This is a genomic window from Gramella sp. AN32 (genome assembly GCF_023718305.1).
GTDB classification, from domain to species: Bacteria; Bacteroidota; Bacteroidia; order Flavobacteriales; family Flavobacteriaceae; genus Christiangramia; species Christiangramia antarctica.
On sequence record NZ_QEYO01000005.1, the window covers coordinates 57,672 to 173,014 of the forward strand.

The 115,343-nt window shown below is 37.6% G+C and carries 110 protein-coding genes and 2 tRNA genes (2 of these 112 cut by a window edge); 51 read left to right on the forward strand and 61 right to left on the reverse strand.

All coding sequences use genetic code 11. The annotated features are described in order from the left end of the window. From DHD80_RS07490 to DHD80_RS07510, 5 genes are all read left to right on the forward strand, one after another. Positions 1-2,339, forward strand: the 3' portion of a protein-coding gene (locus DHD80_RS07490) for a SusC/RagA family TonB-linked outer membrane protein (protein WP_251740543.1). It extends 748 nt beyond the left edge of the window; 2,339 of the gene's 3,087 nt are visible here — the last part of the coding sequence; its start codon lies beyond the left edge, outside the window; the stop codon is at positions 2,337-2,339. Between the two features lie 10 nt (positions 2,340-2,349). Further along, complete coding sequence (locus tag DHD80_RS07495; protein ID WP_251740544.1) at positions 2,350-3,762, forward strand: SusD/RagB family nutrient-binding outer membrane lipoprotein; 1,413 nt, start codon at positions 2,350-2,352, stop codon at positions 3,760-3,762. A 76-nt stretch (positions 3,763-3,838) separates the two neighbouring features. Continuing rightward, complete coding sequence (locus tag DHD80_RS07500) at positions 3,839-4,489, forward strand: peptidoglycan recognition family protein (RefSeq protein ID WP_251740702.1); 651 nt, start codon at positions 3,839-3,841, stop codon at positions 4,487-4,489. Positions 4,490-4,501: 12 nt separating this feature from the next. Continuing rightward, complete coding sequence (locus DHD80_RS07505; RefSeq protein WP_251740545.1) at positions 4,502-5,968, forward strand: M14 metallopeptidase family protein; 1,467 nt, start codon at positions 4,502-4,504, stop codon at positions 5,966-5,968. A 66-nt stretch (positions 5,969-6,034) separates the two neighbouring features. Then, positions 6,035-6,667 carry a 7-carboxy-7-deazaguanine synthase QueE gene (locus DHD80_RS07510; RefSeq protein WP_251740546.1) on the forward strand — a complete coding sequence of 211 codons (633 nt, stop codon included), beginning with the start codon at positions 6,035-6,037 and terminating at the stop codon, positions 6,665-6,667. Between the two features lie 52 nt (positions 6,668-6,719). On the opposite strand, the gene DHD80_RS07515 is transcribed toward DHD80_RS07510, so the two are convergent. Beyond that, entirely contained in the window at positions 6,720-7,298 is a 579-nt protein-coding gene (locus DHD80_RS07515; protein ID WP_251740547.1) for a DUF2911 domain-containing protein, read from the reverse strand. A 258-nt stretch (positions 7,299-7,556) separates the two neighbouring features. Between DHD80_RS07515 and asnB the strand changes: the two genes are divergently transcribed. From asnB to secDF, 5 genes are all read left to right on the forward strand, one after another. Further along, on the forward strand, positions 7,557-9,161 hold the full coding sequence (gene asnB, locus DHD80_RS07520) for an asparagine synthase B (protein ID WP_251740703.1): 1,605 nt from the start codon (positions 7,557-7,559) through the stop codon (positions 9,159-9,161). 183 nt (positions 9,162-9,344) lie between these two features. Next, on the forward strand, positions 9,345-11,285 hold the full coding sequence (gene gyrB / locus DHD80_RS07525) for a DNA topoisomerase (ATP-hydrolyzing) subunit B (RefSeq protein WP_251740548.1): 1,941 nt from the start codon (positions 9,345-9,347) through the stop codon (positions 11,283-11,285). Positions 11,286-11,393: 108 nt separating this feature from the next. After that, entirely contained in the window at positions 11,394-12,386 is a 993-nt protein-coding gene (locus tag DHD80_RS07530; RefSeq protein WP_251740549.1) for a DUF6588 family protein, read from the forward strand. 89 nt (positions 12,387-12,475) lie between these two features. Beyond that, positions 12,476-13,402, forward strand: coding sequence for a malate dehydrogenase (mdh, locus tag DHD80_RS07535; RefSeq protein ID WP_251740550.1), 927 nt, complete (start codon positions 12,476-12,478; stop codon positions 13,400-13,402). A 165-nt stretch (positions 13,403-13,567) separates the two neighbouring features. Next, on the forward strand, positions 13,568-16,570 hold the full coding sequence (gene secDF / locus DHD80_RS07540; RefSeq protein WP_251740551.1) for a protein translocase subunit SecDF: 3,003 nt from the start codon (positions 13,568-13,570) through the stop codon (positions 16,568-16,570). A 238-nt stretch (positions 16,571-16,808) separates the two neighbouring features. Here secDF and DHD80_RS07545 read toward each other — a convergent pair whose 3' ends face one another. The 5 genes from DHD80_RS07545 to folE are packed head-to-tail and all read right to left on the reverse strand — an operon-like array spanning position 16,809 to position 20,597. Further along, positions 16,809-17,303 carry a DUF192 domain-containing protein gene (locus DHD80_RS07545; protein ID WP_251740552.1) on the reverse strand — a complete coding sequence of 165 codons (495 nt, stop codon included), beginning with the start codon at positions 17,301-17,303 and terminating at the stop codon, positions 16,809-16,811. Next, complete coding sequence (lgt, locus tag DHD80_RS07550; protein ID WP_251740553.1) at positions 17,300-18,124, reverse strand: prolipoprotein diacylglyceryl transferase; 825 nt, start codon at positions 18,122-18,124, stop codon at positions 17,300-17,302. The genes DHD80_RS07545 and lgt overlap by 4 nt, the downstream gene beginning before the upstream one ends. Positions 18,125-18,170: 46 nt before the next feature. After that, complete coding sequence (yidD, locus tag DHD80_RS07555; RefSeq protein ID WP_251740554.1) at positions 18,171-18,419, reverse strand: membrane protein insertion efficiency factor YidD; 249 nt, start codon at positions 18,417-18,419, stop codon at positions 18,171-18,173. Between the two features lie 4 nt (positions 18,420-18,423). Continuing rightward, entirely contained in the window at positions 18,424-19,908 is a 1,485-nt protein-coding gene (gene cysS / locus DHD80_RS07560; protein WP_251740555.1) for a cysteine--tRNA ligase, read from the reverse strand. Positions 19,909-19,919: 11 nt separating this feature from the next. After that, complete coding sequence (gene folE / locus DHD80_RS07565) at positions 19,920-20,597, reverse strand: GTP cyclohydrolase I FolE (protein WP_251740556.1); 678 nt, start codon at positions 20,595-20,597, stop codon at positions 19,920-19,922. A 99-nt stretch (positions 20,598-20,696) separates the two neighbouring features. Between folE and DHD80_RS07570 the strand changes: the two genes are divergently transcribed. Next, positions 20,697-22,589, forward strand: coding sequence for a T9SS type B sorting domain-containing protein (locus DHD80_RS07570; RefSeq protein ID WP_251740557.1), 1,893 nt, complete (start codon positions 20,697-20,699; stop codon positions 22,587-22,589). Between the two features lie 3 nt (positions 22,590-22,592). Here DHD80_RS07570 and DHD80_RS07575 read toward each other — a convergent pair whose 3' ends face one another. Together DHD80_RS07575 and DHD80_RS07580 are read right to left on the reverse strand one after the other, a co-directional pair. Next, a complete protein-coding gene (locus tag DHD80_RS07575; protein ID WP_251740558.1) occupies positions 22,593-24,092 on the reverse strand; it encodes a transporter in 1,500 nt (499 codons plus the stop codon). Between the two features lie 71 nt (positions 24,093-24,163). Continuing rightward, positions 24,164-25,306, reverse strand: coding sequence for a hypothetical protein (locus DHD80_RS07580; protein WP_251740707.1), 1,143 nt, complete (start codon positions 25,304-25,306; stop codon positions 24,164-24,166). 108 nt (positions 25,307-25,414) lie between these two features. Between DHD80_RS07580 and proS the strand changes: the two genes are divergently transcribed. The 4 genes from proS (at position 25,415) to rpsT (ending at position 27,458) form a co-directional block, all read left to right on the forward strand. Then, positions 25,415-26,893 carry a proline--tRNA ligase gene (proS, locus tag DHD80_RS07585; protein WP_251740559.1) on the forward strand — a complete coding sequence of 493 codons (1,479 nt, stop codon included), beginning with the start codon at positions 25,415-25,417 and terminating at the stop codon, positions 26,891-26,893. Between the two features lie 78 nt (positions 26,894-26,971). Next, positions 26,972-27,043 (forward strand) — tRNA-Glu (locus DHD80_RS07590). 65 nt (positions 27,044-27,108) lie between these two features. Continuing rightward, positions 27,109-27,180, forward strand: a tRNA-Glu gene (locus DHD80_RS07595). 29 nt (positions 27,181-27,209) lie between these two features. Continuing rightward, positions 27,210-27,458 (forward strand): 30S ribosomal protein S20, encoded by a 249-nt coding sequence (gene rpsT, locus DHD80_RS07600; RefSeq protein WP_251740560.1) that lies wholly within the window; start codon positions 27,210-27,212, stop codon positions 27,456-27,458. Between the two features lie 60 nt (positions 27,459-27,518). Here rpsT and DHD80_RS07605 read toward each other — a convergent pair whose 3' ends face one another. Both DHD80_RS07605 and pepE read right to left on the reverse strand, forming a co-directional pair. Further along, positions 27,519-28,433: a glutaminase gene (locus DHD80_RS07605; protein ID WP_251740561.1), complete on the reverse strand. Its 915-nt coding sequence runs from the start codon at positions 28,431-28,433 to the stop codon at positions 27,519-27,521. A 1-nt stretch (position 28,434) separates the two neighbouring features. Then, positions 28,435-29,139 (reverse strand): dipeptidase PepE, encoded by a 705-nt coding sequence (gene pepE, locus DHD80_RS07610; protein ID WP_251740562.1) that lies wholly within the window; start codon positions 29,137-29,139, stop codon positions 28,435-28,437. Positions 29,140-29,260: 121 nt separating this feature from the next. On the opposite strand from pepE, the gene DHD80_RS07615 reads away from it, so the two are divergent. The 7 genes from DHD80_RS07615 (at position 29,261) to DHD80_RS07645 (ending at position 35,452) form a co-directional block, all read left to right on the forward strand. After that, positions 29,261-30,049 (forward strand): hypothetical protein, encoded by a 789-nt coding sequence (locus tag DHD80_RS07615; RefSeq protein ID WP_251740563.1) that lies wholly within the window; start codon positions 29,261-29,263, stop codon positions 30,047-30,049. 3 nt (positions 30,050-30,052) lie between these two features. Beyond that, positions 30,053-30,631 (forward strand): carboxypeptidase-like regulatory domain-containing protein, encoded by a 579-nt coding sequence (locus tag DHD80_RS07620; RefSeq protein WP_251740564.1) that lies wholly within the window; start codon positions 30,053-30,055, stop codon positions 30,629-30,631. Between the two features lie 243 nt (positions 30,632-30,874). Continuing rightward, the gene (locus DHD80_RS07625) at positions 30,875-31,627 is read left to right on the forward strand and encodes a carboxypeptidase-like regulatory domain-containing protein (RefSeq protein ID WP_251740565.1); all 753 of its coding nucleotides are present in this window, start codon (positions 30,875-30,877) and stop codon (positions 31,625-31,627) included. Between the two features lie 29 nt (positions 31,628-31,656). Next, positions 31,657-32,157 (forward strand): DUF6702 family protein, encoded by a 501-nt coding sequence (locus DHD80_RS07630; protein WP_251740566.1) that lies wholly within the window; start codon positions 31,657-31,659, stop codon positions 32,155-32,157. Positions 32,158-32,217: 60 nt separating this feature from the next. Further along, complete coding sequence (locus DHD80_RS07635; RefSeq protein ID WP_251740567.1) at positions 32,218-34,518, forward strand: M1 family metallopeptidase; 2,301 nt, start codon at positions 32,218-32,220, stop codon at positions 34,516-34,518. Positions 34,519-34,597: 79 nt separating this feature from the next. Next, positions 34,598-34,879: a twin-arginine translocase TatA/TatE family subunit gene (locus DHD80_RS07640; RefSeq protein ID WP_251740568.1), complete on the forward strand. Its 282-nt coding sequence runs from the start codon at positions 34,598-34,600 to the stop codon at positions 34,877-34,879. Positions 34,880-34,891: 12 nt separating this feature from the next. Further along, positions 34,892-35,452 carry a phosphatase PAP2 family protein gene (locus DHD80_RS07645; RefSeq protein WP_251740569.1) on the forward strand — a complete coding sequence of 187 codons (561 nt, stop codon included), beginning with the start codon at positions 34,892-34,894 and terminating at the stop codon, positions 35,450-35,452. Here the strand turns inward: DHD80_RS07645 and DHD80_RS07650 are convergent. Further along, positions 35,445-36,086 carry an O-methyltransferase gene (locus DHD80_RS07650; RefSeq protein WP_251740570.1) on the reverse strand — a complete coding sequence of 214 codons (642 nt, stop codon included), beginning with the start codon at positions 36,084-36,086 and terminating at the stop codon, positions 35,445-35,447. The two genes, DHD80_RS07645 and DHD80_RS07650, sit on opposite strands and share 8 nt — an antisense overlap. 91 nt (positions 36,087-36,177) lie before the next feature. Between DHD80_RS07650 and kynU the strand changes: the two genes are divergently transcribed. Beyond that, positions 36,178-37,455 carry a kynureninase gene (gene kynU / locus DHD80_RS07655; protein WP_251740571.1) on the forward strand — a complete coding sequence of 426 codons (1,278 nt, stop codon included), beginning with the start codon at positions 36,178-36,180 and terminating at the stop codon, positions 37,453-37,455. 31 nt (positions 37,456-37,486) lie between these two features. Here the strand turns inward: kynU and DHD80_RS07660 are convergent, their stop codons facing one another. The 5 genes from DHD80_RS07660 to DHD80_RS07680 all read right to left on the reverse strand — a co-directional run bounded on the left by DHD80_RS07660 (position 37,487) and on the right by DHD80_RS07680 (position 40,967). Continuing rightward, positions 37,487-38,158, reverse strand: coding sequence for a hypothetical protein (locus DHD80_RS07660; protein ID WP_251740572.1), 672 nt, complete (start codon positions 38,156-38,158; stop codon positions 37,487-37,489). Positions 38,159-38,300: 142 nt separating this feature from the next. Next, positions 38,301-38,456: a lmo0937 family membrane protein gene (locus DHD80_RS07665; RefSeq protein ID WP_251740573.1), complete on the reverse strand. Its 156-nt coding sequence runs from the start codon at positions 38,454-38,456 to the stop codon at positions 38,301-38,303. A 331-nt stretch (positions 38,457-38,787) separates the two neighbouring features. Then, positions 38,788-39,435, reverse strand: a complete 648-nt coding sequence (locus DHD80_RS07670; protein ID WP_251740574.1) for a flavin reductase — start codon at positions 39,433-39,435, stop codon at positions 38,788-38,790. A gap of 79 nt (positions 39,436-39,514) precedes the next feature. Then, on the reverse strand, positions 39,515-39,760 hold the full coding sequence (locus tag DHD80_RS07675; RefSeq protein WP_251740575.1) for a hypothetical protein: 246 nt from the start codon (positions 39,758-39,760) through the stop codon (positions 39,515-39,517). Between the two features lie 88 nt (positions 39,761-39,848). After that, entirely contained in the window at positions 39,849-40,967 is a 1,119-nt protein-coding gene (locus DHD80_RS07680; protein WP_251740576.1) for an alkene reductase, read from the reverse strand. Positions 40,968-41,144: 177 nt separating this feature from the next. Between DHD80_RS07680 and DHD80_RS07685 the strand changes: the two genes are divergently transcribed. Continuing rightward, positions 41,145-42,497, forward strand: coding sequence for an NAD(P)/FAD-dependent oxidoreductase (locus DHD80_RS07685; protein WP_251740577.1), 1,353 nt, complete (start codon positions 41,145-41,147; stop codon positions 42,495-42,497). Between the two features lie 26 nt (positions 42,498-42,523). On the opposite strand, the gene msrA is transcribed toward DHD80_RS07685, so the two are convergent. From msrA to DHD80_RS07705, 4 genes are all read right to left on the reverse strand, one after another. Continuing rightward, positions 42,524-43,186 (reverse strand): peptide-methionine (S)-S-oxide reductase MsrA, encoded by a 663-nt coding sequence (gene msrA, locus DHD80_RS07690; protein WP_251740578.1) that lies wholly within the window; start codon positions 43,184-43,186, stop codon positions 42,524-42,526. A gap of 1 nt (position 43,187) precedes the next feature. Beyond that, positions 43,188-43,799 carry a hypothetical protein gene (locus tag DHD80_RS07695; RefSeq protein WP_251740579.1) on the reverse strand — a complete coding sequence of 204 codons (612 nt, stop codon included), beginning with the start codon at positions 43,797-43,799 and terminating at the stop codon, positions 43,188-43,190. Between the two features lie 176 nt (positions 43,800-43,975). Further along, positions 43,976-44,755 carry a C4-type zinc ribbon domain-containing protein gene (locus DHD80_RS07700; RefSeq protein WP_251740580.1) on the reverse strand — a complete coding sequence of 260 codons (780 nt, stop codon included), beginning with the start codon at positions 44,753-44,755 and terminating at the stop codon, positions 43,976-43,978. A 1-nt stretch (position 44,756) separates the two neighbouring features. Beyond that, on the reverse strand, positions 44,757-45,851 hold the full coding sequence (locus tag DHD80_RS07705) for a Nif3-like dinuclear metal center hexameric protein (protein ID WP_251740581.1): 1,095 nt from the start codon (positions 45,849-45,851) through the stop codon (positions 44,757-44,759). Positions 45,852-45,921: 70 nt separating this feature from the next. Here DHD80_RS07705 and lpxK point away from each other — a divergent pair, with 70 nt between their 5' ends. Next, complete coding sequence (gene lpxK / locus DHD80_RS07710) at positions 45,922-46,947, forward strand: tetraacyldisaccharide 4'-kinase (RefSeq protein ID WP_251740582.1); 1,026 nt, start codon at positions 45,922-45,924, stop codon at positions 46,945-46,947. Here lpxK and DHD80_RS07715 read toward each other — a convergent pair. The 6 genes from DHD80_RS07715 to DHD80_RS07740 form a co-directional block, all read right to left on the reverse strand. Further along, the gene (locus tag DHD80_RS07715; protein ID WP_251740583.1) at positions 46,937-49,174 is read right to left on the reverse strand and encodes an ATP-binding protein; all 2,238 of its coding nucleotides are present in this window, start codon (positions 49,172-49,174) and stop codon (positions 46,937-46,939) included. The two genes, lpxK and DHD80_RS07715, sit on opposite strands and share 11 nt — an antisense overlap. 39 nt (positions 49,175-49,213) lie before the next feature. Further along, on the reverse strand, positions 49,214-50,224 hold the full coding sequence (gene gap / locus DHD80_RS07720; RefSeq protein WP_251740584.1) for a type I glyceraldehyde-3-phosphate dehydrogenase: 1,011 nt from the start codon (positions 50,222-50,224) through the stop codon (positions 49,214-49,216). A gap of 6 nt (positions 50,225-50,230) precedes the next feature. Then, positions 50,231-51,112 carry a lipoyl synthase gene (gene lipA / locus DHD80_RS07725; RefSeq protein WP_251740585.1) on the reverse strand — a complete coding sequence of 294 codons (882 nt, stop codon included), beginning with the start codon at positions 51,110-51,112 and terminating at the stop codon, positions 50,231-50,233. 77 nt (positions 51,113-51,189) lie between these two features. Further along, the gene (locus DHD80_RS07730) at positions 51,190-51,759 is read right to left on the reverse strand and encodes an RNA polymerase sigma factor (protein ID WP_251740586.1); all 570 of its coding nucleotides are present in this window, start codon (positions 51,757-51,759) and stop codon (positions 51,190-51,192) included. Then, positions 51,750-52,751, reverse strand: a complete 1,002-nt coding sequence (locus tag DHD80_RS07735) for a glycosyltransferase (RefSeq protein ID WP_347709962.1) — start codon at positions 52,749-52,751, stop codon at positions 51,750-51,752. Before DHD80_RS07735 ends, DHD80_RS07730 begins: the two co-directional genes overlap by 10 nt. A 106-nt stretch (positions 52,752-52,857) precedes the next feature. Then, a complete protein-coding gene (locus DHD80_RS07740; protein ID WP_251740588.1) occupies positions 52,858-53,064 on the reverse strand; it encodes a membrane or secreted protein in 207 nt (68 codons plus the stop codon). 167 nt (positions 53,065-53,231) lie between these two features. On the opposite strand from DHD80_RS07740, the gene DHD80_RS07745 reads away from it, so the two are divergent. Continuing rightward, the gene (locus tag DHD80_RS07745; RefSeq protein WP_251740589.1) at positions 53,232-53,849 is read left to right on the forward strand and encodes a fasciclin domain-containing protein; all 618 of its coding nucleotides are present in this window, start codon (positions 53,232-53,234) and stop codon (positions 53,847-53,849) included. A 50-nt stretch (positions 53,850-53,899) separates the two neighbouring features. Here the strand turns inward: DHD80_RS07745 and murB are convergent, their stop codons facing one another. The 3 genes from murB to DHD80_RS07760 all read right to left on the reverse strand — a co-directional run bounded on the left by murB (position 53,900) and on the right by DHD80_RS07760 (position 56,629). Continuing rightward, positions 53,900-54,913, reverse strand: coding sequence for a UDP-N-acetylmuramate dehydrogenase (murB, locus tag DHD80_RS07750; protein WP_251740590.1), 1,014 nt, complete (start codon positions 54,911-54,913; stop codon positions 53,900-53,902). Positions 54,914-54,916: 3 nt separating this feature from the next. Next, the gene (locus DHD80_RS07755) at positions 54,917-56,110 is read right to left on the reverse strand and encodes a pyridoxal phosphate-dependent aminotransferase (RefSeq protein WP_251740591.1); all 1,194 of its coding nucleotides are present in this window, start codon (positions 56,108-56,110) and stop codon (positions 54,917-54,919) included. A gap of 129 nt (positions 56,111-56,239) precedes the next feature. Continuing rightward, complete coding sequence (locus tag DHD80_RS07760) at positions 56,240-56,629, reverse strand: DUF1573 domain-containing protein (RefSeq protein WP_251740592.1); 390 nt, start codon at positions 56,627-56,629, stop codon at positions 56,240-56,242. Between the two features lie 134 nt (positions 56,630-56,763). On the opposite strand from DHD80_RS07760, the gene DHD80_RS07765 reads away from it, so the two are divergent. Then, the gene (locus DHD80_RS07765; protein ID WP_251740593.1) at positions 56,764-59,394 is read left to right on the forward strand and encodes a valine--tRNA ligase; all 2,631 of its coding nucleotides are present in this window, start codon (positions 56,764-56,766) and stop codon (positions 59,392-59,394) included. Between the two features lie 17 nt (positions 59,395-59,411). On the opposite strand, the gene DHD80_RS07770 is transcribed toward DHD80_RS07765, so the two are convergent. From DHD80_RS07770 to rsfS, 6 genes are all read right to left on the reverse strand, one after another. After that, positions 59,412-59,687, reverse strand: coding sequence for an acyl-CoA-binding protein (locus DHD80_RS07770; RefSeq protein WP_251740594.1), 276 nt, complete (start codon positions 59,685-59,687; stop codon positions 59,412-59,414). Position 59,688: 1 nt separating this feature from the next. Continuing rightward, on the reverse strand, positions 59,689-60,348 hold the full coding sequence (locus DHD80_RS07775) for a phosphatidylserine decarboxylase family protein (RefSeq protein ID WP_251740595.1): 660 nt from the start codon (positions 60,346-60,348) through the stop codon (positions 59,689-59,691). Continuing rightward, positions 60,338-61,141 (reverse strand): phosphatidate cytidylyltransferase, encoded by an 804-nt coding sequence (locus DHD80_RS07780; protein WP_251740596.1) that lies wholly within the window; start codon positions 61,139-61,141, stop codon positions 60,338-60,340. Before DHD80_RS07780 ends, DHD80_RS07775 begins: the two co-directional genes overlap by 11 nt. Before the next feature lie 3 nt (positions 61,142-61,144). After that, the gene (locus DHD80_RS07785) at positions 61,145-61,756 is read right to left on the reverse strand and encodes an LUD domain-containing protein (RefSeq protein WP_251740597.1); all 612 of its coding nucleotides are present in this window, start codon (positions 61,754-61,756) and stop codon (positions 61,145-61,147) included. A gap of 95 nt (positions 61,757-61,851) precedes the next feature. Then, positions 61,852-63,906 (reverse strand): ATP-dependent zinc metalloprotease FtsH, encoded by a 2,055-nt coding sequence (gene ftsH / locus DHD80_RS07790; RefSeq protein WP_251740598.1) that lies wholly within the window; start codon positions 63,904-63,906, stop codon positions 61,852-61,854. Between the two features lie 22 nt (positions 63,907-63,928). Then, positions 63,929-64,300, reverse strand: a complete 372-nt coding sequence (rsfS, locus tag DHD80_RS07795; protein ID WP_251740599.1) for a ribosome silencing factor — start codon at positions 64,298-64,300, stop codon at positions 63,929-63,931. 93 nt (positions 64,301-64,393) lie between these two features. On the opposite strand from rsfS, the gene DHD80_RS07800 reads away from it, so the two are divergent. Further along, positions 64,394-65,125: a biotin--[acetyl-CoA-carboxylase] ligase gene (locus DHD80_RS07800; RefSeq protein ID WP_251740600.1), complete on the forward strand. Its 732-nt coding sequence runs from the start codon at positions 64,394-64,396 to the stop codon at positions 65,123-65,125. 30 nt (positions 65,126-65,155) lie between these two features. Here the strand turns inward: DHD80_RS07800 and DHD80_RS07805 are convergent, their stop codons facing one another. Beyond that, entirely contained in the window at positions 65,156-65,548 is a 393-nt protein-coding gene (locus DHD80_RS07805) for an SRPBCC family protein (RefSeq protein WP_251740601.1), read from the reverse strand. Next, a complete protein-coding gene (gene pyrE / locus DHD80_RS07810; RefSeq protein WP_251740602.1) occupies positions 65,545-66,192 on the reverse strand; it encodes an orotate phosphoribosyltransferase in 648 nt (215 codons plus the stop codon). The genes DHD80_RS07805 and pyrE overlap by 4 nt, the downstream gene beginning before the upstream one ends. 8 nt (positions 66,193-66,200) lie before the next feature. Between pyrE and DHD80_RS07815 the strand changes: the two genes are divergently transcribed. After that, a complete protein-coding gene (locus tag DHD80_RS07815; RefSeq protein ID WP_251740603.1) occupies positions 66,201-66,824 on the forward strand; it encodes an NUDIX domain-containing protein in 624 nt (207 codons plus the stop codon). Here the strand turns inward: DHD80_RS07815 and DHD80_RS07820 are convergent. Next, positions 66,792-68,543: a M14 family metallopeptidase gene (locus tag DHD80_RS07820; RefSeq protein WP_251740604.1), complete on the reverse strand. Its 1,752-nt coding sequence runs from the start codon at positions 68,541-68,543 to the stop codon at positions 66,792-66,794. The two genes, DHD80_RS07815 and DHD80_RS07820, sit on opposite strands and share 33 nt — an antisense overlap. 165 nt (positions 68,544-68,708) lie before the next feature. On the opposite strand from DHD80_RS07820, the gene DHD80_RS07825 reads away from it, so the two are divergent. Next, positions 68,709-70,001: a sorbosone dehydrogenase family protein gene (locus tag DHD80_RS07825; protein ID WP_251740605.1), complete on the forward strand. Its 1,293-nt coding sequence runs from the start codon at positions 68,709-68,711 to the stop codon at positions 69,999-70,001. 7 nt (positions 70,002-70,008) lie between these two features. Beyond that, entirely contained in the window at positions 70,009-72,294 is a 2,286-nt protein-coding gene (locus tag DHD80_RS07830) for a TonB-dependent receptor (RefSeq protein ID WP_251740606.1), read from the forward strand. 94 nt (positions 72,295-72,388) lie between these two features. Here the strand turns inward: DHD80_RS07830 and coaD are convergent, their stop codons facing one another. Both coaD and DHD80_RS07840 read right to left on the reverse strand, forming a co-directional pair. After that, positions 72,389-72,844: a pantetheine-phosphate adenylyltransferase gene (gene coaD, locus DHD80_RS07835; RefSeq protein WP_251740607.1), complete on the reverse strand. Its 456-nt coding sequence runs from the start codon at positions 72,842-72,844 to the stop codon at positions 72,389-72,391. Positions 72,845-72,846: 2 nt separating this feature from the next. Beyond that, positions 72,847-73,830 carry a D-alanine--D-alanine ligase gene (locus DHD80_RS07840; RefSeq protein ID WP_251740608.1) on the reverse strand — a complete coding sequence of 328 codons (984 nt, stop codon included), beginning with the start codon at positions 73,828-73,830 and terminating at the stop codon, positions 72,847-72,849. A gap of 101 nt (positions 73,831-73,931) precedes the next feature. Here DHD80_RS07840 and DHD80_RS07845 point away from each other — a divergent pair, with 101 nt between their 5' ends. From DHD80_RS07845 to DHD80_RS07860, 4 genes are all read left to right on the forward strand, one after another. Further along, positions 73,932-74,549, forward strand: a complete 618-nt coding sequence (locus DHD80_RS07845; RefSeq protein ID WP_251740609.1) for a PASTA domain-containing protein — start codon at positions 73,932-73,934, stop codon at positions 74,547-74,549. Beyond that, positions 74,521-75,597, forward strand: a complete 1,077-nt coding sequence (locus DHD80_RS07850) for an RluA family pseudouridine synthase (RefSeq protein ID WP_251740610.1) — start codon at positions 74,521-74,523, stop codon at positions 75,595-75,597. Before DHD80_RS07845 ends, DHD80_RS07850 begins: the two co-directional genes overlap by 29 nt. A gap of 92 nt (positions 75,598-75,689) precedes the next feature. Further along, positions 75,690-76,451, forward strand: coding sequence for a peroxide stress protein YaaA (gene yaaA / locus DHD80_RS07855; protein WP_251740611.1), 762 nt, complete (start codon positions 75,690-75,692; stop codon positions 76,449-76,451). Positions 76,452-76,494: 43 nt separating this feature from the next. Beyond that, entirely contained in the window at positions 76,495-77,154 is a 660-nt protein-coding gene (locus DHD80_RS07860; protein WP_251740704.1) for a uracil-DNA glycosylase family protein, read from the forward strand. Positions 77,155-77,159: 5 nt separating this feature from the next. Here the strand turns inward: DHD80_RS07860 and DHD80_RS07865 are convergent, their stop codons facing one another. The 12 genes from DHD80_RS07865 to DHD80_RS07920 all read right to left on the reverse strand — a co-directional run bounded on the left by DHD80_RS07865 (position 77,160) and on the right by DHD80_RS07920 (position 85,959). Next, positions 77,160-77,294, reverse strand: coding sequence for a 30S ribosomal protein THX (locus tag DHD80_RS07865; protein ID WP_251740612.1), 135 nt, complete (start codon positions 77,292-77,294; stop codon positions 77,160-77,162). Between the two features lie 3 nt (positions 77,295-77,297). Beyond that, a complete protein-coding gene (locus tag DHD80_RS07870; protein ID WP_251740613.1) occupies positions 77,298-77,441 on the reverse strand; it encodes a hypothetical protein in 144 nt (47 codons plus the stop codon). Between the two features lie 73 nt (positions 77,442-77,514). Continuing rightward, positions 77,515-78,285, reverse strand: coding sequence for a tryptophan synthase subunit alpha (gene trpA / locus DHD80_RS07875; protein ID WP_251740614.1), 771 nt, complete (start codon positions 78,283-78,285; stop codon positions 77,515-77,517). Between the two features lie 96 nt (positions 78,286-78,381). After that, positions 78,382-79,563 carry a tryptophan synthase subunit beta gene (gene trpB / locus DHD80_RS07880; RefSeq protein WP_251740615.1) on the reverse strand — a complete coding sequence of 394 codons (1,182 nt, stop codon included), beginning with the start codon at positions 79,561-79,563 and terminating at the stop codon, positions 78,382-78,384. Position 79,564: 1 nt separating this feature from the next. Beyond that, positions 79,565-80,278, reverse strand: a complete 714-nt coding sequence (locus DHD80_RS07885) for a phosphoribosylanthranilate isomerase (protein ID WP_251740616.1) — start codon at positions 80,276-80,278, stop codon at positions 79,565-79,567. A gap of 1 nt (position 80,279) precedes the next feature. Then, positions 80,280-81,071, reverse strand: a complete 792-nt coding sequence (trpC, locus tag DHD80_RS07890; protein WP_251740617.1) for an indole-3-glycerol phosphate synthase TrpC — start codon at positions 81,069-81,071, stop codon at positions 80,280-80,282. Further along, the gene (trpD, locus tag DHD80_RS07895) at positions 81,071-82,072 is read right to left on the reverse strand and encodes an anthranilate phosphoribosyltransferase (protein WP_251740618.1); all 1,002 of its coding nucleotides are present in this window, start codon (positions 82,070-82,072) and stop codon (positions 81,071-81,073) included. Before trpD ends, trpC begins: the two co-directional genes overlap by 1 nt. Before the next feature lie 6 nt (positions 82,073-82,078). Next, complete coding sequence (locus DHD80_RS07900) at positions 82,079-82,696, reverse strand: aminodeoxychorismate/anthranilate synthase component II (protein ID WP_251740619.1); 618 nt, start codon at positions 82,694-82,696, stop codon at positions 82,079-82,081. A 1-nt stretch (position 82,697) separates the two neighbouring features. Continuing rightward, positions 82,698-84,092, reverse strand: coding sequence for an anthranilate synthase component I family protein (locus tag DHD80_RS07905; RefSeq protein ID WP_251740620.1), 1,395 nt, complete (start codon positions 84,090-84,092; stop codon positions 82,698-82,700). 198 nt (positions 84,093-84,290) lie between these two features. Then, the gene (locus DHD80_RS07910) at positions 84,291-84,860 is read right to left on the reverse strand and encodes a YceI family protein (RefSeq protein ID WP_251740621.1); all 570 of its coding nucleotides are present in this window, start codon (positions 84,858-84,860) and stop codon (positions 84,291-84,293) included. Between the two features lie 9 nt (positions 84,861-84,869). Beyond that, on the reverse strand, positions 84,870-85,523 hold the full coding sequence (locus tag DHD80_RS07915; RefSeq protein WP_251740622.1) for an NAD(P)H-dependent oxidoreductase: 654 nt from the start codon (positions 85,521-85,523) through the stop codon (positions 84,870-84,872). Continuing rightward, positions 85,507-85,959: a MarR family transcriptional regulator gene (locus tag DHD80_RS07920; protein WP_251740623.1), complete on the reverse strand. Its 453-nt coding sequence runs from the start codon at positions 85,957-85,959 to the stop codon at positions 85,507-85,509. The genes DHD80_RS07915 and DHD80_RS07920 overlap by 17 nt, the downstream gene beginning before the upstream one ends. Positions 85,960-86,096: 137 nt before the next feature. Here DHD80_RS07920 and DHD80_RS07925 point away from each other — a divergent pair, with 137 nt between their 5' ends. From DHD80_RS07925 to DHD80_RS07940, 4 genes are all read left to right on the forward strand, one after another. Further along, positions 86,097-86,411, forward strand: a complete 315-nt coding sequence (locus DHD80_RS07925) for a rhodanese-like domain-containing protein (protein WP_251740624.1) — start codon at positions 86,097-86,099, stop codon at positions 86,409-86,411. Between the two features lie 159 nt (positions 86,412-86,570). After that, a complete protein-coding gene (locus DHD80_RS07930; RefSeq protein ID WP_251740625.1) occupies positions 86,571-87,227 on the forward strand; it encodes an outer membrane beta-barrel protein in 657 nt (218 codons plus the stop codon). A 136-nt stretch (positions 87,228-87,363) separates the two neighbouring features. Continuing rightward, positions 87,364-88,182, forward strand: a complete 819-nt coding sequence (locus DHD80_RS07935; RefSeq protein ID WP_251740626.1) for an SDR family oxidoreductase — start codon at positions 87,364-87,366, stop codon at positions 88,180-88,182. A gap of 182 nt (positions 88,183-88,364) precedes the next feature. Beyond that, complete coding sequence (locus DHD80_RS07940) at positions 88,365-88,514, forward strand: hypothetical protein (protein ID WP_251740627.1); 150 nt, start codon at positions 88,365-88,367, stop codon at positions 88,512-88,514. A 491-nt stretch (positions 88,515-89,005) separates the two neighbouring features. On the opposite strand, the gene DHD80_RS07945 is transcribed toward DHD80_RS07940, so the two are convergent. The 3 genes from DHD80_RS07945 to DHD80_RS07955 all read right to left on the reverse strand — a co-directional run bounded on the left by DHD80_RS07945 (position 89,006) and on the right by DHD80_RS07955 (position 91,774). Then, complete coding sequence (locus DHD80_RS07945; RefSeq protein ID WP_251740628.1) at positions 89,006-90,451, reverse strand: exonuclease domain-containing protein; 1,446 nt, start codon at positions 90,449-90,451, stop codon at positions 89,006-89,008. A 97-nt stretch (positions 90,452-90,548) separates the two neighbouring features. Next, positions 90,549-91,301, reverse strand: a complete 753-nt coding sequence (locus DHD80_RS07950; protein ID WP_251740629.1) for a sterol desaturase family protein — start codon at positions 91,299-91,301, stop codon at positions 90,549-90,551. A 335-nt stretch (positions 91,302-91,636) separates the two neighbouring features. Next, positions 91,637-91,774, reverse strand: a complete 138-nt coding sequence (locus DHD80_RS07955; protein WP_251740630.1) for a hypothetical protein — start codon at positions 91,772-91,774, stop codon at positions 91,637-91,639. 351 nt (positions 91,775-92,125) lie between these two features. On the opposite strand from DHD80_RS07955, the gene DHD80_RS07960 reads away from it, so the two are divergent. Then, entirely contained in the window at positions 92,126-93,007 is an 882-nt protein-coding gene (locus tag DHD80_RS07960) for a DUF808 domain-containing protein (protein WP_251740631.1), read from the forward strand. A 109-nt stretch (positions 93,008-93,116) separates the two neighbouring features. Here the strand turns inward: DHD80_RS07960 and DHD80_RS07965 are convergent, their stop codons facing one another. Together DHD80_RS07965 and rlmF are read right to left on the reverse strand one after the other, a co-directional pair. Beyond that, positions 93,117-93,605, reverse strand: coding sequence for a hypothetical protein (locus DHD80_RS07965; RefSeq protein ID WP_251740632.1), 489 nt, complete (start codon positions 93,603-93,605; stop codon positions 93,117-93,119). Positions 93,606-93,853: 248 nt separating this feature from the next. Next, positions 93,854-94,714, reverse strand: a complete 861-nt coding sequence (gene rlmF / locus DHD80_RS07970) for a 23S rRNA (adenine(1618)-N(6))-methyltransferase RlmF (RefSeq protein WP_251740633.1) — start codon at positions 94,712-94,714, stop codon at positions 93,854-93,856. Between the two features lie 89 nt (positions 94,715-94,803). Between rlmF and DHD80_RS07975 the strand changes: the two genes are divergently transcribed. The 9 genes from DHD80_RS07975 (at position 94,804) to DHD80_RS08015 (ending at position 109,440) form a co-directional block, all read left to right on the forward strand. Beyond that, complete coding sequence (locus DHD80_RS07975; RefSeq protein WP_251740634.1) at positions 94,804-96,114, forward strand: DEAD/DEAH box helicase; 1,311 nt, start codon at positions 94,804-94,806, stop codon at positions 96,112-96,114. Between the two features lie 194 nt (positions 96,115-96,308). Continuing rightward, on the forward strand, positions 96,309-98,816 hold the full coding sequence (nirB, locus tag DHD80_RS07980) for a nitrite reductase large subunit NirB (RefSeq protein ID WP_251740635.1): 2,508 nt from the start codon (positions 96,309-96,311) through the stop codon (positions 98,814-98,816). Positions 98,817-98,981: 165 nt separating this feature from the next. Next, positions 98,982-99,356, forward strand: coding sequence for a nitrite reductase small subunit NirD (gene nirD, locus DHD80_RS07985; RefSeq protein WP_251740636.1), 375 nt, complete (start codon positions 98,982-98,984; stop codon positions 99,354-99,356). 18 nt (positions 99,357-99,374) lie between these two features. Continuing rightward, on the forward strand, positions 99,375-99,956 hold the full coding sequence (locus DHD80_RS07990; RefSeq protein WP_251740637.1) for a DUF4202 domain-containing protein: 582 nt from the start codon (positions 99,375-99,377) through the stop codon (positions 99,954-99,956). A gap of 12 nt (positions 99,957-99,968) precedes the next feature. Then, positions 99,969-101,786 carry a type IV pili methyl-accepting chemotaxis transducer N-terminal domain-containing protein gene (locus DHD80_RS07995; RefSeq protein WP_251740638.1) on the forward strand — a complete coding sequence of 606 codons (1,818 nt, stop codon included), beginning with the start codon at positions 99,969-99,971 and terminating at the stop codon, positions 101,784-101,786. Positions 101,787-101,837: 51 nt separating this feature from the next. After that, entirely contained in the window at positions 101,838-102,494 is a 657-nt protein-coding gene (locus tag DHD80_RS08000; RefSeq protein WP_251740639.1) for a response regulator transcription factor, read from the forward strand. Between the two features lie 444 nt (positions 102,495-102,938). Then, positions 102,939-104,354 (forward strand): MFS transporter, encoded by a 1,416-nt coding sequence (locus DHD80_RS08005; protein WP_251740640.1) that lies wholly within the window; start codon positions 102,939-102,941, stop codon positions 104,352-104,354. 125 nt (positions 104,355-104,479) lie between these two features. Further along, the gene (locus DHD80_RS08010) at positions 104,480-108,001 is read left to right on the forward strand and encodes a nitrate reductase (RefSeq protein ID WP_251740641.1); all 3,522 of its coding nucleotides are present in this window, start codon (positions 104,480-104,482) and stop codon (positions 107,999-108,001) included. Next, entirely contained in the window at positions 107,998-109,440 is a 1,443-nt protein-coding gene (locus DHD80_RS08015) for a rubredoxin (protein ID WP_251740642.1), read from the forward strand. Before DHD80_RS08010 ends, DHD80_RS08015 begins: the two co-directional genes overlap by 4 nt. Positions 109,441-109,524: 84 nt before the next feature. Here the strand turns inward: DHD80_RS08015 and DHD80_RS08020 are convergent, their stop codons facing one another. Further along, positions 109,525-109,821: a GIY-YIG nuclease family protein gene (locus DHD80_RS08020; protein WP_251740643.1), complete on the reverse strand. Its 297-nt coding sequence runs from the start codon at positions 109,819-109,821 to the stop codon at positions 109,525-109,527. Between the two features lie 278 nt (positions 109,822-110,099). On the opposite strand from DHD80_RS08020, the gene DHD80_RS08025 reads away from it, so the two are divergent. Beyond that, positions 110,100-110,294 carry a hypothetical protein gene (locus DHD80_RS08025; RefSeq protein ID WP_251740644.1) on the forward strand — a complete coding sequence of 65 codons (195 nt, stop codon included), beginning with the start codon at positions 110,100-110,102 and terminating at the stop codon, positions 110,292-110,294. A gap of 867 nt (positions 110,295-111,161) precedes the next feature. On the opposite strand, the gene moaA is transcribed toward DHD80_RS08025, so the two are convergent. Beyond that, positions 111,162-112,169 carry a GTP 3',8-cyclase MoaA gene (gene moaA, locus DHD80_RS08030; protein WP_251740705.1) on the reverse strand — a complete coding sequence of 336 codons (1,008 nt, stop codon included), beginning with the start codon at positions 112,167-112,169 and terminating at the stop codon, positions 111,162-111,164. A 58-nt stretch (positions 112,170-112,227) separates the two neighbouring features. Continuing rightward, a complete protein-coding gene (cobA, locus tag DHD80_RS08035) occupies positions 112,228-113,028 on the reverse strand; it encodes a uroporphyrinogen-III C-methyltransferase (protein WP_251740645.1) in 801 nt (266 codons plus the stop codon). Positions 113,029-113,550: 522 nt separating this feature from the next. On the opposite strand from cobA, the gene DHD80_RS08040 reads away from it, so the two are divergent. Continuing rightward, positions 113,551-114,819, forward strand: coding sequence for an alginate export family protein (locus tag DHD80_RS08040; RefSeq protein ID WP_251740646.1), 1,269 nt, complete (start codon positions 113,551-113,553; stop codon positions 114,817-114,819). A 312-nt stretch (positions 114,820-115,131) separates the two neighbouring features. Here DHD80_RS08040 and DHD80_RS08045 read toward each other — a convergent pair whose 3' ends face one another. After that, positions 115,132-115,343, reverse strand: partial view of a M56/M15 family metallopeptidase gene (locus DHD80_RS08045; RefSeq protein WP_251740647.1) — the final stretch only. 1,216 nt of this gene lie beyond the right edge of the window; 212 of the gene's 1,428 nt are visible here — the last part of the coding sequence; its start codon lies beyond the right edge, outside the window — the gene reads right to left on this strand; it ends in the stop codon at positions 115,132-115,134.

The window sequence follows — 115,343 nt, forward strand, 5'->3', positions numbered from 1 at the left end:
GAAAGGTCAGAATCAATTTCAATACTTCAGTAGGATTCGATGATATTAACCAGTTTCCAGAATTCCAGGAAACCTATGGTCAGGGTTTCTCCGGAGTATATAATCCTGATTCATTCTGGCCTAACTGGGGGCCATCTATGGAAGATATCAATGCCATAGATCCTAATGTTCGGTTCAATGATATCTGGTCTGATGCTATGAGAACTGGTGTGCAAATTGATAATAATCTCAGTATTTCAGGAGGTAGCGAAAATGCGACCTTTTATGGTTCCATCGGAAAATTGGATCAGGAAGGTATTATTCCATTTAGCGACTGGGGAAGGACATCGGCTAAATTGAGTGGGGAAGTGATATTCAGTGAGAAATTCAAATTCTCGGGAAATATTAATTATACTGTTTCGGGAGGTAATCGTGTGCCGCATGATCGTTTTATGGAACGCTTGGTCTACTGGGCTCCAAACCATGATGTGGAAGATTATATAAATCCTGATGGTACCATGAAGACTTATCAGAATACAAATCCTATTTATGACGCCCGTTTTAGCACCTATGAAGATGAGGTGAATAGAACGGTTGGGAATTTAAGGTTTACTTATAGTCCTGCGGAATGGTTGGATCTAACTTATTTAGTAGGTACAGATTTTTACAGCGATAGAAGAACTGAAATTACCCCCGGTCCATTAGGAATTGATGGGGAAAATCCTTTAAGTAGTACAGGGTTCATTACTGAAACCAGAATAAACAGCCGTGATCTTAACTCCAACTTTTTTGTGACCTTGAAACGGGACTGGACAGAGAAATGGAATACAACCCTTCGTATAGGTAATGATGTTTTTGAGAGAGATTACGAAAGGGTTGATGCGACTGGTCAAAATTTTGTAATCCCTAAATTTTATGATCTTAGTTATGCCAGCCAGATTTCCAATTCACAGGATAAAAGAAAAAGAAGACTGGTAGGTGTTTATGGAGATCTCATGATCAATTACGATGAAACAGTGTTTCTAAATGTTACGGCAAGAAATGACTGGACATCTACGTTGCCTATAGGAAATAATTCTTTTTTCTATCCATCAGTTAATTTAGGATACGTGTTTACAGAAAATTTCGAACAACCAGACTGGTTTACCTTTGGAAAAGTGAGAGGTTCCTGGGCACAGGTAGGTAAGGATACAGACCCATATTTAATTGGCCAGACCTATGCTTCTCCAAATATTTATCCTCTGGGAGGTCAGGTTGGATTTACACGATTTAGCCAGTTTGGTGATCTGGAATTAAAACCTGAAAAAACCACTGCTATAGAATTTGGTACAGATCTTCGGTTTTTTGAAAATAGATTAGGAGTTGATGTTACCTGGTACAAATCGAATAGTAAAGATCAAATTATCCCGGTTCCCGTTAGTACCTCCGCAGGATTTTCAACATTTGTGACGAATGCGGGAGAAATCGAGAATCAGGGATGGGAATTTATCCTGAGAGGAACACCCATTAAAGAAGAGAATTTTAGATGGGATGTATCCTTTAATGCCGCTTATAACCAAAATGAGGTGAAGAGCATTAAGGAAGGTATTGAAGAAATTGTTGTAGGGAGCCAATTTGGGTACGGAGGTTCTTCAGTAACTATAAAACTACTGGAAGGTGAGCCTTATGGAAATATTTTTGGGACGAGTTATGCAAGATCTGGCGCAGATGCAAATAGTATTTATCTAAACGAAGGTTTGCCAATTATCATTGGAGAGAATGGATTTCCTTCGAGAAATAGCAGTCAGCTTGTTCTTGGGAACACCACTCCAAAGTGGATTGGAGGTTTGAAGAATGATTTCGCTTATAAAGGTTTTGATTTTTCTTTTCTCATAGACTTTAGAGCGGGAGTAGACCAGTACAATCAATATGACAACTTCTTTTCTGCATTTGGTATTGCAGAATATACTCTGAATAGAAATGAAACAATTGTATTTGATGGGGTTTTAGCTGATGGTTCCCCGAATACGCAACCCGTATGGCTTGGACAGGGTGAAGGCCCTGATGGTAGGGATTATGGCGCAGGATTTTATAGAAATACCTATAGAACAGTGAGTGAGAATTTTGTTCAGGATGCAGCATTCATCAAATTGAGAAATATCACGCTGGGTTATAATTTTCAGGAAAATATTTTGGATGTCCTGCCATTTAATTCCGCCAGGCTTTCTGTCGCGGCGAATAATATTATTCTGTATACTCCGTGGGATGGATTCGATCCTGAATCGTTTAGCTCGGGTGCAGGAGGGAATGCTACCGGATTAACCGGACTGGGTTACCCAGGGGTTAGAAGCTTATTTTTTACACTGAATCTTGGACTTTAAAATTTTAGATATGAAATTTAAAATCAATTTATATAAATATGTAATCCTTGCTGTGGTTTTTGCCTTTGCAGGTTGCGACGATTACCTGGATATTAATGAAAATCCCAATAATCCAAGCGAAGCACCGCTTGCTGGATTAATGGTTAATTCAACTTATGAATCTGCGCAGAATACCTTCCGCATGGGAGATATAACGACTAATTATGTTCAATATCTTGCTTCTCCAAATGAAGCAAGCTCATCAGATATTATGGATCCTGTGAGTTATAGTGGCACCTGGGGTTCTTTATATAATGTAATGACAGATATTAATGATATGATTCTTAAAGCTAAGGATGAAGGAGCAAATCACTATGAAGGTATCGGTCAAATTCTGATGGCATATAATCTTGCGATGACAGTTGATGCATGGGGAGATGTGCCTTATTCCGAAGGTTTTAATTTTGTGACCGTAACGCCCGCTTTTGATGATGATGCGCAGTTATATACTGAAGTTTTGAATTTATTAGATCAGGGGATCGCAAATCTTTCGGCAGAAACCAGTACATCTGTGGGAAATGATGATTTCGTGTATAATGGTAATTCAGATAACTGGATAAAATTCGCCTATATGTTAAAGGCAAGATATTTAAATCATTACAGTGAAACTGCAAATTACGATCCTGTCGCGGTTTTGGCCGCACTGGATATGGGTTTTGAAAATAATGAAGATGATGCTCAGGTAGAATATTTTGAAGAACAATTCAATCCCTGGGCGAATGTCGCTATCAGAAATGCTGACCTAGTATTGGGTGGATGGATTTCAGAACAATTTATTCAGGCTTTAGATGGGACTACTTTTGGAGTTGAAGATCCAAGATTGCCATTAATAGTTGGTGCCACCGATGATGGAGAATATATTGGGGTTGAAAATGGCGCCGGAAGAGGCAATGCTCCCGAACAGGGCGCACGTTCAACTTTAGAAACTGGAGATTTTTATTCTTCAGAACAATCGCCAATTTTACTGGGAACTTATGCCGAGCAGAAATTTATTGAAGCTGAAGCTGCCTTTGGGATTGATAAGAGTAGATCATATGAAGCATATCTTGAAGGGATAAGGGCTCATATGATGAAAGTTGGGGTAGCATCGTCTGAAATTGATGCCTATATTGGTAATGCTGAAGTAAGTATGGGAGTGGATAATTTTACGATTGATGATATTTTTAAAGAAAAATGGGTTGCCTTATTTTTACAACCAGAAGCCTGGGTCGACGCTCGAAGATTCGATTACAATTATGAAAATTTCGATTTACCTAAGAACATTAATCCAGATTTAAACGGCATGTTTATTCGCAGATTGGCCTATCCAGATTCTGAAGTTAGTAGGAATGGAAGTAATGTTCCGGATGTATCATTGCTGGATCCTATTTTTTGGGATGAATAAAGAAATGCTTTAAATTTAAGGCCCTGTTTATAGCAGGGCCTTTTTTTATATTGAAATCTTTATGAGAAAGATCAAAATGTCATTGATAGCGGGTCTCATTACTCTAAGTTTTTCAGCTTGCGGGGGCCACAAAATTATAGATAAACCTATCGATTTTAAGAAGGATAGAATTGATCTTAGCCTCCAGTATATGAAGGATCGCTACGGACTTGAAAAAACTTCTCCTTCCATTGTTCCCAAGATGATTGTTTTGCACTGGACTGCCATTCCAACTCTGGAAGATTCTTTTAATGCCTTTAAGAATTCTGAATTACCCCAATCCAGAGAAGCAATTTCAGGAGCGGGCCAGTTAAATGTTTCTTCCCATTTCCTGGTAGATAGGAACGGGGTCATTTACCGGCTAATGCCTGAAACTGTAATGGCCAGGCATGTAATTGGCTTAAACCATGTAGCCATTGGGATTGAAAATGTTGGAGGCACTAAGAATACTCCGTTAACTGATGCTCAATTGCAATCTAATATTTGGCTGGTTAAATATTTAAGTAACAAATACAATATTCAATACGTAATTGGCCATTACGAATACACCAATTTTGAAGATCACGAGTTGTGGTTAGAAAAGGATCCTAGTTACCGGACAGAAAAGGTTGATCCCGGAGAAGACTTTATGAAAGAGATTAGGAATGCCCTGAAAAGTAGAAATTTTAAGGAGGTTCCTTCAAAATAAATTATATAAAAAATGAAAAAAATACCTGGTCTTATCGTAATACTACTATTAATTGCCCATAGTTCATTCGCTCAAAATGATACGTTTTCAAAAGAACTTTTTGAAAATTATTCAGCATTTAAAGAGAAAGAGATTACCCATAGGCGTTTAAAACATGAGGATATAATTGGGCTTTTGGATAAGCATGAGTTTCAGAAAAATGTTCAAATTCAAAAGGTGGGAGAATCTATCGAAGGCCGAAGTCTTAATCTCTTAAGTTTAGGAAACGGGACGGTTGATGTTTTTCTCTGGTCCCAAATGCATGGAGATGAATCTACCGCGACCATGGCAATTTTTGATATCCTCAATTTTTTTAACTCTGAAGAGTTTAACGAGGAGAAAAAAATGATGCTCGATAATCTGAAAATTCATTTCCTGCCTATGCTGAATCCTGATGGGGCTGAAAAATTTACCCGGCGCAATGCCCTGGGAATCGATGTGAATCGTGATGCCTTAAGATTACAGTCACCGGAGGCTAAAACACTAAAAAGGATCAGGGATAGTTTAGATGCAGATTTTGGTTTTAACCTTCATGATCAAAGTAAATATTATAATGCTGAAAGAACTGAAAAACCTGCGACGATATCCTTTCTAGCTCCGGCGTATAATTATGAAAAGGAAATAAATGAGGTGAGGGGGAATGCCATGAAAATTATTGTAAAAATGAATAAAGTTTTGCAAGAGTTTGCCCCGGGGCAGGTAGGAAGATATAATGACGATTTTGAACCAAGGGCCTTTGGCGATAATATTCAAAAATGGGGAACCAGTACCATTCTCATTGAATCTGGTGGTTATCCCAACGATCCTGAGAAACAGGAAATCCGAAAACTAAATTTTGTAAGTATTCTGTCTGCTTTAAACGCTATCGCCACCGGAAGTTATAAATCTGAAAATATTTCTGATTATGAAAAAATTCCAAATAATGACAGGATGTTATTTGATCTCAAAATAACAGGTCTTAGGTATCAGTTAAATGGAAAGCCGTATGTCCTTGATCTTGGAGTAAACCGGGATGAGGTTGACCTAAATGATAATGCTGAATTTTACAATGTTGGAAAAATCACAGATCAGGGTGATCTTTCTACCAGCTATGGGTATGAACAGCTGGATGCCACGGGCATGAAATTAGAAATGGGAAAAATTTATCCGGAAAAAATAACTTCAAATGAAGCGCTTAAAAATCTTGATGTCATTAATTTATTGAAAGAAGGATATGCGTATATAAAAGTAGATGCTCCCATGTTGAAGGAAAAATACTCTTACTTTCCTTTGAACCTGGTTTCTGAAGACTTTGAAGCAAGCACAGAATTAAAACCGGGAATGGCCGCGAATTTTTTTCTATATCAGGATGATGAGGTAAAATATGCCGTGATCAATGGCTTTCTTACCCGGCTCAATGATCCTAAAAAAGAGATAAAAAATACCATCATTTCCAATTAGGGAGACAGACTTATTCAGCCTGTCCTAAACAGATTAAAAGTAATAGTTTGTCTATCTTTGCCAGTTATGATTTCAGAAGAAACAAAAGAGCTGGTAGATCAGGGAATTATGCTTCCATTGATGGAGGAATTCTATACCATCCAGGGAGAAGGATTTCATAAAGGAACTGCTGCCTATTTTATTAGAATTGGTGGTTGCGATGTGGGCTGCCATTGGTGTGATGTAAAAGAAAGCTGGAATGCAGAACTTCATCCTCCAACCCATATTGGCCAGATTGTAGAAAATGCTTTAAAATATAGTAAAACTATTGTGATCACCGGCGGAGAACCCCTCACCTGGGATATGACCCAATTAACTCAAAGTTTAAAAGATAAAGGCGCATCCATTCATATTGAAACTTCCGGAGCCTATGCTCTTTCTGGAATTTGGGACTGGATCTGCTTATCCCCAAAAAAAATTAAATTACCTACGGAAGAGATCTATCCCCTGGCACATGAATTAAAAGTGATTGTTTTTAATAAGCATGATTTAAAATTCGCTGAAGAACAGGCAGCTAAAGTATCTGAAAATTGCATTCTATATTTACAACCGGAATGGAGCAATCGTGAAAAGATGATTCCGTTAATAGTAGATTATGTAATGAAAAATCCCCAGTGGAAAGTTTCTCTGCAAACACATAAATATTTAAATATTCCATAAAAAAAGACCCTCAATTTTGAAGGTCTTTTCAATTTATAAATTCAACTTAGAATTATTTTGCGTTTTTGAAAGGAACTTTTACATAACTATTATCCCATCCAATTAAAAGATCAGCGCCGTTACCGGAATCTTCAAAAGCCATAGATAAGGCTTCGATCGTATTTGGGGCCTTTCTCACCGGAACATTAATTCTTACCAGGTCCTGCTCATCTGTATATTCATAAGCACCCCAGGTATTGTTGCTCTTATTCAGAATTATTGTCCACTCTTTTTCATTAGGAATTGTATAAATGGTATAATTTCCTGCCGCAACTACTTCATCTGCAACCTTCATATCTCTGTAAAGGGTAAGTTCAGTAGATTCATTCGCACCGGTTCTCCAAACTTCTCCGTAAGGAACAAGTTTCCCAAAAACTTCCCTTTCTCGTTTTTGTGGTCTGCTATAAATTACCCTGGCAACCGGAGCTTCGTCTTTATCTCTATATAAAGCAAGATCCATTGGACTGGAATCTAATTTTGAAAAATTCAATTCCGCTTTGGAATAATTTACTTTTCCATCTTCCTGGGCATTAATCGGATTTGCAAAAATTAAACAAATGGCGCTAAAACCGCCTATTATAAGCTTTTTCATGTTTTAAAATTTCAATTAATAATTTCCCTAAAGATAATTCATGTCGCTCTTCTCAATTGTTAAAATATCATAAAGGTTCTCTTAAAATTTACGGGCGTATTCACTAATGTTAGCGAGGAATAAAAAATTTACAATTTTAATTTATATCAATATCTAATATTAAAAATTTGCTTTATAAATGTAACCAATAATCGATTAATTGTTTGCATAAATGCACATATGATGAATATTTGCCTTGAAATTATAAAACAAAACGTCATGTGCGGAATTTTAGCAGTTATAGGAAAAGATATCGATACAAGAAAAGTGCGGGATCTTTCTAAAAGAATGTCTCACCGGGGTCCCGATGAAAGCGGGATCAAAATTACTGATGCTGGTTATGTATTAGCTCACGAACGTCTTTCTATTGTAGACCTTACTACGGGAATCCAACCAATTCAGGGAAGTAAAAAAGCCTGGATGATCCATAATGGAGAAATTTATAACCACGTGGCATTGCGAAATAATGAACTTAAAGATCATCAATTTAGAACAACTGGAGATTCTGAAGTGATTGTGCATATGTATGAAAAATACGGATATGATTTTGTAGATATGCTAGATGGGGTATTTTCTTTTGTGGTTGTAGACGGGGAAGATTTTATCGTTGGTAGGGATCCTATTGGAGTTAAACCTCTGTATTACGGGCAGGACGAAAGCGGGGCGATGTGGTTTTCTAGTGAAATGAAGGCTCTGGCAGATGCATGTGTAGAATTTTCAGCTTTTCCTCCGGGACATTATTACACTCCAAAAACGGGATTTGTAAGATATTATCAGCCGGAGTGGTTTGATTCTGAAAAATCTGTTCAGCCATTAGACCTGAAGAAGTTAAGGGAAAGCCTAATTGCCGCCACCAAGAAACGTCTAATGGCCGATGTGCCTTTAGGTGTCTTATTAAGTGGAGGTTTGGACTCCTCTTTAACAAGTTCTATTGCCGCCCGTTTGATTGAAGGTTCAGGTCAAAAATTGCATTCTTTTTCTATTGGATTAGATGCTGATGCTCCAGACCTTGTAGCGGCGAGAAAAGTAGCTGACTTTTTAGGAACTGAACATCATGAAATTCATTTCACGGTGGAAGAAGGGATCGAAATACTTGAAAAACTGGTATGGCATCTGGAAACTTATGATGTGACTTCCATCAGGGCAAGTACACCTATGTATTTCCTTTCCAAAGTAATAGCTGAGAAAGGTATAAAAGTGGTTCTTTCAGGAGAAGGAGCAGACGAGATATTAGGAGGTTACCTTTATTTTAAAAATGCACCTTCCGCGGAAGAATTTCAGAGAGAAACTGTGAGAAGAGTACAACGACTGGCTACTGCAGATTGTTTAAGAGCAGATAAATCTACGATGGCACATGGATTGGAAGCAAGGGTTCCATTCCTGGATAAAGAATTTTTACAAACCGCTATGGAAATTGTTCCTGAAGAGAAAATGGCACAAACCTATGATGGTGTTGAAAAATATATTCTAAGAAAAGCTTTTGATACCCCGGAAAGGCCATTTTTGCCACAAGAGGTTTTATGGAGGCAAAAAGAACAGTTCAGTGACGGGGTTGGCTATAACTGGATCGATCAGTTGATCGAATATGCTTCGAAACAGGTAACTGATACTGAATTAGAAACTGCAGCGGGTAAATTTCCTGTAAATACGCCAACTACGAAAGAAGCCTATTTTTACCGAACTATTTTTCACAAGCATTATCCACAGGATTCCGCAGCGAAAACAGTAAAAAAATGGATCCCGAAATGGCAAAAAGATCTGGATCCAAGCGGAAGGGCAAATGAAACCCACGTAGCTCCGGGAATGAAAAAAGCGATGGCTTAAATCATATTTAAAGATTATAATTTCAAAGTTTCCTTAACCCGGTAGAATTGTCTATCGGGTTAAGGTTTTTCCACATAATTTGTTGATAACTTAAAGGCTATAGAGCCTGCTTCTAGCTGTTAAAAAAATGTGAATCGTTATATTTGTTCGTTATCAAAAAATGACAAAATAACTAGCGTATTTATGAGCGAAGAAGTTAAGAAGAATAAATATTCAGCCGATAGTATTCAGGCCCTGGAAGGGATGGAGCATGTACGTATGCGCCCGTCTATGTATATTGGAGATACTGGTGTTAGGGGATTGCACCATTTGGTGTATGAAGTTGTTGATAATTCTATTGATGAAGCGATGGCTGGCCATTGTGATTCTATAAAAGTCACCATAAACGAAGATAATTCCATCACCACTGAAGATAACGGTAGGGGGATTCCTATTGATCTTCATAAGAAAGAAGGAGTATCGGCACTTGAAGTGGTAATGACCAAAATTGGTGCCGGGGGTAAATTTGATAAAGATTCTTATAAAGTTTCCGGTGGATTGCACGGGGTAGGGGTTAGTTGTGTAAATGCCCTTTCTGAACATTTAACCGCAACGGTTTATCGCGATGGAGAGAAGTGGCAACAGGAATATAATTTAGGAAAGCCACAATATCCCGTAAAACAAATTGGGGATACCGATTTAAGCGGTACCACAGTGACCTTTAAGCCAGATCCAAGTATTTTCCAGCAGACTTTAGAATATAACTACGACACGCTGGCCAGTAGAATGCGGGAGCTGTCCTATTTAAATAAAGGAATTACCATCACGCTTACAGATAAACGTAGAAAAGAGGATGATGGTGAATTTGTTCAGGATACCTTCTACTCTGATGAAGGTTTAAAGGAATTTATCCGGTTTTTAGATGGCAACCGTGAGGCTATTATTAGTGATGTAATTTCCATGGAAGGGGAGAAGAACGATATTCCCGTGGAAGTTGCCATGATCTATAATACTTCTTTTAACGAGAACCTTCATTCCTACGTTAACAATATTAATACTCATGAAGGTGGAACGCATTTAAGTGGTTTCAGAAGGGGGCTTACTACTACTTTAAAAAAGTATGCTGATGCTTCCGGGCTTCTTGATAAGATAAAATTTGAAATTACCGGAGATGATTTTCGCGAAGGTTTAACTGCGATTATTTCGGTGAAAGTCCAGGAACCTCAATTTGAAGGACAAACCAAAACGAAATTAGGAAACCGGGAAGTTACTTCAGCAGTGAGCCAGGCAGTTTCAGAAATGCTTGAAAATTATCTGGAGGAAAATCCCAATGATGCGAAGACAATTGTTCAGAAAGTAATCTTAGCTGCGCAGGCAAGGAATGCCGCGAAAAAAGCCCGTGAAATGGTTCAGCGTAAAACGGTCATGAGTGTTGGTGGCCTGCCTGGGAAATTATCTGACTGTTCTGAACAGGATCCTGCACAATGCGAGGTGTTTCTTGTAGAGGGTGACTCTGCAGGGGGGACGGCCAAGCAGGGAAGGGATCGTAAATTTCAGGCGATCTTGCCATTAAGAGGTAAAATTCTGAATGTTGAAAAAGCCATGTCCCATCGTGTTTTTGATAATGAAGAGATCAAGAATATATATACGGCACTTGGTGTAACTATTGGGACTGAAGATGATAGCAAAGCGCTTAACCTTTCCAAATTACGTTATCATAAAGTGGTGATCATGTGTGATGCCGATGTAGATGGTAGCCACATTGAAACACTAATTTTAACCTTTTTCTTCAGGTATATGAAGGAGTTGATTGAAAATGGGCATATTTTTATTGCCACCCCACCTCTTTACCTTGTGAAAAAAGGCCAGAAAAAGCGTTACGCCTGGAATGATAAGGAAAGGGATGAAATAGCTGAAAGTTATAGTGGCGGAGTTCAAATCCAGAGATATAAAGGTCTTGGGGAAATGAATGCCTCGCAACTTTGGGATACAACTATGGATCCTGAGCATAGAATGTTAAGACAGGTAAACATTGATAATGGAGGAGAAGCCGACAGGATTTTCTCCATGTTGATGGGCGATGAAGTGCCCCCGAGACGGGAGTTCATTGAGAAGAATGCCAAGTATGCCAATATTGATGCATAAGATTTGAAAAAGATTGAAGGCCCACACAGAACTAAGTGTGGGTTTTTTGCGTTATTATATCTTCAAGGCAATTATTTTATTATTTTTGCGCCCTAAACCCAAATCATTTTGAAAAGATACCTATACCTATGCGTAATCGGAATTTTGTTAATTCCGAATGTTACTTCCAGTCAGGAACAAACAGATGTAGACTTGTTTATTGAAGATATGCTCTTCCTGGGTGGCAGTTTTGCCAGACCTGCTGCCAGCAGTGCCGCTTACCAGGCGAGTGCGGGTTGGTTTAGTTCCGCCACACCGTTAGAAAAATGGAAATTCAATGTTTCTCTTCAGGGAAATGCCCTTTTTGTTCCCCAGAGTAAAAAAGAATTCGCTGCCGGAAATAATAATTTTAAGATTTTAAGCATTATGGGTGGGGAGAGAAATGTCCTTTTACCTACTGCTTTTGGAAAATCTACCGATGTGCAATTTGAAGGTACTATAAATTATTTAGGGCAAACGATAGAAATTACCGAATTCGATGCTATCGACGGTATTGATAAGGGAGCTTTGATTTATCCCTTTGCCCAGGTTTCTATGGGATTGCCTTTAGGAACTGAATTGGCTGTACGAGCCTTACCTGAACTGGCAGTAGACGGTTCAAAGTTTAGCACTTATGGTGTTGGATTAAAACATAATTTAACGCAATATTTTCAGCTGAAAAGAAGAAGGGATATGTTCCAGCTTGCATTGGCAGGTTCTTATAACCTCTTTGATGTGAAGTATGAATTTGAGCAAATTGCTGTTCCTGAAGTCGTCACCTTAAATTTAATAGACGTTCATGCAGATGTATGGATGGCAGAGGTTTTGGCTTCTAAAAAGTATGAAAACTTTGAAATTTTTGGTGCACTTGGAGTTACCGGATCTAAATTCGATTATGCATTTGGAGGTACCGGTTTTGGTTTGCCTTTAATTAATAATGCTATTGTCGCTCTAGAAGATTCAGAAACGCAATTCAAAGGTGATGTAGGCTTCAATTTATATTTTACAAACTTTAAAGTGAGTACGATGGTTACTGCAGGAAACTTTTTCAATCTTAATCTAGGTCTGCATTTTAGAATCTAAATACCAGCCTTTTAACCATTCCTTATTAGAATTCTCTGGCTTTATTTGTAATTTCGCGTCAAACAATTTAGAAATCAAATATTACATTTATGAAAGTTACGATAGTTGGAGCTGGTGCAGTTGGTGCCAGTTGCGCAGAATATGTTGCCATTAAAAACTTTGCTTCAGAAGTTGTTCTTGTTGATATTAAAGAAGGATATGCTGAAGGGAAAGCAATGGACCTGATGCAAACAGCCACGCTTAATGGTTTTGATACAAAAATAACCGGAAGTACAAGCGATTACTCAAAATCTGCAAATTCCGATATTGCCGTGATCACCTCGGGAATTCCAAGAAAACCTGGGATGACCCGGGAAGAATTGATCGGGATCAATGCAGGAATTGTGAAGGATGTTTCTTCAAACCTTATCCAGCATTCTCCAAACGTAACCATTATTGTGGTGAGCAATCCTATGGATACGATGACTTACCTTGTTCATAAAACCACAGGATTACCGAAAAATAGAATTATTGGAATGGGCGGCGCTTTAGATAGTGCACGTTTTAAATATAGGTTAAGTGAGGCTTTAGAATGTCCTCCATCTGATGTAGACGGGATGGTAATTGGTGGTCATAGTGACACAGGAATGGTGCCTTTAACCAGATTGGCCACTAGAAACAGTGTTCCTGTAACTGCATTTCTTTCAGAAGAAAGATTAGAGCAGGTTTCTGAAGATACCAAAGTTGGAGGGGCAACCTTAACTAAATTATTGGGTACAAGTGCCTGGTATGCACCTGGTGCTGCAGTTTCTGCCTTGGTTCAGGCGATTGCCTGTGATCAAAAGAAAATGTTTCCATGTTCCGCTTTATTGGAAGGTGAATACGGGATTAATGATATTTGTATTGGAGTTCCTGCGATTTTAGGAAAAAATGGCCTGGAAAAGATCGTTGAAATTAAACTTGATGACAAAGAAATGGCGAAAATGAAAGAAAGTGCGGAAGGTGTCAAAAAAACCAATGCCCTTTTGGAATTCTAATCCATAGAAAATAACATACCATATTAGGAAAGCCACAGTAATTGTGGCTTTTTTATTGAAATTAAAAGTTAAAACTATCTAAAGGAAAATATTGGGATTTGATTTATGAAGTCCTATATTTGTCCGTTTTTAAAATAAACCTATTAATCAATAATTTGAGGAATAATGCAGAATAAAGGACTGATTAAAGTTTTTGCAATATTGTTTGGGCTGGTATGTCTTTATCAGCTGTCTTTTACATTCTTTACCAATAAGGTTGAAAGTGATGCGGAAGAGTTTGCTGTAAGAGCTTACGGGGATGATGTTGAGGACTATTCACAAAAAAGGGATGCTGCCGAAGCCAGATATCTGGACTCCATTGGAAATGAGGATATTTTCGCCGGAATCACTTACAATAATGCCAAGGATAAAGAACTAAACAAAGGTCTTGACCTTAAAGGAGGGATCAACGTTATTCTTCAAATTTCTGTAAAAGACATTCTTAGCGGGCTGGCAAATGATAGCAATGATCCGGCTTTTAGAAAAGCTTTAGCTGAAGCTGATGCTGCACAGGCCGATAGCCAGGATGATTATGTAGATCTTTTCTTTGACGCTTTTAATGATATTCCAGGTGCAAAACTGGCTTCTCCAGATGTTTTCGCGAATAAGACATTAAGTGATGAGGTTAACTTTAATATGAGCAATCAGGAAGTTGAGCCCATCATAAGAACTAAAATTGATGAATCCATCACTTCAGCTTTTGAAGTATTGAGAAAGCGTATTGATAAATTTGGCGTAACTCAGCCTAATATTCAGCGTTTGGGAAATTCAGGAAGAATTTTAGTTGAATTGCCCGGAGCAAAAGACATCAGCAGGGTCAAAAATTTACTTCAAAGTACGGCGCAATTAGAATTCTGGCATGTGTATAAGAATTCTGAAATAGGAAGCTTCCTTGTACAGGCAAATAATAAATTAATTGAACTTCAACGTTCAGAAAAGACAAGTACTCAGGAAGAAACCGATACTACGGCAACAACCGGAGATAGTGAAATTGATGAATTGCTTGCAGATGCAGAAGACAGTACCGAGGTTGCAACTTCAGCAAATCCCATTTTTGATCTTTTAGTGTCTCCTGGTTATCAGGGAGGACCTGTTCTGGGGAATTTCCATGTTCAGGATACAGCAAAAGTAATGGGATATATTACGACCCCTCAGGTGCGTAATCTTCTTCCCAATAATCTTCGTTATGCGAAATTTGTATGGGGTGTACCAGATGCAGATTCTGAAACTGCTTCTTTATATGCGTTAAAAGGTAATAGAACTATGGAACCGCCGTTAAGCGGAAGTGTTATTACCGATGCCCAGCAAACTTTTGATCAGTTAGGTCGTATTGCCGTTACCATGCAAATGGATGGTACGGGAGCCAAGATATGGGAAGATATGACCAGTCAGGCCTCTAATGAACAAAGCAATATCGCCATTGTCCTGGATAACGTTGTGTATTCAGCACCGGGCGTTTCTACCGGGGCAATTTCAGGTGGTAGGAGTGAGATCTCAGGTGATTTTTCAATAACTGAAGGTCAGGATTTAGCTAACGTGTTACGTGCCGGTAAATTACCTGCTTCTGCAGAAATTATTCAAAGTGAAGTTGTAGGTCCATCCTTAGGTCAGGAAGCAATTGACAGTGGTATTTTATCTTTTGTTATAGCTTTGATCCTTGTTCTTTTATGGATGATCTTATATTATGGCAAAGCGGGTCTTTTTGCAGATATCGCCCTTGCCGTAAACATTTTATTCATCTTCGGGATTTTGGCAGGCCTTGGAGCTGTTTTAACCTTGCCTGGTATTGCCGGTATCGTATTAACCATAGGTATGTCGGTTGATGCGAACGTACTTATTTTTGAACGTATCAAAGAAGAGCTTGCCAAAGGTAAAATACAGCGCGATGCGATTAAAGATGGTTTTAGCAATGCTTTATCTTCCATCCTTGATGCTAACATAACTACTGGTTTAACAGGTATTATTTTATTTGTTCTTGGAACCGGACCCATCAAAGGTTTTGCAACTACTTTGTTAATAGGTATTGCAACGTCTTTATTTACGGCAATTTTTATCACAAGATTGTTTATTGATGGATATGGAGTAAAAGGTAAATCCCTGGCATTTTCTACATCTATTACCAAGAATTTATTCACGAATATGAATTTTGATTTCCTTGGTAAAAGGAAAATGGCCTATATCGTTTCCGGTTTATTGATCATTATAAGTTTAGGATCATTGTTAACCCAGGGTCTTAACGAAGGGGTGGATTTCGTAGGTGGGAGAACCTATACAGTTCGATTTGCTGATGATGTGAACCCAACTGCAGTGGAGAAAGATCTTATCGCTGCTTTTGAAAGTGCCGAAGCAAAAACTTTTGGCCCGGATAATCAATTGAAAATTACTACGAAGTATCGTGTTAATGATCAGGGAGCAGAAGTTGATGAAGAAATCCAGCAAAGCCTGTTTGGCGCATTAAAGCCTTATTTGCCTTCAGATATTACGTATGAGCAGTTTAGTAGTGGTGGAGATGAAAAAGCAGTAGGTATTATGCAATCTATGAAGGTAGGTGCAACCATTGCCGATGATATTGAAAATGCATCTTTCTGGTCGGTAATTGGATCGCTAATAGTAGTATTTCTCTATATTCTCCTAAGATTCCGTAAGTGGCAGTTCAGCTTAGGAGCGGTTGCAGCGGTTTTCCATGATGTATTAATTGTATTGGGTATATTCTCATTGTTACACAGTGTTATGCCTTTCAGCATGGAAATAGATCAGGCGTTTATTGCGGCGATATTAACGGTGATTGGTTACTCGCTAAATGATACCGTGGTAGTATTTGACAGGATTAGGGAATATGTTGCGGAACATAATACCTGGCCGCTTGGTAAAACCATTAATGCTGCATTAAACAGTACTTTGAGTAGAACTTTAAACACCTCCCTTACTACCTTGGTAGTATTGATTGCGATCTTTATTTTTGGTGGTGAAGGAATAAGAGGATTTATGTTCGCCCTGATCATTGGTGTGATCGTGGGTACATACTCATCCCTGTTTATCGCGACACCGGTAATGTTTGATAGTGTTTCAGACAAATCTAAAATTGAGAGAAAGAAGAAAGCTGAATTAGAGGAAGCAAAGACTGTATAATATTCAGAAATTAGAAATTAGAGCATAGAAAAAGGCTTTCCAAACCGGAAAGCCTTTTTTATTTAAATGTATATCCGTTTTCTGCCCTAAAAGTTTTTTCGTCACCCTGAATTTATTTCAGGGTCTCCATATTACATTGATTTACATTGAAATGAGATTCTGAAACAAGTTCAGAATGACATCATTTTTCAGTTTAGGATGCTTTACGGACAAACAATTATTTTATAACACTATTTTTTTATAATTCTTCGAAAGAAATTTTATCACCTTTTTCCAGGTTCCATTTTTCTGAAAGTCCGCCATTGATCTCCAAAACAAATTGTGCTGGCCCATCTGAAGGCAAGCTGGTTTCGCTTCTTGGTTCCGCATTCGCCTGGATATTTACCAGAGTGCTATCTGCATCAAAATAAATGATATCCAATGGGAAATAGGTGTTTTTCATCCAGAAACCATGCTGGCTTGAATAATTGTAAACAAATAACATTCCCTGGTTGTCCTCCATCCCATCCCGATACATCAAACCGGTTTCAATCTCGTATGGAGTTCTTGCAAACTCGATATCAAGCTTCTGAATAGTATCTCCGGAATTTTTTATAAGGTATAATTCCCCTTCTTTTTCAAAGGAAATTTCATTGGTCTCCATATTTTCTTTAGTTGTTTCCTCTTTACAGGAAACAAAAGAAATTTGAAAGGCGAGGGTGATCAAGCCTAATTTCAACCAGTTCTTTTTCATGTAGTGTACGTCTTCTGTGCAGGTCTAAACATAAAGTATAAACCGGCTATTATAAAGGGAATACTAAGCCATTGTCCTGTATTGAATAACCACATCGCCCGTTCCTCAACCTGTGCCTCTTTCACAAATTCTACGAAAAATCGTACCGTCCACAATAGCACTAAAAATAAACCAAATATATAACCCAGTTTAAAGCGTTTTTCAGTTTTCCAGTAGATGAACCATAGAATTAAAAATATCACCAGGTAGCTGATGGATTCATATAATTGGGCGGGATGCCGTGGAAAGTCTTCACCTAATTTCTCGAAGATCACGCCATAATCTGAATTGGTTGGTTTTCCTATAATTTCTGAATTGATAAAGTTGCCAATCCTTACGAAAATTGCACCGCTGGCAACCGGGATAACTATTCTGTCTAAAATAAATAAAACGGGTTTTTGTAATATTCGCTTTGTATAAAGATACATGGCTACGATAATTCCAATCGCGGCACCATGACTGGCTAAGCCGCGAAATCCGGTAAATTCAAATTCCGGTTCGAATCTTACTGGTAAGAAGATCTCCAATAAATGATTTTGAAAATAATCCCAATCATAAAATATAACATGGCCCAATCTTGCGCCGATTAGAGTGGCCAAAACTGTATAAATGAAAAGGGAGTCCAGTTTTTCAACTTCAATATTTTCACGAATAAAAATTCGCTTCATGATATACCACCCAAGTGTAAAGGCGATCAAAAACATGACACTGTAATAGTGTATAGTGAGAATTCCTAAATCCAGACCTTCAGAAGGATTCCAGCGTATGGCATTAAAAAGCATTGGTTAGTTTTTTGATTATGGGTAAATATACGTATTTGGAAATTCTTTAACTCGCTTTGTTATCCGTTTTTGCAGGCACAGGATCATAACCACAACCACCCCAGGGATTACATCTTCCTATTCTTTTTAATCCCATCCAAAAACCTTTTAGTGGTCCATGAATTTGTATGGCTTCAATCATATAGGTAGAACAAGTGGGTTCGTACCTACAGGCTGATGGAGTTATAGGTGAAATAAATTTTTTATAAAAATTCACCAGTCCAATCAGCAAACTACTTACCCATTTACCTATCATTCTGTCAATTTAACGAAAAGGTAGTTCCATCTTTTCCATCGTTCAACTGAATCCCAATTTCCTGTAGCTGATCCCTAATTTGATCGCTTAAAGCGAAATTCTTGTTGCTCCTTGCTTCTGCGCGTAGTTGTATTAAAAGATTTACAGCTCCGGAAAGTTTATCGGCATCGAGGCTTGCTTCAGTTTGAGCGTCCATGATCCCAAGGATATCAAACAAAAATGCACTCATGCTCGTTTTTAATTCTTCTTTATCTCCTTCGGAAATTTTTAAAGATCCATCCTTTACTGAATTGATCATTTTAACCGCATCAAATAATTTGGCAATTAGAATGGGGCTGTTGAAATCATCGTTGAGGGCATCATAACAATTTTGTTTCCATGCTGAAATAGTAGCTTCAGAAGCAGATGAAACAGGCAATTCTTCGATAGAATGATAAGCATCCATCAATCGATTAAATCCTTTTTCACTTGCTGATAAGGCTTCCGATGAAAAATCGAGAATGCTTCGGTAATGTGCCTGTAATATAAAAAACCTGGCAACATTTGGAGAAAATGACTTTCCAAGAATATCATTGTCGCCGGTAAAGATATCTTCAGGTAAAATAAAATTCCCGGTGCTTTTGGCCATTTTCTTGCCGTTTAGCGTAAGCATATTAGCATGGAGCCAATAATTAACCGGTGATTTTCCTGTAGCCGCTTCTCCCTGGGCAATCTCACATTCGTGGTGCGGAAATTTTAAATCCATTCCACCGCCGTGAATATCGAATTCTTCCCCTAAATATTTTGTGCTCATCACTGTACACTCCAGGTGCCAGCCGGGAAATCCATCACTCCAGGGTGAAGGCCAGCGCATAATATGTTGGGGTTCGGCTTTTTTCCATAAAGCAAAATCCTGAGGATTTTTCTTATCGCTTTGCGCAGAGAGTTCTCTAGTGTTGGCAATCATATCTTCAATCGCCCTGCCACTTAATTTCCCGTAAGAGTGATCTTCATTGAACTTTAAAACGTCAAAATAAACCGAACCATTTGCTTCATAAGCATAACCTTTTTCAAGAATGGTTTTTATGATTTCGATTTGCTCAACAATGTGACCGGTTGCGGTGGGCTCAATGCTTGGTGGCAGATTGTTGAACTTTTGCAGGATATTATGGAAATCTACGGTATAGCGTTGTACCACTTCCATAGGTTCAATTTGCTCGATCCTTGCCTTTTTAGCAATGCGATCTTCGCCGCTGTCCGTATCATTTTCAAGATGACCGGCATCAGTAATATTTCTTACATAGCGAACTTTATATCCAAGATGTTTCAAATACCGGAAAACAAGATCAAAAGAAATAAAAGTGCGGCAATTTCCCAAGTGAACATTGCTGTAGACTGTAGGTCCACAAACATACATTCCAACATTTCCTTCATTAATTGGGGTGAAAACCTCTTTTTCACCACTCATTGAATTGTAAATTTTCAAGGTTTGATCCTGGTAAAGCGCCATGAAAGGTTTTTTTAGAAAGTAGTATCTAATTTAATATAATCAAGAAATTCACGACGAACTTCCTTTTTCTTGAAAGCTCCGCCAAATTCACTTGTTACAGTACTGCTTTCTATATCCCTAATGCCCCGACTGTTCACGCAAAGATGCTTAGCATCAATAACACAGGCAACATCTACGGTGCCAAGAACATTTTGAAGTTCATGTACTATTTGCATGGTCATCCTTTCCTGAACCTGAGGTCTTTTTGCATAGTAATCTACGATCCTGTTCATTTTAGAAAGTCCAACAACAGTCCCATTGGAAATATAGGCTACATGGGCCCTACCCACGATGGGTAATAAATGATGTTCGCAGGTTGAATAAACCGTAATGTTTTTTTCAACCAGCATTTCACCATATTGGTATTTATTCTCGAAAACTGAAGCTTTTGGTTTTCTTTTTGGGTGAAGACCTGAAAACACTTCGTTCACATACATTTTTGCCACTCTCATGGGAGTGCCTTTTAGGCTGTCATCAGTAAGATCAAGACCAAGGGTTTCCATGATCTTTCTCACATTCTCCTGGATTTCCTCAATCTTTTCAGCATCACTTTTTTCAAATGCATCCTCTCTTAGTGGGGTATGTGCACTGCTGCCTGCATGTGCATCACCCATTTCTTCGATTTCGGTAAGAATTTTATCTATTTTCATGCTTTTTGCATTAATGGTCGGTAAAATTAATATAGGCTTGCAAAGATACATATTTATAAGGTTTTTGCGTTATGCTTTGTAGCTATCATTGCAGAGGAAATGCATAATATTTCATATTTTGCACCAGATTGGATTTGGGGAATGAGGATTAAAGAATTTTCTATTTTATTTATTGTTTATTGCTTTTTCACGATAAACGGTGTTCAGGCTCAGGGCGCATTATGCGACCAAATCGAACCTTTTTGCGCTGGGAATGAGCGATTAACTTTTCCCAATTCCAACCCGGGAAACAGTACCCAAAGTACAGGTGAGTTTGGACCCGATTACGGCTGCCTAGAAGAAACACCTTATCCTTCCTGGTTTTTTCTGAAGGTTGAGGATCCTGGAAATCTTGAATTTAGAATCTCACAATACGCGAATAGCAATGGCACAGGAGCGCCTTTAGATGTAGATTTTGTCGTTTGGGGGCCTTTTAAAAGGGATGATCCATTATGTACGAATTCTGCCCTAAGTGGAGGGAATATTGTGGATTGTTCGTATTTGCCAGATGCTGTAGAAATCATGCGAATCCCCAATGCTGAGGCAAATAGTGTGTATGTAGTGATGATTACTAATTTCGAAAGGATTCGGGGTTTTATAAGTCTGCAACAATCCAATACCGGCGGAAATCAGGGTTCTACAGATTGTTCAATCCTGGGAGGCTCCCTTGGGGGAAATGTTCCTGTTTGTGGTGAGACTGAATATACCTTAGATGGTACTACAGATGAAGCTGATTTATACCAATGGTATATATTTAACGAGAATACGGGTAATTTCGACATTATCCCGGGAGCAGATAATCCGGTATTCACGGTTACAGAATCTGGGGTTTATCGCCTGGAAGTTATAGATACGTTTGAAGAGGTAAGTGCAACTGAAGATGTCACCGTTACCTTCTATGATAATCCGCAGGTAGGAGAAGCAAATGATCTTTTTATATGTGCGGAGAGTACTGAGACTATAGATTTAACTTCAACAGCATCAGAGCTTATTTCAGCAAATGCTAATCCGTCCAATTATACGGTCATTTATTATGATAATAATGAGGATGCAGAAAATGATAACAACGAAATTGAAAATCCGGGAGTGTATCCTTTCGAAAGTGGTAAGGAAATTTTTGCCCGTGTATTGCAGCTTGAAAGTGAATGTTTATCTCCGGTAACCAGCTTCCGGCTTAGTTCATTCGTTTTTCCTGAAATTTCTATAGACGAAAGTACCCTGGTATGTGTGGATATCAATGGAAATTTACAATCTCCCTTTCAAATTGGGACTAATATTGGTAATGATTATTCTTTTGAATGGACCGCCGGTACAGAAATTATTAGCACAGAACCTATTTTAAATATAACGGAATTACCTTCAGTTTTAAATTTTAATTTAAGCATTACACATATTCCAAGTGGCTGTCAAACAAGTTTGGCCACTCAGGTTATTCAGGTATCACCGCCTGAGAGTGTTAGTGTTGAGGTTTCAGGATCAGATTTTGGGAACGGTTACACGGTAAAAGTATTGCCAGGTGGAGGTCTGGGATTAGAATTTCCCGGCTATGAATATCAACTGGATGATGGAAGTTGGACTGGTAATGATTCTTTTAGAGATGTTCCCCCGGGTGTGCATACCGTAAGTGTTAGAGATGCTCAAAATTGCGGGCAAGTTACCAGTGAGCCTTTCTTTTTAATTGGTTATAAAAGATTTTTCTCACCAAATGGAGATGGTTATAATGATACATGGAACATCATTAGCGACAATAGTTTCCAGATTGAAAAGCTTTATGTCTTTGATAGATACGGAAAGTTGTTGAAACAATTGGATCCTTCAAGCAATAAAGGCTGGGATGGTACCTTTAATGGGGTTCCCTTACCGGCAGATGATTATTGGTTTAAAATACAGGTAAGGGAAAAATCAACCAATACCAGTAAAGAGTATTCGACTAATTTTTCCCTCATCCGTTAAAATTTACAATCCAAAACTCACCGAAAGAATTACCTTGGAAAGGTCTTTTTGAGCATAAATAGGAGTAGTTAGGCCGGTATTAAAAACAGGAGTCTGGCTGTCATATTCGGCATTACTGTAGGCAAGATCGATATTAATATTTCCAAAATTATAACCAAGTCCTGCACTATATCCTGTTAAATTCCCAATGGTAGTTTCATTTTCATAAGGACTTTCAACATAGCGATATCCGCCGCGAAGACTAACTTTGGAAATTCTATATTCAGCACCCAGTTTATAGGTGGAGGAAGCTTTCATTTCCGAAGAAATCTGGGCATTTAGATCCTGAAAATCAAGATCATTTTCTGGTCTGAATTTGGTGTTTGAATAATCTTTCAGGCTGTAATCGAAACTAATTAGCCCTGTTGTTCCGAACAAATAGGCTAAACTACCCGTTACCTGGCCGGGAGTTCTCAAGGTATATTCCGGATAAATGTTTATCACATTAGGAGCAACTACCACATATTCATCTAAGCTGCTGTTGGATTCCAGATATTCTGAAGTTTCTTCCCTAATTGTAAACCAAATTGGTGAATCATAAGTAGCGCCTATTCTGAAATTATCAAATTTGGTAATTCCTCCAAGCTGAAATGAAAATCCTTCGCCATTTGCGGCAAGAGAATTTCCAAAATAGACTTCAGTAGTTTCACTTCCAGAGTTATTGTTGAATTCACTAAAATCAAAAGAGCTTTCATAATTTATGAAATGGGAATTCAGGTTGAGTCCTAAATACAGGTTTTCCTTATACTGGGTACCTACGTTAAAGGTCAGTTTTCCATTGATTCCTGTAGCATATTTAGAATAGCTTTGATCGAAATTCCCCGGGGCAATTAATGAGCTGTATTGATTTTGCGAAGAGGCAGGATCAACATCTATGAGGTAACCCTGAAATCCCAATAATGCCTGCTGATATCCAAAACCATAGTTTTCACCAAGAAACTGATAGAGTTCAGCAATAGATTCCCCGCTCTGTGTTTGTAGAAGATCTAAGGGGACATCCTGGGCAAAATTCAGAAAATATTGATCTATAGAAGAATTTGAATTTCCCCTAACGCTAAAACTTTCATCATAATCATTCACTGTATTAAAGTTTAATCCAAGAGATATCTTTTTCCAGTTGCTATCATCAGTATTATTAAAAATAAAAACCCCTCCTAAATTCCCAATATCGAAATTAGAATCTTCATTTTGGTCTAAGCCACCATTAAAAGAATTAGAATAATCATTGTTTCTGTAAACCATACTTCCGGTGAAATTACTTGAAAGAAATACAGCTGAAGAAGCCGGATTTATGGAGACGGCAGACATATCTCCGCCTAATGCTCCAAATGCGCCGCTCATTCCCACAAATCTTGCAGTTCCATCTAATTCTGAAGATGAATATCTATAAGCGTCATTTAAGGTTTGAGCTGAGGTTAATTGTAAACTAAAAATTGTGATTAGTAAAAGGGCAAAATTTTTCATTCTTGTTGTTATTAAAAAACCTTACAGTTTATGATGCTGTAAGGTTTGATTCTTAATGTATTCATATTTTTCTATCCTCGACCTCTTCCGCTACCTCTGGAAGTAGAACCTGAACTTCTGGTAGTTGTAGAAGATCCTCTAGTCACGTTGCCTGAACTTCTTGTTGAGGTATTGCTGCTACTCCTTGTAGTGGTTCCGGTACTTCTGGTTGTTGTTCCAGAAGATCTTACGGTACCGCTTCTAGTTGTGCTGGGAGAATATCCTCTCGTGTTGCTACTTCTTGAATAACCTTCATAGGTACTTGGAGCACTTCTTCTTGAGGTACGTGTGTACATATTATCCCCACGATTATTGGTGGAGGTACGACCTGCAGTCGCAGTTCTTGAACTATAATCTGAACCACTTCGGGTATTTCTTATTTCCTGAATTCTTCTTGAATATGAACTACGGGTGTTAGATCGTGAATTATTGGCGTATGCTCTGGAAGAAACGCCACTCCTATTTTGTACCTGGCTACCTCTTCTGGTGTTATGATAGGCATAATTACCATGACCATTACCATAATAAGCATGATTTCCATAATAAGAATGGTAGGGATAGCCATAACCTGAATAAGGATAACCATAATTCCAGGCCCATCCTGCACCCCAGTAAGCTCCACCATAACCATAAGCCCATCTATTATACCCCCAAAAAGGAGAATAATAAGGATCATAGAAACCACCATAGCCAAAATTATAAAAAGGATATCCATAACCAAAGTAAGGATTTCCATAACCCCAACCATAGCTCCATGGAGAATAGAAGCCACCAAATCCATTATTGTAGATGTTAATGGTATAAGTGTCCGGATCTTTACCCCATGGTGCATTTCCCTGAACGTAAGCTACATCTCCACCAACATCAGAATAACCTTCGTAACCATCATTAGAAGTGTAGGAGTCAACATCGGTAAAGACATCTCCTTCAAGAATTTCTCCATACATATCTGCTTGTTGACCAAAAAGGTTCTGATAATAGGAATTATTACCATTTGGCTTGACTTCTGTAGTTTGCGGAATTTCCTGTTCCCATATTCCCGGTCTGCTTTCACCATATATACCATCTGCCTCGTAGCCGGAATATTGATAAGAACCGCAAGATGCTAAAGCCATGATCGCCACTGGTGCGAAAAGTAAGCCTAGCTTATTTTGAAAAAAGTAAAAAAGTTTCATCGGTAGTTCATTTTAATTGTTGGACACTCTAAAAATGGTTAGTTTTGCCCGAACAGGTTAGTGTGATTACGCCTAAAAAGATACAAGTTTTATGCCAAATTACAAGTAATGAGCAAGAATCTAACAACAAGAGAGCAGGATTATTCCAAATGGTATAATGAATTGGTGGTAAAGGCCGACTTAGCTGAAAACTCGGCTGTTCGCGGGTGCATGGTAATTAAACCTTACGGTTACGCTATATGGGAGAAGATGCAGGCGGAATTGGATAGGATGTTCAAAGAAACGGGACATCAAAATGCATATTTTCCATTGTTTGTTCCCAAAAGTTTATTTGAAGCTGAAGAAAAAAATGCGGAAGGTTTTGCTAAGGAATGTGCAGTGGTAACGCATTATAGATTAAAAAATGATCCGGAGAATCCCGGGAAGTTGATGGTTGATCCTGAAGCGAAACTGGAGGAAGAACTTGTAGTGCGCCCAACTTCTGAAGCTATAATCTGGAGTACCTATAAGAACTGGATCCAGTCTTATCGGGATCTTCCCATAAAAATAAATCAGTGGGCCAATGTGGTTCGCTGGGAAATGAGGACTCGCTTATTTTTAAGGACTTCTGAATTCTTGTGGCAGGAAGGGCATACCGCCCATGAAACCAAAAAAGAAGCTTTAGAAGAGACTGAATTAATGAACGATATCTATGCTGAATTCGCTGAAAAATTCATGGCAATTCCTGTAGTGAAAGGAGCGAAATCTGAAAATGAAAAGTTCGCCGGAGCTTTGGAAACTTATTGTATTGAAGCACTGATGCAGGACGGGAAAGCGCTTCAGGCTGGGACTTCACATTTTTTGGGTCAAAATTTCGCCAAGGCCTTCGATGTGAAATATGCATCGAAAGAAGGTGGTTTAGAATATGTTTGGGCAACGTCCTGGGGCGTTTCCACCAGGTTGATGGGAGCGTTGATCATGACCCATAGTGATGATAAAGGATTGGTGTTGCCTCCAAATTTGGCGCCTATTCAGGTGGTAATTATTCCTATATATAAAGGAGAAGAGCAATTGCAGCAAATTTCTGAAGTTGCCAACAAAATGGTAAAAGAACTTCGAGCCGTGGGAGTTTCCGTAAAATTTGATAACAATGATAATCAAAAGCCGGGATGGAAATTTGCACAATACGAGCTTCAGGGAGTGCCTGTGCGTTTAGCGATTGGACCAAAGGATCTTGAAAAAGGAACGGTTGAGCTTGCCAGAAGGGATACGCTTACCAAAGAATTTGTAAATCAGGATGAAGTGGTTTCAAAAATTAAAGCTTTGATGACTACAATTCAGGATGATTTATTTGAGAAAGCAAAAAAATTCCGCGATGAACATATCACGGCTGTTGATACCTTCGATGAGTTCAAAAAAGTGTTGAAAGATAAAGGAGGTTTTATCTCTGCGCATTGGGATGGAACTTCAGAAACTGAGAATAGAATTAAAGAGTTAACTAAAGCTACCATTAGATGTATTCCTTTCGATTCTAAAGAAGAGCAGGGAAAATGTGTACTTACTGGGGAAAAATCTGAAAGAAGGGTGCTTTTTGCTAAGGCTTATTAAATATTTTAATTTTTTTTCAGCAACATTTGTGGCATTAAAAAATAGTTGTATTTTTGCATCCGCATTTGAAATAAAAATGGTCCGTTCGTCTAGGGGTTAGGACGCCAGGTTTTCATCCTGGTAACAGGGGTTCGATTCCCCTACGGACTACTAAAATTTCTGCATTGAGTTGCAGAGGATGTTTAAGCAGGAATTCTGCTTTTGAAATAAATCATGGTCCGTTCGTCTAGGGGTTAGGACGCCAGGTTTTCATCCTGGTAACAGGGGTTCGATTCCCCTACGGACTACTTTTAAAAAATTAATAAACAATAAAATAATGGCAAATCATAAGTCGGCGTTGAAGAGGATTCGTAGCAATGAGACTAAGCGTCTTAGAAATCGCTACCAGCATAAAACTACCAGAAACGCAATAAAAAAATTGCGTGATTCTGATAAGAAAGAAGCAGAGGGATTATTGCCTTCAGTAATTTCTATGTTAGATAAACTGGCTAAGAACAATATTATACATGATAATAAAGCTGCTAACTTAAAGTCTAAGTTGACTAAGCACGTGGCAGCATTATAATTTTAGCAGTGTTCAATTTATAAGAGAATGCTTTCCTTAGGGGAGGCATTTTTTTATTTTTTAAAAAACTGAAACTCCTGTAAGCGTGGTCAACCTTTCCAGAGCTTTCATTCCAAGTTCAGAATTTCCTTTTTCATTTAGGATGGGACTCCAAACGGCTACGGAATAATTCTCCGGATGCACGGCAACAATTCCGCCGCCTACGCCACTTTTTCCGGGTAAGCCAACCTGAAAGCTAAATTCACCCGCTTCATCATAGAATCCGCAGGTTTGCATTAATGCGTTGATTCGCTTCACGGTCTTGCGTTTTAAGATCTTTTCATCGGTTTCCAGAATTCTTCCGCGGTTCGCGAAAAGCATAAAAGCTTTCGACAGTTCATGGCAGCTCATTTCAATGCTGCATTGGTGAAAATAAAAGTCTACAATTTTATCTACGTCACCTTTAATATTTCCCAGGCCTTTGATATAATTTACCAAAGCTAAATTTCTATAACCTGTAGCTTTTTCAGAAGCCGCCACTTTCAGATCAAAATCAATATTTGAATTTCCGGTGAGTTTTCGAACGAAGTCCAATAACTCCTTTTTTGGATCATCAAGATGGTCTACCAGAATATCAGCAATAACAAGTGCGCCGGCATTAATAAACGGATTTCTGGGAATGCCATGTTCATATTCCAGTTGCATTAAACTATTGAAAGGATCTCCTGAAGGTTCCACTGAAACCCTGTCCCATAGATCTTCCCCCATCAATCTCATGGCCATTGCCAAAGTGAAAACCTTGGAGATACTTTGGATGCTAAACTTTTCTTCACTATCGCCGAAGCTATAGTTCTCATGGTCCCCGCAATAAACATGCATGCCGAATTTTCTGCGATCTACTTTTGCAAGTTCCGGAATATAAGAAGCGACTCTACCGCGAACATCCCGGTAGCTCATTTCCTCATAAATCGAATTTAAAATTTGCTGATATTCCATATTAGTTTAAATGACTTAGATCTGTGTCCGTACTAACTTCTTCCGGCTGTTTATCCTTCCTGAAAATTCTGGCTTCCAAATCACCCTTCAAAATTATTTGATCTTTTCTTGCTTCAAGCCAGCTTCCTTCTCGTAAACCCACAACCGGTTGCGAATTTATAGCATGAAATTCATGGATTCGGGTCTCTCTTGTCTCGCCTTTATGCGTAGAACCTGGATCTGGATCGAGGTAATGCGGATTGATATTAAAAGGAATAATCCCTAAAGTTTTAAAACTGGAAGGATAGACAATAGGCATATCGTTAGTAGTTTGCATGGTCAGACCGGCAATATTGGTACCGGCACTGGTGCCCATATATGGCATTCCCTCGCGAATCTTATCCCGTAAAACATTCATGACCCCGTTTCTATATAATTCTGAAACCAATAAAAATGTATTTCCGCCTCCGGTAAACACCCCTTCAGCATTTTCGATGGCTGCAATTGGATCTTTAAATTCATGAATTCCTTTCAATTCAATACCATATTTAAGAAATGCTTCGGAAGCTTTTTCAGTATATTCTTCATACGTTATTCCGCCAGGCCGGGCATATGGTATAAAGATCACCTCTTTTGAATCTTTAAATAAGTTTGAAATTTCCTTTTCAAGATATTCCAGATACTGTTGATTGTGCAGGGTTGAAGTACTCGCTAAAAGTGCGTTCATGGAAAAGATTTAGCGTAAAAGTACCTAATTACGCGCTTTATATGAAGAATTTTGGGTGTTCATAGGCGAAAACTATGTTTTAGTTCGTTATGTTAATCAACCTACTTACTAACCATCCGTTTTGTTGAAGAAAATCAAATATTTAATTCTGCTAATTTTTATTAGCAATGCTGCAAATTATCTCCATGCGCAGGAAGAAATAATGCTGGAAGGCAGGATCATTTCAGACAGTCTTGTGCCTCAAAGTGTAAATGTTGTAAACCTTAATATTGAAAAAGGAAGTTTGAGCAAAGAGGATGGAAGTTTTCAAATTCCTGTGCGGGTTAACGACAGCATACTTTTTTCTTCCCTTCAATTTGAAACCAGGATCATTGTAATTTCCGAAGAGATCTTTGAAAAGAAAAATCTGGTCATGAGAGTGTACCCTAAAATGAATGAATTGGATGAGATTAGGATTAGTGATATAAAACTTACGGGAAATTTGGGTGAGGATATCCAGCAAATTAAAACCTTTAAACGAGAAATGTATGGCATCCCCGAGAATACAGTGCCAATTTCTCAAAATGAACGCATGATGTACACGGCTACACATTCCGCTGGTGGAATTCCTTTAGATCTTCTTTTAAATACTATCAACGGGAAAATTAATATGCTGAAAAAGGTTAGAAAAAACGATGTTCTTTCCAAATATGCTGAGCGTGGTTTAAATACTGCAGGAATTAGTTTTTTTGTAAATGATCTGGGGATCGAAAATGATGAGGTGATCAATTACCTCTATTACTGTGCAGAAAAACCAGAATTTCGCCACTTAATTGATGTAAAAGATGTTTTTGGGATCCTGCAATTTTATTCTGAAAACCTAGCGGGGTTTGAACAGTTGAGGAATGGGAAAAATGATCCCGAAAATTGATCTATGCGTGTTTTAATATCCATGCTGGTTTGCCTGTTTTTTATCTGCCAGCCGGAAACTTTAAAAGCCCAGGAAAGGCAAATCATTACCGGCAAAATTATAGTCGATTCTATTTCGCGGGAAGGTATTCATGTGATTAATCTAACATCAGAAATTGGAACAACGACTGATAAGAATGGGAATTTCAAAATTCCAGTAAACTTAAAAGATACCCTTTATTTTTCCTCCCTTCAATTTGAAAATCGAAATTATGTTTTACAAACTGAAGATTTAAGAAGATTGTACATTGAGGTGAGGCTGGAGAAGAAATTCAATGAATTGGAGGAGGTGAATATAGATAATATAAAATTGAGCGGATATCTTGACAATGATCTTTCGAAAATTAAGTTTTTCGATAGGGAGAAACACCATATCCCGTATCCTGAAAAGAATATAAGCCAGACCGAAAGAAGAATTTTTACGGCAACTACTGGCCCGGGTGGACAAAAACTTACCGTATTTTCCATATTATCAGGAACTATCCCATTTGATCCAATAATTAATGGGATTTCAGGCAAAACAAAATATTTAAAAGAACTTTGATAAACAGGACAAATTAGAGTTAAGCATACAAAAACAAATAAATTATTTAGGAACAAGTTTTTTTCTTCAGGAAATGGGGCTTCCGGAAACAGAAATAGCGAATTTTCTTTATTACTGTGCAGAGAAACCTGAGTTTAGATATTTGCTCAAGATCAATGATATTATAGGTATTCGCGAATTTTATGTAAACAATCTTGAGAGTTTTTTAAAGATGCGCAACGGAGAGACAAAATTTGAAAATGAATGATTTTTAGGAGGATATTAGTGTTTTTTTTATTGCTTCAGCCATTCATTCTTTTTGCACAGGAAAGACAAATTATTACCGGCGAAATTATAGCTGATTCTGTCTCCAGGCAGGGCATTCATGTAATCAACTTAACTTCGGAAAAGGGAACAACTTCTGATAAGAATGGAAGATTCAAAATTCCCGTAGGATTAAAAGATTCTTTATACTTTTCATCTGTACAACTGGAAAATAAAAATTATGTGATTCATCAAAAGGATTTACAGCCCCAATTGTTAAGAATTGTTTTACTCCCAAAATTCAATGAACTGGAAGAAATTAATCTGGATGATATTCGGCTTTCCGGGGTACTTTCAAAAGATATTGATAAATTACCCAAATTTATTTATGAAAAACTGGGAATTCCTTTTCCGGAGCAAAGACGTTCCAGTCTTGAACTTGCCGTAAATTCAGCGAGTGCAGATCCCATCAGTTTGCTGCTTAATACCCTTAATGGAAATATTAAGGAAATAAAAAAGGCCTTAGAAAATTCAGAAAAAGGCAAACTGGCGATCGAAGCATTCGAGATGTTATCACCTTCCATATTCCTGAACGAATATGGTATTGCAGAAATTGACGGGCTCAATTTTATGTATTTTTGTCAGAAATATCCCCAGTTTAAAGAGGTGGTTCATAAGAACAATGCTTTAATTCTTATGGAATATCTGCATACAAAAATTGATGGATTTAAAAACTGGAGAGGTTTGGACTAAATATTGCTATTTACAGGAAAATTGAAAGAATGAAAAGAATTGTTGTGCTGCTTTGTATGGTTTTTACCTTGTTTTCCTTTAAAACGATAGACCATGAATCTTATTTAAGCGTTACTGAAATTGAATATCGTGAAGATTTACATGATGTTCAAATTATCTCCCGGGTTTTTTTAAATGATTTTGAAGATGTTTTAACTAAGCGATATGCCCAGGAAATCAGCCTTTCTAATGAGGGGGATCTAAAAAAAAACAAAGATGTTTTAGAAAAATATCTCCAAAACAAATTGTTCATTGAAGTAGATAACAAAAAGTTAGATCTACATTTTCTTGGAAGTAAATATGATGCAGATCAACTCGTTCTTTTTATTGAAGTGAAGGATGTAAATTCCTTTAAAAAAGTGAAAGTCGAAAACCTTATTCTCACCGATCTTTTCGACGCTCAAAAGAATATTGTACATGTGAAGAGAGGTAAAAAAATTGAAAGTATGCTTCTTATGAAAGAAACCGGGGCGCAACTGGCATCTTTTTAAACTTCAATTCTTTCTAAAGATAAATTAGATTATTTTAGCAATCCTAAAAATATATTTTAAATGAAGAGATTAAACATTGTATGCTCCATGTTCATGATGTTCTTTTTCGTTGGGCTTTCCGCTCAAGATACAGAACAGCAGGAGCCAAAGCAGGAAGGTCACACCAACCAAAACAAATTCCGCCAGATGTACATGGAATTTGCAACTCCTAATCAATATAGAACTGCTTCAGGTGCTCCGGGACCTTCTTATTATCAGAATGAAGCCGATTATAAAATGGACATTGTGCTGGATGATAAAAATTCAGTAATAAAAGGTGAAGAGACAATTACCTACCATAATAATTCTCCGCAGGACCTTGAATATCTTTGGGTTCAGTTAGACCAAAATATTAGAAAAAAAGATTCTCCTTCTTTAATTAAAGATGGCGAGGGAATGGCTCCGGCAACTACTCCGGAAAGATTTGCCAGTACTTATTTACAGGAACCTTTTGATGGCGGTTTTAATATTGAAAAAGTCGCTGCTAATGGGAAGGATTTAAAATATACCATTCATGAGACCATGATGCGTATAGATATGCCCCAGCCTTTAAAAGCAGGTGAAAGCTATGTTTTTGATATCAAATGGAATTATAATGTGAACAATCACGTGACGAATAGGGCGCGTTCCGGTTATGAATTTTTTCCTGAAGACGGGAACAAAGCGTATGTGATCGCTCAGTTCTTTCCAAGAATGGCGGTTTATAACGATGTTGAAGGGTGGCAAAATATGCAATTTTGGGGAAGTGGTGAGTTTGCTTTACCTTTTGGGGATTATGAAGTGAATATCACCGTACCGGCAGACCACATCATGGAAGCTACCGGGGAACTTCAGAATAGAAAAGATGTCTACACTAAAGACATGATGAAACGATATGACCAGGCAAAAAAATCTTATGATAAACCTGTGATCATTCGTACTCAGGAAGAAGCGGTTGCTGCTGAAAAAGGTTTTTCTGAAAAGACCCATACCTGGAAATATAAAGCTGAAATGGTTCGTGACTTTGCGTTTTCAACTTCAAGAAAATTTATAGTTGATATGATGGCGACAGATGTAATGGGTAAAGATGTTATGGCTGTTTCCGTATATCCAAAAGAAGGAAATCCTCTTTGGGAAGAATGGTCTACCAGAGCGGTTGCCAGTACTTTAAAGAGTTATTCAGACCATACCTTCCAGTATCCTTATCACAAAGCAGTCTCTGTACATGCTAAAAATCAAGGAATGGAATATCCCATGATTTGCTGGAATTATGGTCGTCCTGATGAAGATGGAAGTTATAATGATCGTACAAAATTTGGGATGATAAGTGTGATTATTCATGAAGTTGGACATAACTTTTTTCCCATGATCGTAAACTCAGACGAGCGCCAGTGGGGTTGGATGGATGAAGGGATCAATACTTTTGTTCAATATATGGCAGAGCAGGAATTTGGGGAAGCCTATCCTAATGCAATCCCGGGATTAGATGCTTATCCTTCCAGAAGGGGACAACCCAATAAAATTGTGCCTTACATGAAAGGGAACCAGGATTATATTTCGCCAATTATGGCCAATCCAGAAGAAGTTTTTCAGTTAGGAAATAACGCCTATGGCAAACCTGCCACTGCGCTTAATATTCTTAGAGAAACTGTTCTTGGAAGGGAATTGTTTGATTACGCTTTTCACACCTATTCTCATAGATGGATGTTTAAACACCCAACTCCTGAAGACTTTTTCCGTACGATGGAAGATGCTTCGAGCGTTGACCTTGACTGGTTCTGGAGAGGTTGGTTCTATACGACAGATAATGTTGATATAGGAATCAAAGAAGTGAATAAATATTATGTTACGGATACTCCTACAGAAGCTGGTACAGAAATGCTAAAGCGATATGGTGCGAATCCCGAAGAAATAAAAGCCCTTTATGTGGTTACTGAAGATGACGCCTCTTTTAAACCTGAAATGAAAGATCAGGCTTTAATGGATAATCCAACGTTGAATCAATATATGATGGATAACTTCAGCGAAGAGGAAAGAAAGAACATCAAGGCTCCTAAGTATTTTTATCAGGTTGTTTTTGAAAAACCGGGAGGTTTGGTAATGCCATTGATTGTTGAGCTTACCTATGCTGATGGTTCTAAAGAAAAAAGAACATATCCAGTTCAAATTTGGAGAAAAAATGATGATGTGGTTAGTAAAGTAATTCCGTCTAATAAAGAAATTACCAATATAACTATAGATCCAGACCTGGAAACTGCTGATGTTAATGTAGATAACAACAGCTGGCCTAAATCTCAAAATAAGAGTGAGTTTGATGAATTTAAGGAAGATGCTCAGGACTAATTATAGTCAATAAATATTTAAGCCGACTTTAACGAGTCGGCTTTTTTTATGATTAAATTTGTAATTATATTTGATCCCTATGCATATGATACCTTTATTTATAAGTGGTGCGGAGATTGGCTTCATCTTGTTTATTTTGGTGATGGTTTTTGGCGCCGATAAAATTCCTGAAATCGCCCGCGGGCTGGGTAAAGGAATGAAAGCTGTTAAAAATGCTTCCAATGATATTAAAAGTGAAATTCAGAAAAGCGCTGATAAGCAGGGTATAGATACTGATTTTACCAAGGATATTCGAGGGGAAATCGATAAGGTAAAAGGTGATATTGACGAAATTGCCGGATCGGTAAAGCGTAAACTTTAATTATTATCATAAATGTTGGAGCAAATTAAGCAGTGGGATAGAGATCTGTTTATTTTTCTCAATAATCTGGGGATAGAACAATACGATTCTTTCTGGATTTTTGTGACCAATCCGCGACACTGGATTCCTTTATATCTTATATTTTTTGCCTTATTTTTTGTTGCCTTCCACTGGAAGAAAGGTTTATATGCAATGATTAGTCTTTTAATCACAGTATTTGCGACCTGGGGTTTTACAAATCTTGTAAAAAGTTTCTTTGTAAGGGCAAGGCCCAATAATAACCCAAGTCTTAAGGAGTTAATTCGAATATTGCAGGAACCGGTAAATTATAGTTTTTTCTCAGGCCACTCTTCCACATCCTTTGCAGCAACTACCTTTCTCGTCCTTGTTCTGGCCCATAAATTCAAATGGATCTATCTTGCCTACTTATGGCCAATCATATTTGTATTGAGTAGAATTTACGTAGGTGTACACTATCCCAGTGATGTTATCGTGGGCATGATCGTGGGAATCACCATGGCTTTCTTGTTTTTTCAGCTTTATAAAAAATTTGAAGACAGGATTGTTAGATAACCCTTGAAATCGTAAGTCCGTCTCTAATGGGTAGGATTACAGTTTCCAACCGCGAATCTTCAGCTAGAATTTTATTATATTTTAAAAGAGCCAAAGTTGAAATATCGTCTTGTTTCACCTTATCAGCCACTTTTCCACTCCATAAAACATTGTCTGATAGAATGATACCTCCAGGATTTATTTTATCGATGATCAAATTGAAGTAGTTTGGATAGTTGGGTTTATCTGCATCAATAAAAACAAGGTCAAATTTTTCATTGAGGTTGGGAATGATTTCGATTGCATCTCCAAGATGTTGTTGGATCTGATTTTTATAAATAGATTTTTCAAAATATTTCTTCTGAAAGTCATACAATTCCTCATCCACATCAATAGTATGCAATGTTCCTTCTTTTTTCAAACCTTCCGCCAGGCATAATGCGGAATAACCGGTATAGGTCCCTATTTCCAGAATCTTTAACGGATTGATGATTTTGGAGAGCATACTTAAAATTCTCCCCTGGTAGTGTCCGCTAAGCATCCTTGGCTGAAGGATTTTCTGGTTCGTTTCCCGGGAGAGCTCAGATAAAAGTTCAGGCTCTTTTTCAGAATGTGCCACAATATAATCATCTATTTTCTTCGGAAGGAAATGCATAACTGCTTTTTTAGCAAAATTATCAATTTAATCAAGCTTCTCAGGATTATTTCTTTTGAATCGAAATTGTATTTTTACCAAAATTCAACGTATGCAATTTAAAAATAGTCGGGAATTCGCCCAAAATCTGGATAAAAAAGATCCCTTAAATCGCTATAGAGATGAATTTATTTTTCCGAAAGTAAATGGAAAAAAGGTGATCTATTTTGTGGGAAACTCTTTAGGCTTACAACCCAAAACCGCGAGAAAATATGTTTTGGAAATTATGGATGATTGGGCAAATTTGGGCGTTGAAGGACATTTTTATGCTGAAAAATCCTGGTGGGATTATCATGAAAGGTTTTCAGGGAAACTGGCAAAGGTTGTGGGAGCAAAACCTTCAGAAGTTACCGTTATGAATACGCTCACGGTCAATTTACATCTGCTGATGGTTTCCTTTTATCGTCCTACTGCGAAGCGTTTTAAAATAATTTGTGAAGAAAAGGCTTTTCCCAGTGATCAATATATGATCTCGAGCCAGGTTCGGTTTCATGGTTATGATCCTGAAGATGCAATTGTTCAAATCAAAAAACGTGATGGGGAACACAATTTTAGAACAGAAGATATAATTTCGAAAATAAATGAAGTAGGAGAGGAGTGCGCTTTAGTTTTAATTGGTGGGGTAAATTATTATACCGGCCAGGTCTTCGATATGGAAGCAATAACTAGAGCAGGACATGAAGTAGGGGCTTTTGTAGGTTGGGACCTCGCCCATGCTGCCGGTAATATTGATTTAAAGCTGCATGAATGGAAGGTAGACTTTGCTGCCTGGTGCAGTTATAAATATATGAATTCTGGGCCTGGAAATGCTTCAGGATGTTTTATCAATGAAAAATACCATAATAAAAAAGACATTCCAAGATTTGAAGGCTGGTGGGGACATAGTAAAGATCGGCGTTTTTTAATGGAACCTGAATTCCAGCCTGAGCCAAATGCCCATGCATGGCAAATTAGCAATGCACCTGTTTTGGCTTTAGCACCCTATCTGGCGTCATTGGAAATGTTTGATGAAGTTGGAATGGAAGCGATCATCAAAAAAAGAAATACTATGGTTAGTTTTCTTGAATTTGTTCTTCACGAAATTGGTAAGGAGGTTGATAGCAATTTTGAGATTATTACTCCGAAAGATCAGGATCAAAGAGGTACCCAGTTATCAGTGTTTCTTCATGGGGAAGGCAAGGAGGTATTTAAATATTTAATGGAAAAAGGTGTTTATTTGGATTGGCGCGAACCCAACGTAATTCGATTGGCGCCTGTTCCTTTATATTGCTCCTATGAGGATGTGTATGAATTCGGACAAATTTTAAAAGAAGCAATTTTAAAGACATAAAAAAAGGAGACGATTGCTTCCTTTGTAAGTTTTAATCATTTACCTCAATATCTGTAAAATATAATTCGAAATTGCCATCTTTCGTTTTATGCTTTTTAGCAATTTTTACCCCATCAAAATTTTGATAATCTTCCCAGGTTGTCGCCATTTCCCTTCCGCCACCTGAAGCTTTATAAACCCATTCTTTAATCATGTAATCATCATCGAAATAGATATCATAGGTATCGCCCGGTGTATAACCACCATCTGAAGGATATTTTACGCTCATCATTTGTAATTCATCACCACTTATAGGGGCATTGGCCTTTTTCACTTCACTATACTCTGCATTCGACCATTTTAACTGGTAAGGGAATAAGAGCCAGTAAGAATCATTTACAAACCGTTCATCAATATATTTTTTATCATCAGCTAAACTATCCTTTTTGGTATAGCTCATAGTGCTGTCTTTTTCAGTAAGGCTAATTTTTCCTTCCTTAATATTCCAGGTCCACCTGCGGCTTGAACGTAATGAATCTTCTACTTTTACATTAAACGTAAATTTTAGCTGGCTAATACTATCAAATTTTTCAAAGCCATTGGCCATAGCAATTTTATCCTGTACGGTCAAATCTGGATTTTTATCCATTTCTTCAGTTTTTTTTGAATCATTACAACTAAATAAGGTAATGCTCAAAACTGAAATTATAAGTAATTTTTTCATAGTGTAATTTCTTAGTCAGTATAAAGATACTAATATTAGGGCGTAAGCATAAAATTTCTAAAAAGTGTTTTAAAGGTTGAAATGTCTGCAAATAAAAAAACCCTTTGAAAAAATCAAAGGGTTTGTATGAAATTTTAGTCTATTATAATCGACGTCCTGTAAGTAATTTATAAAGAATTAAAATTACAGCGATAACAATTAGAATGTGGATAATGCTTCCTAAATCTGGAAAAGCAAAATATCCAATTAACCATCCAATTATCAATAGAACAATAATAAGCCAGATAAGATCTCTCATTTTGGTTGATTTTAAAGCAACTTTATGAAGGTTGCAGTTAGTTAATAATTAGTTGAGTTGTTGTATGTTTTTCTTAAACACAGAACTAAATTAAGGAAAGTGCCTGCCCCTTGTTTTCTATTTAACCTTGATTTAACTTAATATACTAAAATGTTGAAAGATTGGATATAATATCCTGAGCTCTTCTTTTTAATTTTTCTAATTCTTGAGGATTCTTATTTTCCAGTAAGTTCAACATTATGTTTATACGCTGATTGTTGTGGAAAACTTCTTCATGCTCATCAAGGAAATCCCGGAATAGGCTGTTAAAAGGGAAGGCATCTTCTACTTTTTAGTGGCCTTCAGAAAAGAAAGATTTTACCGCCTGTTCAGGTCGCGCATAATGAAACCGATCCAATAAAGCTGGCAGGGCATATCCATCCAGCCCATCAATAGCAACCGTTCCGGCATCGTCCAGGCGAAGCCATCCATCAGTTGCCTGGATTTCTTCCTCAAAATAAATATGTTCTATTTGAGCCACCACTAAAAGAGTGTTATTCTCTTTTATTTTATACTCATTCAAATATTTACATCCTATTTTTATTTCAGACTCTTCCACATAAGGCGCATAGAATTCATCCAGGTATTGTTCTTCAAGCCCAGTTTTATGAAATTCTGAAATTTCCTCTTCATATTTAGCTGCTGTCTGATGTGCCTGACGAATCATTTTTTCATGGATATGATTAACCGTAAAAAAACCGGTTTCTTTAATATTCTTAAGCGTATTTCTTGGAACTGCCGTTGGTCTGGTAATAAATCCCAGCATAGCGGGATTACTGCCTAAATGTGTTACTGAACTAAACACCGCGACATTGGATAGCCCATCTTTAGATTTTGTCGCCAGTAAATTAGCAGACTTATATCCAGTACAACTATTTATTAAGTTCAAACGGAAGATATTTTCCATCTGTTCAATTTCCTGTTTGTTTATATGTTTCATAATCAATAAAAAAGGCCAGTTTTAAAACTGACCTTAAGTTATAAAGAGGATAATTAAACCTTGTTAAAGAGGTTTTAAATTAATCCTGATTTTCCAATTTATTAATGCGCATTTCGTAATCTTCCATTGCCTCACGAACTGCATCAACATTATCAGATGCTTTTTGATGGGCATCTTCCATTACCTTTTCCAATTCTTTATCGGGATGTTGGAACAAGTCGGTTATAACGTGATTAATTTTATCAATAATACTTTCCTGAGAATTCTTAATATCCTCAAGCTTGTTCTGTACAGATCTCATATGATCTAATTTTTCCTGATCCATAATTTTCTAATTTAAATTTCTACTAAAATAAAATATCTCATTTTTAAGCTCCTATTACTTAACAGCTTTTAACCTAATACTACTAAAATTAAGATTTTTCGGTTACTTCTTCTTCGTAAGCCGGATAATCGGTATAACCTTTTTTGCCCGGCGTATAAAAAGTATCATTATCCCACTCGGCCATGGGCCAGTTATTTTCAAATCGGTTAGGAAGATCTGGATTCGAAATAAAGAGTTTTGCATAAGAAACCAGGTCTGCATTTCCATTTTCGATCACCGCATTTCCAGACTCCTGGTCAAATCCCCCGTTGATCATTAAATTCCCATGATAAATGGGACGGTAGTGTTTAGCAATTTCTGAAACCAGGTAATCAATATCGCTCACATCGGTAAATGGTTCAGATAAATGAACGTAGGCCAGATCGTAGGCGTTTAGTTTATTGATGATATAGTCGAAAGTTTCAATGCTGTCTTCAGTAGCGGTAATTCCGAATACACCATTTAATGATGGATTGAACCTGCAGCCAATCCTGTTTTCCGGCCAAATTTCAGTAATTGCTTCCAGTACATCAAAGAAAAATCTGGCCCGGTTTGCCTTATCCCCACCATAGTCATCAGTCCTTTTATTCGAATTCTTATTAAAGAACTGATGGAATAAATATCCATTGGAAGAATGAATTTCCACGCCATCGAAACCGGCATTTTTGGCCATTTCTGCAGCATGTTTAAATTCCTGCACGGTTTCCTGAATTTCCTGAACGGTCATTTCTTTAGGTTCTTGTGTAGATTCCTGCCCATCTGGAGTAAAAACCTGCTCTTCGGGATTTACAGCGCTTGGGGCAAGGGGTTTCTCACCATCATGAAATTTTGGATGGGAAATCCTTCCGCAATGCCAAAGCTGGCAAAATATTTTTCCACCTTCTTTATGAACTGCTTCAGTAACTTTTTTCCAGCCGGCTACCTGTTCTTCGGTATAAATTCCTGGAGTATTTATATAACCTACGGCTCTGCTGGAAACCTGTGAGCCTTCAGTGATTATTAAGCCTGCCCCTGCCCTTTGTCTATAATATTCCACATGCAAATCGGTGGGAGTATTACCATCATTATTTGCACGGTTCCTGGTCATTGGGGCCATAATCACCCTGTTTTTTAATTCGATATCTCCTAATTGGAAACTCTGCAAGAGTGGTTGGTTTTCGCTTTTCATATTTTTTAATTTCTTTTAAAATTAACCGTATTCATGCAAAACCGCTGTTAAGGTTATAATAAACTAAATCCAAGTGTCTTTGAAAATGCCTGATTTTGCTGATAACACTCTTGTTTTGAATATTATTAAGTAATTTTGAAATACTAATGGAAATTCATTTTCCAATTTACATAATTCATGCAGCAGCAAAAAAGTGTGGCAATTGTAGGGTCTGGTCTGGTTGGATCTTTGTTGGCAATTTTTCTTAGAAATCAGGGACATCATGTAACTGTTTTTGATCGTAGGCAAGATGTTAGAAAAGTAGAATTTTCAGGAAGGTCTATAAATCTGGCGATGTCCAACAGAGGTTGGAAAGCCTTAAGAGGTGCGGGAATAGAAGATGAAATTAGAAAACTGGCTTTGCCTCTTGATAAGCGAGCCATGCACGTTGAGGGAAAGGAGCTTTATTTTCAGAAATATGGGGGAGAAGGGGAGGCAATTTATTCAATTTCCAGAGGCGTTTTAAACAGAAGAATGATCGATCTTGCCGAAAAAGCCGGCGCTGTTTTCAAATTTGAAGAAAAAATCTGGGATGTTGATATGCGTGAAGCAAAATTGTATTCTGGGGAATCTGAAAAAAGCGAATGGAAAGAATATCAATTTGATCTCATATTTGGGGCAGATGGTGCTTTTTCCAGGATAAGGCATAAAATGCAACGGCAATCCCGCTTTGATTATTCCCAGCACTTCATAGATGTGGGCTATAAGGAATTAACGATTTCTGCCAATGAAGATGGATCCCATAAATTGGATAAGGCATCTTTCCATATCTGGCCGCGTGGCGAGTTTATGCTAATTGCCATGCCCAATTTAAATGGAAGCTTTACCTGTACTTTATTTATGCCGTTTGAAGGTGAGGTTTCTTTTGAAAGTATTAAAACCGAAGGCGAAGCCGACCAGTTTTTTGAAAAATATTTTCCAGATATAAAGCATGAAATTTCAAATTTGAAGAGGGATTTTTTTAATAATCCCACAAGTGCCATGGTCACCATTAAATGTTTTCCCTGGTCTTATTATGATAAAATCACCCTGGTTGGTGATAGTGCACATGCGATTGTTCCTTTTTACGGTCAGGGAATGAATGCAGGTTTTGAAGATATTTCTGTATTGAACGAGAAAATGAATAAATATGGTGATGACTGGGAAATGATTTTTCAGGAGTACCAAAATGAGCGAAAAACAAATGCCGATGCAATTTCAGAATTAAGCTATAGAAATTTTGTCGAGATGAGCAGCAAAACTGCCGATCCCATGTTTCTCCTTCGGAAAAAAATCGAAAAAAGATTTGCAGAAAAGCATCCCAATCAATGGGTTCCCTTGTATTCCCGAGTAACTTTTTCAGATCATCCTTATGCAGAAGCCTTACAAATAGGTGATTTGCAAAAAGCGGTGATGGACAGCATCATGACCATTCCAAATATTAAAACCAAATGGGATTCTGAAGAAGTTGAAAAAGAGATCCTGCTCACCATCGAAAGATTAAACAAATAAAATAGCGCTCATAGAGCACTATTTATTTAATGGGTTCCTTCTTTTAAAATATCAGGAAATTTAGCTTTAAATTTCTCCAACCTGGGGATGGAAACATTCTGTATATATGGATTTCCCGGATTATTTTTCTCATAATTTTGATGATAATCCTCGGCAACCCAAAATTTTTGAAAAGGTAAAATTTCAGCAGCAATAGGGTCTTTATATTCTTTTGCCACTTCCGCCTTCACTTTTTCAATAATATTTTTCTGTTCCTGATTTTGAAAAAAGATAATGGAACGATACTGAGAACCGCGATCGGGACCCTGGCCATTTGCTTGGGTTGGATTTTGTGAACCAAAATATACACGTACTAAAGTCTCAAAACTTACCACATTGGGATCGTAAATAATTTCAACAGCTTCCGCATGCCCGGTATTACCTGTGTTACTCGCTTCATAGGTTGGATTTTGGGTATGACCTCCGGCATAACCTGATATAGCTTCCTGCACACCTTCCACGCTTTCATAGATAGCTTCAACGCACCAAAAGCATCCGCTGGCAAAATATGCCTTTTCCATGCCATTTTCTGCCTCTACCTTTACCGGTTCCGCATTGGCGATTTCGGGTTTGGTTACAGATTGATTTCCGTTTGCGTTACCGCAGGCAAGGAAAATTAAGGTTAGAATGTTTAAATAAATAAATTTCATTTTATTGTTTTTTATAGCTTCCTTCAAGATTTTTTTTGCCTAATAAGGCGTAATCAACAGCAACTTCCCCATTCATGCTGAAACCTTTCCAGTCTAATTCACTTGTATTTCCATTGGAAGTTAAAATTGCAATGGGAACTGTTTTATCAAATTTATTCCAGGGCAAATCCTTCTTCGTGGTTTTAGCTGAATTTCCTGAATAGTACACCTCAATATTATTGCCAACTTTTTCATAGCGGGCATTAATATAAATTTCGTTTGGAACAAGGCACAATTCGGAAGTGTTATTTAAAGCGATATCCAGGCAGTTACAATTACAAGTACTGCCACCATTGGTTCTTATATAAGTTCCTGATGCTATAGTAGTATTAATAGTAGGATTATCGGTTGGCCTATTATTGGGTGTAGAATCTAGAGAAATAGTATCTTTTTTTGTCCGCCCAGGTGTTGAAGTAGTATTAATATTGCCATTTTCAATTTGATCAGTATTTCTAAGGTCATTTCCTTCTGAAAGAATCTCAGTTTCAGGACTTTTATCTTCATTTTTTTCGGAATTATTTTTACATGAAAACAACAAAGCCGAAATAAAGATCAGTAGAACTAATTTTTTCATAATCTTGTTTTTATAAAGATACCTCTTTATAAAAAGACAAATGTGAAATACTTGTTAAGGGATAGTGGTAGGCAGAAGTTTGAGCCGTAAGTAAAAAAACAGCCTGAAAATTATACTTCAAATCCTTAGATTCTACTGTTAATTTTCAGGCAGTTAATTTATTTTAAAAGGGTGTTCTAGAATTTCTTGAACATTCCCTGCATTTTTTCCTGCTCTTCTTTGGCAAGGTCACCGTCTACCAGGATTCGGCCACTGTGCTCATCGGTAATAATTTTTTTGCGTCCTGCAATTTCCATGATTATCTGTGGTGGAATGGTAAAGAATGAACCTCCTGAAGCTCCACGTTCAACCGGAACTACGGCCAGGCCGTTTTTTACATTGCTTCTAATTCTATTATAAGCAATTACTAAACGCTCTTCAATTTTTTCTTCGAATTCTTTAGATTTCTTTAAAAGCGCCTGTTCTTCTTTTTCAGTTTCTTTTAAGATCTCATCCAGTTCCCCCTTTTTATGTTTAAGGTGGGCTTCGCGTTCAGCTAATTTTTCTTTTGTTTGGGCAATAACTTCTTTCTTTTGCTCAATCTTAGCTTTGTATTCTTTAATATGCTTATCAGCAAGTTCCATTTCTAATTCCTGGTATTCAACTTCTTTGCTTAAAGCATTGAATTCCCGGTTATTTCGAACATTTTTTTGTTGCTCAGAATATTTTTTAATGGTAGTTTTTGACTCGTCGATCTGATTTTTCTTGTTCTTGATATCATTATCAATCACTTCAATATCAGCATCTAATTTCTCCAAACGTCTGTTTAAACCTGCTACTTCATCTTCAAGATCTTCAACTTCTAAAGGTAATTCCCCACGTACATTTCTAATTTCGTCTATTCTGGAATCTACCAACTGAAGATCGTATAATGATCTTAATTTCTCTTCTACAGTAACATCGTTTTTTTTCGCCATATTATAAATAGTTGATTGGATTGGTGTTTGTATCTGCTAAAACAAGCGCAAAAGTACTAATTTTTTTGGTTAGAAAAGAATATAATAAATTTTTTGTAAACTGCTCACTTTCATAGTGTCCAATATCGGCAACTACCAGTTTTTTTTCGGCTTTATGAAAATCGTGATATTTAAGATCTGCAGTAAGAAATATGTCAGCTCCGGCAGCCTTCGCACTGGTTATGGCAAATGCACCACTCCCTCCTAATACGGCTACTTTTTGAATAGGTTTATTTAAGAATTCGGAATGGCGGATGCAACCACAATTAAAGGTTTCTTTTACTTGTTCTAAAAATTCTTTTTCAGGTTTTGCTTCAGCTAAAGTTCCAGTCATCCCCATTCCTATATGCTGATTTGGATTTTCCAGCGTATGAATTTCATAAGCGACCTCTTCGTAGGGATGACTTTGAAATAGGCTGGTTAAAATTTCACTTTCCCGGTGTTTTGGATAGGTAATTCCAATTTGAATCTCTTTTTCAAAATGAGTTTTTCCTTTTTCCCCAACTACCGGATTGGCTTTTTTATTGGCCTTAAATGATCCTTCTCCAGTAATATTAAAACTACATTCTTCATAATTGCCAATATTACCCGCACCTGCCCTAAAAAGCGCATTTCTTACCTTTTCAGCTTCTTTTACCGGAACATAAGTGGTTAGTTTCTTAATTGTGTTATTTCGTGGAATTAAAATTTTTCGGTCAGTTAAGCCCAATTTTTCTGCAATCATATCATTTACACCTTCGATATGGTTATCTAAAGCCGTGTGAATTGCATATATGGCAATATTATTTTTTATGGCTTTTAAAACCGTTCGTTGCACATAATCCTTTCCCGTAAGTTTTTTTAAACCAGAAAAAATGATGGGATGAAAACTGATAATTAGGTTACATTTTTTTTGAATCGCTTCATCTACCGTGGCTTCAAGCGTATCGAGCGTAATCAATGCCCCTTTAATATCCTCATTTTGATCGCCTACCAGTAATCCCACATTATCAAAATCTTCAGCATAATCTAAGGGAGCGAATTCTTCAATAATCGCAATTACTTCTTTTATGGTCATAATTTAATAATTTAGCCTGCGGTTGGTTTTCAACATAAGAGATCAAATATAAATATTCTAAACCCCAAAAATGTCCAATTTCAGGAAATTGCTTTTTCCATTATCGATTCTTTATGACGGGATAACCCGAACGAGAAATTTCGCTTACGAAAAAGGCATTTTTCATTCGGCCACTTTTCAGGTTTCAATAATTGCCGTAGGGAACCTTAGTGTTGGAGGTACTGGAAAGTCGCCAATGATTGAATATTTGCTCGATTTATTTATTGAGGAAAATTCTGTGGCAGTTTTAAGCCGCGGATATAAAAGAAAAACTAAAGGTTTTAGGTTATTGAAAGTTGATGATATTGCTGCTGATGTGGGCGACGAACCTTTACAATTCAAATTAAAATTCCCAAAGGCAAAGATTGCGGTAGATGCCAATAGGGTTGAGGGAATAGAAAATTTAATGCGCCAGCAACCCGATCTAATTTTACTGGATGACGCTTACCAGCATAGAAAGGTAAAGGCCGATTTATATATTCTCCTTACCACTTATGATGAATTGTATTCCAAAGATCTGGTGCTTCCAGCGGGAAACCTTAGGGAATCCAAATCTGGAGCTGAACGTGCTGAAATTATCGTGGTAACAAAATGTCCCGTCAATCTTTCCGAAAGTAAAAAACAGAAAATTTCAGAATCCTTACAAATTAAAAAATCACAGCAGTTGTTTTTCAGCAGTATAGATTATTCTGAAAAAATTATTTCTTCAGAAGGGGAAAAGAAATTTGATGACTTAAATTTTGAAAATTTTACGCTGGTTACCGGAATTGCCAACCCGAATCCTTTGCTTGAATATTTGAGAAATTTAGGAATTGACCTGAAGCATAAGAGATTTCCAGATCATCATAATTTTTCCGAAAAAGAGGTCCAGGAGCTTTCTCAATATCCTAAAATTCTGACTACAGAAAAAGATTATATGCGGCTCAAAGAAGTGCTCCCGCAGGAGCAACTTTATTATTTGCCTATTAAAACAAAAATCCTTCAGGATGCTGAAGGATTTGAAAATTTATTAAAAGTAAGGTTTTCAGAAATACAAGCGGAAAAAACTAGACAGTAGCTTCCCTCAAGGCCAGATATTTATTGATCTTATGGAAAAACTCTTCAGTTTTATATGGCTTCGGGATAATATCGTTAAAGCCGTTAAGGTAGAATTCATCCAAATTTTCATCAAGGGTTACGGCAGTAAGCGCGATAATTGGAATATCCTGGTTGAACTTTCTAATTAAAATGGTCGCCTCGATGCCGCTAATTCCAGGCATGTGAATATCCATAAGGATCAAATCGAACTTGTTATTCTGCACCTTTTCTACGGCAATAGATCCATTATCGGCAACATCACAAATCACATCATTTTTCTCCAGAATTTTTCGCGTAATCATTTGGTTGATTTTGTTATCCTCAACCACAAGAATATGCTTATTTTTCATCATATCATTGGTAAGGGTGCTTTCATCTACCAAAGCAGGAGTGTCTGCTTCTGCCAGTTCATCGACTTCCGCTGCAGTAAATTTAAGGTCAAAAGAAAATTTTGAACCCTGTCCCAGCTCACTTTCCAGTTGAATTTCACTATTAAGTAGCGTTAATAGATTCTTTACAATACTAAGCCCAAGTCCTGTCCCACCAAATTTTCTATTGATTTGTGTAGATCCCTGGGTGAAATTCTCAAAAATAGATTTTTGTTTTTCTTTTCCAATTCCTTCTCCGTCATCTTTTACTTCAAATTGAAGGTAGATATTTTTCTTGTCCTGCTTCATTCGAATAACTGAAATCCAGATATTCCCATTTTCAGTAAACTTAATAGAGTTTCCAATAAGGTTGATTAAAATCTGTGAGATCTTTAGAGGGTCACCAACTAATTTTTTTGGAATTCGCTTATCGAAGTTTAGGTGTAGTTGGGTATTCCTTTCATCAGCTGAATTTTTAAGCGCAATGAGGACATCAGATATTCTTTTTTCAAGATTAAATGTAGAGTCTACAATTTCAACTTTATTGGCTTCGAGTTTATTCAGATCAAGAATATTATTGATCAGAGACAATAAATATTCTCCGGAAAACTTCAGGGAATTTAAGTGTTCCTTCTGGCTTTCCGTAGGACTTTCTTCCAACAATAAATGAGTTAAGCCTGTAACCGCATATAAGGGGGTTCTTAATTCATGGGTTATAGTGGAAAGGAATTGTGCTTTGGCCATAGAAGCCTTTTCAGCATTTTCCTTGGCTACAGTTAATTCAGAATTTTTCTTCTGAAGCAATTCATTTGCCCTCGCCCTTAAATTATTGTTTTTATAAAGCGATAAGGTGAGAAGGGAGAGAATTGTTATTAATGCGACACTTAAAATGGTGGTAAGTTTGTTTACTTTCAGATTTCTTTCCTGCTCTGCATTTTGTTGCGTTAATTCGTCTACGGTTGATTTTAAGGACTCAACTCCAAATTTAGCATTTGCTTCTTTTGCGAATGCCTCATTGTTCATATCGACAACTGCATCGCTAACCTCATTCATTTTCTTAAGATAAGCGAGTGCTTGTTGCGGATTATTTCTTCGCTCAGATATTTCACTTAAAATTCCGTAGCTATACATCCGCATCCCCACATAATTAAAATTTTCAGCGTACTCTAAAGCTTTTTCAGCATCTGCTTCAGCCTTAACAAAATCTCCCGCATAAATATTTGCCCTGGCCGAAAAATAATATAACCTTGAAATTTCGTAATTGTTAGGATTATCAGAATTCAACAAATAAATTTTGGCATTGTTAAGATCGCTTAGTGCCTGCTGTCTCGATTTAGGACGGTTAAGTTTTATTACACCGCGATTTAAAGCCACCAAACCTAATTGTTGCTCGTTATTTGTCTTTTCATAATATTTCTGAGCAAGATCCAGATATTCCAAAGCAGTATCATAGTCTCCTTTAGAATTAAGAATTTTCGAATTTAAAATATACGAATAAGAGAGGCCGGCTTCATCGTTAATATCCCGTTGAATATTCATCGCCCTTTGAAGTTGGGTCCCCGCTTGATCAAATTCATGACGAATATGGTACATACGGGCCAGGATACTACTTGAATAAGCAATATATCTTTTGTGATCTATACGCGTAGCCAGATCTAAAGCTTTATTAAGCTGATCTTGGGCTCTATCGAATTCCATCATATCGATAGAATTCTCTGCATTATTAAGAAGTGCTGCGATTGCCTCTGGAGAGGGATTTTTTTCGTTAATCTTTATCTCCTGAAAGCCAAAATTTAGGATGCAACATAATGATAATAGAAAAATTTTCAAACTCTTCATTTGGGAAAATAGCTAACCGCTTTAAAGCTTTAAATATAGCTAAATATCGTTAATGAGTGAAATTAAATCGATAAGGCGACAAGAATATCCAATTTCATTATCATACCAGCCAATCAATTTTATCATTTTTCCACCGATCACAGAAGTCATTTTCGCGTCAAACACGCAGCTATTGCTGTTATTGATAATATCGATGGAAACAATGGGATCTTCAGTATATTCTAGAATATTTCTTAAATTATTTTCTGCCGCCTTCTTAAATAATTGGTTGATTTCGTCGATATTGGTTTCATTTTCAATATTTAAGGTCATATCTGTAAGTGATCCATTAGGTACAGGAACCCGAATTCCACAACCTCCAATTACGTCGCTTAGATCTGGAAAAATTTTAGTTAACGCTTTTGCGGCACCGGTGGTAGTGGGGATTATTGACTGCGTCGCAGCCCTGCTCCTTCTTAAATCAAAATGTGGTTTGTCGTGAAGGCTTTGATCTGAAGTATAAGAATGTACTGTGGTGATGTATGCCTGTTTAATTTTAAAATGATCGTGGATCACCTTTAGCATTGGCGCGGCATTGTTGGTGGTACAGGATGCGTTGGAAATTATTTTTTCTGAACCATCTAAAATATGGTCATTTACTCCCAAAACAACCATTTTAATATCATCGCCTTCAGGAGGAACCGATAAGATCACCTTCTTCACACCTTCTTTTAGGTGCCCTTTTAAGCTTTCAGAAGTTTTAAATTTACCCGTGCTTTCTACAACATAATCAACATGGTATTGATCCCACGGAATTTGGGAGGGTTCCTTGATATTTAATAAGGGAATTTCGATCCCATTAAAGATGATGTGGTTTTCAGAAGAGGAAATATTAGCTTTAAGAATCCCGTGAATGCTATCATATTTGAGTAAATGAGCTAAACTTTTTGCGTCATAAACATCATTAATGGCAACCACCTTAATTCTGGGATGATCAACTAAACATCTAAATAAATTTCTCCCAATCCTGCCAAACCCATTAATGGCAATATTGATAGTTTCTTCAGGCATTTGCGTTTAATTGATATGTTTTTGAGCTTTATAAGAAGACCTTACCAATGCACTGCTTTCTACATGACGGAAGCCCAGGTCTAAACCAATTTTTTCATATTTCTGAAATTGATCTGGTGTGATAAATTGTTTAACGGGAAGATGTTTTTTGCTTGGCTGAAGATATTGGCCAATGGTGACCACATCTACGCCAGCATTTTTAAGATCTTCTAACGTCTGGATCACTTCCCCTTCTTCCTCTCCTAAACCTAGCATAATTCCAGATTTAGTACGATTGATCCCTGAATCTTTTAAATATTTTAAAACCGCAAGACTGCGGTCGTATTTTGCCTGAATCCTGACTTCACGGGTCAGTCTTTTTACGGTTTCCATGTTATGGGAAACCACTTCAGGGGCCACTTCCACAATTCGGTCAATATTTCGTTCATTTCCCTGAAAGTCGGGAATTAAAGTTTCCAGAGTAGTATCTGGGTTCATCCTACGAATTGCTTTTATAGTTTCAGCCCAAATTATAGAACCCATATCTTTCAGGTCGTCGCGATCTACGCTGGTGACAACTGCATGTTTTATTTGCATCAATTTGATGGATCTGGCAACTTTTTCAGGCTCATCCCAATCTACCGTTTCCGGTCTACCGGTTTTAACTCCACAAAAACCACAGGATCTGGTGCAAATATTTCCCAGGATCATAAAAGTGGCCGTGCCTTCGCTCCAGCATTCCCCCATATTTGGGCAACTACCGGAGGTGCAAATAGTATGAAGATTGTATTTATCAACTAAATTTCTAAGTTCGGTGTATTTTTTTCCGGTTGGAAGTTTTACCCGTAACCACTTAGGTTTTGGGGTTCTTTCAGTTTTGGGTTTTACTGGTGCAACGTCTGTAATCATAGCAAAAAATCTGAGGTTCAAAGATACAATAATATGCCGAAACGCTTAATTAGACCACAGAAGATTTGAAACCTTCCTTAAGATTTTCGGGCATCGATTATTTCAGCTAAAAGTTTTTTCGCTCTCAATAATTTTACCTTAATGTTATTCAAAGGTTCATCTAAATAGGAAGCAATCTCTTTATAGGATTTTTCCTGAAAAAAGCGAAGGTTGATCACTTCCTGGTAGTGCGGTTTTAACTGCTTGATATCTGCCAGTAATTGTTCTAAATGCTGTTCTTTGATCAATTTATCTTCAATTGAAGGTGTTTCATCTGCAATCTCATAAACGCGTTCCTCATCATCTACAATAGTATTGGAGCGTATGGAAGCATTTTTCTTCCGAATTTGATCAATATGAATATTTTTGGATATAGCGATAAGCCACGTACTAAAAGAATAATTTTCGTCGAAAGTGTGGATCTTATTAAAAGCTTTGGAGAATGTTTGAATGCTGATGTCTTCCGCTTCGTATTCGTTACGCGTTTTTTTTAGCTGAAAGCCATACACATCATTCCAGAAATTATCCAGTAAATAGTTGAAAGCCGATTGGTTGCCGTGCTTGGCTTCCTGAATTCTCTGAAGTAGTTTATCAGATTCTATTTCCAATGTTTAGGTTTTGAACTAAGATTCGAGATAAATATAGCCATTTGCATACTTATAAGGAATAAGTCGAAAATTGGGAAAAACCATACAAGATCCTCCTCTTTTAGTTTTTGTGCAGCTTTAAAATAAACAATTCCTTCAAGTATAAGCTTTAATCCCAACACACTTAATACAAGTATTGGAAAAATTTGAAGTATGAGCATTAGCATAAAAAATAACCAAAAACAAATCCTGGCAATATAGAATAAAGATAAAAGTAATTTGTGTTTAACCTGATAATGTCCCGCGACAGAGACATGTCTTCTTTTCTGATTATACCATTCCTTAAAATTTTTCTTGGGGATACTTCTGGTAATAGCTTCAGAATCATAAACACAGGTTGTATTTCCTGAAGTTCCGGCTTCGTTTACAAAAAGATCATCATCTCCTGAGCGCAAATGTAAATGATTGGCAAAACCTCTAATTTCATAGAATAACCTGGAAGTATAGGCCAAATTTCTCCCCACTCCCATATAGGGTGAGCCTAATTTTGCATAGGAAAAATACTGGATCGCCGTGAGCAGGGTTTCATACCTGATGAGTTTATTTAAAAATGATGAGGTATCCTGAAAATAGCCGCCATAGCCCAATACCATCTGGATTCCCGGTTGGAACCCATTGGCCATATGGGAGATCCAGTTTTTGCTTTGCGGCGCACAATCTGCATCAGTAAAAAGTAAATGGGTATTTTTTGCTTTTTTAATCCCCAGGGTTAAAGCATATTTTTTATTTCCCCAAAATGCCTCATTATTTTCAACCTTCACGCATTTAATGCGTTTATCAATTTTCTGAAATTCTTCAATAACCTGTTCAGTATCATCTGAAGAAGCATCGTTGATAATAACTATTTCAAAATCCGGGTAATTTTGATCGAGGATAGAGGGGATAAAACTTCGAAGATTTTCAGCTTCATTTTTTGCACAAACGATTACTGAAATGGGAATGTTAGTATTCACAATTTTTTTCGGCTTCGAAAAAGCAAATGAAAAGAAACAAAAAAAGTAGATGAAATTTATGAGGCTAATCACCAGAAATACACCAATAAGGATATATTCCATTTATTTAGCTCGCTTTAGACGTTTCTGAACAATCAGAGATTTCGTCTGGCAGCTTTCCGCAATAACTGCAGGGTTCACCAGATTTATTTAAATAAGGGTTTTGGCTTGCGCAGGTACCTGCGAATTTTCCATTCTTCTTTCCCCAAATTTTAATGGCAATTCCTGCAAAAGCAAGGCCCAATAAAATAATACTAAGAATTAATAATTTCATTACGTGTAATAATTATAAAGCAAAAATAAGAATAATTAAATGCTTCAGAAAGTAGGTTGGTCAATTAATAAATCATTTACACAATTTAACTAAAATTTAATCGAAATACCTCTATTACATGGGTTTATCACAATACCTTGCAATCTTAATAACCAAAAACTAAAGTTATGAAATTTAAAATATTATTAATGTCTTTCGCTGCTTCTGCAATGATCTTTACATCCTGCGATGATGGTAAGAAAGAAAAGGCAGAAAAAGAGAAAATGGAAATGGAAGCCCAACGTGAGGCTGAAATGGAAGCTGAAAATGCAAAAATGGAAATGGAGTCGAATAGTATTGCTGCCAAAGCGATGGAAACCGACACCTTGAGTACTTTGGTAAGCGCACTTCAAACTGCTGAAATGGCTGCCCTTCTAAAAACAGATGATGGACCTTATACGGTATTTGCTCCAAATAATGGTGCATTTGCCAAGGTAAAAAAGGCTACACTTGATACGCTAATGTTACAAAAAAACAAATCCAAGCTTGGAGATGTTCTTAAATATCATGTAGTTGAAGATGAAATTTCTTCTCAGGAACTTGTGGAAATGATCAATGACAATGATGGAAAATACACAATATCTACTATGGGTGGTGGAGAATTAGTTGCCTCCTTAAAGGGGGATAAAGTAATCCTGACTGACGAGAATGGAAATACTGCGACTGTGATTCAGCCAGATGTGGATGCTTCTAATGGAGTTGTTCATATTATTGATGCAGTGGTGATGAGAAAACCAGTTCAATAAGGGTTGAGTTAATTTTAAAAAAAATTGAAGGGGGCGAAAGCCTCCTTTTTTTATATAATATTTACCTCAGGCTCCAGATCAATTCCAAATTTATCTTTTACAGTAGACTGAATTTTTGCTGAAAGATTTAAAATATCGGCACCAGAAGCATTGCCATAATTAACCAGAACCAAAGCCTGATTTTTATGAACACCGGCATCACCATCACGATATCCTTTTAAACCAGCCTGATCTATCAACCAGCCCGCGGGCACTTTTACTTCAGAAGCTGAAATTGGATACGAGGGCATATCAGGAAAGTTTGACTTCATGTTATTGAAATCTTCAATAGAAATAACGGGATTTTTAAAAAAACTACCGCTATTTCCTAATTCTTTAGGATCGGGTAATTTGGATTGTCTAATGGCGATGACGGCATTGGAAATATCCTTTGGAGTAGGTGAGGAAATATGATTTTTTTCTAGTTCCTCTTTTATTGCACCGTACTCAATATTTTTTTTGTGATTTCGTTTTGTGAGTCTAAAATAAACCGCGGTAATGATATACTGCCCTTTAAGCTCTGTCTTGAAAACAGAATTTCGATAATCAAATTTACATTCTTCCAGGCTGAATTCTTTTTCTTCCAGGCTTTGAACATTTAAAGTATCACATTTTAGAAAAGTATCTTTTAGTTCAACTCCATACGCTCCAATATTCTGAATAGGAGAGGTACCTACATTTCCGGGAATAAGGGAGAGGTTTTCAAGCCCGCCATAACCTTTCTCAATCGCATACAAAACAAGCTGATGCCAGTTTTCACCTGCGCAAACTTTAAGAATTACTTCATCATCATCTTCAGAAATAATTTCCTTTCCTCTTAGATCAATATGCAGAACGGTTTTCTGAATATCTTTGGTAATAAGCATATTGCTTCCGCCACCCAGGATAAAAACTTCCGAAGCATAACTTCCTCTAAGAAGGATTTTTAAATCCTCAATTTTTTGGACCGAAACAAATCTACTAGCCCTGGCCTCAATACCAAAACTGTTGTATTTTTTTAAAGAAAAGTTCCGCAGGATGCGCATTAACTATTTTTTCAGATATGATTTTAAAGCTTTTTCCAGGATGATAATTGCCCTTTCTAAGTCCTCTTTCTTCAGAACATAGGCGATGCGAATTTGATTTTTTCCCGTATTAGGAGTAGAATAAAATCCGGCAGCAGGTGCGACCATAATCGTTTCTCCCTCGTCTTCAAAATCTTCCAGTAACCATCTTGCGAAATCATCGGCATCTTCAATGGGTAATTCAGCAATGCAATAAAAAGCACCTTTAGGTTTCCCTACTTTTACACCATCAATTTTTTCAAGGCCTTCAACCAGAATATTTCTTCGTGCCACATATTCTTCAATCACTTCCTCAAAATAACTATCTGGAGTATCCAGGGCCGCTTCCGCCGCAATCTGTGCGAATGTTGGTGGGCTAAGTCTCGCCTGGGCAAATTTCATCGCCGTAGCAATAACTTCTTGATTCTTTGATACCAAACAGCCAATTCGAGCGCCGCACATGCTATATCGCTTAGAAACCGAATCTACCATAATCGCATTTTGCGAAAGTTCCGGTAAACTCATGATGGAAAAGTGTTTTTGTCCATCATAGGCGAATTCGCGATAGACTTCATCAGAAATAATAAACAGGTCATGTTTAATGGCTAAAGCCGCCAATTGTTTAATTTCTTCTTCGGTATATAAATAACCGGTTGGATTACCGGGATTACAAATTAATATCGCTTTGGTTTTTTCTGAAATCAGTTTTTCAAAATCTGAGATTGGAGGGAGGGCAAAGCTATTCTCAATTGTAGATTCAATAGGTCTAATTTTAACTCCTGAAGCGGTTGCAAATCCATTATAATTCGCATAAAAAGGTTCCGGAATGATCACTTCGTCCCCAGGATCTGTAATACTCCCCATGGCAAATAAAAGTGCTTCACTCCCTCCGGTACTTATAATGATGTCATTTTTGCTAACCGGAATAGCTGTTTTTTGATAGTATGCAGCTAACTTCTCTCTATAACTCTCGAAACCTGCGGAATGGCTATAAGAAAGAACTTCTATATCCTGGTTTTTTACCGCATCCAGGGCTACCTGGGGAGTTTTAATATCGGGCTGACCAATATTTAACTGATATATTTTTTTTCCATTTTTTATCGCAGCTTCTGCAAATGGAACTAATTTTCTTATTGGAGATTCTGGCATTTCCTGCCCTTTCAAAGAAATCTTTGGCATTACAATATTTTTAGATTTGCAAAATTGCAAAAATTAGTCAGGATTCAATAACTCTTGAGGCTTTATATTCTGGAACAAATAAAAAAAGCTCCCTAAAAGGAAGCTTTTTGAAATTTATTTTGTCAGGAATTAACTCCCGGATTCTCTATCGATTACCGTTCCTTTAATTTTTAAAGCTTTAACGGGTTCCGAAGAATTTGAATAAACAGTTACCGTTTTTCTAATTGGGCCTACTCTGTTCGTATCATACTTAACTTCAATTTTACCGGTTTCCCCTGGTAAAATAGGTTCTTCAGGTTTTGTAGGCACCGTGCAACCACAGCTGGATTTCACGTCTTCGATGATTAAAGGTGCGTCTCCAACATTTTTTACCTCGAAAACACGCAATCCATCACTGCCTTTTTTAATATCCCCATAATCGATGGTTTCAGATTTGAACTCCATTTTGGCTGTTTTTTGAGCCTGAACAGAAGCCAATCCTACTATCAGGAAAATGCTTATAGCTACTACTTTTTTCATAATTTATTAATTTAGATCGGAAGATTAAAGATAGGCCTATTTTAAGGAAACCTCAAATTTTAATTAATTGCTCACCTTTTTTTATCCTCCGGTAATAATTACTTTTGCCATTATTTCAAAAATCAGACCAAGAAATGGCAATTGCTTCACAATATAATGCAGAATCGGTAGAGGATAAGTGGTATGAATACTGGATGGAAAATAATTTTTTTCATTCTGAAGTAGATGCAAGGGAGCCTTATACTATTGTAATTCCGCCACCGAATGTGACCGGGGTATTGCATATGGGGCACATGCTCAATAATACGATTCAGGATGTACTCATTAGAAGGGCCAGATTAAAAGGTTTGAATGCTTGCTGGGTTCCGGGAACCGATCATGCTTCTATCGCGACGGAAGCGAAAGTTGTGGCCAAACTTAAAGAGGAAGGCATTAATAAAAATGATCTTTCCAGGGAAGAATTTTTAGAACATGCCTGGGATTGGACCCATAAACACGGTGGCATAATTTTACAGCAACTAAAAAAATTAGGAGCTTCCTGTGATTGGGAAAGAACAAAATTTACCATGGACGAAAATATGTCCCAATCGGTAATCAAAGTTTTTATTGATCTTTTTGATAAGGGTTTGATTTATCGCGGTTATCGTATGGTAAACTGGGATCCGCAGGCGAAAACCACCCTTTCCGATGAAGAAGTGAATTATGAAGAAAGACAGGGGAAACTCTATTTTTTAAAGTATAAAGTTGAAGGGACTAATGATCACCTAACTATAGCCACCACCAGGCCGGAGACAATCTTTGGGGATAGTGCAATTTGTATCAACCCAAATGATAAGCGATTCAGGCATTTAAAAGGAAAAAAAGCTATTGTTCCCATTTGTAATCGAAGCATTCCTATCATCGAAGACGAATATGTAGATGTGGAATTTGGTACCGGTTGTTTAAAAGTTACCCCGGCGCACGATGAAAATGATAAAGTTCTTGGAGATAAACACAACCTTGAAGTTATTGATATCTTTCATGATGATGCTACACTAAATGCATTTGGTTTGCATTATGAAGGAAAGGATCGATTTAAAGCCCGGGCTGAAATTGTTGAAGAATTAGAACTTTCCGGTGCGCTTGCAAAAAGTGAAGACTATATAAATAAAGTGGGAACCAGCGAAAGAACCGGTGCGGTTATCGAACCCAGGTTAAGCGACCAGTGGTTTTTAAAGATGAAAGAAATGGCCAAACCTGCCATAGATGCTGTGGTGGGCGATGATATCAATTTGGTTCCCGATAAGTTTTTAAGCACGTATCGCCATTGGATGGATAATGTTCGAGACTGGAATATTTCACGGCAACTGTGGTGGGGACAGCAAATCCCGGCCTATTACTATGGACCCGGAAAAAATGATTTTGTTGTAGCTGAAACTCTAGCACAGGCTGTTGAAAAGGCTAAAATCGCTTCAGGAAATGAAAATTTAGTAGCTGATCAGCTTACTCAGGATAAAGATGCTTTAGATACCTGGTTTTCTTCCTGGTTATGGCCTATTAGTGTTTTTAATGGAATCCTTGAACCTGAGAATAAAGAGATCCAGTATTATTATCCTACCAATGATCTTGTGACTGCACCTGAAATTTTATTTTTCTGGGTGGCAAGAATGATCATGGCCGGTTATGAATATCGTGGTGAAAGACCCTTTAAGAATGTATATTTAACGGGGATTGTTCGTGATAAGCAAAGAAGAAAAATGTCCAAATCCCTGGGTAATTCACCAGATCCGCTGGGATTGATAAAAAAATATGGAGCTGATGGCGTTCGGGTAGGGATGTTGTTGAGTTCACCCGCAGGGAACGATCTTATGTTCGATGAAGACCTGTGCAAGCAGGGGAGTGGTTTCGCCAATAAAATTTGGAATGCCTTTCGACTTATAAAAGGCTGGGAAATTTCTTCTGAAATTGAACAACCGAAAACTTCAAAAATTGCTGTGGAATGGTATAATGCCAAATTTCAGCAGACTTTAAAAGAACTGGAAGATCATTATTCAAAATATAGAATGAGCGATGCGCTTATGTCTACCTATAAATTGATTTGGGATGATTACTGCAGTTGGTTTTTGGAAATGATAAAACCGGAATATGAAAAACCCATTGATCAAAAAACCTATGGTGAGGGAATTAAGATATTGGAGAACAATCTAAAAATTCTTCATCCGTTTATGCCTTTTATTTCTGAAGAGATCTGGCAGGAGATAACTTTAAGAACCCCGGAAGAAGCTTTGATCATTTCTAAATGGCCGGAAGAAACAAATTTTGATGCAAGCCTAATTTCAGATTTTAATATTGCTTCTGAAGTGATTGTAGGGATTAGAAAGATTAGAAAAGAAAAGAATATTTCTTTCAAAAACACTATTGATCTTTTGGTGCTTCAGAATGAGAAAAATTCCAGGAAATATGATGGCGTGATTTCAAAAATGGGAAATATCGAGACTTTCAATTATACCGAAAATAATGTGGAAGGTGCGTTATCTTTTAGAGTGCGTTCTAATGAATATTTTATCCCTATTGCCGGAGCGATCGATGTAGATTCTGAAAAGGCTAAACTTCAGGAGGAGCTAAGTTATACGGAAGGATTTTTAAAATCTGTAGACAAGAAACTTTCCAATGAGCGTTTTGTAAATAATGCCCCGGAAAAAGTTGTAGCGATGGAGAAGGCTAAAAAGGCCGATGCAGAGGCAAAAATTGAAACATTAAGGGCGAGTATAAAGAATTTGGGATAATAGGAAAGTAGACAGGCTTAATTAGAAACTTCTCCTATATGTTCTTCAACAAGTTCAATATACATCTTTTCAGCTTCAGCTTTTGACAATTCTTTTACCTGGAACAAGGCGTTCATTTTAAAAGCACTGCGAATATCCCCATTATTAGATGGAGGGATATAGAATCCATTCTGTTCTGTAGCCCGCTTGTATAACGCGTAGAAATGCAGCATTACATCTGGTGGGAATTGCCGGTCTGTATTACTTGCCATTTCATAGGCTTTCAAAAACCGGGCTTTATTTTCTTGTTCCATGTTATTCGGTTTTCACATCAGCGATCACGCTCATGCCACCTTTAACCTTTTCGTTTAAATCTACTCGAATTTTTGTGCCTAAAGGAACAAAAACATCTACTCGACTACCAAATTTAATGAATCCGCTGTCACTTCCCTGAACAACTTCAGTACCGGTTTCAGCATAATTCACGATCCTCTTTGCCAGTGCCCCGGCAATTTGCCTATATAAAATTTCACCAATCCTTGGGTTCTTAACTACAACCGTAGTGCGTTCATTCTCTTCACTGGATTTTGGATGCCACGCTACCAAAAATTTTCCCGGATGATATTTACTAAAAGTAACTTTTCCCCCCACAGGATGCCTAGTTACGTGAACATTTATGGGGGACATAAAAATGGAGATCTGTATTCTTTTATCCTTAAAATATTCCTTTTCATAAACCTCTTCGATCACTACCACTTTCCCATCTACCGGAGAAACAATATGCTCATCATTGTGATCTGTTACTCTCTGTGGATTCCTGAAAAATTGAACAATTAGCAAGAAAAACAGGACAGTGGCTACCAAAATGGCAAATTTTATCCAGTAGGTTTCTATTAAACTGTAGGAAATGATATTTATTGCGATAAGTATGATCGCAGTAAGGGTCATTATTTTAAAACCTTCTTTATGAAACATAATTTAATAAATATAGATAAGCATACACGAATGGACTTGCAAAGATAATACTATCCAGACGATCAAACAATCCTCCATGCCCGGGCATAAGTTTCCCGCTGTCTTTTACACCGGCCTGCCTTTTAAATTTTGACTGAATCAGATCTCCTAAAGTGCCGAATATGCTTATGATTACACCCATTCCCAGCCAAACTCCAGGATAAAGGAATTTAGTATAATAATAAATTAAATAACTCATGATACAGGTAAAAACCAGTCCGCCCAAAAAGCCTTCAATAGTTTTATTCGGACTAATTTTTTCATATAACTTCGTTTTTCCGAAGTTTTTCCCAACCAGATAAGCGAAGGTATCATTGGTCCAGATTAAAAAAAATATGCCTATTACAAGATTAGGTTTAAAAGTCCCCTGTATAGTTGGGATAAGGGTTAAGAATATTGTTGATGAAATAAGATAAAAGATAATGATGATATACTTTTTCTTTTCAAAAACAGGAATTTTTTTAATAATCAGAAGATCTTTTACCAGAAAAAGGTTTACAAAAATAGTGATGAGTAAAAGCAACATCGTTGCATTTTGATTGAATTTTAGAAAACTAAAAAGGTAAAATAGCAAGGCTTGTACAAGGTACAGGGCATAACTCTTTAAATGTAAAAGCTTCTGCATTTCCACAAGGCAAACCAGGCTTAGCAGGTAAAAAAGCAGAATAAAGATGAGCTCTGAAGAAAGGATGGAAGCGACCAGTATGGCCGTATATAACAGCCCGGACACAGTACGGATTACGGTTTCCTTCATAAATTACAGATCTTCCAGAAGTAACAAATATAGGTTTTTTGTACTACTTCCATAAGTCATAAAATCGCCCTCTTTCTGAGTTTCGAAGTTTTTAATCGTAGTGATATTGGAAGGTATTTGCTGTTTGTTTTTGTATTTAATTCCCCTTAAGCCTTCTCCAATGGTATCGATAAGTTGGCTTGTAGAAGAAAGTACTATAAAATTAGCAGGAAGATCATGAAGTTTTCTTTCTTTAATCTGGTTTGAAGATATTAAAATTGAACCATCATTGGCAACCAGATATTCGCAGGTAGACAGATAAAATTCTGCTTTCGCCGAATTATTGAACTCTAAATTAAAACTATTGAATTTACTCTTTAGATTGTCATCAAAACAACAGCATTCCGTTTCGTACCAATCATTCTCCATTAGAATATTATCGAAGGCTTCCTGGATCTCCTCTTCATTTACACAATAAAGAAATTTCCCCCCGTTATTTTTAAAATTTAACATAAACCGTTCATCGGTAGGTAATTTTACCTCCGGCATATATTTTCCTCTCTGAGTTGGATCCTGATTTTCCTGTTCAGTTTCAGATTTGGAATTCGGATTAAGGAATCTTTTAAATAGATTCATAGGTTTACTGTATTTTCTTACACAGATTTCCCCAAAGTTAAAAAATCTCCAACTAACCTAATGATAATTGAAGATTTTTTAATGGTAGTTCTAAATTACTTGTTAACTGAACCGTTTTCGGCTATTTCTTCGTGATCGCTTTCGCCTTCAGAAACATTTATTGTTTCAGTAGGTTCTTTGCTTTTGGGAAGCTTGCTCTTATTCTTCGCCAGTTTTTCTTCAGCAACATCTTTATCAAAAGGACGTTTTCCGAAGATTTTTTCAAGATCATCTTTAAAAATCACCTCTTTGTCCAGAAGAATTTCTGCAAGTTGGGTAAGCTTATCTTTATTGTGCTCGAGTAACTCGATTGCACGCTTGTATTCCAATTCAATTAAATTGGAAATCTCTTTATCTATTAATTCTGAAGTTCGCTCGCTATAGGGCTTAGTGAAATTGTATTCACTTTGTCCAGATGAATCATAATACGTGAGATTACCCACCGCATCATTTAATCCATAAATCGTGACCATAGCTCGTGCCTGCTTGGTAACTTTTTCAAGATCACTTAAGGCTCCGGTTGAAATTTTATTAAAAATCACTTTTTCCGCAGCACGCCCACCAAGAGCAGCACACATTTCATCCAGCATTTGCTCCGGTCTTACAATCAATCTCTCCTCGGGAAGGTACCAGGCAGCTCCTAAAGATTGTCCTCGCGGAACAATGGTAACTTTTACTAACGGTGCAGCGTGTTCTAACATCCAACTTACCGTGGCATGACCGGCTTCGTGAAAAGCGATCGCTTTTTTCTCGTCTGGAGTAATGATCTTGTTCTTTTTCTCAAGACCACCAACAATTCTATCTACAGCATCCAGAAAGTCCTGTTTTCCAACAGCTTTATGGCCTTTTCGAGCAGCGATTAAAGCAGCTTCATTACAAACATTGGCAATATCGGCTCCCGAAAAGCCCGGGGTTTGTTTTGCTAAAAATTCCGTATCCAATTCATCAGCCACCCTTTTTAAAGGAGCCAGGTGAACTTCAAAAATTTCTTTCCTTTCATTAAGGTCTGGAAGATCAACATAGATCTGCCTGTCAAATCTACCCGCTCGCATTAAAGCTTTATCAAGTACATCTGCACGGTTGGTTGCGGCTATTACAATCACATTCGTATTGGTGCCAAAACCATCCATTTCAGTTAACAACTGGTTCAATGTGTTTTCACGCTCATCATTAGAGCCGGAGAAATTACTTTTTCCCCTCGCTCTTCCAATCGCATCGATCTCATCAATAAATATGATGGAAGGTGATTTTTCTTTTGCCTGTTTGAAAAGATCCCGAACTCTTGAGGCTCCAACCCCAACAAACATTTCAACAAAATCTGATCCTGAAAGCGAAAAGAAAGGCACCTTAGCTTCACCGGCAACAGCTTTTGCCAAAAGCGTTTTACCTGTACCGGGAGGTCCTACAAGAAGTGCTCCTTTTGGAATTTTTCCACCAAGCGCGGTATATTTTTCAGGAGTTTTAAGAAAATCTACAATTTCCTGTATTTCTTCTTTTGCCCCTTCTAATCCGGCGACATCTTTAAAGGAGGTTTTTACATCGGTTTTTTGATCAAATAATTTCGCCTTGGACTTGCCAATATTGAAAATTTGGCCCCCGGCGCCACCACCGGCACCAGAACTCATTTTTCGCATTATGAAAATCCAGACTCCAATGATCAGAATAAACGGTAAAAGAGACCAGAACAAATTTGAAAGTACATCACTTTCACTTTCGTAATTAACTTCGGTAGTTAAATTATACTCCGCTTTTATTTCCTGAATGTCATTTTCAAAATTTTGAAGGTCTCCAAACTGGAAAGTATAAGTAGGGGTTTCACCAGTGGGCAACAATTCAGTTTCTGTTTTGCCCTTATGGATTTCCTTTGCTTTGGCCTCATCAGTTAAATAAACTTTAGCCAGGTTTTTATTAATGATTTTTACCTCCTTAATATCACCGTTCTTTAGAAATTCTTTAAACTGGGCAGGATTTGTTTTGGCAGGTTCGGTAAAACCTCCCCCTCCAAGCCATTGAATGGCAATAAATATGAGGATGATCCCTGCGTAAATCCAGTAGGCACTAAATTTCGGCTTTTTTGGGTCTAATTTTTTTTTGGGTTTTTGATTCGCCATTCGTTTCTTTTCGATTTTTTATTTAGTAACTACTTTCTATAGAGGTAATTTTGGCGTCGCCCCATAGACTCTCAATATCGTAAAATTCTCTAATATGCTTTTGAAAGACATGAACAACAATATTCACGTAATCCATAAGCACCCATTCTGCATTTTCACTTCCTTCAATATGCCAGGGTTTGTCCTGTATATTTTTGCTTACTGTTTTTTGAATTGAATTTACTATGGCGTTCACCTGGGTGTTTGAAGTCCCGTTACAGATAATAAAATAGTCACAAACGGTATTTTCTATATCTCTAAGGTCCAGAATTTCAATATCATTTCCTTTTACTTCTTCAATTCCTTTTACTATATGTGAAATAAGTTGGTCGTTGCTTTTTTCCTTTTTCGCCATTAAATTTATTTATTTACGCAAATTTATCATTTTTTTGCTCTTTACTAGAGATTGTTCCACAAGTTTTAATTCCAAATCCACGTCCATCTCCATATGCGTATAATCAAAGTTAATGCCATCGACAGTACGAATTCCTTTGTAAGGAAGTTTTACGCGGGAAATCAAAATTTCCAGCCAGTTTGTGTCGTAGCAGAGGAGCAAACGAAAGGTCGCGGACAATTCCATTCTACTTGGGAATCGGAAAAAGGTAAGAACCTTACTTTTAGTATACTTTACCCTCTAAATCAACTTAAGATTTCACATTATTTTTTGCTAAGTTCAATAGTTTCAATCGCGGTTTTAAAAGCGCTTGAAGATTTGCAAATTCCTAACTTAAGCGTAAAATGGCCTAACGACATAATGTCAGCAAATTACAAAATTGGAGGGATTTTAATTGAAAATATTATTCAGGCTGATATTATTGCCGCCAGTGTCATTGGTATTGGTTTGAATGTGAACCAAACAGATTTTGAAAAATTACCCAATGCATCCTCATTACGCAATATGGTTTCGGCTGAATTTAATCTCGATCATGTTCTGGAAAAAATAATTTCTTCTATTTCAGAACTGCTTGAAAAAATAAAGGAGATAAATTCTGATGAAATTATCACTCAATATGAACGGCAAATGTTCCGAATAAATAAAGTTTCAGCATTCGAGCTCCAAAATGGGGTAAGGATTTCAGGAATGATCAAAGGGGTGAGCCCGGAAGGAAAATTAAAAGTAGAAACTGAAGGTGCAGAGGTTCTTTTATTCGATCTTAAAGAGATAAAGTTATTGTATTAAAAAAAAAGCTGAGAAATTTCGCCTATTCATTTATAATTTCGCAGCGTTTTCGCTTAGCGTATTGATAAATTTTTTCAATGGAGATTTAATCATCATACTCATCATGGCATTAAATTCTCCCTGAAAATCCATAAAAACCTCACTTTGCTCAGTTCCTTTTTCAGAAATATGGATATTTAAAGTAAACGGCAATTTTTCAGAAGTAGAACCCAAAACAACAAGTTCCGGTTCATTTGTTTCCTTGATCTGAAGGTGGATTTCGGGCATCCCTTTTAATTGAAAAAGAAATGTGTCGTCGCTAATAGGCTCAAATTTCTGAATACTTTCAGGCATTAATTGCTCATAATTTCTAACATCGGTTAAAAAAATGAACATTTCCTGTTGGTTCTTATTGGTCGTTACTTTTTCACTTTCTAATCTCATAAGGTCACTTTCCAGTTTGCGGGATCTTCCCTCCATTCTTTAAGAATAGAAGCTTGTTCTGCATTAATATATGTGGTTTTTTGGGCTGTTTCCAGCAAATTATCGTAGTCACTTAAGGTATACAAATCGATCCCGCCCTTCTTAAAATTAATTTCGGCAGTTTTGAAGCCATACGTAAAAATTGCAAACATCCCTTTTACATTTGCACCGGCTTCCTTTAAAGCTTTTACGGCACCTAACGAGCTTTTCCCCGTACTTATCAAATCTTCAATTACAACAACCGTTTGGCCTTCTTCCAAATTTCCTTCTATTTGATTTTTCCTCCCGTGACCTTTAGGTTCTGGTCTAACGTAAGCGAAGGGTAGGCTCAGGTATTCTGCAACCAGCATCCCAATCCCAATTGCGCCTGTTGCTACGGCAGCGATAACATCTGGTTTGCCAAATTTTCCTTCAATTTGCTTAGCAAAATGTTCACGTATGTAATTTCTTATTACCGGGTAAGAAAGAATTACACGATTATCGCAATAAATAGGCGAATGCCATCCGCTGGCCCACGTAAAGGGGTCTTGTGGTTCTAATTTTATTGCTTTAATTTGCAACAAAAGCTCAGCAGTCTTTTTTGCTGTTTCTTTATTCAAAATCATAGGTGCAAATGTATAAAGTTTTTGTGAATGATATTCCAATAATTCTTTCCTCAAGAAAAGAAATTGGAGCTAAATACAAGACCTTTCCTTTAAAAACAGTCCGGTTAAAAAAAATCATCAAGAAGATAAATAATGGAAAACTTGAGTTTGTACATTTATATCATGCTAAGGAAAGCGAAATTTTAGATGTTCTTTTCGAGAAAATAAAAGTGGTCACAGCTGCCGGCGGAATGGTGGTGAACCCCGAAAAGGAAATTCTTTTTATTTACAGGAATGGGCGATGGGATCTTCCTAAAGGCAAGACCGAAAACGGAGAGAGCATAAAGGATTCTGCAATACGTGAAGTGGAAGAGGAGACAGGAGTTCAAAATTTGGAAATCACGAGGTTTATCACTAGAACCTATCACATTTTTAAACGTAAACAAAAATTCAGGTTAAAGGAAACTTATTGGTATGAAATGACTACCGACTTTAACGGCCCTCTTAAGCCTGAAAAAAGCGAGGGGATTAAAAAAGCGAAATGGAAAAATTTCAAAAAATCACAAAAAGCTTTAAAAAAGTCGTACGCTAATATCACTATGTTATTCTCTGATGCCTATTTAGCGGGGGAGTCGGAAGATTGGGTAGCGTAAATGTGCTTTTTCATAATTATTGGAATGCTTATGTAGCCAGTCTAACTGAGCGTAGGCGTTAACATTAAATTCAGGATCTGTTCTTTTCTTTTCTTCGAATTCTTCTTTTAATCCAGGATCATTTTCAAGTAGATCTTTTGCTACGTCTTCAAAAACATAAGGTGAAAAGCCTTCTTTTTGCTGAAGAACGGTATCGAAGAAATTCCAGTTAAAAAAGGAATCTGTTGCCTGCGGTTCCAAGGTTTCGATTAAATATCTCGCCCCTTCCTGAAAGGTGGTAACGATAAAATCCCCTTTTCTTAAGTGTACACTTTCTACTGTTTTTGAAACTTTCGTATCGCTGTGGGGATAATGTCCTTCATATGCCTTTGGAGAAGTTTTATAATCTTCAATTTTATAAATTTCTACATTTAGGGTTGTATCCCTGGAAACCGCTTCCATTTTAATCCCATTCATTTTTAAACGATCCAAAACAGGCCACCATCCCTGCGGAATCACATACGCTCTTGGTATTTCGATTTGAACTGTTGTTTTATAATTATCGTAATAGTCTATTTCTTTTGAAAATGGTTTTTCACGATCGTATTTTAACCTTTCATCCCCAGAAATTTCGCTAGGGGTCATTTCACCCTCATATCCCAAAAATTGCCTTTTTGAGGGATTCTCTTGATCAGGTTCAAATTGAATTGGATAATTCCTATCGGTTAAATATTTTCTATTCGCCCTTGTTCTAAGATCTTTGATTACCGAAGTTTCAGCATCTGTGATATTTATCATGGAACGCATGAGTTCATAAGTTCCAGCAACCCTTTTGTCATAAGGTTTTAGCATATGGGTTTCCACCATAAGAGAGAGCGTATTCCAAAGTGTAGCATATCCCGTCGAGTATCTGGGCCAGTCCATAAATTGGGGAAAACCTTCTTCAGTCACCTGATTATGAACATTTACGTAGGGGGAGATATCCCAGTCCTTTGCTTTTAAAGAATCTTCCAGCGCGGGCATCATTTTTTTATTGATGTATTCGCCCAAACTTCCTCCCAATTTATTGTGTTGGGTGAAAAGGTGGGTTAAAGTGTATTGGTAATCTGCGCCATTACTCACATGATTGTCAATAAAAACATCTGGATTTACGGTATGAAAAATCTCGTAAAATGATTGTGCATTTTTGGTATCAGCCTTTATAAAATCCCGATTTAGGTCATAATTCCTGGCATTTCCCCGAAAACCGTATTCTTTAGGGCCATTTTGATTCGTTCTGGAAGTGGAATTGCGGTTTAGAGACCCGCCAATATTATAAATTGGGATAGTGGCAACAACCGTATTTTTTGGAACCTTTATAGAATCTCCGGCAAGATCCCGAAATAACATCATGGTGGCATCTATTCCATCGCTTTCACCCGGATGAATTCCATTATTGATTAAAAGGACGCTATAATCATTTGAAATCTCATCAAATTCAAAATTTTTATCAGGATTAAAAATTGCCAAATGCAAAGGCAGGCCGCTATCAGTTTTTCCGAATTCTTTTAAACTTACGCTTGGATAGGCCTCGGCCAGCTGTTTGTAAAAATCTATTACCTGATTATATGTTGCGGTTTCGGTTCCTTCAGACTTTTCAAAAACCGTTTCAAAATTATATTTCTTAACGAGCATATATTTCGAAAAATCACAACTACCTAAAGTGATTAATACTAAAACAAGAAATAATATTTTTTTCATAAAATTTTCTAAAAATATTGCCGTAAACTTAAGTAAAAAGAGAGAAAGATGCTAAAATCCTTCTATTTAATCTACAGCGGGCAAATGCTGTTAAAGTATACCTAATTGAAATCAAATCTTTTTTAAAGCATCAAATTCCGCCTATTTTTAAATCAAAAATAGAATATGAAAAAGATTACATGTTTTTTATTTAGCCTGGGAATGTTGGGAATGTCTCAAGTTTCAGAGGCTCAGGTGATTGAAGATTTAAGCAGAAAAACAAAACAGGAACTGGCAAAAGCAAAGCCTGATGTCGTAGAAACGTCAATAGGAAAATTAGAACTTCCCGCTCCATTTTCTTCGGAATCTGTAAACAACCCCAGTAAATTAGTGGAATGGCCTGAAGGAAAAAAACCACAGGCGCCGGCAGGCTTTAAAGTTGAAATTTTTGCTGATAGTTTACAGCATCCAAGAAGAACCTATATCGCTTCTAATAATGATATTTTCGTGGTGGAATCTAACGATAAAGAGAGCAGTGCAAATCAAATTACCTTACTTAGAGATACGAATAGTGATGGAAAACCAGAGGAAAAACATTTGTTTTTAAAAGACCTGAACCAGCCTTATGGTATGCTCATCCTTGACGGATATTTTTACGTGGCCAATGTGGATGCGCTCATGAGATATAAATATAAAGAAGGCGCAAATTTCATCGATTCTGAAGGTGAAAAAATACTTGACCTGCCAGCAGGAGGGTATAACCATCACTGGACCCGGAATTTAATTAGTAATAAAGACGGTTCAAAAATTTATATCACCGTGGGAAGTTCAAGTAATGTGGGCGAATATGGGATGGAGAAGGAAAAACGCCGTGCCAATATCATAGAAATCAATCCTGATGGTACTGGTGAGAGGATTTTCGCCTCCGGTTTAAGAAATCCCGTAGGTGTAGACTGGAACCCGATCACCGGGGAGTTGTGGACAGCAGTGAATGAACGCGATAAGATTGGCGATAATTTGGTGCCAGATTATATTACCAGCGTAAAAGACGGTGGCTGGTATGGCTGGCCGTATTCTTATTATGGTGCAATTAAAGATCCAAGATGGACCAACGATCCTCATGAGGAGAAGGTAGAAGCGGCGATCATTCCTGATGTTCCGGTGGGACCACATACAGCATCTTTAGGTTTGGCCTTTTATACTGGCGATACTTTTCCAGAGAAATATAAAAACGGAGCATTTGTGGGTCAACATGGATCGTGGAATCGTGCAACCTTAAGCGGATACAAGGTTTTATTTGTGCCGATGGATAAAGATGGAAACCCGGGGCAACCTGAAGATTTTCTTACCGGTTTCAATGCAGGCGAAAACTCAAATGAAGTCTATGGAAGACCTGTGGGAATTACCCAGATGGCTGACGGTTCGCTGCTGGTAAATGATGATGACGGGAACAAGATTTGGAGAATAAGTACAGAATAATTAGCGGTTGAAAAAAATATTAGTTCAGGTAATACTCATTTTATTTGTTGGAAATCTTCAGGCACAGCATATACGCGGAAAGGTTTTCAGTAAAATTGATGAAGCACCTATAGAAAATGTCCTTATTAAAATAAAGGATTCAAAGAATTTTACGCTTACAGATGAAAATGGGGAATTTCAATTATATGACATTGGATTCCCTGCGCTTTTGGAAATTTCAACTTTGGGCTATGTTTCTGTTGAAAAAAAGATTCAGTCAGAAATTCTGGATTTGCAAATTTTCATGCAGCCTGATTTCAATTCGCTTTCTGTCATTGAATTGAGAGGTTCCAATATCCCCGGAACGATTAAAAAGTCTTCTTATGCTGTAAGTTTGCTCACCCAGAACGATCTTCAGAAAAAAAGTCAGTTTGATTTTATGCAAAACTTAAACGAAGTTTCGGGGGTGTATGTGAACCGGGGTGCGTATAACACCAACAAGATCAATATTCGCGGAATTGGGGCCAGGGCACAATACAGCACTAATCGCATTAAGGCTTATTTAGACGGGATTCCCCTTACCACTGCTGAAGGCGAATTAACTTTAGATGATCTTGATCCTGAAAACCTGGAGAGGGTGGAGGTTTATAAAGGACCTGTTTCCAGCTCCTTTGGCGCCGGGCTGGGTGGAGCTATTAATATTTATACAAAAGATTTAGGGGAAGAAGGCGTTTCTACTGAACTTCGATCGAATTTTGGCAGTTTTAATACCTCTAAATTTGGGATTTCCGCGGCAGTCTCGAAACTTAATAAAGGATTAAGAATTAATTACAATCGGTTAAATTCTGACGGATTCAGAGCTAATGGTGCCTACGAAAGGAATTCAATTCTATTAAATGCCAGCCTTGCAAATCAAAACGAGAACAAATGGAATTTTCTTTTCAATTATATCGATTTAAAAGCTTTTATCCCCAGTTCGCTAAACGAACAGGATTTCAGGAATAATCCCGAAAAAGCTGCTTTTACCTGGAATGCTTCGGCGGGTTTTGAGTCTTATAAAAAAATTATCTCCGGAATTTCATACACGACCAATTTCTCTGAAAATTTTAAAAATCAGACCTCCGTTTTTCTGAATTATCGCGATGGTTACGAACCACGTCCTTTTGATATTCTGGACGATAAATCTTCAGGTTTGGGTGTAAGAACAAAATTCAATCTGGAAAAGCAATTTTTTGGACTTCCTTCTAAATTTAGTTTTGGTGCTGAAGGTGTTTTGGAAAACTATACGATTCAGAATTATGAGAACCTGTATGAAACTGTAGAAGAAAGGCGAAGTGTTGAAGGCCAATTGTTGAACGACCTGGATCAAACCAGAAACTACCTCAATATTTTTGGCGAGTTAAAAAGTGAATTGACGGAAAAGCTGATTTTGGATGCAGGAATTAATCTGAATGTAACTGCTTACAGCATAGATGACAGGTTTAATTCCTCGGAAAGCGACCAAAGCGGGGATTATACTTTTGAACCAATTATTTCGCCGCGCCTTGGACTTAATTATGAATTTTCTGAAGGAAAAAATTTGTATGCTTCTGCTAGTCATGGGTTTTCCACGCCAACTGTGGCAGAGACTTTAACTCCGGAAGGACTTATCAATACTAACCTTAAAACTGAAACAGGTTTTAATTACGAAGTAGGATTAAAGGCTGAGTGGCTGAATAATAAGCTTTATACGGAATTGAGTTTGTATTCTATTCAGATTAGGAATCTGTTAGTTGCGCGTAGAATAGGAGAGGACCAGTATATTGGGGTGAACGCAGGGAAATCCAACCATAATGGAATGGAATTAAATACAAAAGTTTATTCAAAATTGAAAGATGTGCTATTAACCTGGAGTTTAAATTCCAATTTTAGTTTTTACAAATTTGAGCGATTTGTAGACAATGGGGAAAATTACTCCGGGAACGAAATTCCTGGAGCCCCGGAATATACTATTTCTCCCGGTGTTACCTTAAACTGGAAAAATTTTCAGGGGAATTTAAATTATCAGGCGGTGGGAAGTCTGGCATTAGATGACTCCAATTCACTTTATACAGATGCCTATCAATTATTAGATCTAAAACTGAATTATTCCTGGCAGCTTTCTACTAATTTGGATTTGGACCTTAACTTCGGGATGGATAATATTCTGAATGAAAGTTATGCGGCAAGCGTGGTGACCAATGCGGTTGGATTTGGGGGGAGTGCCCCCCGGTATTATTATCCGGGGCTTCCCAGGAATTATTTCGGAGGAATTAATTTAAAATATCAGCTTTAGTCTAAATAATTCCCCGATGCCGGCAGGCTGGTACCCCTACGGCTTGCCGCGGGCCTGCCAGCCGCAGGCAGGGATAGTCGGTTTAAGAAATTTTTTATTTTTTGCGTACGGCTGGCGGAACCATAAAGGAATAATCCCCGTTATTGCGCATCACCTCTCTTACGATCGTGGAAGAAATATGCGATTTTCCTGAACCCGAGATTAAGAAAATTGTTTCAATTCCAGACATTTTAAAATTGGTTTGTCCAATTGCTTTTTCAAATTCCAGATCGTGAGCATTCCTTAAGCCTCTAAGAATAAATTTGGCATCTTGAGATTTACAAAAGTCAACCGTAAGGCCTTTGTAGGTCTTAACTTCTATTTTTTCTTCGTTTTTAAAGGTTTCTGACAAAAATTGCAGTCTCTTCTCAAGACTGAACATATATTTTTTATTACTGTTTGTCCCTATTGCCAGGATGATTTTATCGAAAAGGGGCAATCCTCTTTCAATAATATCTGTGTGGCCTAAGGTTATAGGATCAAAGGAACCGGGAAAAACAGCAATTCTCATGCTTAATATTTAAAGATTAAAGCAGCTTCAATAGCACTCCCAAATAATTCGGGCAGGGATATTCCGGCTTTTTCAGCCTGCTGAGGTAAAATACTGGCCTGGCTTAAACCAGGTGTGGTATTCATTTCTATAAAATGTGGTTCACCGTTCTGGAAAATAAATTCAGATCTGGTAAAACCTTTCATTTTCAATTTTCGATAGATCATTTTGGCAATTTCCTGCACTTTGTCCCTGTCTTCTTCTGAAATCCTTGCCGGAGTTATCTCCTGGGATTTCCCCAGATATTTTGCCTCGTAATCGAAAAATTCATTTTCTGAAACAATTTCGGTCACGGGCAGGGCCATGATTTCACCTTTATAAGTAATCACTCCAACGGAAACTTCAGTACCATCTAAAAAAGACTCGATAATTGCCTGATCATCTTCCGCAAAAGCAGTTTTCGCGGCAGCATACAACCCTGCTTCCTCTTTGACCTTGGTGATTCCAAAACTACTTCCGGCGCGATTTGCTTTTACAAAACAGGGCAAGCCTACTTTTTCAACGATTTTCGCGGTATCGATAGGATCATTTGCATCCAGGAAGTAATTTCTCGCAGTTTTTACACCAAAAGGTTTCAAAACACTTATAAGGTCCCGTTTATTAAAAGTTAAGGCCGCCTGATAATAACCACAGGTTGTTTGCGGGATATTAAGCAATTCCAGATAGGCTTGTAATAAACCATTTTCACCCGGAGTACCATGTATCGTATTAAAAACACAATCAAACTGGATGATTTCGTCGTTAATAGCAACGGTAAAGTCACTTTTATTAATAGGATAAGGGGTGTCATCTGCGGCTACCACAAACCATTCGCTTTGTAAAATATGAACACGGTATGGTTCATATATTTCAGGATCCAAATTGTGGTAAACGACGTTACCACTATTTATAGAGATGCGGTATTCACTAGAATATCCGCCCATGGCAATGGCAATTTTTTTCTTCATTTTCAATAAATCCGCTTAAAGATCGTTAAACAAAAATATCATTAAAAAGGTCTAACACCAAAACCAAAGGGTTTTATATCTTTGTTCATTATCTTAAGACTATGGGATTATTCCGATTCATTTTTAGCAAAACTTTTTTAATCCAGGTAGTTTTGGCTATTGTGGTGCTTTTTATATTGGCATTTTTGGCTATGCAATGGCTTGATTTTACTACAAATCAAGACCAAAGAATTGAGGTGCCAGATTTGGCAAAAATGAACCTTGATGACGTAGAAGGGAGATTGGATGAGTTGGAATTAAGATATGAAATCCTGGATTCGGCTAATTTTAATCCAGATTTTCCGAGATATTCTGTCATAGAACAGGTCCCGGCACCTGGAAAATTTGTAAAAGAAGAACGTAAAATTTATCTCACCTTAAATCCTTCGGGATATCGAAAAGTGGAAATTCCCAATAATTTAATCAGAAAAACCCGCCGACAGGTTGAACCAACTTTAAGATCTTTAGGTTTTGAAATTGGCAACATCACCTATAAGCCAGATATCGCTGAAGATGCCGTACTGGAACTTCGCCATAAAGGTGCTGAAGTAAAAGCCGGGGATGAATTAATGAAAACTTCAAAAATCGACCTGATTCTAGGGGATGGGAGCGGAAGGTACCGCATCCAGGAAGAAGATACCCTAAATATTGATGAAACTACTGCCACAGATGAATTCTGAAAATACAGAAGCTGAAGATCATGAAGATCAGGATGATGATTCCGGGCTTTATGAACACCACAAATTTGTAGCAGATAGCGGTCAAAAACCATTGCGGGTAGATAAATTCCTCATGAATTTTATCGAAAATGCTACCCGGAACAAAATTCAGAAATCTGCCAAAAGCGGAAATATTTATGTGAATAATGAAGTGGTTAAGCAGAACCACAAGGTGAAAGCGGGGGATGTGGTACAGGTGATGTTTGAACATCCACCTTACGAAAATCTGCTAGTTGCTGAAGATATTCCCCTGGATATTGTTTATGAGGATGATACTTTATTAATAATTAATAAACCAGCCGGACTGGTAGTGCACCCGGGACACGGGAACTATAGCGGTACTTTAATAAATGGCCTTATTCATCATTTTGATAATTTACCTGTTAATAGCAGCGAAAGGCCGGGGCTGGTGCATCGTATCGATAAAGATACCAGCGGATTGCTGGTCATTGCCAAGACAGATCATGCCATGGCCCATCTTTCTAAACAGTTTTTCGATAAGACCAGCGAAAGGGAATATGTTGCTATCGTTTGGGGAAATATTGAGGGAGAAGAAGGAACTATAGAAGGCAATATTGGAAGAAATCCGCGGAATAGGCTTCAGAATATCGTTTACGTTGGTGACGACGCAGATAATGGAAAACCTGCAGTTACCCATTGGAAATTAATTGAGCGTTTAGGCTATGTGAGCCTGGTTTCCTGTAAACTTGAAACCGGCAGGACCCATCAAATTAGGGTTCATATGAAATATATTGGGCATACCCTTTTTAATGATGAACGCTATGGAGGTGATAAAGCCCTAAAAGGCACAACCTTTACCAAATATAAACAGTTTGTAGATAATTGTTTTAAAATCTTGCCCCGGCAGGCGCTGCACGCCAAAACGCTGGGTTTTAAGCATCCAAAAACCGGAGAATGGATGAGGTTTGATACCGAATTGCCCGAGGATATGGCAAACTGTATTGAAAAATGGAGGGCTTATGCCAGGAATCAGCTGGAAGATTTGTAGATAAATCCCATCTATTATTTCATAAATAACAAATTTTCGCATGTTCTATATTTTTGGACTGAAGTCTTATCTTTGGCAAAAATAGTTTACGCATGAAGATTGTTGTTTCCCCGGCAAAAACCCTTGATTACGAATCTAAACTTCCAACTTCCAGAGGAACTCAGCCAAATTTTCTTGATACTACCATAAAAATTAATCGGAAGCTTTCCAGACAATCTAAAAAAAAGCTTTCTGGTTTAATGAGCATTAGCGATAAGCTGGCAGATTTAAATTATAACCGATACCAGGAATTTCAGGAAGGGCATGATAAAAAGAATTCCCGCCCGGCGATGTATGCGTTTGCGGGAGATGTGTATACCGGGTTGGATGCATACAGCCTTCCAACAGGGAAATTAGATCAAATTCAAAATAGCTTAAGGATCTTATCCGGAATGTACGGTATTCTTAAACCTCTTGACCTTATCCAGCCTTATCGTTTGGAAATGGGAACCGATATAGGAATTGATAGAAAAAAGAATTTATACGAGGTATGGCAAAAGAAAATAACCACTTTCTTGAATAATGAACTCGAAGAAAACGAACTTTTCTTAAACCTGGCCAGCAATGAATATTTCAAAGCTGTAGATGCTAATAAATTGAAAGTTCCGGTAATTTCCCCTGTTTTCAAGGACTTTAAGAATGGTGAACTCAAGATTATCAGCTTTTTTGCAAAAAAGGCCAGGGGTTCTATGGTTCGATATATTCTGGATAAGAATTGTGAAAACCTGGACGATGTTTTGGGATATGATTATGAACAGTATCGTTATAGCGAAAAACATACAGAAAAAGAAGGTGAACCGGTTTTTATAAGATAAATTCCTATTTTTACAATTGAATAGTAATTTTAACCCCCTAGTTATTTTTTACCATACCCACCCTTATCCGCCATTTATCCCGGCGAGCGCTACAAAATTAATTGTTGGAACGCTCCCCCCGCCAAGGTTTACCAGCCGTAAATTAAAACCAGATGATGTAGATTTTTGCTATGGAAGCAAGGATGGCCTATTATGGCCAATTTTGGATAAGATTTTTGAACTAAACCTTCTTTTCGATAATTCCGAAAAAGCCGTTTCCCAACGCAAAAAATTTCTGACAAATCGTGGTATTGGTATTTGCGATATTGTGGAATGCAGTACCAGGGAAAAAATTGATGCTTCAGATTTGGGGATGCAGGATGTGGAGTTGAGGGAAATGATCAAAATTCTCAAAAAATTCCCTAAGATCGATACGCTTATTTTTACAGGCGGAAATTCTAAAAATGGCCCGGAATATTTTTTTAGAAAGCTCTTAAAAGATAAATATCCGCATATAAGATTAAAATTAATAGACCAATCCACGCCAAAGATTCATGAGTTCCTTTTAGATAACCGGATTATATCCACTGTTTCTTTAACTGCACCTTCAGGGGCGGCAAATATCTCTATTGGCAGCAGTGAACTTTACAAAGCTCTAAAAAAGAAGAACCCTGACTTCAACACAGTTGACTTCAGGGTTCTTCAGTATAAAGATCATTTTTAAGCGACTTATTTCAAAGCTTTCTTATCCTGATCTGCCAGGGTTGAAGGTTTAATTTTAAACTTTTTACGTTTAGGCCTCAATTTCCCATGAGTTCCTATCGCAATTTTACCACGCTTTGTTTTTTTGTCGCCTCGTCCCATAGCTTATTTTTTGTTTTGTTGTTCCTTAATGGTTTTTTCATCAAAATCTACATCGTTGGTTTGTTGATTTCTATCACCAGTAGGATTTGTTGGGTTTGTTTGTTCAGTTTTTCTAGTTTTCCTGTTGTTTTCAATTGGGCCTCCCATAATGTTGTTTTTTAATGTTACAGCTTAAAGATAAGGACTTAAGGTCTTAAATGCTGTGAAGAGCCTGTTACAATTAGGTTAAAGCTTTCACATTCCAAACAAATTCCTTGATGCTCTCAATACCATTTTCATTCAGATTTTTAATAAAGGCAGAACCAATGATCGCCCCTTTGGCGAATTTTGTTGCTTTAGTGAAAGTCTCATGATCTTTTATTCCGAAGCCAACGATTTGAGGATTTTTTAAATTCATTTCATGAATTCGTTTAAAATATTCATGTGTTTTTTCTGAAAATCCTGAAGTAGATCCTGTAACGCTTGCACTGCTCACCATGTAAATAAAACTATTGGAAATGGAATCTATAAACCTGATCCTTTTTTCAGAAGTTTGAGGCGTAATTAGGAAAATATTCAACAAACCATATTTTTCAAATAAATCCTGGTAGTTTTCATGATAAACATCAACCGGTAGGTCAGGGATAATCAATCCGTCAATTCCAATTTCTGAACATTTTTTACAGAATTTCTCTACTCCATATTGTAGAATAGGATTGAAATATCCCATGATAATCAAGGGAATTTCAACCTTGTCTCGAATCCCCTCCAGTTGCTCAAAGAGTTTTTCGGTAGTCATTCCGTTTTTTAAAGCTTTTGTTGAACTTTGCTGGATCGTTGGCCCATCGGCTAATGGATCACTAAAAGGCAAACCAATTTCTATAAAATGAACTCCGCTTTTTTCCAGATCAACTATGATCTTTTCAGTGTCATTAGTATTGGGATAACCCGCAGTAAAATATATGGATAGGAGTTTATGGTCTGCCTCCAGTTTTTGATTAATTCTATTCATTTTCTATTTTTTTGTCATTGCGAGAGCGAAGCCCGAAGCAATCTCTAGGTTTATAAAGATGAGATTGCTTCACTACTTCGTAGCTCGCAATGAACCTTATAAATTAAAATATTCAATATAAGTATTCAGGTCTTTATCCCCTCTTCCCGAAAGATTTACCACTACCACATCATCAGGTTTAAATTTCCTGTTTTCAAAAATGGCGAGGGCATGGGAAGTTTCAATGGCGGGAATGATACCTTCCAGTTTTGCAAGTTCAAGGCCGGCTTTCATGGCCGCATCATCGGTGATACTAATAAATTCGCCCCTGCCGGAAGTAAAAAGATTGGCATGCATAGGACCAACCCCAGGATAATCCAGTCCTGCAGAAATGGAATAAGGTTCGGTAATTTGTCCGTCCCCGGTTTGCATTAACAGGGTTTTACTCCCATGGATAATACCCATTTTTCCCAATGCTGAAGTTGCAGCACTTTCGCCGGTATCAATTCCTTTTCCTGCGGCTTCCACGGCGATAATCCCCACTTTAGGATTGTCCAGATAATGATAATAGATCCCTGCGGCATTGCTTCCACCACCCACACAGGCAACCACATAATCAGGATCTTCTGTATTTTCAACTTCTTTTAACTGTTTTTTAATTTCTTCGGAAATCACACTTTGAAATCTCGCCACCATATCAGGATAGGGATGGGGCCCCACGACAGAACCAATAATATAGTGTGTGTCCACCGGATTGTTTATCCAGTCACGAATCGCTTCATTGGTCGCATCTTTTAAAGTTCTGCTTCCCGACTTTGCCGGAATTACTTTTGCACCCAGCATTTTCATTCTGGCAACATTGGGCGATTGCCTTTCAATATCGATTTCACCCATATACACAATACATTCCAGTCCCATTAGCGCACAAACAGTGGCTGTTGCCACTCCGTGTTGCCCCGCGCCGGTCTCCGCGATTATTCGCTTCTTGCCTAATTCCTGCGCCATCAAAATCTGCCCAACGGTATTATTGACTTTGTGTGCACCGGTATGGCAAAGATCTTCGCGTTTTAGATAAACTTTTGTATTATACTTTTCACTAAATCTTTTGGCGAAATATAGCGGGGTAGGCCTTCCCACATAATCCTTCAGCAAAGCCCTGAATTTCTTCTGAAAAGATTCACTTTGCATGATCTCTATATATTGGGAGCGTAGTTCCTCTACATTTGGATAAAGCATTTCCGGAATAAAAGCACCGCCAAACTCACCATAATAGCCCTTTTCATCAACCTGATAACTCATCCTATAAATTTATGTGGGTTTTAAATTCCTTTAATTCTTTTAATTTCTTCAAACCTGGTTTCAGTTCAAATTTGCTGTTTACATCGATGGCGTATAATAAACCTGGTTTACCCATACGCTGAAAATGATTTTTTAATTCGGAAATTTCTTCGGCATGTTCCAGACCAATTCCCCCACTTAGGAAAAAAGGCGTGTTTGAAGGATACTCTTTTAAAATTTGCCAGTCAAATGTTTCTCCATTTCCTCCCGGGTTTAAACCTTTTGTATCGAAAAGAAAATAATCTACAATCCCTTCAAAGGGTTTTATATCCTGAAAAGAAAAATCTTTCCCCACTGAAAAAACCTTAATAATTTCAGGAGTGTTACCGCTCTTTTGCAGTGTAGAGCGCAAATCTTTACAAAATCCTGCTGACTCTTCTCCATGAACCTGAACTGCATTCAGATGATATTTAGAAACCTTTTCCAGAATTTCATCGGCACCTGCATTTACAAATACACCTGTTTTTTTAATTTCCGGGGCAATTTTCGGCAATTCCCCGTCAAAATAGCGGGGCGATTTTTCGTAAAATATAAAGCCCATATAATCGGGTTCAAGCTCAGAAACCTGAAGCATGTTACCCGCGTTTTGCATCCCGCAAATTTTTAAACTTAAACCTATACTTTGCCCGGAAGCTGAGGTTATAAGCGTTTTTTCTTTCGAATTTTCCAGATTCATCTTAATTGGAATTTTGTATTTGTCTAATAAAATTGGAAGCAGATTCTCCTGGTTGACTTGTTCTCATAAAATTCTCGCCAATTAAAAAGCCTTTAAAATCATGCTTTTTTAACTCGTTGATCACCGCCGGATTACTAATCCCGCTTTCTGAAACTTTTACAAAGTTAGCAGGAATTTTTTGAGCGAGCTTTTTACTGTTTTCAATGGAAACTTCAAAGGTCTTTAAATTCCTGTTGTTCACTCCCATAAGATCTGCAGCCACGTTTACAGATTTTTCCAATTCCGCTTCATTATGAATTTCCAACAGCACGTCTAAACCAAGGTTTTTAGCGAAATTGGCGAAATTTTTCAATTCATCTTTTGAAAGTACCGAAGCAATCAACAAGATGGCATCTGCGCCATAAGATTTCGCTTCTAAGATTTGATATTCATCAATAATGAACTCCTTTCTAAGAATTGGAATATTCACCGCTGCCCTGGCAATTAAAAGATCATCTAATGAGCCGCCAAAATATTTACCATCAGTAAGCACAGACATTCCGCATACTCCAGCCTTTTCATAACCTCTGGCCACCTCCTGAATATTCAAGTCCTGGTTGATTATAGATTTTGAAGGTGACCTTCGCTTAAATTCTGCAATAATTCCAGTAGAAGATTTTTTTATCTTTTCTGAAAGAGACAAAACTTCTCTCTTGAAAAGTGCTGAATTTTCGAGTTGGGAAACCGGGACTACTTTTTTCTTTAGTTCTACTTCAAGCAGTTTATCGGCAACAATTTTATCAAGAATATTCATCAATTTTCGAGTTTACTTAATTCCTGTAATTTGCCAAAACACTTGAAAGCTTTTCCAGATTTAATAGATTCTTTTGCCAGCTGCATTCCTTCCAATGGAGTTATCTTGTTAACCGTGGCGATGGCCATCCCTGCGTTGGCGCAAACTACTGAAGTTTGTGCTGCAGTCCCTTCCCCTTTTAAAATGGAAATTAATATTTCTGCCGATTTTTCAATGGAACCTCCGCCGGCAATTTCACTTTGATCTAATTCCTTTACGCCAAAATCCTGTGGTAGAAGTATCTGTTCAGCATCATTTCTAATACTTTTAGCTGCCCCGGTTAAACTTATTTCATCGTAACCATCCAATGCATGCAGAATAGTATAATTTTTATCGGTTTTTTGATATAAATAGGCATACATCCTGGCCAGTTCAAGGCTAAAAACCCCCACTAATTGATTTTGCGGAAATGCCGGATTGACCATAGGCCCCAACATATTAAAGAATGTCTTTACCGCCAGACTTTTACGAACAGGAGCTACATTTTTCATGGCCGGATGGAATAGTGGCGCGTGCAAAATGCAAATATTAGCCTTATCGATACAGCGTTCCAAAAAACCTGTATCACTGCTAAACTTTATGCCTAAATATTCCATCACGTTGGAACTTCCACTAATTGAAGAAACTCCGTAATTTCCGTGTTTTGAAACTTTTATTCCGGCGCCCGCAGTTACAAAAGATGCTGTGGTAGAAATATTGAAAGTATCTTTTCCATCGCCCCCCGTTCCACAGAGGTCAATCGTATTATAAGCTGAAAGATCTACCGCTATACATAACTCCAGTAAAGCATCCCTAAAGCCTTCCAGTTCTTCAATGGTAATGCTTCGCATCATATAAACCGTAAGGAAGGCTGCGATTTGTGTTTCATTATATTTTCCTTCTGAAATATTAAAGATCACCTGTTTAGCTTCTTGGGTGGTGATCGTTTCGTGATTTATTAATCGGTTTAATAATTCTTTCATTACTGCTTAAGCTTGACTGTTTAATTTCACAAATTTTTGATCGCTATTCAATATTTTAGGGCCTTCCAGCCAGTTTTTGATCATTCTTTTTCCGTTTGGGGTAAGAACAGATTCTGGATGAAACTGGACCCCCCTAACATCAAACTCCCTATGTCGCAAAGACATGATCTCACCTTTTTCATCATGGCTGGTGGCTTCCAGGCTATCTGGTAATTCCCCCGCAACCACCCAGGAGTGATATCTACCAACCTGAAATTCTTTTTCAAAGCCATCAAATAAATATTCATCTTCTACCGAAAGGATGTTCTTTGTAGCCACCCCGTGATGAACTTCAGCAAGATTCATTAATTTTCCCCCGAACACTTCACCCATCGCCTGCATTCCCAGACAAACTCCTAATAAACTTTTAGTGGGAGCATATTTTTTTATGATATCTTTTAATAAACCCGCTTCATCAGGAATTCCCGGGCCCGGTGAAAGAAGGATTTTATCATAATCTTCCACATCCTCAAGATCTAGTTGATCATTTCTACGAACCACCACCTCAAAATCAAATTCTTCGATATAGTGAACCAGATTATAGACAAAAGAGTCGTAATTATCTATGACAAGTATTTTTTTCATTTTAAATTTCTTCAGCGATTTCAAGAGCTTTGGTTAAAGCACCAAGTTTATTGTAAACTTCCTGTAATTCGTTTTCGGGTTTGGATTCTGAAACAATCCCTGCACCTGCCTGGTAATGTAATTCATGATTTTTGCTTACAAAGGAGCGAATGATGATGGCATGATTAAAATTTCCTTCAAAATCCATAAATCCAATGGCGCCGCCGTATGCACTTCGGTTTACATTCTCCAGTTTTTCGATGAGTTTAAGCGCCATGGGCTTTGGAGCTCCGCTTAAGGTTCCTGCCGGAAAAGTATCGGCAACAATCTGAGCAGTGGAAACATCTGGGTTTTTATTCCCCGTAACTTTGCTTACCAGATGGATCACGTGTGAAAAGAACTGGATCTCACGGTAATTTTCTACCTGCACATTGGTTCCATTTCGGCTTAGATCGTTTCTGGCAAGATCTACTAACATTACATGTTCAGAATTCTCTTTTTCATCGTTACTTAATTCTTTAGCGATCTCCGCGTCCTTTTCATCATTTCCTGTTCTTTTATAAGTTCCGGCAATTGGATGAATTTCAGCAACACCATTTTTTACAATTAATTGCGCCTCGGGTGAACTTCCGAAGATTTTAAAATTTCCATAGTCAAAATAGAAGAGATAGGGCGAAGGGTTCACATTCCTAAGTGCCCTGTAAACATTAAATTCATCGCCCTTAAATTTTTGGGAAAACCGCCTGGAAAGGACCAGTTGAAAAACATCGCCACGCTGGCAATGTTTTTTTGCAGTTTCTACCAGTTCCCTATAAGAAGCATCAGATAAATTAGATTTTGCTTCTCCAGCTCTCGAAAAATTATAGGAGGAAAAATTTTTGACTTTCAGCAATTGTTCAATTTCCTCAAGGTTACTTTCCGAATTGGGGCTGTGATCAAAAATATAAGCCTCATTCTTAAAATGATTGATGGCGATGATATTCTGATAAACCGCATAATAGATATCGGGGATTTTTAAATCCTTTTCTTTCTTCTGAATATCTACATTTTCAAAATATTTAACGGCATCATAGGCGATATAGCCAAAAATGCCATTATTGATAAATTTGAAGTCAGATTTTTTTGTATGAAAATTACCAGCGAATTTTTGAATCTCCAGAGGGATACTTGTATTCTTATCGATAACAGAATTTAAAATTTTACCGTTGGGGAACTTCTGTTCAATGGTCTCATTTTCAACTTTAAATGTCGCGATGGGATTACAGCAAATATAGGAAAAGCTATTATCACTGGCATGATAGTCACTACTTTCCAATAATAGACTATTGGGATAACGATCGCGAAGTTTTAAATAAATACTAACCGGGGTGATCGTATCGGCCAGGATTTTTTTGTATTGGGTCTCTAATTTGAACATCAGAATTTTTAATTTTTTGGAAAACAAAAAAGGCTTGTCGTGAGACAAGCCTATGATTTATTATTATAATGGCAAGTTAGCTCACGAATTTTTACGTAAGTTGATCCACCACCAGTTGTTTGCATTTTTTATAAACATGACTTCAAATATAGAAATGAAAATTTTCATATCAAATGAAATTTTAAAAAATGTTTTCTCCTAGAATTGAAGATTCACATCCAGTTCAAAATTGTCATAAATAGTTTTATCTCCTAAATTATCGAAAAAACTCCCACTACCATAACGAATATCATACTTGCTCCTATCGATTGTAAGTTTTGTAGAAGCTGAATTTGCATCCATTTTTAAATCGAAAGTAATGGGATGGGTTTGCTCTTTAATTGTAAGATCACCTACAATTCCGTAATTTCCCTCTCCTTTTTGAGCAGCGCTTGTAATTACAAGTTTCGCTGAAGGATGTTTTTCAACTCCAAAGAAATCTTCAGATTTTAAATGGCCTTCTAATTTGCCCTTGTTTTCACCACTAAGGTCTGTAACTGTAATCGAAGACATATCCATTACAAATTCACCTCCAAGGATTTTTTCATCTTCAATTTTAAAATGACCACTTTTTAGGTTTATAGTACCATGATGAGAACCCGTAACTTTTTCCCCTTTCCAGGTAATTGTACTATTCTTAATATCTACCTGTTTTGTTCCTGAAGTAAAGGCGATTGTGGTCAAAAATATGGCTGAAGCTACTCCGGTTTTTAATAATCTGTTTTTCATAATTTTAATTTAAATAATGTGAAATATTTCTGATTTACTTTTTCTAACTTTTTCCTGATATTGAAGGGAATCTTCTTCACTGCGGTAACCAATACAAGCAATGACTGCCGATTTTAGGTTTTTATCCTTCAGATGAAGAATTTCATCGAATTTTTCATTTTCGAAACCTTCCATTGGGCAGGCATCTATGCGTGAGTTTGCCGCTGCGGAAAGAAAATTCCCCAAAGCGAGATAGGCCTGTTTAGCTCCCCAAATTTGCTGTTGCTCCTGAGATAAAGAATTTATCGTATTTTTAATAGTGTCCTCCATTCCTTTTAAATCTTCCCGAGATACATTTCTGGTATCTGAAATATTTTGCATATAATCTTCCACATGCTTCTCTTCAATTTTCCTGAAATTAGAGAAGACGAATACATAATTTGAATCAATCAACTGAGGTTGGCCATATGCCGCATCTTTTAATTTTTTCCGGGTTTCTAAATCTTCCACAACCACAATCTCGTAAGGTTGTAAACCGTATGAAGACGCTGAAAGTCTTACACTTTCCATTAAAAGTTCAAGATTTTCTTTTGAAACCTTTTTGGATGGATCAAACTGTTTGGTGGCATATCTCCAGTTTAAATTTTCTAAATAAGCATTCTGTTTTTTAACTTCTGAGTTCATTCAATTTTATATTAAGATTATTTAATTCTTCTTCTGATAATTTTCCTGCATAACTGTTTTCAAAGCTTTCTACTAAAGGATCGATTTCAGATAATAATTTTAAGCCATTTTCGCTAATGGTTATCTCTACTTTTCTTCGATTTGCAGGACAAACGATTCTTTCACAGAGTTTTTTATCGATAAGCTTATCTACCAAACGAGTGGTATTACTCATTTTATTAACCATTCTTTCCTGAATAGTACTTAGGTTAGCAGGTTTGCCCTTTTGACCTCTTAAAATTCTAAGGACATTAAATTGTTGTGAACTAATATCAAAAGGCTTTAAGATTTCTGCTAATTCTTCATTCACTCTATTTGCGGTTACAATGAGGTTAAGGATCAGTTTTTTTTGAGCTGATAACTTACTTTCTATTTTTAATAACTCTTCGAGATTCATTTGTCTAAACAACATTTGTATATACAAATATAAAAGTCTTTTTAAGAATGGTTTAAAAAAAAATGTTAAATCATAATTTAATCTATAATTGGAAAAAATAAATTAAACTTATATTTAGGCTTTTAAAATTTTAAATAATGAAAGAACTTACTCAAAAAGATTGGCAGGAAAAATTTCAGAATGATGAGAATGGCGTACTGCTAGACGTTCGAACTGAAGAAGAAGTAGAGCAGGGATTTATTCCTAAATCGAAAAATATCGACATATATATGGGACAGGGATTTATAGATGAGGTAGAAAAGCTTGATAAATCAAAGAATTATTATGTTTATTGTCGATCAGGAAAAAGAAGTGCGCAGGCTTGTACTCTTATGGATCAACTAGGTTTTAATAAGACTTATAACCTATTAGGGGGCTTTAACGAATGGCAGGGTGAAAAGACTGAAGTTTAATATTATATAGGTAGTTTCTTACAGGTAAATACTGAATTCTGTTTTTTTACGTTAAAAACTAATACGTCGGTCTTTGATTGGATTTTTAAATTAATATATTTAACCCCGAATGTCCTATACATATCTACTGTTATGAACAAAAAAAAATATTTGCTATGCATGGCGCTGCTTTGCTTCCTTTTTACTCAGGCCCAGGAATACAGTCTTGGAATCAAAGGAGGTGGAAACTATGCAATGGGAGGGACTATTACTGGAATTAGTTCCGGAGGAGTGTATTTTGATGGTACAGTAGAGGCTGACTCCCAGTTTGGTTTACATGGAGGTTTATTTTTCGAGCTTCGCTATAAAAAATTCTTTGTGAGGCCGGAATTTGTGTATAGTAAAATGGAAACCGAATTTGCTTTTCCAACTGCTCCCTCTACGTATGCTGTAGACAAAATTAGTGTGCCACTTTTAGTGGGTTACAATGTGTGGGGGCCTATAGATATATACGCTGGTCCTGCATATCAAAATGTGTTGGATTCTTCCCTTGAAGGAACTGAACCGCCTAATCAGGTAATAGTAGTTCAAAATACTCCGTTAGCTGCTCAGGCGGGAATTAAAGCTGGATTTGGTAGATTTGAAATAGATTTGAGGTATGATCGTTCCTTGTCTACTGAGGAACCAATGGAAGTTGATATTATTAATACCGATTTTGGTATTAACCGGGCAACATTTAATGATACCAGATTAAATCAAATTTTGATTAGTTTAAGTTTTAAAATATTTGATAGTGAAGCAAATGCTGGACGACGTACAGGCGGGTGTTATTTTTAAAATAAAAAATATCGAAATTATAACTATAGAGCCTCCAAGTTGGAGGCTTTTTCTTTTCTAGGGTAAAGTTAAAAATTATGGAAACAGTATTGGGGAAGCTTATATTTAAATTAATTTCAAAAGAAAATTTTTAGAAATGCAAAAACCAAATGAAAGATTAAAGGGTCAAACAGCAATTGTGACTGGGGGAAGTTCAGGAATTGGAGCTGCGGTATCGCTTGCTTTAGGAAAAGATGGGGCAAATGTTATTATTAATTATAATTCGCACAAAGAAGAAGCGGAACAAATCTCCGAAGAAATTAATAAGGATTCAATTTGCGGAAAGGCAATTGCGGTCAAGGCAGATGTTAGCGTAGAAAAAGATGTTATCGCTATGTTTAAGACGGGGATTGAAGAGTTTGGGACTATTGATATTTGCATTGCCAATGCGGGGCTACAACAAGACGCTGCTTTGCATGAAATGACGTTAAAGCAATGGCAGACTGTAATAGATGTAAATCTTACCGGGCAATTCTTAGCTGTTAGAGAAGCAATCAAAGAATTTATGAAGAGGGGTATGCGGCCAGAGGTATCCAAATCTTTAGGGAAAATTATTCATATGAGTTCTGTGCATCAAATAATTCCCTGGGCAGGTCATGCCAATTATGCGGCCTCAAAAGGGGGCATTGTTATGCTTATGGAAAGTATATGCCAGGAATACGCCCCTTTTAAGATTAGATGCAACAGCATTGCTCCAGGAGCGATTAGAACTCCCATAAATAGGGAAGCCTGGGAAACTGAAATGGCACTTGAAAAACTTAATAAGCTTATTCCCTATAAAAGGATTGGAATTCCCGAAGATATTGGAAGTGTGGCAGCATGGCTTTCTTCTGATGAGTCCGAGTACATAAACGGTACCACAATTTTTGTAGACGGAGGTATGACTTGCTATCCCGGTTTTACCACAAACGGCTAAGGATTCCTTTTAATTAACACTTGACTTTCAAATAAAATTGAAAGAAAACCTCCAATTCTGTAAGAAATATGACTCTTAGTTTTCTTTCAACTTATAATTGGGAATCTTGACGATTATATTTTTATAGATTACTGATTTACCGTATATTAAAGGGATAATAATTCATTCTAAAACTTCATTATATGGAAATCTTTACTACATTTTTTGACAATTACAAACATTCAATGCAAGGTGTTGCCTTTCCTGCACAACTTCTAATTACAATTGTTTTTGCTTTCGTGATTTTAGGGGTTATAGCAGCAATAGTAAATACAGCAATTGCAGTATTTTAGATCGCATTAAATTTAAAGTTTGTAGAAACCAGAATATTTCTGGATAGAATCATATTGTCATATTTAAAGATATTCCTCTTATAAAATCAAATCCGCTTAGCATAGCGGATTTTTTTTATTTCATTTCATCTAAATAATATATCCCGAAAGCCAATTTTTATTAGCAAACTGCCTACATGGAAGAAATCTTTGAAGTAGAAAATCAATATTCTGTCAAAATGTAAAGCAGGGTTGGTAATCAATTCTTCATAATTTCAAGAAATACACTGAAGAGAAATAAAAAATTTCTTGAAACCGACTATGCTCGAGGCAAGCCGTAGGGGTATATCGCCGGTTTCATTTTGGCCTCCGGGCCAAAAACCGAAATTTTGTATTTCCCCCTCACCCAGAACTGCGAAAAAGCAGTTCTGACCTCTCCCGAGGGAGAGGTGAAGAGGAAACCCCGACGGCTGAGCCGTCGGGGAATTTTATAGATTAAAATAGATCTGTTTCTAAAAGCTGATAAGGCTTTCAAGTAATTTTTCAGAAGTATGTTTTACCTCAAAATCATTGTTTTGCGAAATTGGAATTTTAATTAAGTCCTTTTTATTGTTCAAATAACTGCTTACAATTCTGTCAGCATAACTTGAATTTTTCTGCGGAATTAAATAGTTTTTAAAATCTTCAAGATTATTTACTTCTTCTGAGGTATCTATAAATCCATACCCCGCATATCTGCCTTTTTTAAGATAAATAAATGCTTTCTCATTATTTGCTCTACCATTTTCAACAAGCAGATATGAATTTTCAAACTGATGGATATAATCTACAGCCTTGCTCACCCGGGAATTATATTCCTCTTGGGTAATTTCATCTTTACAAACTCCGCTACAATTAGAAATTTTAAAGTGATTACAGTGAATTACACCCGATTGTAAGCCGCAATATTTAGGACAAAGACCAAATTCGAGACAAAGTAACTCCAAAAATCTAATAGCTTCTTCCCGTGTATAGAATTTCATCCAGCTTACGGGGGCGATTTTATTGCGATGTAGCGCAAACTGTTCGATCCCTTTCTGGTTATGATAGGAAGTAAGTGTATAAGGTCGGGATAACTTTTTCTGAGCTTTATTAAATTCAGGATAATACTTTAAAATTAATTCAGACTCCCGGAGCAAAGCAAGAAATTCGTTTCCGGTGAGTTCATAATCGATGCTGTAAGTTCTCTGCATCAACTTATATTTTCGGTTTGTCCTTTCCTGAAAATGTGACTTTATGCGGCTCTTTATGTTTTTAGCTTTTCCTATATAAAGGGGAATTCCATCCTGGTCACGGAAAAAATAAACGCCCGTAGTAGTTGGTAGTTTATCTAAATCTGAATTTTTAAAATTTGGTGGAAGGTATGAGGCCGCTGTTCTTTGATTCAAAAACTTTTTAATCTCAATAAAATCTGAATCTAAAGAAAGACAACGCTGAAATAAAATAAGCGTTGCTTCACAATCTCCCTGGGCTCTGTGTTTATCATAAATGGGGATATTGATAGAACTGCAAATGTTTCCAAGACTATAAGAGAAAAGTCCCGGAATTAATTTTTTTGCCAGTCTTACTGTACAAATTCGTTTTCTCTTAAACTCGATATTTAATTTGGCGAATTCAGATTTTAGAATATTATAATCAAAATTCACATTATGTGCTACAAAGACACAATCCTTGGTGATTTTCTCAATTTTTCCTGCTATTTCAGAAAATTGGGGGGCCGAGCTAAGCATTTCGTCGTTAATACCGGTAAGACTTTCGATGTAAAGTGGAATAGACTGGCTTGGATTTACCAGGGATGAAAATTGTTCAATTACCTTTCCATTTTCCACGACAATCACACAAATCTCGGTGATTCTATTTTGATGAATTCCACTCCCCGTAGTTTCAATATCGGTAATAGCAAACTTGACATCTTTCATGAGGGCAAATTAGAATATTTTTTAAACTAATAAAAGGAAAATATCCTAATTAATGGAAATAATCCACTGGTTCTTAAAAAAAATAAGGGCACATGTCTTAATTATTCATTTTTTCACTTTCAGTATTCATCCATTTGTCCCAAAAGGTAAAGTACAAACCGTAGTTGGTTTTAAATTCAGCATGGTGAAAATGATGGTGCGTTGCGCCTATTAGCATTTTTCCGAAGAGACTTTTTTGAAATTTTTCAGAATAAATTTCAATGTCTAAATGATTAATAACACTACTCACTGTCATAATTAAGAGATATAATACTACTACACTTATATGTAACGGGAGAAGGATTAATAGAAGAGGAAGGATTATCGCTTCTAAAATAGCTTCCCATGGATGAAAGGAAAAAGCGGTCCAGGGGGATGGCGTTAAACTGTCATGGTGAACTTTATGTACTTTTCTATAAATCCATGGTTTATGCATCCAACGATGTAGCCAATAGTAATAGGTTTCATGTATTAATGGCGCAACTATTAAGCTCAATGGAAAATACCAGATATCTTTCGGATTTAAATCAAGGTAAATCTGAGTGAATCCTTTTTGGTATAGAAAAAAAAGAAATGCACCGGTAATAGCGAAAATTACAGAAGAAATAAGGCTCCATTTAATTTCACTTTTAAATTGGGCTTTTTTATAGGGCCTTGTACTTAATTTTTTAGGCTGAAATTTCTCTTTGTTTTTGATGTAGTAGTAATAATAGAAGAAGCCGGCGGCAATAAAATATCTAACAACGAGGATGAGAAAAAAAATAAATATATAAAGCAAAAATTCGCTAATCAGCCCTATTGATGTCTCCATGCATGAAATTTCGGTTTCTGAAATTTTAGAATAATAAATAAATGTAAAGCAATGGAACATAAATCATTACTAAGATCCTTTTAAAAAAATCTTAATAAATTGATCTGCATCCATTCAATATATTCCGATAAGTGGGCAAAACTGAGCTTCCAAAATATTGAAATCTAAAGTCCGATCCTTGGGAAGCATTATGGAAATTGATCCAGAAATACCACAGAAAAGGATATGGTTAATAAAACAGAAAAATTTCTGAGAACCGTGTTGAATTCGTTATGTCCCTATCAAAAAAAATCCCGCTCGTTAGAACAGGATTTTTATCAGTTCTCGTAAATAATTCACTTTTGTTCCTTCTTGGTATTTTTAGCGGAATCGTCTTTTTTAATCTTATCCTTTTCCTTTTCATCTTTCGTGATTCCTTTGGCGTGCGGGATAGGATGTTTACCCTGTTTATCGTCGTAATTTGGAGTTTTCATAATAGCTGATTTAATTTTTTATAAACTTTCTATGGCTAATAATATTACTTTCCGCTTGGGTTAAGGGATTTTCTAACATTGTTTAACATTCTAATGTTAATGAGAAGAAATAGCTGTTATATGATCATTTGTTTTCGGTTTTCTCTAAATATTTGCTTCTTAAAAGAGATAAGGAACTAGAAGTTTAAAAGCAGAAATTAGCATAGGATAATTTTGTAAATCCATTCTGTGAGTATGAAGTTTATCATTTGGTGTAGGACTATAATATTCACTTGAGGAATTACTAAATTTAATTTTTTGATTCCGTTTAAAAAATGCAACTTTCCCAGTTCTAAGTTTAACTAAAGAATTATGGCTTCCGGATTTTTTGCATTATTAGATGATATAGCTGCTCTTATGGATGATGTAGCAGTAATGGGAAAGGTGGCAGGAAAGAAAACCGCTGGGATTCTGGGGGACGATTTGGCTGTTAATGCTGAAAAAGCATCAGGTTTTATGTCTTCGAGGGAGATCCCTGTTTTATGGGCCATCACCAAAGGCTCTTTTTTAAACAAAATTATAATCCTGCCCATTGCATTTCTTCTAAGTGCTTTTTTACCCGGGGCCATAACTGTTATTTTGATTATAGGTGGTTTATACCTGGCCTATGAAGGGGCAGAAAAAGTTTATGAATTTTTCTTTCCGCATGCCCATCCTTCAGAAAAACCATTACTGGAAAAACTTTCGGAAGAAGAAGTCCTCGCTCGGGAAAAAGATAAAATTAAGTCGGCAATTTTAACCGATTTTATTCTTTCAGTAGAAATTGTGATCATCGCTTTAGGTACGGTAAGCCAGGAGCCGCTTCCAACTCAAATCATTGTGGTTTCAATCATCGCTCTCGTTGCCACTATTGGTGTTTATGGAATCGTTGCCCTCATCGTTCGAATGGATGAATTTGGAGCGAAACTGATTAATCTCAATGAAAGAGACGATAGCTTTTCAGACAAGCTTGGAATTTTTCTGGTGAACGCCTTGCCAAAGGTGATTAAAAGCTTGTCGGTTATTGGAACTATAGCTTTATTGTTGGTTGCAGGTGGCATCTTTAGCCATAACCTTCAGTTCCTTCACGGTCTTTTTGAAAATATTCCTGCAATAATTATAGAATTTTTGCTTGGGTTGGTCGTAGGGATTCTTGTATTACTGATTGTGAATTTGGGAAAAAAACTTTGGAAGAAAGTTTTTAAGAAAGACTGAAAAGGATGGCAGGTAGTAAATATTGACGCTTTTCTAAAACAATTTTATTTCAAAATTTGGTATCTTATATAATTATATAATAAAGACTAAAAATTATATTATATCATAATTAATTATAGTTTTTACTTCTATCAAAGGAAGAATATTTTCCATTATAATTTCCATTCAAAATATCACCATTTGCTAATTTGAAAATCATATGAACTGAAAAAGATTCATTCATTTCTACAGAAAAAGTTCCATCGACAATTTTAACTTCTTTATTATTTATAAATATTGAGCCATTAAAACGATATGGTTCCCTATCCGATAAAGATTTTTTGCTAATTGTATAAATACCGTCAGCAACTTTATAAGTATTTGCGCTAGTCAAGGATATATATATGAAAGTTTGAGCATCGGAAAGTTTGCTTGTTCCACTTATAAAATCAATTTCAAATTTCGATTTATTATCATAAGATTCATTTGTTATTTCAGCAGATTCAAGTTTCCAATTTTTGGATCCTATCTGAAAATAATTGTCAGAGGCAACCTTAAAAGAATTGTTCAAAAAAAAGATAACAATTAGAGTGACGGAAGTAAGTAATGAATTTTTCATTGTTAAATTTTTATATGATTCGTCTAAAATTTAACAATTATTATACCGCTAATTATATATCTACAACATAATAGAGTGTACATCAAGATTTTTACAATAAAATATATCTCAAACCATTTCTTGCCCCTTGATTTCTAAGTAAGCAATACTTCTGCCATAGCAGATTAAATAATTCATCATATCACTCCCCATAATTAGAGAAGTTGTTTTAAGTAATGTTTAAGAGTGATACCGATTAATAAATCAAATTACGTATTAAACTGCCAGGCGATGATCCTGCTTTTTTTATTCCCCACTTCCATTTCAATGCTCGTAAAACTCGCTTTTACTTTGTCAAGCTGTTTATAAAGTTTGGCCAGATTTTCCTTTTTAGAAACCAGGCAGGTAAACCAGTCTACCTGATTTTTAAATAGCTTACTTTCTTTAATCATTCTTTTAAGAAACAATGCTTCACCGCCATTGCACCATAATTCAGTAGCCTGGCCGCCAAAATTTCTCGCGCTTTCAGTTTCTTGTCCCAGATTTCTTGACTTCTGAAAATTGGCTTTTTGAGCGTCATTTTCTGAATTATAAAAAGGAGGATTGCACATAGTAAAATGGAAATGATCCTGATCGCCAATCATCCCTTTAAAGATGCTTCCACGGTCTGGCTGAAGTTTAACTTCTATATCTTTCAAAGTTCCGGGGTTATTTAGAATATTGGAACCTGCAGCCTTTACAGATTGTTCTTCAACATCGGTACCCCGCATCTTCCAGTCATAAATGCGATTAGCGAGGATGCAATAAATGGCATTTGCGCCTACACCAATATCCAGTCCGCGAATGGAACTATTCTTTCCGGTTTCTTTAAGAAGATCAGCGATATGGTGAAGATATTCAGCCCTGCCGGGAATTGGCGGACATAGATAACCTTCAGGGATATCCCAATTCTCTATTTTATAATGAAACTTCAGCAAGGCTTTATTTAACTGGAGCACAGCTCCCGGGTTTCCAAAATCGATACTGCGATTTCCGAATTGATTCAGAATAACAAAAGGCGTTAATGCTGGTAAAGCGGAAATGAGTTTCCTGAAATCATAAGAATTTTGGTGTAGACTTCTTGGATGCATATTAAATATTTTAGAATCGTTAGTGAAATTGACGAACTCAAAAAGCGTCAAAGAAGATGATCCCGGCAATTTAGCTGTACTTTTGACCCATGGCAAATATCATAAAATCTGAAGAAGAAATTCTCCAAAAGCTAAAGATTTCGAATCTTAATGCAATGCAGAAAGAGGCTGGGTCGGTTATTAAATCTTCAGAAAATAGTATGCTATTATCTCCAACCGGGACGGGGAAAACCCTGGCATTTCTTCTGCCGGTATTAGCACAACTGGATCCCGAAAATGAAAATATTCAGGCATTGATTCTTGTGCCCTCAAGGGAACTCGCTATTCAAATTGAACAGGTGATAAGAGAAATGGGAACTGGTTTTAAAGCAAATGCGGTGTATGGGGGAAGGTCTTCAAAAAAGGATAGGTTAGAACTGAGCCATTTACCGGCAATCTTAATTGGAACACCAGGAAGGCTTGCTGATCATTTGCGGAGGGAGAATTTTTCTGTTAAAAATATCAAGATTATTGTTCTGGATGAATTTGATAAATCCCTGGAAATTGGTTTTGAAGAAGAAATGCGGGAGATCTTTGAATTTTTACCCCATATTGAAAAAAGGATTTTAACCTCTGCTACACAAAATGTCCAGGTTCCAGGTTTTGTTAAAATGACAAGGCCTCAAACAATAAATTATCTTTCTGAAGAGACACCTTTGCTGGAGATCAAAACAGTGAATTCCCCAGATAAAGATAAACTGCAGAGTTTAATAGATTTATTGGAGCATATTGGGAACAAACCCGGGATCATTTTCTGTAATTTTCGGGATAGCATCGAGAGGATTAGTGATTTTCTTTCAGAAAATAGTATTCCCCATGGCACTTTTTACGGTGGAATGGAGCAGCAAGACCGTGAACGTGCTTTAATAAAATTTAGAAATGGGACCCATCGTATCCTTATCGCCACAGATCTTGCCGCTCGCGGAATTGATATTCCTGAATTAAACTTTATAATCCATTACCAACTTCCTTTAAAAGAGGCAGAATTTACCCATCGAAATGGAAGAACCGCAAGGATGGAAGCTACCGGCATTGCTTATGTACTAAAATGGAAGTATGAAGATTTGCCACATTTTATAGAGCAAGCAGATCTCAAGGTGATGAAATCAAACCTGATTAAAACTGAAACTGCCTGGAAAACCTTATTTATCTCCGGAGGTAGAAAAGATAAAATTTCCAAAGGTGATATTGCCGGACTTTTTTTTAAGCAGGGAAATTTGAAAAAAGAGGAACTGGGTACTATTGAATTGAAAAGGGATTGCAGTTTTGTATCTGTAGATGCAAGTAAGGCTAAGGAAGTGATTATGAAACTGGATAACTCAAGACTTAAGAAAAAAAAGGTAAGAATAAGACTGGTTTAGTTAAGGAGATTAGGAAGATCATGTTTGTAATTGAGTGTGGTTCTTGTTCAATTTTCTTCACAATTAAAATAAAGGAAGAGGTGTAGACTATAATTCAAAAATTGGCCCGGTTTATTTGGGATGAACATAAAAAATTCATATTACGTATATATTATAAGTAAAAATACTTATATTTGATTTTTAAATACGTAGTTATGGAAAAAATAATTGTAGTGGGAAACGGAATGGTGGGTTATAAATTCTGTGAAAAGTTAATAGATTCCCCGCGTAGAGGAAATTTTGAAATCCTTGTTTTTGGTGAAGAATCCCGTGCAGCCTATGATCGTGTTCATTTAAGTGAGTATTTTTCGAGGGAAAAACCTGAGGAACTTTTATTGGCACCCCTAAACTGGTATCAGGATAACCACATAGAACTACGTACCTCAGAATTAATAAGGGAAATAAGACCGGAACAAAAAGAAGTAGTGACCTATAAAGATGAGGTTTTTAAATATGACCGGCTGGTGCTGGCCACCGGTTCTTATCCCTTTGTTCCGCCCATAAAGGGAACCGATAAAGCCGGGGTATTTGTATATCGAACCATAGAGGATCTTGATGCAATGAGGCATTATGCTTCAAAATTGAAGAAAGACGGAAAAAGCAAAGCTGCTGTTTTGGGAGGCGGACTGTTAGGCCTGGAAGCCGCGAATGCTGCTAAGGAACTAGGACTGGAAACCGATGTTATTGAATTTGCTTCTCGTCTTATGCCCCGGCAGTTAGATGAACCGGCAAGTAATATGTTAAAGACTAAAATTGAGAGCCTGGGCATTAAAATTCACCTTAACAAAGCTACTTCAGAAATTGTGGGAGAAGAAGGTGTGGAAAAACTGGATTTTTCAGATGACACCTCTCTTGATACCGATATGCTCATTATTTCAGCAGGGATTAGGCCACGGGACGAACTCGCCTCCCAGGCAGGTTTAAAGATGGGGGAACGTGGCGGTGTTTGGGTAAATAATAAAATGCAAACATCCAATAAAGATATTTATGCCATTGGAGAAGTAGCTTTTTATAATGGTGGAGTATATGGCCTTGTCGCACCCGGTTATAATATGGCTGAAGTTGCTGTGGAACAAATTACCGGTGGCGATAAATTAATGATCGAGCGCATAGATATGTCTACGCAGTTAAAACTAATTGGGACCGAAGTGGCCAGCTTTGGGGATCCCTTTATTGATAATAACGAGGTGGCAACTATTGTTTATGAGAATAAACGTTCAGGAATTTATAAGCGGATTAATGTTTCCAGGGAGGGTGAAAAACTACTTGGCGGGATTCTCATAGGTGATTCTTCAGATTATAATAATCTTTTTCAGTTGTTTATCAATGAAATGAAGCTGCCTGAAGATCCTGAAGATCTTATTATTCCTTCCAAAAATGGAAAAGAAACCGCGTTGGGCAGCGCGATGGATTATCCCGATTCGGCTCAGATCTGTTCCTGTGAAAGTGTGACCAAGGGCGCGATTTGCGGTTCTATTGAAAGTGGAAATTGTGAAAACCTTGGAGATGTTATAAAAACAACCAAAGCAGCCACGGGTTGTGGTGGATGCAAACCTATGGTGGCCGATCTTGTTAAGGCCACGCTCAAATCCATGGGAAAAGAAGTAAAGGAAACGCTTTGTTCACATTTCAAATTTAGCAGGCAGGAACTATATGATCTTGTGAAAATCAATAAAGTGAAAGATTACGATGAAGCGCTGAACCTTTTTGGAACAGGCCATGGGTGTGAAATTTGTAAGCCCGCCCTGGCTTCGATATTTGCCAGTATTTATATGGAAACTGCGAACAAGCAGGTGACCATTCAGGATTCCAATGACCGGTTCCTGGCCAATATTCAGAAAAATGGGAGTTATTCTGTGGTGCCAAGAGTCCCGGGCGGTGAGATCACTCCGGAGAAGCTAATGGTGTTGGGCAGGGTGGCAAAAAAATATGATTTGTATTCCAAGATCACGGGAGGGCAGCGAATTGACCTTTTTGGCGCTCAACTTCACGAGTTGCCCCATATCTGGCGGGAACTTATAGATGCCGGCTTTGAGAGTGGTCATGCCTATGGAAAATCCCTGAGAACGGTAAAAAGTTGCGTGGGTTCAACCTGGTGTCGTTATGGAATGCATGAAAGTGTAAGTTACGCCATACGCATCGAAGAAAGGTATAAAGGCTTGCGATCACCTCATAAACTCAAGGGTGGTGTTTCTGGTTGTATTCGTGAATGCGCGGAAGCCCGGGGCAAGGATTTCGGAATTATCGCCGTGGAAAACGGATGGAACCTCTATGTATGCGGAAACGGCGGGGCAACTCCAAAGCATGCCATACTTCTGGCTGAACAGCTAGATGATGAAACCTGCATTAAATATCTGGACAGGTTCTTAATGTATTATATACGTACCGCACCACCACTTACCCGTACCGCTCCATGGCTGGAGAAACTTGAAGGCGGAATAGATTACCTGAAAGACGTGATAGTGAATGATTCTCTCGGAATTGCTGAAGAGCTGGAAAAAGAAATGCAGGGGCTGGTGGATAGATATGAATGTGAATGGAAACAGGCGATTGAAGACCCGGAAATGATGAAGCGATTTAAGCATTTCGTGAACTCTGATGATGTGGACGATAATCTGGAATTTGTTCCTATGAGGGATCAGAAAAAAACAAAGGCCTGGTAATTTTGATATTTGTCAGCTTTAACGCTCAAATGAGTTTTTGTCATCTTGAGCTTAGTCGAAAGATAGACAAAAAAATGTCAACTGTGGTTGAAGTGAGCTTACCCTAATAGTTTGACAGAACAGCTATTTTTTAAGGACATACATTATTTTTTAAACTAAAAGATTATGCAACATATAATTGAACAATATAATTCAGTAAATCCAGTTGAGGTAAAAAACTGGTTCCACGCCGGAAAGATTTCCGATTTTCCCACAGATGGAGGGGCTTGTGTGAAATATGAATCCCGGCAAATTGCAGTATTTCATTTTAACCGCATAGCCAAATGGTATGCCTGCCAGAATCTTTGCCCGCATAAACTGGAAATGGTGCTGTCACGTGGGATGACAGGAGATGACCAGGGGATCCCAAAAGTGGCCTGCCCTATGCATAAGAAAACATTTTCGCTGGAGGATGGTAACAATCTAAACGGCGACGATTATAAGATCGCCGTATATCCTGTAAAGATTGAGGATGAAAATGTGTATATTGGTTTTTCTTGATTAAGCCTGTTAAAACTAATGGATACAAAGTTTAAAGAAGCAATACGCCTTATAGACTCCAGGAATTCTAAAGATCCTAATAAAGAGATTTATCAGGGTGAAGAATATCCCAAGGAGCTCTTATATTCCCAGCGAATGACGCAGCATCTGGATGAATTTTCTCCAGATGCGCCAGAAGAATTGCGAATAGCGGCAAGAGCGCAACATATTTGCCGGTGGCAAGTTGCCAGGAATGAATATCCCATGGACCGGGTTGGTTATTTAAAATGGAGGAATGACCTTAAAAAGGTACATTCTGAAATCACCGCAGAAATCCTGGAAAAAGTAGGCTATGAAAAAGATTTTATAGACAGGGTCACTTTTCTTATTCAGAAGAAAAAGATAAAAAAAGATGAGGATTCCCAAACGCTTGAAGATGTGATATGCCTTGTTTTTCTTGAATATTACCTGAAAGATTTTGCGGCAAAACATGAAGACGAAAAAATGATGGATATTATCAAAAAAACCTGGGCAAAAATGTCAGAAAGAGGACATCAGGCAGCACTTAAATTACCTATGGATCCAAAAAGCGAGCGTCTTGTAAAACAGGCTTTGTCTTAAAATTTATAGTGGATGCCCGATACTCCAGGAAATTCGCTTGATCAGCACACTTTTAAAAAGCTGAGCCGTCTTTACATTTTGGCGCTAAGTGCCATTGCGGTTAGTGTAATTCTTAGCCAAATCCTTATTCATCAATATCTTGAAGATCAGGAGAGCGATTCTACGGTAGTGAATATAGCGGGTCGCCAGCGAATGCTCAGTCAAAAACTTACTAAAGAAACACTTCAACTTCTTATTGCCGGGCAGCCTTCCGAAAAAATTCAATTAAAGGAAAATATCAAATCTACCCTGGAGCGATGGGATTTCTCCCATTATGCCCTTTTGGAGGGGAGTGACAGCCTGGGCCTTCCTGGGAATAACAGCGATAGGGTGAACGAGATGTTTCAGCAAATTCAGCCCCATTTCCTTAAAATGAAGGAAGCGAGTGCCTCTATCGTAGCACAACTGGAAAAAGATCCAGATACGCCCCTTGACCAATTATCTGATGAAATTTTTCTGGTGAAGACAAACGAAGTCAGCTTTTTACAGGGAATGGATAATATCGTTAATCAGTACGAGAAAGAAGCCGGGGATAAAGTTGATAAACTGGGGAATCTGGAGTTGTTTCTAATGGCGGTGACTTTACTTATTCTTCTTTCTGAATTTCTATTTATTTTCTGGCCGGCTGCCAAGGGGGTGCGGCATACTATTCATAATTTGATGATGGCCGAAACTAAGGCTAAAAAAATGGCACATGATGCCGATGTATTGAGCCAGGCCAAAGAAAAGTCGGTAAAGGAGTTGAGAGTGCTCAATCAGGCCATGAACCAAACTTTGCTGTTTGCCCGGCTTACTTCAGAAGGGGATATTATTCAGATAGGTGAAAAATTTTCCCGCCTTTTCAAGATCAGAAAGTTTGCTGATTATAGCAAATTTCAGGATTTACTTTCCGGAAACGAAGAAGAGAAAAAAAATATAGAAAATCTTTTAGAGGAAAATGCCCGAAAAGGATGGCAGGGAGAAGTAAAGGCAACCACTACCGAAGGTGCCGACGTTTGGATGGAAATGTCGCTTATTCCTTTCAGCCCGGTACAGGACAACTGGGAAATTCTGGTGATCGCCATAGACATCACAACCAGGAAGGAAGCTCAGTTGGAGATCGAAAGGTTGACGAAACGGAATTTTGAGGAGAAGATGAACCAGCAAAAGCTTATTTCCAGTAAAATTATAGAGAACCAGGAAAATGAACAGAATCGTATTGCCAAGGATATTCATGATGGGATTGGCCAGATGTTAACGGGTCTTAGCTTTAATCTGGAAAGTATTGATGTATCCAATACCGAAAAGGCCGCACAAAAAATTGAAGGGCTTAAAGAACTTACGGCAAATATAATTAAAGGGGTAAGGACAGCAACCTTTAATTTAATGCCCCCCGAACTTAGCGATCATGGGATTATTCCTGCACTAACGAAACTAAGCCTGGAACTGGGTAAATTAACGGGGAAAAATATCATGTTATATGACAAAACCGGTTTTAGTGAGCGAATGAATTCCCTTACTGAAATCAATATTTACAGGATTACCCAGGAGGCCATTAATAATGCCATAAAATATGCCAATTCCAGCAATATAATCATTTCTGTCTCTCATAGCAGTAGTATTTTGAGTATTACCATAGACGATAATGGAAAGGGTTTTGATATGAGCAAAGTCAAAACACGTAATGGGAATGGCGGGATGGGAATGACCTTTATGCGTGAGCGCATCAAATATATCAACGGTCGCCTCTTTATAAATTCTGAACCTGGTAAAGGCACGAGGGTGACTCTTAACATCCCTTTGGATTCCTAAAGAAAATACGTAAAAAATTACTAATTTTAAACCTGGAACTGAAATCAGAATATGGATAATATACGTATAGTTTTGGCCGATGATCATGTGTTGGTCAGGGATGGGATCAAAGCATTATTAGAAGATCAGCAGGGCATGGAAGTGGTGAATGAAGCTTCCGACGGATTGGAAGCCCTCGAGATCCTGGAGAAAAACCTACCCGATCTACTTATTGTAGATATACGTATGCCAGAAATGAATGGGATTGAAGTGGTGAGAAAGATCCGCGAGAAGAACTGGGACGTAAAAACCCTGGTACTCTCTATGCATGATTCCGAAGAATACGTAGTTCAGTCAGTCCAGGCAGGTGCCGATGGTTATTTACTGAAAGGATCAAGCAAGGATGAGTTCCTGAAGGCGTTGCATAAAGTAGCTTCGGGGGGCAAGTATTTTTCAGGAGATATTTCCGCGATTCTCATTAATAATTTTACGGGAGAAAATACTTCAAAAAAGAAACCCAAACCCAAAGAAGATCCTTTTAACCTTACCAAAAGGGAAAAACAAATACTCAAATTGGTTTTAGAGGGGAAAAGCAATAAGGAAATCGGAAAAGAGCTCGGAATTAGTAACAGGACCTCTGAGGTTCATCGCTTTAACCTTATGAAAAAGCTGGACGTTAAAAACCTTATCGAATTAACCAATATTGCCAGGGAATACCAGCTTGCTTAAATTCAGCATTCAAGATTCAAAAGTCAAAAGTCAAAACTTAAAATAGGATTCCTGGGGTTCTTCGCTCCACTGCTTTGAGCTTTGGATGACATATTACTGTTGTTTCCATCAAGCTGTCATTCCGACCGTAGAGAGAAATCTCTTTCAATTCAACATTTATAATTCAAAATAGATTGGTTGGATTCTCGCTACATTTTATTCCGAACTGAATGATAATTAAACGATGTCATTCCGACGAAGGAGGAATCTCTTTGGAGTACGGGATACTCTTTCTTACCCTATCCCTTCATTTTTCGAATCTTCTTTATTTTACCATGTCTTTCCAATAATCTTTTAAAATATCCCCCGCTATTTTTAGAAGTTCACATTTTTTCAAATACTTAGTAAATATACGTATTTTATTAAGTATAAATACTTAATTTAGTTTTTCTAAACATGTATATTATGAAAGACTCAACTTCAAAAAAAGCAACTAAACTAGATCTTACGAATATTAAAAGTGTACCTATTCGCACGTTTTGGATTACTTCCATTGCATTTTTCCTATGTTTTTTTGCCTGGTTTGGCATCGTTCCGTTTATGCCCGATGTAGTAAGGGATCTGGGCTTAAGTCCGTCGGAAAAGTGGAATGCAGTGGTACTTGCGGTTACAGGAACCGTTTTCGCCCGGCTGGCAATTGGTAAACTTTGTGATCGTTACGGGCCCCGCTTATGCTATACCTGGTTGCTGATTTTTGGCGCCATCCCGGTAATATTGACCGGTTTTGTACAAACCCCTACCCAGTTTTTGATTTGCAGGTTGCTTACAGGTTTTATTGGGGCATCCTTTGTAATTACCCAGGTACATACTTCTTTGATGTTTTCTTCCAATATTGTGGGCACGGCAAATGCTACTTCAGCAGGTTGGGGTAATCTTGGAGGTGGAGCGAATAGATTGGGAATGCCCCTAATAGCTGCCTTAGTAATAGGTTTCGGGGTTGCTGAATCTTCCGCCTGGAGATATTCTGTAATTATTGCTGGGATTTTGTGTTTCTCTATGGGAATTATTTATTACTTTTTTACGAAAGATACTCCCGAAGGGAATTTTAATGAATTTACAGAAGGGAATGTTCCAAAGGTTAAAAAAGACAAGGTAGGTTTTCTCACTGTGTTGAAAGATTATCGGGTATGGATTCTGTTTGTGGTTTATGCCTGTTGTTTTGGAATTGAACTTACCGTTTATGGTACCATGGACGATTATTTGCAGAATACTTTTCAGCTGGAAAGAATTACCGCAGGTAATATTGTGCTTTCCTTTGCGCTTATGAATATTTTCGCGCGTACCCTGGGGGGGTTATTTGGCGATAAATTTGGTAAATTGAAGGGTTTACGTGGAAGGGTCTTGTTCCTTTCATTTATCCTGGTAGTACAGGGGGTGATGCTTTCATCATTTTCGGGGATCACCAATCTATATATTGCTATTGGTTTTTTGATCTTATTCAGCCTGGCTGTACAGATGGCAGAAGGGGCAACTTTCTCGGTAGTTCCTTTTATCAATAAAAAAGCGATAGGCTCAATTTCCGGGATTGTGGGCGCAGGAGGAAATGTAGGAGCTTTTCTCGCGGCGATGTTGCTGAAGTTTAAATCGGGTGCTGCTGAGCGTGCGGCGATTTCAGCCAATGAAGGGCTGGGGCAGGATATTATGGCATCTGCCCAGGCAGCTGCATCCTCTCAGGCAGTTTCGGAAGGCTACCTCTTTATAGGCCTGGTTGTTGTGGCATCTGGAGTGGTGGCATTAGGAGTACGATTTTCAGTTAAAGATGAAAAAATAGCTCAGGAAGAATTACAAAGTTCTTTAAATACAAAACCGATTAATGCTTAATCTACTAGGTTAAAAATCAATAAAATACAATATTATGACTGGTTTTTTAAAGGATGCATAAAAATAAGGCAAGGCCTTTTATGCTACGATCAAAAAGACCAAATTTGTAAATAAACATGCGGTAAATGATCGGGAAAGAAATGAAAAGTACATGTTCATATTGTGGGGTTGGCTGCGGGGTAGTGGTTAAAAAAAATGCCCAAAACCAAATACAGGTAGAAGGAGATAAAGATCATCCTGTTAATAAAGGAATGCTTTGTTCCAAAGGGATGAACCTGCACTATGTTGTTAATGATACCTCAGACAGGATCCTATATCCCGAAATGCGATGGAGCCGATCCCATCCCAGGGAACGTGTTTCCTGGGATGATGCCATGGATCGCGCCGCTGGCGTTTTTAAATCTATCATTAAAAAGCACGGGCCGGACAGTGTTGGATTCTATGTGTCGGGGCAATGCCTTACTGAAGAATATTATATTGCCAATAAGCTTACCAAAGGTTTCTTAGGAACCAATAATATAGATACCAATTCCAGGCTCTGTATGAGCTCGGCGGTAGTGGGTTATAAAAAGACTTTTGGAGAGGATTCGGTTCCCGGTAGTTATGACGATATAGAACTGGCAGATTGTTTTCTCATCGCAGGGGCAAATCCTGCCTGGTGCCATCCCATACTTTTCAGAAGAATAGAAAAACATAAGGAACTGCATCCCGAGGTAAAGATCATTGTTGCCGATCCCCGTAAAACCGATTCGGCTAATTTCGCCGATTTACACCTTCAATTATTACCAGGAACAGATGTGATCCTTTATAATGCGATAGGAAGACAATTATTGAAAAAGGGATTTATAGACAGGAATTTTATAAAAAACCATACCCAGGGATTTAAAGAATTTAAGGAAAAAGTCCAGGAATTATCACTGAGCAAAGCCTCAAAATTATGTGGGGTCCCTGCAAATGAAATTAAAAAAGCTGCCAGTATTATTGGACGGTCAAAAGGCTTTATAAGCATGTGGGCGATGGGTCTTAACCAAAGTGTGATTGGCAGTGATAAGAATTTTTCTTTGCTTAATCTTTCCCTGGTAACGGGACAGGTAGGAAAACCCGGCTGTGGCCCTTTTTCCCTTACCGGTCAGCCCAATGCAATGGGGGGTCGTGAGGTAGGTGGAATGGCCAATCTTCTGGCGGTACATAAAGATTTATCTAATGAGGAACATCGTAAAGAAGTAGCACAATTCTGGGGCGTAGATGAAATTTCCCCTAAACCGGGATATACCGCGACCGAAATGTTCGACGCACTGGAAGATGGAAAACTGAAAGCGATCTGGATCGTTTGTACCAATCCTATGGTGAGCCTGCCTAATGTACGAAAAGCTGAAAAAGCCCTGAAAAATGCCAAATTTGTGGTAGTACAGGATATTTCTCATAAATCTGATACGGTAGATTTCGCAGATTTGGTACTTCCGGCTGCCGGCTGGCTGGAGAAAGAGGGGACCATGACCAATTCTGAGAGACGTATTTCTTATCTGGAAAAACATATACATCCACCCGGGGAAGCCAGGGCCGATGTGGAAATCCTTTGTGATTTTGCGCAAAGAATGGGCTTTAGGGGTTTTAATTACAATAATACTGAAGAAATTTATCGGGAATATACCCAAATGACCAGGGGCACCAGTATTGATATCTCGCATCTAAGCTATGATCGGCTGAAAAATGAAGGAACTTTCCAATGGCCGGTGCCAGAATATCGCCATCCGGGAACACCGCGGCTTTTTCAGGATAAAAAATTTTATACTGCCTCCCAAAAGGCAATTTTCAATATTCCTGTGAGCACCGCCAATAATTCAGTAAAACCTGATTCTGAATTCCCACTTATTTTAACCACAGGGAGAATAAGGGATCAATGGCATACGATGACAAAAACCGGGAAGGTGGCGCGTTTAAAAACCCATTATCCCAATCCCGTACTGGAAATAAACCTGATAGATGCCTACCTCAATAATATTAAGAATGGCGATGTAACTGAAGTTAAAAGCGCCAGGGGAACGGTAAGGTTAAGGGCAAAAGTGACCGAAGATATAAGGGAAAGTGTTGTTTTTATGCCGATGCACTGGGGAAAACAACTTCAAAATGATCTTAACCGGGCAAACAACCTTACCAGTGATCTTGTGGATCCGCTTTCAAAAGAACCCGATTTTAAATACACGGCGGTTTCAGTTGGAAAATTCAGAAAGAAACAGGAAAAGGTACTTATAGTTGGGGCGGGAGCAGCCGCTTTCCGTTTTATTCAGAATTATAGAGAACATAATAAAAGTGACCAGTTGGAAGTGTTTTCCAGGGAACCGAATCCTTTTTACAACCGGGTGCTGCTTCCGGAGTATATAACAGAGGAACTTAGCTGGGAGCAACTTCAGAAAATAAAAGAAAAAGAGCTTGAAAAACTGAAAATAAACCTCCATACCGAAACCTTTATTACCGCGATTGATCCTGAAGCAAAAACTGTGACCGATAACAACGGAACTAACTACAATTTTGATAAACTGATCCTTGCAACGGGGAGTCGTGCATTTGCCCCTAAGGACGCACAGCTTCACCTTCCGGGAAGGTTTACCATGAGAAGTAAAAATGATGCCGATAGTTTTAAAGCTTATCTGGATGCAACAAATCTCCCCCCGGAACAACAGCATGTGGTGATCGTGGGAGGCGGACTTTTAGGCCTTGAACTGGCTGCGGCAATGAAACACAAGAATGTAAAAATAACCATCGTACAACGTTCTTCCAGGTTGATGGAGCGCCAGCTGGACATTACCTCGAGCAAACTGCTTGCCCAGGATGTGAAAGAAAGGGGCATCCAGATCTATTTTGATAATGAGGTAAGTACCGTTTTTGAAGATGAGGATTCCGGTATGCTAAATATCACCCTTAAAAGTGGTAAAAATATAAATGCGAACGCCATTGTTTACGCTATAGGGACAATTCCCAATGTTGAGATTGCCAAAAAAAGCGGATTGACCTGCGGTCGCGGTGTTAAAGTGAACCAGCATATGCAAACATCACATCCCGATATTTTTGCATTGGGAGAAATTGCGGAATTTAGAAATAAATTATTCGGGATCACTTCCGCAGCCGAAGAACAGGCGACCATCCTCGCCAATTTCATGGCGGGCGATATCAGCAGTACCTATCACGGTTCTGTTTTGATGAATATCCTGAAATTCAATGACCTTGATGTGTGCAGTATAGGCGAGATAAACGTTCCTGAAAATGATGAAAATTATGAAGAAATCATATTTACCGATATCAGAAAACGCTACTACAAAAAGTGTATCGTAAAAGATGATCTGTTGGTAGGAGCAGTTCTTATGGGTGATAAAAATGAATTTGCAGAATTTAAAAGCCTTATAGAAAGTAAGATAGAGTTGGCAGACAGGAGGGATACGCTGCTTCGCGGTTCCGGGAAAACAGAACCCGTAAAAGGAAAACTGGTTTGTTCCTGTAGCCAGGTAGGCACCGGTAATCTGGAAGAAGCCATTTCTAATGGTTGCAGTGACTTTACAGAACTCTGTAAACAAACCGGGGCCGGGCTTGGATGCGGTAGTTGTAAGACGGAAGTAAAAGAAATATTAACGACTTCAAAAGAACTGGTATGAGAAAAAGTCTTCCAAGATTAATTGTTAAAGGTGGGGTGCTTTCACCGGCAGAACTGAAGTTCATTGCTGAAACCGCAGAAAATGCAGGGCTTAGCACCATTTCTTTTGGTTCCCGGCAGGATATCCTGTTCCCTGAGGCCGTAGAGAAGAAAACATTGGAAATACTGAAGGATCTAAATCTGGTAGAACCCTTGTCCTATACGGTAGAAAATATTGTTTCATCTTATGTTACTACGGATATTTTCCCCACCATTCCCTGGTTAACGGGTGATAGATATTTATATATTCTGGAACAGATTCGTTATGAACCTTCTTTAAAGATCAACATTACCGAACCCAGGCAGCGACTTGTTCCTTTATTTACGGGTCATCTTAACTTTATAGCATCTGAGCATGAAGATTACTGGTATCTGTACGTTCGGTTACCTGAATGGGAAAAAACTGAAATGTACCCGGCACTTATTTACAGTTGGGATATTGCCAGGGTAGGAGAAGCTATTGAGAATATTTTACAGGAAGAACCCGGGGATATCCAAATGATTTTTGATCTGGTAAATGATGCGGTAGATACCGATAACAGAACGGTGGATAAACCGCTCGAAGTGCCATTCTATCCGTTTCCTTATTATGAAGGGATGAACCGTGCAGGCTCTGGTGAATACTGGTTGGGGCTGTACTGGAGAAATAACCGGTATGACCTTGAATTCCTTCAGGCTATGTGCGATTTGTGTTCTGAACTCAAAATTGGAAGAATATGTATCACTCCATGGAAATCTTTCATCGTTAAAGGGATTCCCGAGGAATCGAAATTACAATGGGAGAAGTTGCTGGGTAAATTTGGGATCAACGTGAGGCACTCCATGCTGGAGCTTAACTGGCATTTGCCGGTGGCCAATGAGGAACTTTTAAAGCTTAAGAAATATCTCGTTACAAATTTCGACCAGAACGACATTAGTACCTACGGACTCACTTTTAGTATAGCAAATTATACCAGAAGGGTTTATTATTTCACTTCTATTGTGATTGAGAAAAATAGTACTCCCGGGGATCTTTCAGAATTTGAAATCCGTGATACTTTTAATTTGTTGTATGCGAAAGATTTTGATCCCAATACCAGAAAATATATCACCCATGTTCAGGATGTGGACCAGGTGGAATTACCGGGCCTGTTGATGGAACTCAGCCAAATGTATTTCGCGCAACTGGGGCAGAAAAAAGAGAAGGAAAAGTCAACCGGTCCAAAAAAAGAGATCGTAAAAACCGAAGTTTTTCAGTGCCAGGAATGTCTTACGATTTATGACGAAGCCTATGGGGATATTACTCAGAATATTGCGCCCGAGACCTCTTTTAAAGACCTGCCTGAAGATTACAGCTGTCCTGTTTGTGAGGCTCCAAAAGCAAGCTTTAAAAAGAAGCTTTTTGAGAAGATAGATGGTTGATATTTTTAGGTCATTTCGACGGGAGTAGAAATCACATCAAGAAACAGAGTTAGGACTTAACAATTATCTTAATTTTATTCAGAATCAAAAAACCTCATAGTTCAAGGTTTCCCATTTAGGATTACTCGCGGAAATGAGCTTGTTTTTCTTATCTCTGCGCCATTTTTTGAGTTGTTTCTCTCGAGCAATAGCATCTTTCGGGTTGTCAAATACTTCGTAGTAAACCAAGTAAATACAATTATACTTTCCCGCAAATGACTTTTTTGCATTCTGACTGTCAAAGTAATGCTGCCCCAATCGGGTTTGAATATCATTAGTCATTCCAATATATAGCGTGGTCCTGTAATTATTTGTGGTTATATAAGTAAAATAATTCCTCATTTTGACCTCTTAGTAGTATTGGACAGGTTTAATATAGTAGCTTTTTGATAATGATAATCACTGCACAATATTTTTTAACATACCTAACTCTTTGTGTGAAGTCCTCTCAATCATTTCAACGCTAAGAGAAATCATACAGTCAGCATAGAGGGTGTTTAAATGGCGGCGGCTTATTATGATGTGATCCCTCGGCTTCGCTCGGGATGACAACAGAATGTTCATCCCGAGCGTAGGGAGAGGGATCTCTGCAAATTTCTCAATCTCTTTAATTTTTTGAAATGATTTTAGTATTAATGATCCCCGCTGCGCAAAGTCTCCTGACTTTGGAACGGATCCTAATTGTTTCCAGATTTTTATGGAAGAAAGTCGAAATAAGAATTGAACATGAAGTCGGGAAACTTCAAAATGATTCGTGGTTCTTCGGGATAGCATTAGGCTCGAATTCGGCAGACTTCAAGCAGCGCAGAAGATAGATGGTTTATGTTTTTAGGTCATTTCGACGGTAGGAGAAATCACATCAAGAAATGGAGTTAGGACTTAACAATTTTCTTAATTTTATTCAGAATCAAAAAAACCTCATAGTTCAAGGTTTTACTAGGATGTGATCCCTTGGCTTCGCTCGGGATGACAATATAAGTTAGTCTTTAGTTTTATTCGTTATCGCGAGCGCTGTCGAAGCATATTTTCATTCTTTTCTTTTTCCATTGCTGAAAAAGAAACAAAAAAGCTAGTCTGCAGTTTCTCGTTCACCCGTAAGGGTTTAAATCCTAAAAGAATTGAACTCACTTCGCTCAAATAGCAATTCTTTTTTAACGGATTTTGCACCTACGGGTCCTGAATCCGAAACTGAGGACGTTTCCCTGCTAGTGGTCATTGCGAACGCTATTATGGAGACTGCTTCGTTTCACTACCATTAACGTTTTTGATATTTGGGTTACGTTTTAGGGACCCTGAACCCAGTAAGGATGCTGATCTTTAGAATTGTAGTCATGCTGAGATACGTATTAAATAAAATTACCGAGGTAACTTGTTTCAGCATCTCATTAGATATGCTAAAAAATACATCAATTTCTTACGCTAGGTAAATTTTATCAGGGGTCTAACAATGACACTAGGGTAGTCATCGCGAGCGTAGCGTGGCAATCTCTTCCTTGTTTGTTCTTACATGAGATTGCTTCGGTCACTTCGTTTCCTCGCAATGACAAATGCTTTGTCACATTGAGCGGAGTCGAAATGTGCAAACAGGATTTCGGTAAATTGGTTATGGCTAATTGATTATGTGATCCCTCGGCTTCGCTCGGGATGACAATTGCGCTTAGGGTATCACCAGACCCTTGTTTTCAACCTCCAATTGTAATCATACTCCGGTTATTGGTATGCCTTTTAGGATCATTTAATTTCTCAAAACTATTCATCCCTGCACGTACCGCTTTCTTTTTGTTCAGGGAATTTGAAATTAATTCTTCTATGTTTTCACCTGTTCTTAATGCTGAAAGCAGATCGGTCTCATGGTTGGAAAACAAGCAGTTTTTTATTTTTCCGTTTGCGGTAAGCCTGATACGGTTGCACCCGTCACAGAAAGGGTTACTCACCGAGCTGATGATTCCAAACTGTCCCTGAAATCCCTGAATCCTGTAGTTTCTGGACGTGAAATTAGTTTCATCAACGAGTTTTTCAAGGGGTTGCTTCCCGAAGAAGCCTTCAACTTTTTCAAGAATTTCTTCTTCGGTCACCAGTTTAGATTTACTCCAACGGTTTCCATCAAAGGGCATGAATTCGATAAACCTCACCGAAATAGGAAGGTTTTTGGTAAAGAGCACGAAATCAATAATTTCATCTTCATTGAAATCTTTCATTAAAACCGCATTTATTTTTACATTAAATCCTTCCTGTATCAATAAATGAATGTTATCCCAGGCTTTTTTGAACTGATCCCGCCGGGTGATCATTTTGAACTTTTCCGGTAGTAAAGTATCTAGGCTTACATTAATATCATTTAAACCACATTTTCTGAAATCACTAATAAACCGGTCGGCTAATACCGCATTGGTGGTAATAGACAAGCTCACGGGTAGTGCAGAAAGTTTCTTCAGAATATCAGAAAAATCCTTTCTAACCAAAGGCTCCCCACCGGTAAGACGGATTTTATCTACCCCATTTTTTACAAATATTTTCGCGAGCTCAAAGATCTCTCCGGCCTGCATTAGCTGATTTTTTGGAGTTAGGGGCACGCCATCTGCGGGCATACAATAAGCGCAACGCAGATTGCATTTTTCTATTAACGAGATTCGTAAATAATTGTGCTTCCGGCCGAAGGAATCGGTAAGGATTGGCGTGGTTTTAGTCATCATTATCGTGTTTTGCGCCTCTTAATTTTTTTTCTACCCTAACGAATTATTCCTCACCCTAAGCTGGTATGGCTTTAATCCCCAGGTTCTGAAAGATGAATTCGTCACTTAACAAATCGCTCATTCCATTTTTGGATACTTCAACTACCTCGCCTATGATGATAATTGCTGGAGAACTCAATTTTTGTTCAGCTACCAGTTCTTCAATATTTGAGATTTTTCCTATGCAGCTTTTTTCATCTTCACGGGTGCCATTTTGGATCACTGCCACCGGCGTGTTGATTTTTCCCTGGCTCTTGAATACGGAAACGATCTGGGATAATTTGCTCATTCCCATCAATATTACCACGGTTGCATTAGACCTGGCCGCCAGTTGAATATCTCCTGATAATTTACGGTTTGAAGTTGTTCCGGTGAGCACCCAGAAACTTTCCGATACCTTTCGGTGAGTTACAGGAATACCCTGGTTCGCAGCCACTGCGAGTGCTGAAGAAATACCCGGGACCACTTCGGTAGCAATTCCAAGGCCAGACAAGTGAGCGATTTCTTCGCTTCCGCGGCCAAAAACAAAGGGATCACCACCTTTAAGGCGAACCACATTGCCGAATTGTAAAGCGTATTCTACCAGCAACTCGTTGATTTGCTCTTGAGTATAAGAATGACAGCCTGTTCGCTTGCCTACAAAAAGCTTAACCGCATGTGGAGCGTAATTCAGTATTTCCTCGTTTACAAGCGCATCATAAAGAACAGCGTCTGCTTTTTCAAGGGCTTTCACTGCTTTTAGCGTTAGCAGTTCCGGATCGCCGGGTCCCGCGCCCACCAGGCTTACTTTAGGTTGAATTCTAATTGGATTTTTCATCATTATAAATTTAGAGGTCAATACACTTCTGCTTATTTAAGCTGGCTGAAGATGATATTGATGGTTATTAAATGTCCTTTACAGGCTTTCAAATTGTACTTTCAGTTAATTGTTCAAGTTGTTCTTTTGTGTTGATGTTGTTTAAAAACAACACTTCTTTGAGATCGGACATTGCATCATCACCGCTTTAGTTTTGCCAATTACTTTATATAAGCCGGAAGTATTCAAGATCATGGCATAACCATCCATTGCCGACTGACGGAAGGGAGCACGTATATTAGAGAGAAAATATCCTCTGCCAGCACCATACCCAGGGCATCGGTAAGGGGGGCATCCTTAAGTTGCAAATTCTCCGCTTGATTTATAAGTACTCTTACCTGTTTTCCCGAGATCATTTTATAGCGTTATGTTTTTTCAAATATAACGTAGTAATACTTATAAACAAATAATAAATTAAGTAAATTTACTTAGTTTATTATTTTAATACTTATTTTTGAGCTTTACCAATCAAACCTTATTAATATGAAATATTTTTTAGTCTTTCTTTCTACATTTCTATGTGCTACGGGAGTGTATGCTCAAACATTTAGTCTGGATGCAGATATTAGACCTCGTTCTGAATATAGGCATGGCTATGGTAATTTGTTTCCAAACGAAGCTAAACCAGCGGCATTTGTAGTTCAGCGGTCCAGGCTGAACCTTGGATATACCGCCGAAAAATTAGAAATAATGATCAGTTTACAGGATGTAAGGACCTGGGGGGATACCCGGCAACTTTTGGCAGGCGACCCCAATAATTCCTTTTCCCTTTTTCAGGCCTGGGCAGAATTAAAACTAAGTAATAACTGGGCGACAAAACTCGGCCGACAGGTGATTTCTTATGATGACCAGCGGATATTTGGAGAGGTAGACTGGACTATGCAGGGACGCTTTCATGACGCCCTGCTTCTAAAATATCAAAAAGACGGTTTCAGGATGGATATTGGGGCTGCATTTAGCCAGGAAAATCCACGTTTAACAGGATCTGTATATAACATAAACGGTTTCTTCAGTTATAAGACCATGCAGTATGCTTATTTACATAAACAATGGAACCAGTCGAATATTAGTCTTTTATTTCTGAATAACGGATTTCAGAAATTTTCAGATCCTGCTAATGTGGTGGCAGACGGAGTGTATAACAGGCAGACTACCGGCACCTATTTCCAGTTTCCGTTGGGGAATATCAAATTTTCGGGAAGTGCCTATTACCAATTCGGAAAAGCTTCCGAAGATATAGATTTAAGCGCTTATGAATTATCCCTACAGGGCGATTATAAGATTAAGAATACTCTACTGGGCCTTGGAGCCGAATTGTTAAGTGGAACAGATCAGGCGGGCAGCGATAAAAATCATTCCTTTTTTCCTTTGTATGGAACCAATCATAAATTCAATGGGTTTATGGATTATTTTTATGTAGGCAGCCATGCGAATAATGTGGGGCTGACCGATCTATTTGGAAAAGTACTTCTAAAAACCGGCGATAGTTCTTCCCTGCTTTTAAAAGCCCATTATTTTAGTTCGAATGCTGATCTTCTCAATAATGCCGATAAATACCTGGGAACGGAAATTGATTTGGTGTATGGCAGGCCATTGCTGAAAAACGTAAAACTGAACCTGGGCTATTCCCATATGTTTGCATCTGAAGGTATGAGCCTGATAAAAAATAATATCACCTCTAAAAATACGAATAACTGGGCCTGGGCGCAAGTGATTATTAATCCCAAGCTTTTTGAAATAAATTTTGAGTGAAATATGGCAATATTCCTGAGGTAAAATCCCTTTTCAAATATTCTATTTGCTTTAGATATAATTTCTTTATAAAGGAAATAATTTATATTCTGGGAAGATTGCCACCTATCTAGGCATTAAGGGTGAAGGAATAACCTCAAAATGAATTATATCGTGTTTACGAGCTCTACCAGAGAGGTCAAAATGAATGGTTACCGGATTGATCTCTAAAATAAGGATTTTTAACATGCTATTATTTGAGATACCCTTAGGGCAGTAGGCAAATTAAAAAACTCGCGTTTTTAGACACGAGCCTTATTGGGATTTTTATTATTAGTTGGAGAGGGAGCTTATGTGTTTTAGCCCATCCAATATTCTGCTTGCTATTATTTTTTGCTGTATTTTATCCTGAAGCTTTTTGGAGTCCATATCATTAGTTAAAAATCCTAATTCTAAAAGGACAGATGGAACTTTAGAATCTTTAAGTATTATAAAATTCGCAGATTTAATATTCCCATTTTTATTATCACTTTCTAACTGTTTTT

Coding starts and splice junctions, on each gene's coding strand:
- DHD80_RS07495 (WP_251740544.1), top strand. CDS start 2,350: ATGAAATTTAAAATCAATTTATATAAATATGTAATCCTTGCTGTGGTT.
- DHD80_RS07500 (WP_251740702.1), top strand. CDS start 3,839: ATGTCATTGATAGCGGGTCTCATTACTCTAAGTTTTTCAGCTTGCGGG.
- DHD80_RS07505 (WP_251740545.1), top strand. CDS start 4,502: ATGAAAAAAATACCTGGTCTTATCGTAATACTACTATTAATTGCCCAT.
- DHD80_RS07510 (WP_251740546.1), top strand. CDS start 6,035: ATGATTTCAGAAGAAACAAAAGAGCTGGTAGATCAGGGAATTATGCTT.
- DHD80_RS07515 (WP_251740547.1), bottom strand. CDS start 7,298: ATGAAAAAGCTTATAATAGGCGGTTTTAGCGCCATTTGTTTAATTTTT.
- asnB (WP_251740703.1), top strand. CDS start 7,557: ATGTGCGGAATTTTAGCAGTTATAGGAAAAGATATCGATACAAGAAAA.
- gyrB (WP_251740548.1), top strand. CDS start 9,345: ATGAGCGAAGAAGTTAAGAAGAATAAATATTCAGCCGATAGTATTCAG.
- mdh (WP_251740550.1), top strand. CDS start 12,476: ATGAAAGTTACGATAGTTGGAGCTGGTGCAGTTGGTGCCAGTTGCGCA.
- secDF (WP_251740551.1), top strand. CDS start 13,568: ATGCAGAATAAAGGACTGATTAAAGTTTTTGCAATATTGTTTGGGCTG.
- DHD80_RS07545 (WP_251740552.1), bottom strand. CDS start 17,303: ATGAAAAAGAACTGGTTGAAATTAGGCTTGATCACCCTCGCCTTTCAA.
- lgt (WP_251740553.1), bottom strand. CDS start 18,124: ATGCTTTTTAATGCCATACGCTGGAATCCTTCTGAAGGTCTGGATTTA.
- yidD (WP_251740554.1), bottom strand. CDS start 18,419: ATGATAGGTAAATGGGTAAGTAGTTTGCTGATTGGACTGGTGAATTTT.
- cysS (WP_251740555.1), bottom strand. CDS start 19,908: ATGGCGCTTTACCAGGATCAAACCTTGAAAATTTACAATTCAATGAGT.
- folE (WP_251740556.1), bottom strand. CDS start 20,597: ATGAAAATAGATAAAATTCTTACCGAAATCGAAGAAATGGGTGATGCA.
- DHD80_RS07570 (WP_251740557.1), top strand. CDS start 20,697: ATGCATAATATTTCATATTTTGCACCAGATTGGATTTGGGGAATGAGG.
- DHD80_RS07575 (WP_251740558.1), bottom strand. CDS start 24,092: ATGAAAAATTTTGCCCTTTTACTAATCACAATTTTTAGTTTACAATTA.
- DHD80_RS07580 (WP_251740707.1), bottom strand. CDS start 25,306: ATGAAACTTTTTTACTTTTTTCAAAATAAGCTAGGCTTACTTTTCGCA.
- proS (WP_251740559.1), top strand. CDS start 25,415: ATGAGCAAGAATCTAACAACAAGAGAGCAGGATTATTCCAAATGGTAT.
- rpsT (WP_251740560.1), top strand. CDS start 27,210: ATGGCAAATCATAAGTCGGCGTTGAAGAGGATTCGTAGCAATGAGACT.
- DHD80_RS07605 (WP_251740561.1), bottom strand. CDS start 28,433: ATGGAATATCAGCAAATTTTAAATTCGATTTATGAGGAAATGAGCTAC.
- pepE (WP_251740562.1), bottom strand. CDS start 29,139: ATGAACGCACTTTTAGCGAGTACTTCAACCCTGCACAATCAACAGTAT.
- DHD80_RS07620 (WP_251740564.1), top strand. CDS start 30,053: ATGCGTGTTTTAATATCCATGCTGGTTTGCCTGTTTTTTATCTGCCAG.
- DHD80_RS07625 (WP_251740565.1), top strand. CDS start 30,875: ATGATTTTTAGGAGGATATTAGTGTTTTTTTTATTGCTTCAGCCATTC.
- DHD80_RS07630 (WP_251740566.1), top strand. CDS start 31,657: ATGAAAAGAATTGTTGTGCTGCTTTGTATGGTTTTTACCTTGTTTTCC.
- DHD80_RS07635 (WP_251740567.1), top strand. CDS start 32,218: ATGAAGAGATTAAACATTGTATGCTCCATGTTCATGATGTTCTTTTTC.
- DHD80_RS07640 (WP_251740568.1), top strand. CDS start 34,598: ATGCATATGATACCTTTATTTATAAGTGGTGCGGAGATTGGCTTCATC.
- DHD80_RS07645 (WP_251740569.1), top strand. CDS start 34,892: ATGTTGGAGCAAATTAAGCAGTGGGATAGAGATCTGTTTATTTTTCTC.
- DHD80_RS07650 (WP_251740570.1), bottom strand. CDS start 36,086: ATGCATTTCCTTCCGAAGAAAATAGATGATTATATTGTGGCACATTCT.
- kynU (WP_251740571.1), top strand. CDS start 36,178: ATGCAATTTAAAAATAGTCGGGAATTCGCCCAAAATCTGGATAAAAAA.
- DHD80_RS07660 (WP_251740572.1), bottom strand. CDS start 38,158: ATGAAAAAATTACTTATAATTTCAGTTTTGAGCATTACCTTATTTAGT.
- DHD80_RS07665 (WP_251740573.1), bottom strand. CDS start 38,456: ATGAGAGATCTTATCTGGCTTATTATTGTTCTATTGATAATTGGATGG.
- DHD80_RS07670 (WP_251740574.1), bottom strand. CDS start 39,435: ATGAAACATATAAACAAACAGGAAATTGAACAGATGGAAAATATCTTC.
- DHD80_RS07675 (WP_251740575.1), bottom strand. CDS start 39,760: ATGGATCAGGAAAAATTAGATCATATGAGATCTGTACAGAACAAGCTT.
- DHD80_RS07680 (WP_251740576.1), bottom strand. CDS start 40,967: ATGAAAAGCGAAAACCAACCACTCTTGCAGAGTTTCCAATTAGGAGAT.
- DHD80_RS07685 (WP_251740577.1), top strand. CDS start 41,145: ATGCAGCAGCAAAAAAGTGTGGCAATTGTAGGGTCTGGTCTGGTTGGA.
- msrA (WP_251740578.1), bottom strand. CDS start 43,186: ATGAAATTTATTTATTTAAACATTCTAACCTTAATTTTCCTTGCCTGC.
- DHD80_RS07695 (WP_251740579.1), bottom strand. CDS start 43,799: ATGAAAAAATTAGTTCTACTGATCTTTATTTCGGCTTTGTTGTTTTCA.
- DHD80_RS07700 (WP_251740580.1), bottom strand. CDS start 44,755: ATGGCGAAAAAAAACGATGTTACTGTAGAAGAGAAATTAAGATCATTA.
- DHD80_RS07705 (WP_251740581.1), bottom strand. CDS start 45,851: ATGACCATAAAAGAAGTAATTGCGATTATTGAAGAATTCGCTCCCTTA.
- lpxK (WP_251740582.1), top strand. CDS start 45,922: ATGTCCAATTTCAGGAAATTGCTTTTTCCATTATCGATTCTTTATGAC.
- DHD80_RS07715 (WP_251740583.1), bottom strand. CDS start 49,174: ATGAAGAGTTTGAAAATTTTTCTATTATCATTATGTTGCATCCTAAAT.
- gap (WP_251740584.1), bottom strand. CDS start 50,224: ATGCCTGAAGAAACTATCAATATTGCCATTAATGGGTTTGGCAGGATT.
- lipA (WP_251740585.1), bottom strand. CDS start 51,112: ATGATTACAGACGTTGCACCAGTAAAACCCAAAACTGAAAGAACCCCA.
- DHD80_RS07740 (WP_251740588.1), bottom strand. CDS start 53,064: ATGAAATTATTAATTCTTAGTATTATTTTATTGGGCCTTGCTTTTGCA.
- DHD80_RS07745 (WP_251740589.1), top strand. CDS start 53,232: ATGAAATTTAAAATATTATTAATGTCTTTCGCTGCTTCTGCAATGATC.
- murB (WP_251740590.1), bottom strand. CDS start 54,913: ATGCGCATCCTGCGGAACTTTTCTTTAAAAAAATACAACAGTTTTGGT.
- DHD80_RS07755 (WP_251740591.1), bottom strand. CDS start 56,110: ATGCCAAAGATTTCTTTGAAAGGGCAGGAAATGCCAGAATCTCCAATA.
- DHD80_RS07760 (WP_251740592.1), bottom strand. CDS start 56,629: ATGAAAAAAGTAGTAGCTATAAGCATTTTCCTGATAGTAGGATTGGCT.
- DHD80_RS07765 (WP_251740593.1), top strand. CDS start 56,764: ATGGCAATTGCTTCACAATATAATGCAGAATCGGTAGAGGATAAGTGG.
- DHD80_RS07770 (WP_251740594.1), bottom strand. CDS start 59,687: ATGGAACAAGAAAATAAAGCCCGGTTTTTGAAAGCCTATGAAATGGCA.
- DHD80_RS07775 (WP_251740595.1), bottom strand. CDS start 60,348: ATGTTTCATAAAGAAGGTTTTAAAATAATGACCCTTACTGCGATCATA.
- DHD80_RS07780 (WP_251740596.1), bottom strand. CDS start 61,141: ATGAAGGAAACCGTAATCCGTACTGTGTCCGGGCTGTTATATACGGCC.
- DHD80_RS07785 (WP_251740597.1), bottom strand. CDS start 61,756: ATGAATCTATTTAAAAGATTCCTTAATCCGAATTCCAAATCTGAAACT.
- ftsH (WP_251740598.1), bottom strand. CDS start 63,906: ATGGCGAATCAAAAACCCAAAAAAAAATTAGACCCAAAAAAGCCGAAA.
- rsfS (WP_251740599.1), bottom strand. CDS start 64,300: ATGGCGAAAAAGGAAAAAAGCAACGACCAACTTATTTCACATATAGTA.
- DHD80_RS07800 (WP_251740600.1), top strand. CDS start 64,394: ATGCGTATAATCAAAGTTAATGCCATCGACAGTACGAATTCCTTTGTA.
- DHD80_RS07805 (WP_251740601.1), bottom strand. CDS start 65,548: ATGAGATTAGAAAGTGAAAAAGTAACGACCAATAAGAACCAACAGGAA.
- pyrE (WP_251740602.1), bottom strand. CDS start 66,192: ATGATTTTGAATAAAGAAACAGCAAAAAAGACTGCTGAGCTTTTGTTG.
- DHD80_RS07815 (WP_251740603.1), top strand. CDS start 66,201: ATGTATAAAGTTTTTGTGAATGATATTCCAATAATTCTTTCCTCAAGA.
- DHD80_RS07820 (WP_251740604.1), bottom strand. CDS start 68,543: ATGAAAAAAATATTATTTCTTGTTTTAGTATTAATCACTTTAGGTAGT.
- DHD80_RS07825 (WP_251740605.1), top strand. CDS start 68,709: ATGAAAAAGATTACATGTTTTTTATTTAGCCTGGGAATGTTGGGAATG.
- coaD (WP_251740607.1), bottom strand. CDS start 72,844: ATGAGAATTGCTGTTTTTCCCGGTTCCTTTGATCCTATAACCTTAGGC.
- DHD80_RS07840 (WP_251740608.1), bottom strand. CDS start 73,830: ATGAAGAAAAAAATTGCCATTGCCATGGGCGGATATTCTAGTGAATAC.
- DHD80_RS07845 (WP_251740609.1), top strand. CDS start 73,932: ATGGGATTATTCCGATTCATTTTTAGCAAAACTTTTTTAATCCAGGTA.
- DHD80_RS07850 (WP_251740610.1), top strand. CDS start 74,521: ATGAAACTACTGCCACAGATGAATTCTGAAAATACAGAAGCTGAAGAT.
- yaaA (WP_251740611.1), top strand. CDS start 75,690: ATGAAGATTGTTGTTTCCCCGGCAAAAACCCTTGATTACGAATCTAAA.
- DHD80_RS07865 (WP_251740612.1), bottom strand. CDS start 77,294: ATGGGACGAGGCGACAAAAAAACAAAGCGTGGTAAAATTGCGATAGGA.
- DHD80_RS07870 (WP_251740613.1), bottom strand. CDS start 77,441: ATGGGAGGCCCAATTGAAAACAACAGGAAAACTAGAAAAACTGAACAA.
- trpA (WP_251740614.1), bottom strand. CDS start 78,285: ATGAATAGAATTAATCAAAAACTGGAGGCAGACCATAAACTCCTATCC.
- trpB (WP_251740615.1), bottom strand. CDS start 79,563: ATGAGTTATCAGGTTGATGAAAAGGGCTATTATGGTGAGTTTGGCGGT.
- DHD80_RS07885 (WP_251740616.1), bottom strand. CDS start 80,278: ATGAATCTGGAAAATTCGAAAGAAAAAACGCTTATAACCTCAGCTTCC.
- trpC (WP_251740617.1), bottom strand. CDS start 81,071: ATGAATATTCTTGATAAAATTGTTGCCGATAAACTGCTTGAAGTAGAA.
- trpD (WP_251740618.1), bottom strand. CDS start 82,072: ATGAAAGAATTATTAAACCGATTAATAAATCACGAAACGATCACCACC.
- DHD80_RS07900 (WP_251740619.1), bottom strand. CDS start 82,696: ATGAAAAAAATACTTGTCATAGATAATTACGACTCTTTTGTCTATAAT.
- DHD80_RS07905 (WP_251740620.1), bottom strand. CDS start 84,092: ATGTTCAAATTAGAGACCCAATACAAAAAAATCCTGGCCGATACGATC.
- DHD80_RS07910 (WP_251740621.1), bottom strand. CDS start 84,860: ATGAAAAACAGATTATTAAAAACCGGAGTAGCTTCAGCCATATTTTTG.
- DHD80_RS07915 (WP_251740622.1), bottom strand. CDS start 85,523: ATGAACTCAGAAGTTAAAAAACAGAATGCTTATTTAGAAAATTTAAAC.
- DHD80_RS07920 (WP_251740623.1), bottom strand. CDS start 85,959: ATGAATCTCGAAGAGTTATTAAAAATAGAAAGTAAGTTATCAGCTCAA.
- DHD80_RS07925 (WP_251740624.1), top strand. CDS start 86,097: ATGAAAGAACTTACTCAAAAAGATTGGCAGGAAAAATTTCAGAATGAT.
- DHD80_RS07930 (WP_251740625.1), top strand. CDS start 86,571: ATGGCGCTGCTTTGCTTCCTTTTTACTCAGGCCCAGGAATACAGTCTT.
- DHD80_RS07935 (WP_251740626.1), top strand. CDS start 87,364: ATGCAAAAACCAAATGAAAGATTAAAGGGTCAAACAGCAATTGTGACT.
- DHD80_RS07940 (WP_251740627.1), top strand. CDS start 88,365: ATGGAAATCTTTACTACATTTTTTGACAATTACAAACATTCAATGCAA.
- DHD80_RS07945 (WP_251740628.1), bottom strand. CDS start 90,451: ATGAAAGATGTCAAGTTTGCTATTACCGATATTGAAACTACGGGGAGT.
- DHD80_RS07950 (WP_251740629.1), bottom strand. CDS start 91,301: ATGGAGACATCAATAGGGCTGATTAGCGAATTTTTGCTTTATATATTT.
- DHD80_RS07955 (WP_251740630.1), bottom strand. CDS start 91,774: ATGAAAACTCCAAATTACGACGATAAACAGGGTAAACATCCTATCCCG.
- DHD80_RS07960 (WP_251740631.1), top strand. CDS start 92,126: ATGGCTTCCGGATTTTTTGCATTATTAGATGATATAGCTGCTCTTATG.
- DHD80_RS07965 (WP_251740632.1), bottom strand. CDS start 93,605: ATGAAAAATTCATTACTTACTTCCGTCACTCTAATTGTTATCTTTTTT.
- rlmF (WP_251740633.1), bottom strand. CDS start 94,714: ATGCATCCAAGAAGTCTACACCAAAATTCTTATGATTTCAGGAAACTC.
- DHD80_RS07975 (WP_251740634.1), top strand. CDS start 94,804: ATGGCAAATATCATAAAATCTGAAGAAGAAATTCTCCAAAAGCTAAAG.
- nirB (WP_251740635.1), top strand. CDS start 96,309: ATGGAAAAAATAATTGTAGTGGGAAACGGAATGGTGGGTTATAAATTC.
- nirD (WP_251740636.1), top strand. CDS start 98,982: ATGCAACATATAATTGAACAATATAATTCAGTAAATCCAGTTGAGGTA.
- DHD80_RS07990 (WP_251740637.1), top strand. CDS start 99,375: ATGGATACAAAGTTTAAAGAAGCAATACGCCTTATAGACTCCAGGAAT.
- DHD80_RS07995 (WP_251740638.1), top strand. CDS start 99,969: ATGCCCGATACTCCAGGAAATTCGCTTGATCAGCACACTTTTAAAAAG.
- DHD80_RS08000 (WP_251740639.1), top strand. CDS start 101,838: ATGGATAATATACGTATAGTTTTGGCCGATGATCATGTGTTGGTCAGG.
- DHD80_RS08005 (WP_251740640.1), top strand. CDS start 102,939: ATGAAAGACTCAACTTCAAAAAAAGCAACTAAACTAGATCTTACGAAT.
- DHD80_RS08010 (WP_251740641.1), top strand. CDS start 104,480: ATGATCGGGAAAGAAATGAAAAGTACATGTTCATATTGTGGGGTTGGC.
- DHD80_RS08015 (WP_251740642.1), top strand. CDS start 107,998: ATGAGAAAAAGTCTTCCAAGATTAATTGTTAAAGGTGGGGTGCTTTCA.
- DHD80_RS08020 (WP_251740643.1), bottom strand. CDS start 109,821: ATGAGGAATTATTTTACTTATATAACCACAAATAATTACAGGACCACG.
- DHD80_RS08025 (WP_251740644.1), top strand. CDS start 110,100: ATGATTTTAGTATTAATGATCCCCGCTGCGCAAAGTCTCCTGACTTTG.
- moaA (WP_251740705.1), bottom strand. CDS start 112,169: ATGACTAAAACCACGCCAATCCTTACCGATTCCTTCGGCCGGAAGCAC.
- cobA (WP_251740645.1), bottom strand. CDS start 113,028: ATGAAAAATCCAATTAGAATTCAACCTAAAGTAAGCCTGGTGGGCGCG.
- DHD80_RS08040 (WP_251740646.1), top strand. CDS start 113,551: ATGAAATATTTTTTAGTCTTTCTTTCTACATTTCTATGTGCTACGGGA.